This is a genomic window from Plantibacter sp. H53 (genome assembly GCF_001650455.1).
GTDB lineage: Bacteria > Actinomycetota > Actinomycetes > Actinomycetales > Microbacteriaceae > Plantibacter > Plantibacter flavus_A.
This window is the reverse complement of sequence record NZ_LWCT01000046.1, coordinates 1-113407: the sequence shown is the minus strand read 5'-3', so window position 1 is coordinate 113407 and position 113407 is coordinate 1. Positions and strand designations below refer to the sequence as shown.

The 113407-nt window shown below is 69.4% G+C and carries 103 protein-coding genes, 2 tRNA genes and 1 riboswitch (1 of these 106 cut by a window edge); of the genes, 59 read left to right on the top strand and 46 right to left on the bottom strand.

What is annotated here, in order from left to right; translation table 11 throughout:
* Both A4X17_RS15145 and A4X17_RS15140 read right to left on the bottom strand, forming a co-directional pair.
* Positions 1–1931, bottom strand: partial view of an SDR family oxidoreductase gene (locus A4X17_RS15145; protein WP_082916211.1) — the 5' portion only. It extends 496 nt beyond the left edge of the window; the window shows 1931 of its 2427 coding nt (coding positions 1–1931); its start codon is at positions 1929–1931; its stop codon lies off the left edge, out of view.
* Positions 1928–2830 (bottom strand): hypothetical protein, encoded by a 903-nt coding sequence (locus A4X17_RS15140; RefSeq protein ID WP_064296492.1) that lies wholly within the window; start codon positions 2828–2830, stop codon positions 1928–1930. Before A4X17_RS15140 ends, A4X17_RS15145 begins: the two co-directional genes overlap by 4 nt.
* Positions 2831–2909: 79 nt before the next feature.
* Here A4X17_RS15140 and A4X17_RS15135 point away from each other — a divergent pair, with 79 nt between their 5' ends.
* Genes A4X17_RS15135 through A4X17_RS15125 form a run of 3 tightly spaced genes read left to right on the top strand, consistent with a single transcriptional unit; the run spans position 2910 to position 6069 of the window.
* A complete protein-coding gene (locus A4X17_RS15135) occupies positions 2910–3707 on the top strand; it encodes an SDR family oxidoreductase (RefSeq protein ID WP_064296491.1) in 798 nt (265 codons plus the stop codon).
* On the top strand, positions 3704–4408 hold the full coding sequence (locus A4X17_RS15130; protein ID WP_064296490.1) for a 1-acyl-sn-glycerol-3-phosphate acyltransferase: 705 nt from the start codon (positions 3704–3706) through the stop codon (positions 4406–4408). Before A4X17_RS15135 ends, A4X17_RS15130 begins: the two co-directional genes overlap by 4 nt.
* Positions 4405–6069, top strand: a complete 1665-nt coding sequence (locus tag A4X17_RS15125; protein WP_064296489.1) for an FAD-binding oxidoreductase — start codon at positions 4405–4407, stop codon at positions 6067–6069. The genes A4X17_RS15130 and A4X17_RS15125 overlap by 4 nt, the downstream gene beginning before the upstream one ends.
* A 109-nt stretch (positions 6070–6178) precedes the next feature.
* Here A4X17_RS15125 and A4X17_RS15120 read toward each other — a convergent pair whose 3' ends face one another.
* The 3 genes from A4X17_RS15120 to A4X17_RS15110 all read right to left on the bottom strand — a co-directional run bounded on the left by A4X17_RS15120 (position 6179) and on the right by A4X17_RS15110 (position 8765).
* Complete coding sequence (locus A4X17_RS15120; RefSeq protein ID WP_064296488.1) at positions 6179–7210, bottom strand: diacylglycerol kinase family protein; 1032 nt, start codon at positions 7208–7210, stop codon at positions 6179–6181.
* Positions 7207–7773, bottom strand: a complete 567-nt coding sequence (locus A4X17_RS15115) for a TetR/AcrR family transcriptional regulator (protein WP_121289883.1) — start codon at positions 7771–7773, stop codon at positions 7207–7209. The genes A4X17_RS15120 and A4X17_RS15115 overlap by 4 nt, the downstream gene beginning before the upstream one ends.
* A gap of 116 nt (positions 7774–7889) precedes the next feature.
* A complete protein-coding gene (locus A4X17_RS15110; protein WP_064296487.1) occupies positions 7890–8765 on the bottom strand; it encodes a spermidine synthase in 876 nt (291 codons plus the stop codon).
* 61 nt (positions 8766–8826) lie between these two features.
* Here A4X17_RS15110 and A4X17_RS15105 point away from each other — a divergent pair, with 61 nt between their 5' ends.
* The 4 genes from A4X17_RS15105 (at position 8827) to A4X17_RS15090 (ending at position 13465) form a co-directional block, all read left to right on the top strand.
* The gene (locus A4X17_RS15105) at positions 8827–10626 is read left to right on the top strand and encodes an ABC-F family ATP-binding cassette domain-containing protein (protein ID WP_064296486.1); all 1800 of its coding nucleotides are present in this window, start codon (positions 8827–8829) and stop codon (positions 10624–10626) included.
* A 137-nt stretch (positions 10627–10763) separates the two neighbouring features.
* On the top strand, positions 10764–11672 hold the full coding sequence (locus tag A4X17_RS15100; protein WP_064296485.1) for a MetQ/NlpA family ABC transporter substrate-binding protein: 909 nt from the start codon (positions 10764–10766) through the stop codon (positions 11670–11672).
* Positions 11673–11775: 103 nt separating this feature from the next.
* A complete protein-coding gene (locus A4X17_RS15095; RefSeq protein ID WP_064296484.1) occupies positions 11776–12804 on the top strand; it encodes a methionine ABC transporter ATP-binding protein in 1029 nt (342 codons plus the stop codon).
* 1 nt (position 12805) lies between these two features.
* Positions 12806–13465: a methionine ABC transporter permease gene (locus A4X17_RS15090; RefSeq protein WP_064296483.1), complete on the top strand. Its 660-nt coding sequence runs from the start codon at positions 12806–12808 to the stop codon at positions 13463–13465.
* On the opposite strand, the gene A4X17_RS15085 is transcribed toward A4X17_RS15090, so the two are convergent.
* Positions 13466–13960: a MarR family winged helix-turn-helix transcriptional regulator gene (locus A4X17_RS15085; RefSeq protein ID WP_064296482.1), complete on the bottom strand. Its 495-nt coding sequence runs from the start codon at positions 13958–13960 to the stop codon at positions 13466–13468.
* A 113-nt stretch (positions 13961–14073) separates the two neighbouring features.
* Here A4X17_RS15085 and A4X17_RS15080 point away from each other — a divergent pair.
* The 3 genes from A4X17_RS15080 (at position 14074) to A4X17_RS15070 (ending at position 16687) form a co-directional block, all read left to right on the top strand.
* Positions 14074–14145 (top strand) — tRNA-Gln (locus tag A4X17_RS15080).
* Between the two features lie 47 nt (positions 14146–14192).
* A complete protein-coding gene (gene glmU / locus A4X17_RS15075; RefSeq protein WP_064296481.1) occupies positions 14193–15674 on the top strand; it encodes a bifunctional UDP-N-acetylglucosamine diphosphorylase/glucosamine-1-phosphate N-acetyltransferase GlmU in 1482 nt (493 codons plus the stop codon).
* Positions 15675–15709: 35 nt separating this feature from the next.
* Positions 15710–16687: a ribose-phosphate diphosphokinase gene (locus A4X17_RS15070; protein WP_064296480.1), complete on the top strand. Its 978-nt coding sequence runs from the start codon at positions 15710–15712 to the stop codon at positions 16685–16687.
* Between the two features lie 74 nt (positions 16688–16761).
* Here A4X17_RS15070 and gndA read toward each other — a convergent pair whose 3' ends face one another.
* Positions 16762–18222: an NADP-dependent phosphogluconate dehydrogenase gene (gndA, locus tag A4X17_RS15065; protein WP_064296479.1), complete on the bottom strand. Its 1461-nt coding sequence runs from the start codon at positions 18220–18222 to the stop codon at positions 16762–16764.
* A 266-nt stretch (positions 18223–18488) separates the two neighbouring features.
* On the opposite strand from gndA, the gene A4X17_RS15060 reads away from it, so the two are divergent.
* The 3 genes from A4X17_RS15060 (at position 18489) to pth (ending at position 20491) form a co-directional block, all read left to right on the top strand.
* Positions 18489–18992, top strand: a complete 504-nt coding sequence (locus tag A4X17_RS15060; RefSeq protein ID WP_231884409.1) for a gluconokinase — start codon at positions 18489–18491, stop codon at positions 18990–18992.
* Between the two features lie 174 nt (positions 18993–19166).
* Positions 19167–19781, top strand: coding sequence for a 50S ribosomal protein L25/general stress protein Ctc (locus A4X17_RS15055; RefSeq protein ID WP_064296478.1), 615 nt, complete (start codon positions 19167–19169; stop codon positions 19779–19781).
* 128 nt (positions 19782–19909) lie between these two features.
* Positions 19910–20491, top strand: a complete 582-nt coding sequence (gene pth / locus A4X17_RS15050) for an aminoacyl-tRNA hydrolase (protein WP_064296582.1) — start codon at positions 19910–19912, stop codon at positions 20489–20491.
* Between the two features lie 7 nt (positions 20492–20498).
* On the opposite strand, the gene A4X17_RS15045 is transcribed toward pth, so the two are convergent.
* From A4X17_RS15045 to folP, 3 genes are all read right to left on the bottom strand, one after another.
* Entirely contained in the window at positions 20499–22244 is a 1746-nt protein-coding gene (locus A4X17_RS15045) for an Ig-like domain-containing protein (RefSeq protein ID WP_064296477.1), read from the bottom strand.
* A 408-nt stretch (positions 22245–22652) separates the two neighbouring features.
* On the bottom strand, positions 22653–23405 hold the full coding sequence (locus A4X17_RS15040; protein WP_064296476.1) for a pyrimidine reductase family protein: 753 nt from the start codon (positions 23403–23405) through the stop codon (positions 22653–22655).
* A gap of 22 nt (positions 23406–23427) precedes the next feature.
* Positions 23428–24360 (bottom strand): dihydropteroate synthase, encoded by a 933-nt coding sequence (gene folP, locus A4X17_RS15035; RefSeq protein ID WP_064296475.1) that lies wholly within the window; start codon positions 24358–24360, stop codon positions 23428–23430.
* A 124-nt stretch (positions 24361–24484) separates the two neighbouring features.
* Here folP and mfd point away from each other — a divergent pair, with 124 nt between their 5' ends.
* From mfd to eno, 7 genes are all read left to right on the top strand, one after another.
* Positions 24485–28096: a transcription-repair coupling factor gene (gene mfd / locus A4X17_RS15030; protein ID WP_064296474.1), complete on the top strand. Its 3612-nt coding sequence runs from the start codon at positions 24485–24487 to the stop codon at positions 28094–28096.
* Between the two features lie 86 nt (positions 28097–28182).
* Positions 28183–29127, top strand: coding sequence for an alpha/beta fold hydrolase (locus tag A4X17_RS15025; protein ID WP_064296473.1), 945 nt, complete (start codon positions 28183–28185; stop codon positions 29125–29127).
* Between the two features lie 77 nt (positions 29128–29204).
* Positions 29205–30656, top strand: coding sequence for an aldehyde dehydrogenase family protein (locus A4X17_RS15020; RefSeq protein WP_082916210.1), 1452 nt, complete (start codon positions 29205–29207; stop codon positions 30654–30656).
* Entirely contained in the window at positions 30653–31321 is a 669-nt protein-coding gene (locus A4X17_RS15015; RefSeq protein ID WP_231884408.1) for a MazG family protein, read from the top strand. The genes A4X17_RS15020 and A4X17_RS15015 overlap by 4 nt, the downstream gene beginning before the upstream one ends.
* A gap of 59 nt (positions 31322–31380) precedes the next feature.
* The gene (gene hisS / locus A4X17_RS15010; protein WP_082916209.1) at positions 31381–32688 is read left to right on the top strand and encodes a histidine--tRNA ligase; all 1308 of its coding nucleotides are present in this window, start codon (positions 31381–31383) and stop codon (positions 32686–32688) included.
* Between the two features lie 151 nt (positions 32689–32839).
* The gene (locus tag A4X17_RS15005; protein ID WP_175116155.1) at positions 32840–33829 is read left to right on the top strand and encodes an endonuclease/exonuclease/phosphatase family protein; all 990 of its coding nucleotides are present in this window, start codon (positions 32840–32842) and stop codon (positions 33827–33829) included.
* 116 nt (positions 33830–33945) lie between these two features.
* Positions 33946–35226: a phosphopyruvate hydratase gene (gene eno, locus A4X17_RS15000; protein WP_064296470.1), complete on the top strand. Its 1281-nt coding sequence runs from the start codon at positions 33946–33948 to the stop codon at positions 35224–35226.
* Here the strand turns inward: eno and A4X17_RS19550 are convergent.
* Complete coding sequence (locus A4X17_RS19550) at positions 35216–35596, bottom strand: hypothetical protein (RefSeq protein WP_064296469.1); 381 nt, start codon at positions 35594–35596, stop codon at positions 35216–35218. The genes eno and A4X17_RS19550 overlap by 11 nt on opposite strands.
* Positions 35597–35627: 31 nt before the next feature.
* On the opposite strand from A4X17_RS19550, the gene A4X17_RS19545 reads away from it, so the two are divergent.
* The 5 genes from A4X17_RS19545 to A4X17_RS14970 all read left to right on the top strand — a co-directional run bounded on the left by A4X17_RS19545 (position 35628) and on the right by A4X17_RS14970 (position 39776).
* Entirely contained in the window at positions 35628–36077 is a 450-nt protein-coding gene (locus A4X17_RS19545) for a septum formation initiator family protein (RefSeq protein ID WP_064296468.1), read from the top strand.
* 38 nt (positions 36078–36115) lie between these two features.
* Complete coding sequence (locus A4X17_RS14985; RefSeq protein WP_064296467.1) at positions 36116–36637, top strand: DUF501 domain-containing protein; 522 nt, start codon at positions 36116–36118, stop codon at positions 36635–36637.
* Entirely contained in the window at positions 36607–37980 is a 1374-nt protein-coding gene (locus tag A4X17_RS14980) for a S8 family serine peptidase (RefSeq protein WP_082916207.1), read from the top strand. Before A4X17_RS14985 ends, A4X17_RS14980 begins: the two co-directional genes overlap by 31 nt.
* A gap of 66 nt (positions 37981–38046) precedes the next feature.
* Positions 38047–39597: an NAD(P)/FAD-dependent oxidoreductase gene (locus tag A4X17_RS14975; protein ID WP_082916206.1), complete on the top strand. Its 1551-nt coding sequence runs from the start codon at positions 38047–38049 to the stop codon at positions 39595–39597.
* 102 nt (positions 39598–39699) lie between these two features.
* Positions 39700–39776, top strand: a tRNA-Leu gene (locus tag A4X17_RS14970).
* A gap of 83 nt (positions 39777–39859) precedes the next feature.
* On the opposite strand, the gene A4X17_RS14965 is transcribed toward A4X17_RS14970, so the two are convergent.
* Together A4X17_RS14965 and A4X17_RS14960 are read right to left on the bottom strand one after the other, a co-directional pair.
* Positions 39860–40315: a hypothetical protein gene (locus A4X17_RS14965; RefSeq protein WP_064296466.1), complete on the bottom strand. Its 456-nt coding sequence runs from the start codon at positions 40313–40315 to the stop codon at positions 39860–39862.
* A gap of 84 nt (positions 40316–40399) precedes the next feature.
* A complete protein-coding gene (locus A4X17_RS14960; protein WP_064296465.1) occupies positions 40400–41086 on the bottom strand; it encodes a hypothetical protein in 687 nt (228 codons plus the stop codon).
* Between the two features lie 62 nt (positions 41087–41148).
* On the opposite strand from A4X17_RS14960, the gene A4X17_RS14955 reads away from it, so the two are divergent.
* The 3 genes from A4X17_RS14955 to A4X17_RS14945 all read left to right on the top strand — a co-directional run bounded on the left by A4X17_RS14955 (position 41149) and on the right by A4X17_RS14945 (position 42302).
* Entirely contained in the window at positions 41149–41364 is a 216-nt protein-coding gene (locus A4X17_RS14955; protein ID WP_064296464.1) for an Lsr2 family protein, read from the top strand.
* Positions 41365–41460: 96 nt separating this feature from the next.
* On the top strand, positions 41461–41715 hold the full coding sequence (locus A4X17_RS14950) for a hypothetical protein (RefSeq protein WP_064296578.1): 255 nt from the start codon (positions 41461–41463) through the stop codon (positions 41713–41715).
* A gap of 275 nt (positions 41716–41990) precedes the next feature.
* Entirely contained in the window at positions 41991–42302 is a 312-nt protein-coding gene (locus A4X17_RS14945) for a rhodanese-like domain-containing protein (RefSeq protein ID WP_064296463.1), read from the top strand.
* A gap of 41 nt (positions 42303–42343) precedes the next feature.
* Here the strand turns inward: A4X17_RS14945 and A4X17_RS14940 are convergent, their stop codons facing one another.
* Complete coding sequence (locus A4X17_RS14940) at positions 42344–44527, bottom strand: hypothetical protein (protein ID WP_197479101.1); 2184 nt, start codon at positions 44525–44527, stop codon at positions 42344–42346.
* A gap of 206 nt (positions 44528–44733) precedes the next feature.
* Here A4X17_RS14940 and A4X17_RS14935 point away from each other — a divergent pair, with 206 nt between their 5' ends.
* The 6 genes from A4X17_RS14935 (at position 44734) to A4X17_RS14910 (ending at position 50775) form a co-directional block, all read left to right on the top strand.
* Entirely contained in the window at positions 44734–45363 is a 630-nt protein-coding gene (locus tag A4X17_RS14935; protein ID WP_064296461.1) for a TetR/AcrR family transcriptional regulator, read from the top strand.
* Entirely contained in the window at positions 45360–46616 is a 1257-nt protein-coding gene (locus A4X17_RS14930; protein ID WP_064296460.1) for an MFS transporter, read from the top strand. Before A4X17_RS14935 ends, A4X17_RS14930 begins: the two co-directional genes overlap by 4 nt.
* Complete coding sequence (locus A4X17_RS14925; protein ID WP_064296459.1) at positions 46616–47860, top strand: alanine racemase; 1245 nt, start codon at positions 46616–46618, stop codon at positions 47858–47860. Before A4X17_RS14930 ends, A4X17_RS14925 begins: the two co-directional genes overlap by 1 nt.
* Positions 47860–49170: a D-arabinono-1,4-lactone oxidase gene (locus tag A4X17_RS14920; protein ID WP_064296458.1), complete on the top strand. Its 1311-nt coding sequence runs from the start codon at positions 47860–47862 to the stop codon at positions 49168–49170. Before A4X17_RS14925 ends, A4X17_RS14920 begins: the two co-directional genes overlap by 1 nt.
* A gap of 134 nt (positions 49171–49304) precedes the next feature.
* A complete protein-coding gene (locus A4X17_RS14915) occupies positions 49305–49871 on the top strand; it encodes a LemA family protein (protein WP_064296457.1) in 567 nt (188 codons plus the stop codon).
* 19 nt (positions 49872–49890) lie between these two features.
* Complete coding sequence (locus A4X17_RS14910) at positions 49891–50775, top strand: M48 family metallopeptidase (RefSeq protein ID WP_064296456.1); 885 nt, start codon at positions 49891–49893, stop codon at positions 50773–50775.
* Positions 50776–50855: 80 nt separating this feature from the next.
* Here the strand turns inward: A4X17_RS14910 and A4X17_RS14905 are convergent, their stop codons facing one another.
* On the bottom strand, positions 50856–52373 hold the full coding sequence (locus tag A4X17_RS14905) for a hypothetical protein (protein ID WP_064296455.1): 1518 nt from the start codon (positions 52371–52373) through the stop codon (positions 50856–50858).
* Between the two features lie 44 nt (positions 52374–52417).
* Positions 52418–53752 carry a winged helix-turn-helix domain-containing protein gene (locus A4X17_RS14900; protein WP_064296454.1) on the bottom strand — a complete coding sequence of 445 codons (1335 nt, stop codon included), beginning with the start codon at positions 53750–53752 and terminating at the stop codon, positions 52418–52420.
* Positions 53753–53861: 109 nt separating this feature from the next.
* Between A4X17_RS14900 and A4X17_RS14895 the strand changes: the two genes are divergently transcribed.
* Complete coding sequence (locus A4X17_RS14895; protein WP_064296453.1) at positions 53862–55184, top strand: AI-2E family transporter; 1323 nt, start codon at positions 53862–53864, stop codon at positions 55182–55184.
* On the top strand, positions 55181–56437 hold the full coding sequence (gene ilvA, locus A4X17_RS14890; RefSeq protein WP_064296452.1) for a threonine ammonia-lyase: 1257 nt from the start codon (positions 55181–55183) through the stop codon (positions 56435–56437). Before A4X17_RS14895 ends, ilvA begins: the two co-directional genes overlap by 4 nt.
* 86 nt (positions 56438–56523) lie before the next feature.
* Here the strand turns inward: ilvA and greA are convergent, their stop codons facing one another.
* Entirely contained in the window at positions 56524–57015 is a 492-nt protein-coding gene (gene greA, locus A4X17_RS14885; RefSeq protein WP_231884407.1) for a transcription elongation factor GreA, read from the bottom strand.
* 156 nt (positions 57016–57171) lie between these two features.
* Positions 57172–57606, bottom strand: a complete 435-nt coding sequence (locus A4X17_RS19540; RefSeq protein WP_158596544.1) for a DUF4307 domain-containing protein — start codon at positions 57604–57606, stop codon at positions 57172–57174.
* 168 nt (positions 57607–57774) lie between these two features.
* Between A4X17_RS19540 and mca the strand changes: the two genes are divergently transcribed.
* Together mca and A4X17_RS14870 are read left to right on the top strand one after the other, a co-directional pair.
* Positions 57775–58650 carry a mycothiol conjugate amidase Mca gene (gene mca / locus A4X17_RS14875; protein WP_064296449.1) on the top strand — a complete coding sequence of 292 codons (876 nt, stop codon included), beginning with the start codon at positions 57775–57777 and terminating at the stop codon, positions 58648–58650.
* Positions 58647–58970 (top strand): hypothetical protein, encoded by a 324-nt coding sequence (locus A4X17_RS14870; protein ID WP_079002042.1) that lies wholly within the window; start codon positions 58647–58649, stop codon positions 58968–58970. Before mca ends, A4X17_RS14870 begins: the two co-directional genes overlap by 4 nt.
* A 43-nt stretch (positions 58971–59013) precedes the next feature.
* On the opposite strand, the gene A4X17_RS14865 is transcribed toward A4X17_RS14870, so the two are convergent.
* Positions 59014–59730 (bottom strand): hemolysin III family protein, encoded by a 717-nt coding sequence (locus A4X17_RS14865; protein WP_064296448.1) that lies wholly within the window; start codon positions 59728–59730, stop codon positions 59014–59016.
* Between the two features lie 73 nt (positions 59731–59803).
* On the opposite strand from A4X17_RS14865, the gene A4X17_RS14860 reads away from it, so the two are divergent.
* The 4 genes from A4X17_RS14860 to A4X17_RS14845 all read left to right on the top strand — a co-directional run bounded on the left by A4X17_RS14860 (position 59804) and on the right by A4X17_RS14845 (position 64058).
* Positions 59804–60586, top strand: coding sequence for an isoprenyl transferase (locus tag A4X17_RS14860; RefSeq protein ID WP_064296447.1), 783 nt, complete (start codon positions 59804–59806; stop codon positions 60584–60586).
* A complete protein-coding gene (locus A4X17_RS14855) occupies positions 60583–61749 on the top strand; it encodes an aminotransferase class V-fold PLP-dependent enzyme (RefSeq protein WP_064296446.1) in 1167 nt (388 codons plus the stop codon). Before A4X17_RS14860 ends, A4X17_RS14855 begins: the two co-directional genes overlap by 4 nt.
* A gap of 202 nt (positions 61750–61951) precedes the next feature.
* Positions 61952–63376, top strand: coding sequence for a PhoH family protein (locus A4X17_RS14850; protein WP_082916204.1), 1425 nt, complete (start codon positions 61952–61954; stop codon positions 63374–63376).
* A 100-nt stretch (positions 63377–63476) separates the two neighbouring features.
* Positions 63477–64058: an A24 family peptidase gene (locus A4X17_RS14845; protein WP_064296444.1), complete on the top strand. Its 582-nt coding sequence runs from the start codon at positions 63477–63479 to the stop codon at positions 64056–64058.
* 78 nt (positions 64059–64136) lie between these two features.
* Here A4X17_RS14845 and A4X17_RS14840 read toward each other — a convergent pair whose 3' ends face one another.
* From A4X17_RS14840 to xseA, 5 genes are all read right to left on the bottom strand, one after another.
* Positions 64137–65540, bottom strand: a complete 1404-nt coding sequence (locus A4X17_RS14840) for an aspartate ammonia-lyase (RefSeq protein WP_079002052.1) — start codon at positions 65538–65540, stop codon at positions 64137–64139.
* A gap of 67 nt (positions 65541–65607) precedes the next feature.
* Positions 65608–66249 (bottom strand): carbonic anhydrase, encoded by a 642-nt coding sequence (locus A4X17_RS14835; RefSeq protein WP_064296442.1) that lies wholly within the window; start codon positions 66247–66249, stop codon positions 65608–65610.
* Positions 66246–66941, bottom strand: coding sequence for a DUF4245 domain-containing protein (locus A4X17_RS14830; RefSeq protein ID WP_197479100.1), 696 nt, complete (start codon positions 66939–66941; stop codon positions 66246–66248). Before A4X17_RS14830 ends, A4X17_RS14835 begins: the two co-directional genes overlap by 4 nt.
* Complete coding sequence (locus A4X17_RS14825; RefSeq protein WP_064296575.1) at positions 66938–67174, bottom strand: exodeoxyribonuclease VII small subunit; 237 nt, start codon at positions 67172–67174, stop codon at positions 66938–66940. The genes A4X17_RS14830 and A4X17_RS14825 overlap by 4 nt, the downstream gene beginning before the upstream one ends.
* 9 nt (positions 67175–67183) lie before the next feature.
* Entirely contained in the window at positions 67184–68443 is a 1260-nt protein-coding gene (xseA, locus tag A4X17_RS14820; RefSeq protein WP_064296441.1) for an exodeoxyribonuclease VII large subunit, read from the bottom strand.
* A 135-nt stretch (positions 68444–68578) separates the two neighbouring features.
* On the opposite strand from xseA, the gene A4X17_RS14815 reads away from it, so the two are divergent.
* Both A4X17_RS14815 and A4X17_RS14810 read left to right on the top strand, forming a co-directional pair.
* Positions 68579–69610: a 4-hydroxy-3-methylbut-2-enyl diphosphate reductase gene (locus A4X17_RS14815; RefSeq protein WP_064296574.1), complete on the top strand. Its 1032-nt coding sequence runs from the start codon at positions 68579–68581 to the stop codon at positions 69608–69610.
* Positions 69607–70215, top strand: coding sequence for a DUF6264 family protein (locus tag A4X17_RS14810; protein ID WP_064296440.1), 609 nt, complete (start codon positions 69607–69609; stop codon positions 70213–70215). The genes A4X17_RS14815 and A4X17_RS14810 overlap by 4 nt, the downstream gene beginning before the upstream one ends.
* Before the next feature lie 62 nt (positions 70216–70277).
* On the opposite strand, the gene fbaA is transcribed toward A4X17_RS14810, so the two are convergent.
* Entirely contained in the window at positions 70278–71303 is a 1026-nt protein-coding gene (gene fbaA, locus A4X17_RS14805; protein WP_064296439.1) for a class II fructose-bisphosphate aldolase, read from the bottom strand.
* 76 nt (positions 71304–71379) lie between these two features.
* Between fbaA and A4X17_RS14800 the strand changes: the two genes are divergently transcribed.
* Positions 71380–72375, top strand: a complete 996-nt coding sequence (locus A4X17_RS14800; protein ID WP_064296438.1) for a fructose-bisphosphatase class II — start codon at positions 71380–71382, stop codon at positions 72373–72375.
* 50 nt (positions 72376–72425) lie between these two features.
* On the top strand, positions 72426–73424 hold the full coding sequence (gene glpX, locus A4X17_RS14795) for a class II fructose-bisphosphatase (protein WP_064296437.1): 999 nt from the start codon (positions 72426–72428) through the stop codon (positions 73422–73424).
* Between the two features lie 79 nt (positions 73425–73503).
* On the opposite strand, the gene rmuC is transcribed toward glpX, so the two are convergent.
* Both rmuC and A4X17_RS14785 read right to left on the bottom strand, forming a co-directional pair.
* Positions 73504–74883, bottom strand: a complete 1380-nt coding sequence (gene rmuC / locus A4X17_RS14790; RefSeq protein WP_082916203.1) for a DNA recombination protein RmuC — start codon at positions 74881–74883, stop codon at positions 73504–73506.
* A gap of 58 nt (positions 74884–74941) precedes the next feature.
* Complete coding sequence (locus A4X17_RS14785) at positions 74942–75523, bottom strand: exonuclease domain-containing protein (protein ID WP_064296572.1); 582 nt, start codon at positions 75521–75523, stop codon at positions 74942–74944.
* 132 nt (positions 75524–75655) lie between these two features.
* Between A4X17_RS14785 and ychF the strand changes: the two genes are divergently transcribed.
* Positions 75656–76729: a redox-regulated ATPase YchF gene (ychF, locus tag A4X17_RS14780; protein ID WP_064296436.1), complete on the top strand. Its 1074-nt coding sequence runs from the start codon at positions 75656–75658 to the stop codon at positions 76727–76729.
* A gap of 69 nt (positions 76730–76798) precedes the next feature.
* On the opposite strand, the gene A4X17_RS14775 is transcribed toward ychF, so the two are convergent.
* Together A4X17_RS14775 and A4X17_RS14770 are read right to left on the bottom strand one after the other, a co-directional pair.
* Positions 76799–77137 carry a hypothetical protein gene (locus A4X17_RS14775; RefSeq protein ID WP_157583558.1) on the bottom strand — a complete coding sequence of 113 codons (339 nt, stop codon included), beginning with the start codon at positions 77135–77137 and terminating at the stop codon, positions 76799–76801.
* Positions 77134–77652: a hypothetical protein gene (locus A4X17_RS14770; RefSeq protein WP_064296434.1), complete on the bottom strand. Its 519-nt coding sequence runs from the start codon at positions 77650–77652 to the stop codon at positions 77134–77136. The genes A4X17_RS14775 and A4X17_RS14770 overlap by 4 nt, the downstream gene beginning before the upstream one ends.
* Positions 77653–77786: 134 nt before the next feature.
* Between A4X17_RS14770 and A4X17_RS14765 the strand changes: the two genes are divergently transcribed.
* Positions 77787–78956, top strand: a complete 1170-nt coding sequence (locus A4X17_RS14765; RefSeq protein ID WP_064296433.1) for a hypothetical protein — start codon at positions 77787–77789, stop codon at positions 78954–78956.
* A gap of 13 nt (positions 78957–78969) precedes the next feature.
* Here A4X17_RS14765 and A4X17_RS14760 read toward each other — a convergent pair whose 3' ends face one another.
* Both A4X17_RS14760 and A4X17_RS14755 read right to left on the bottom strand, forming a co-directional pair.
* A complete protein-coding gene (locus A4X17_RS14760) occupies positions 78970–79317 on the bottom strand; it encodes a LysR family transcriptional regulator (protein WP_064296432.1) in 348 nt (115 codons plus the stop codon).
* A 46-nt stretch (positions 79318–79363) separates the two neighbouring features.
* A complete protein-coding gene (locus tag A4X17_RS14755; RefSeq protein WP_197479099.1) occupies positions 79364–80590 on the bottom strand; it encodes an ice-binding family protein in 1227 nt (408 codons plus the stop codon).
* A gap of 210 nt (positions 80591–80800) precedes the next feature.
* On the opposite strand from A4X17_RS14755, the gene A4X17_RS14750 reads away from it, so the two are divergent.
* A complete protein-coding gene (locus tag A4X17_RS14750; protein WP_064296431.1) occupies positions 80801–82456 on the top strand; it encodes an ABC-F family ATP-binding cassette domain-containing protein in 1656 nt (551 codons plus the stop codon).
* 100 nt (positions 82457–82556) lie between these two features.
* Here A4X17_RS14750 and A4X17_RS14745 read toward each other — a convergent pair whose 3' ends face one another.
* From A4X17_RS14745 to A4X17_RS14715, 7 genes are all read right to left on the bottom strand, one after another.
* Positions 82557–82772 carry a hypothetical protein gene (locus A4X17_RS14745; RefSeq protein WP_064296430.1) on the bottom strand — a complete coding sequence of 72 codons (216 nt, stop codon included), beginning with the start codon at positions 82770–82772 and terminating at the stop codon, positions 82557–82559.
* Between the two features lie 116 nt (positions 82773–82888).
* Positions 82889–83089, bottom strand: coding sequence for a hypothetical protein (locus A4X17_RS14740; RefSeq protein ID WP_064296429.1), 201 nt, complete (start codon positions 83087–83089; stop codon positions 82889–82891).
* 108 nt (positions 83090–83197) lie between these two features.
* Positions 83198–84340 carry a cysteine desulfurase family protein gene (locus A4X17_RS14735; protein ID WP_064296428.1) on the bottom strand — a complete coding sequence of 381 codons (1143 nt, stop codon included), beginning with the start codon at positions 84338–84340 and terminating at the stop codon, positions 83198–83200.
* A 1-nt stretch (position 84341) separates the two neighbouring features.
* Complete coding sequence (gene nadC, locus A4X17_RS14730) at positions 84342–85193, bottom strand: carboxylating nicotinate-nucleotide diphosphorylase (RefSeq protein WP_064296427.1); 852 nt, start codon at positions 85191–85193, stop codon at positions 84342–84344.
* Positions 85187–86812 (bottom strand): L-aspartate oxidase, encoded by a 1626-nt coding sequence (gene nadB / locus A4X17_RS14725; RefSeq protein WP_064296426.1) that lies wholly within the window; start codon positions 86810–86812, stop codon positions 85187–85189. Before nadB ends, nadC begins: the two co-directional genes overlap by 7 nt.
* Before the next feature lies 1 nt (position 86813).
* On the bottom strand, positions 86814–88121 hold the full coding sequence (gene nadA / locus A4X17_RS14720; RefSeq protein WP_064296425.1) for a quinolinate synthase NadA: 1308 nt from the start codon (positions 88119–88121) through the stop codon (positions 86814–86816).
* Complete coding sequence (locus tag A4X17_RS14715; protein WP_064296424.1) at positions 88118–88903, bottom strand: NUDIX domain-containing protein; 786 nt, start codon at positions 88901–88903, stop codon at positions 88118–88120. The genes nadA and A4X17_RS14715 overlap by 4 nt, the downstream gene beginning before the upstream one ends.
* Before the next feature lie 151 nt (positions 88904–89054).
* Positions 89055–89140: riboswitch (glycine riboswitch) on the top strand.
* Positions 89141–89301: 161 nt separating this feature from the next.
* Here A4X17_RS14715 and gcvT point away from each other — a divergent pair.
* Genes gcvT through gcvP form a run of 3 tightly spaced genes read left to right on the top strand, consistent with a single transcriptional unit; the run spans position 89302 to position 93725 of the window.
* A complete protein-coding gene (gene gcvT, locus A4X17_RS14710) occupies positions 89302–90426 on the top strand; it encodes a glycine cleavage system aminomethyltransferase GcvT (protein WP_064296423.1) in 1125 nt (374 codons plus the stop codon).
* A gap of 3 nt (positions 90427–90429) precedes the next feature.
* Positions 90430–90804, top strand: coding sequence for a glycine cleavage system protein GcvH (gcvH, locus tag A4X17_RS14705; protein ID WP_064296422.1), 375 nt, complete (start codon positions 90430–90432; stop codon positions 90802–90804).
* Complete coding sequence (gene gcvP, locus A4X17_RS14700) at positions 90804–93725, top strand: aminomethyl-transferring glycine dehydrogenase (protein WP_064296421.1); 2922 nt, start codon at positions 90804–90806, stop codon at positions 93723–93725. Before gcvH ends, gcvP begins: the two co-directional genes overlap by 1 nt.
* Before the next feature lie 75 nt (positions 93726–93800).
* Here the strand turns inward: gcvP and A4X17_RS14695 are convergent, their stop codons facing one another.
* Positions 93801–94613 (bottom strand): CPBP family intramembrane glutamic endopeptidase, encoded by an 813-nt coding sequence (locus A4X17_RS14695; protein WP_064296420.1) that lies wholly within the window; start codon positions 94611–94613, stop codon positions 93801–93803.
* Positions 94614–94949: 336 nt separating this feature from the next.
* Here A4X17_RS14695 and A4X17_RS14690 point away from each other — a divergent pair, with 336 nt between their 5' ends.
* The 4 genes from A4X17_RS14690 to A4X17_RS14675 all read left to right on the top strand — a co-directional run bounded on the left by A4X17_RS14690 (position 94950) and on the right by A4X17_RS14675 (position 100259).
* On the top strand, positions 94950–96560 hold the full coding sequence (locus A4X17_RS14690) for an ABC transporter substrate-binding protein (protein ID WP_231884406.1): 1611 nt from the start codon (positions 94950–94952) through the stop codon (positions 96558–96560).
* 75 nt (positions 96561–96635) lie between these two features.
* Entirely contained in the window at positions 96636–97565 is a 930-nt protein-coding gene (locus A4X17_RS14685) for an ABC transporter permease (RefSeq protein WP_064296418.1), read from the top strand.
* Entirely contained in the window at positions 97555–98523 is a 969-nt protein-coding gene (locus A4X17_RS14680) for an ABC transporter permease (RefSeq protein ID WP_064296417.1), read from the top strand. Before A4X17_RS14685 ends, A4X17_RS14680 begins: the two co-directional genes overlap by 11 nt.
* 11 nt (positions 98524–98534) lie before the next feature.
* On the top strand, positions 98535–100259 hold the full coding sequence (locus A4X17_RS14675; protein ID WP_064296416.1) for an ABC transporter ATP-binding protein: 1725 nt from the start codon (positions 98535–98537) through the stop codon (positions 100257–100259).
* Between the two features lie 82 nt (positions 100260–100341).
* Here A4X17_RS14675 and A4X17_RS14670 read toward each other — a convergent pair whose 3' ends face one another.
* From A4X17_RS14670 to A4X17_RS14655, 4 genes are read right to left on the bottom strand one after another with little or no spacing between them, the layout of a single operon-like run.
* On the bottom strand, positions 100342–100959 hold the full coding sequence (locus A4X17_RS14670; protein WP_157583556.1) for a hypothetical protein: 618 nt from the start codon (positions 100957–100959) through the stop codon (positions 100342–100344).
* Positions 100960–101007: 48 nt separating this feature from the next.
* Entirely contained in the window at positions 101008–103113 is a 2106-nt protein-coding gene (locus A4X17_RS14665; protein ID WP_064296414.1) for an ABC transporter ATP-binding protein, read from the bottom strand.
* Positions 103106–104029, bottom strand: a complete 924-nt coding sequence (locus tag A4X17_RS14660) for an ABC transporter permease (protein ID WP_079002099.1) — start codon at positions 104027–104029, stop codon at positions 103106–103108. The genes A4X17_RS14665 and A4X17_RS14660 overlap by 8 nt, the downstream gene beginning before the upstream one ends.
* A gap of 4 nt (positions 104030–104033) precedes the next feature.
* On the bottom strand, positions 104034–105017 hold the full coding sequence (locus A4X17_RS14655) for an ABC transporter permease (RefSeq protein WP_064296413.1): 984 nt from the start codon (positions 105015–105017) through the stop codon (positions 104034–104036).
* Between the two features lie 297 nt (positions 105018–105314).
* Here A4X17_RS14655 and A4X17_RS14650 point away from each other — a divergent pair, with 297 nt between their 5' ends.
* From A4X17_RS14650 to A4X17_RS14640, 3 genes are all read left to right on the top strand, one after another.
* Complete coding sequence (locus tag A4X17_RS14650) at positions 105315–107039, top strand: ABC transporter family substrate-binding protein (protein ID WP_197479098.1); 1725 nt, start codon at positions 105315–105317, stop codon at positions 107037–107039.
* Positions 107040–107199: 160 nt separating this feature from the next.
* Entirely contained in the window at positions 107200–109107 is a 1908-nt protein-coding gene (gene typA, locus A4X17_RS14645) for a translational GTPase TypA (protein ID WP_064296411.1), read from the top strand.
* Between the two features lie 71 nt (positions 109108–109178).
* Positions 109179–109610: a hypothetical protein gene (locus tag A4X17_RS14640; protein ID WP_157583554.1), complete on the top strand. Its 432-nt coding sequence runs from the start codon at positions 109179–109181 to the stop codon at positions 109608–109610.
* Between the two features lie 98 nt (positions 109611–109708).
* Here A4X17_RS14640 and efeB read toward each other — a convergent pair whose 3' ends face one another.
* The 3 genes from efeB to efeU all read right to left on the bottom strand — a co-directional run.
* Complete coding sequence (gene efeB / locus A4X17_RS14635) at positions 109709–111073, bottom strand: iron uptake transporter deferrochelatase/peroxidase subunit (protein ID WP_082916200.1); 1365 nt, start codon at positions 111071–111073, stop codon at positions 109709–109711.
* Positions 111074–111186: 113 nt separating this feature from the next.
* Positions 111187–112398 (bottom strand): iron uptake system protein EfeO, encoded by a 1212-nt coding sequence (gene efeO, locus A4X17_RS14630; protein WP_064296409.1) that lies wholly within the window; start codon positions 112396–112398, stop codon positions 111187–111189.
* Positions 112399–112452: 54 nt separating this feature from the next.
* Positions 112453–113407: iron uptake transporter permease EfeU (gene efeU / locus A4X17_RS14625; RefSeq protein WP_231884405.1), on the bottom strand; the 955-nt coding region annotated here is incomplete at its 5' end.

Here is a 113407-nt window from a genome sequence, read left to right as displayed (position 1 = left end):
GGGAGGAGGCGGGACCGGACGGCCTTGCCGAAGCCGCCCCGGACGATCTTCTCGAGCTGCGCCACGTCGACGCCCTCGTAGCGACGCATGAACGTGCGGATGAACTCGCCGCGGTCGCGGAGTTCAGCACCGATGTACCCCGGCATGGACGCGCCGAGTGCAGCGATCTCGATGGGCCAGCGCGACCGCGAGGTCGCGGCGAGCCGCAGCCAGAGGTACTGCTCGATGAGGTTCCAGGCGAGCACCGTGCCCTCGAGGTCGAACACCGCGAGGACGTCGTCGCGCACGGGCAGGATCTTCTGCTGCTTTGCGGCGCCCGCCTTGCGGTTGGCGAAGGCACGGGTCAGGGTCGTGACGGCGGGGAAGTGGATGCGCTGGAAGTAGTCGTCCCAGTCGATCGTGGTGACGTCGAACCCGCGATCAGCCTGCTGCTCGGGCGTCAGCGAGGCGTGCAGAGCACGGGTGCGCTGGTCGTCGAAGACGATCTCGCTCTGCACGTAGGAGCGGTAGAGCCCGGTGAAGTCGCGGAGTGAGCCGAGGTCGCTCGACGCCTTGCGGATCCGGTCCTGCCACCCGCGGGTGGTCGCGTTCGCCGGCAGGTGGGAGACGACCCGGCCGGCCGCCGTCGTCGCCTTCTGCCGCCGGTCGATGGAGCGCTCGATGGCGCGCCCGCCGGGGAAGTTCCAGGTCGGCACGCTGATGTCGCCGGCGTCGGCCGGGATCGGGTGCTCGGTGAAGTAGCTGTGCACGTTCGCGTACATCTTGTGGAACGGCAGCGGGTTGCTGGCTCCTGAGCTCACGTGGAAGTAGCGCGCCGCAGCCGGCTCCGGCGGGGTCTGCGCAGCAGCGAGGATCGCGTTGACGACGAAGTCGACGGGGATGATGTCGAGCACGCTGTCGGGGAGGCCCGGGAAGTCGGGCAGCTGCCCGCGGCCGTAGGCGATGATCAGCGGGTCGGCGACCTTGTAGCCGTCGATCCAGCCGGGGAAGGGGTGCGCGAGCGCGCTCTCGATGATCGAGGGGCGCACGACGGACAGTCGGTTGCCCTCGCCGGCCCAGCGCTCTTCGGCGACCCGCTCGGCCATGGCCTTCGTGAAGGTGTAGACGTCGGTCCAGCCGAGGCTCTCGGCGCGTGCGCGGCCGTGGGCGACGAGTCGGGCGTCGACCCAGGCGATGCGTGCGGCCTCGGCGGCGTTCGAGACGGCCTGGGGGCCGGCCTTGCCGTGCTCGCGGCGGGCGGTCTGCATGAGCTTGCGCAGGACCTCCGGACGACGGGACGACTCCTCGGTGCGGACGCGCGCCGAGCGGGCTGCCTCGGCCTCGACGCGCCAGTCGGCGTCGTGCGCGAGGCTGCGTTCCGGCTGGATGCCCTTCCGGGTGCCACCGACGTAGGCGGTGGAGACGTGGACGACGTGCGGGGTCGCGCCGCTCTTCGCGAGCGCCGCGTACAGCGTGGTCGCTCCGCCGACGTTCGTGGCGAAGGCCTCGTCGATCGGCGGGTCGAAGGAGACGGTCGACGCGCTGTGGATGACGACGTCGAGGTCGGCCGGCAGTGCCATCTCGTCGAGGCCACCCTCGATCACGCTGACGCGTTCGGCCACGATCGCCGCAGCGGCTTCGGCGCCGACGCGTTCGCGCCAGGCCTTGAACACCGGCTTGCGGAGCAGGGTCTGGAGACGGTCGCTTCCGCGCACCGACCCCTTCTTCCGGATGAGCAGGCTGACACGGGTGGTCGGGTGATCGGCGAGCAGGCGCTCGAGCACCGCCTGACCGAGGAAACCGGTTCCGCCGGTGACGAGCACGTGCGCGCCGTCGAGGGCGTTCGGGGCGGTGGCGGGCTGCTCAGCGGCGGGCTGCTGAGCCTCGGGCTGCTGAGCCTCGGGCTCCTGCGTGTCGGGCTGCTCGGCGTCTGGCGTGGGGGTGTCGGTCATCGGTTCTCCTCGAGGCTGCCGCGGCGTCCGCGGCGGGCAAGTCTTGCGGCGAGATGGAGGCCCGACTGACCGGGCAGCGCGTCGATCGACGCGTCGATGCCGAGGACGGCGGGGTCGCTCCAGGTGGCGGTACTGCGGAACACGAGCGCGGCGAACCGTGCCGTCTGTCGGGGGCCGTTCGCATCGGAGCCGGTGGGCCACACGGCGTTCCGGATGCGGCGACGGGTGATGCCCTGCGCACGGGGCGACGCGGCGAGGCGGTCGCTCGCTTGTGCGGTGAAGAATTCGAGGTGCCTGGCCTTCGTCTCGAGGATCTCGTCGACGAGGCGGTCGAGCACGGGGTGCGGTTCGCGCTCGCGCACCGTGCGGTACGCCGCGTGGGTGATGAGGTCGTCGATCGTCCCGATCGTCATGTGCCAGGCGATGATGTCCTCGCCGAGCACGTTCGCGATGAGGGCCTGGCCGATGGGCGCGAAGCGGTCGCGCACGCCGTGGACGGTGCGGCGGAGACCCGTTGAACGCGTCTTGTCGCGCGGGGTCCCGTTCGCCTTGAGCACGGTGTCGAGGGTGTCGGTGATCCAGTACTTCTCGTACGCCCAGGTGATGAGGAACGCGGTGACCCGGGCGTCCTTGTGGGTGGGGGTGACGAGCACTCCGCGGAGGTACTGCATGGTCGCGCGCTCGATGTCCGACAGGGCCCGGAGGAGCGCGACCGTCTCAGCACTCAGCGGCGTTTCGGCGAATGCCTCGGCGTCGATCTCCTTGCGACGACTGCCGACGGCGGACTTCGCGTAGTCGCGGACGCTGAACCCGTGGGCAGGCCGCAGCATGGCGCTCTCCTGCTCCGCGTCCTCGAGGGCTGCGGGTGCTGTTCCGCGCGGCGAATCCCGGTTCACCATGGCGTCTCCGTTCCGTGACGATCCGACCTCATCACTGTAGCTTGCAACGATACGCAACGCGTAGCGTATTCTGATCCCCATGGCTACAGCTCTCGTCACCGGTGGGACGTCCGGCATCGGTGCCGCGTTCGCCACGGCGCTCGCCGGACGGGGCTTCGACCTGGTGCTCGTCGCCCGTGATGTCGAGCGGCTCGAGCGATCGGCCGAGCGACTGCGCGCGACCGGTCGCACCGCCGAGGTGATCAGTGCCGACCTCTCGGACCGTGCCGACGTCGCGAGACTCGCCGCACGGATCGAGGACCAGGCGTCGCCGATCGAGGTCGTCGTGAACAACGCCGGGTTCGGCGTGCACGCCCGCCTCACCGATCCCGACACGAGCGAGCTCGACAACGCGATCGAGGTCATGTGCCGGAGCGTCACCACCCTCTCGGGCGCCGCGGCCCGCGCCATGCGGGAACGCGGACGCGGCACCATCATCAACGTCTCGAGCACGGCGGGGTACATCACCACCGGCGGCTACTCCGCGGTGAAGGCGTTCGTCACCACCTACACCGAGGCGCTCGCCGTCGAGCTCGCCGGCTCGGGTGTCCGCGTGACGGCCCTGTGCCCCGGATGGGTCCGCACCGAGTTCCACGATCGGGCCGGCATCAGCACCCGCTCGATCCCGTCGGGTCTGTGGATCGATGTGGACCGGCTCGTCGCCGACGCCCTCCGCGACGCCGGGAGGGGGGTCGTCGTCTCCATCCCGAGCTTCCGCTTCAAAGCCCTCATGGCCCTCGTCAAGTTCGCGCCCCGTGCGTCCATCCGGTGGATCTCCGGCCGGATGTCCTCGAGCCGTCGAGCCGCCAACGCCGCCCAGTCAGGAGCCCGCCGATGACCGCAGAGCCGCGGTTCACCTCCTCCCTCCACGCCAACGCGCGCTTCGTCGCCCAGCGTCTGCTGCTGAAGCCCCTCGTGTGGTCGCTGACCCGCGTGACGGTGACGGGTCGCGAGCGCCTGTCGGGCGTGACCGGGCCGTACATCGTCGTCGCCAACCACCAGTCGCACCTCGACGCACCGCTCGTCGTCGGGGCCATGCCTCGTCGGCTGTCGCGCTACCTCGCCGCCGGCGTGGCGGCCGACTACTTCTTCGACGTCCCCGCCCGTCGGATCTTCGCCGCGCTCTTCTTCAACGCCTTCCCGGTGGACCGCTCGGGCGACCGCAAGCGTGCAGGCGTGTCTCGGCAGCTGCTCGAGAGCGGCGTCCCGATCCTGATCTTCCCCGAGGGCGGCCGGTCGCGGACGGGCGAGCTCGGCCGGTTCAAGCCCGGTGCCGCGGCACTCGCCACCCGCCAGGGCATCCCCTGCCTCCCGGTGGCCGTCCTCGGCACCCACTCCGCCATGCCGAAGGGTCGCAACTGGCCCATCCCCGGACGACCGCCGGTGCGCGTCGTCTTCGGGCAACCGATCCACCCGCAGCCGAACGAGACGCCCGTCCAGCTCATGGACCGCGTCGTCGCCGAGATCGTCGCGCTGCGCGCCTCGGTCGAGCCGGGAGCACACGTTTCGATCGACACACCACGAAAGGAAGCCGGATGACGTCTGTGGAGCACATGAAGTGGTGGGGCTGGGGAGTCGAAGGGGTCGCCTTCGAGCACAGCAACAAGCCGGACTTCGCGCCGTTCGTGAAGCAGGCCGTCGGTCTCGACCTCCGGAAGCCGGCGCAGGCCCACCTCAGCTTCGACGAGCTCACCGTCCCCGCATCGCGCGCGTCCGAGGAGTTCATCGCCGAGCTCTCGACGCTCGTCGGTCAGGGTCACGTGACCACGGACGACCAGGAGCGCGTCGTCCACACCTACGGCAAGAGCATCCGCGACCTGCTGCGGATCCGCGCGAACGACCTGCCCCGCACGCCCGACCTCGTCGTGTACCCGGCTGACGAGGCCGAGGTCGCGTCGGTCGTCGCTGCAGCCGTCGCCGCAGACGCCGTGATCATCCCGTTCGGCGGTGGCACCAACATCGCCGGATCGCTCGACCCCCAGCCGACGGAGGAGCGGGTCATCATCTCGCTCGACCTCGGTCGGCTCGACCGCGTCCTGTCGATCGACGAGGGCTCCGGTCTCGCCACCATCCAGGCCGGTGCGCAGGGCCCCTCGATCGAGGAGCAGCTCGGCGCCAAGGGCTGGACGATGGGCCACTTCCCCGACAGCTTCACGCACTCCACGCTCGGCGGATGGGTCGCGACCCGCTCCTCGGGCATGCAGTCCGACAAGTACGGCGACATCGCCGACATCACCAAGGGTCTGCGGATGGTGCGCCCGAACGGCATCGTGGCGATCCGCCCCGTCCCGAGCGCGTCGACCGGACCGAGCGTCCGCGAGATGATCATCGGCAGCGAGGGTCGACTCGGCATCATCACCGAGGTCACCGTGCAGGTCCACCGGACGCCGGCCGTCCGCGAGGTCCTCGGCTACTTCTTCCCCACCTGGGAGGCAGGGCTCGCGGCGATGCACGAGATCGCGGAGAGCGACGCCAGCCCCTCGGTCACCCGGGTGTCGAACGCCCGGGAGAGCGGCTTCTCGCTCGCGACCCGCAAGGCCAGCACCGGCGTCTCGGCGCAGGTCACCAAGGGGCTCATGAAGGTGCTCACGGCCAGGGGTTGGGACCTCGAGCAGCTGTGCCTCTCCTTCATCGGCTACGAGGGCAGCGCGTCGCACGTGCGATACGAGAAGGGCCTCGTCGGCTCGATCGTCCGGAAGCACGGCGGCATCGGCGTCGGCAAGGGCCCCGGCGCCCTCTACGACCAGAAGAAGTTCGACACCCCGTACCTGCGCGACTTCCTCCTCGACCGCGGAGCCGCGGCGGACGTCTCGGAGACCGCAGCGCCCTGGTCGCGCCTGCAGGAGGTCTACGACGCCGCGAACGACGCCGCCAACGCCGCGTACGACAAGCTCGGGGTGCACGGATGGATCATGTGCCACCTCTCGCACTCGTACCACTCCGGCGCGTGCCTGTACTTCACGTTCGCGTTCATCACCGGCGACGACCCGATCGGCGAGTATGAGCAGGTCAAATCGGCGATCCAGCAGTCCTTCGTCGACCACGGTGGCACCCTCTCGCACCACCACGCGGTCGGCGTCGAGCACTCGCCGTGGATGGAGCAGGACATCTCGACCGAGGGCGTCGCGATCATGCGCGGCCTCTTCGACAGCGCGGACCCCGGCTCGAACTTCAACCCCGGCAAGATCCTCGCGGACTGAGCCCGGTCGCTGAGTGGTCCTCCGGTCCTGAGTGATTCCTCCGGTTTCTGAGTCGCTTCTCCGGTCCCTGAGCCGTTTCTCCGGTCCCTGAGCCTGTCGAAGGGCGGGCTCAGGGCCCGAGCCGACCCGATCGCACCGCAGTCGCCGGCAGCCGGACGATGAGTGCACCAGGGTCGACGGTCAGCCGGGCCGCAGAGACCAGGCCGATCCCGTCGCCGTCGGCCTGGAACTCGGCGGGCGGTGAGACCGTCACGTCGATGCGTCGTACGCGCAGGTAGCGGAGCGCACCTCCGGCGGAACCGGCCGTCTCGACGGCACTCGGCTGCACGCGGCGGCCCCGCGTCCGTCTGCCCTTGGAGAACCGGGCGACGGGATTGTTCGCGCGGTGCAGCCAGCGCGTGACACGGACCCCGTCCCACCCTTCGAGGGAGCGCACCATGAGGACGTCGAGCACACCGTCGTCCAGGAGGGCGTCGGGCAGGACGTCGAGGCCCGCTGAGACGGTGCCGCAGTTCCCGACGAACATCGTGTGCGTCCGTCCGCTCCGGATCGGTCCGCCGTCCTCCTTCCAGGAGACGCGGGGCCGATCGCGCCGGAAGAGTCCGCGGATGATCGGGACGACGTAGGCGATCCAGCCGAAGCGGCGCTTGAGCACCGGGTCGGCGTAGGCCACCATGTCCGCGTCGACACCGAAGCCCGACATGACGAGGAACGGGGTGCTGCGCCGGACGCGCTCGGGGTTCCGGTACTCGATCAGGCCGACGTCGACGCTGCGGTCCTCGCCGATGAACGCGGCCCGCACCGCGGCGACCGTGTCGATCGGGATCCCGGCGTTCCGCGCGAAGAGGTTCGCGGTACCGACGGGGACGACGGCGAACGGCGTCCGGGTGTGACGCATCGCCCCGGCCACCTCGCGGACCGTCCCGTCACCGCCGGCGGCGATCACGAGCGCCGCACCGCCCCCGAGCGCCTCCGCGACCTGGTCGACCGCGGTCGACCGCTCGCGGGTCGGGATCCAGCTGGTCGGGCCCCAGCCGGCCTCGGCGGCTGCGGCGTCGACGAGCCTCGTCACGCGCTCGAGCTGGATGCGCGTCGGGTTGTAGATCACCGCAGCGTGCGGCGGGGTGCTGCCTCGCCTCATGCGGCCAGTGCCGGCCAGAGGACGGACAGGACCTGTTCCGCCCAGTCGTCGTCCATGTCGGCGCCGCGGACGAGCTGTCCGAGGACCGCGCCGAGGAGCAGGGTCGCGACGAGCCGGCCGTCGAGTCCGGGCTTCAGATCGCCGGTGGAGATCCGTTCGTCGACCAGGTTGGACAGCGCGCGCGCCCGGTTCCTCGTGAGGTCGCGGAGCAGCGTCGAGAACTCCGGGTCGTCCTGGAGCAGGATCGACGCGATCGTGCCCCGGCCCACCACGTCCTCGATCATCGCCCGGGCTTCGTGGAGCAGCCAGGTGAAGGTGTCGTAGGTCGAGAGGTTCTCGGGGATCTCGACCGGAGTCTCCATGGCGCGGGCGACGGCCGCCGTAAGCAGCTCCGAGCGGTTGCGGTACCGCCGGTAGATCGTCGTCTTCGCCACGCCGGTGGTCTCCGCGACCGCCTCGATGTTGACGGCGACCGAGCCACGCGAGCGCATGAGGTCGAGGGCTGCGTCGAGGATGCGGTCGCTCATCTGCTGAGCGCGGGAGACGCGTCGGGAGACGGGCACCGACCAACCTCCTCCGCGCGACGCCGGAGTCCGGTCGGATCGGTCCATTGCGCTACGCCCACCGTAGCGCAATGGACTGGGCGCGCATAGGGACGGCCCCGGTGACGGTCCGGTCGTCAGTCCCAGCGAGGGTCGTCCGGGTCGGGGGAGTCCTCGCCGTCGGCGTCGGTCATGATCGTCGCGCCGTCGATCCAGGCCGTCAGGGCGTCACCGTGCAGCTGCTCGGGGGCGGGAGCGCCGAAGAGCTGCGGGTGCGTCACGGCCGCGAGCGGTGCGTCGCTCGCGAAGACGACGACGTTGCCGAGTGGCCCCTCGTCGTCGACCGGATCGAAGTCGAGGACGACGGCGACGTGGGCGAACACGGCTCGCAGCGTCGCCGCCTGGCGTCGCGAGTAGTCGAACGGGCTGCCGTCGAGCAGGTTCACCGCGATCACGCCGTCGTCCGCCGAGCGCGCCGCCACGCGGCGGTAGAACTCGAGGCTCGCGACCCGACGGTGGATCACCGCCGCATCCCAGAGGTCGACGACGGTCACCTTCGCGTCCCGCCACGCTGTGACGTCCGCGCCGGTGGCGGCGGCTTCGTCGATCGGCTCGTCCGCGACGGCCCTGGCGTCACCGAAGCGGACCTCGACCCGATGACCGTCCGGGAGCGGCAGCGCCTCCAGCATCCCGGTGAACAGCTCCGGTTCGAACTCGACGACGAGCTGCGGCGATCCCGGACGCGTCGCCTGGACGTAGCGGGGGAGCGTCAGCGCTCCGGCTCCGAGGTGGACGACGAAGAGCTCCTCGCCCGCCGGGGCCTCGGCGTCGATCACTCGTGCGATGTGCCGGATGTACGGGTACTCGAGCGAGCGGGGATCCACGAGGGAGACCACCGACTGCGGGATGTCGTCGACGCTGAGTTCGTAGCGCAGCGTCCGCTTGTCGAGGAGGGTGATCCGGGCGTCGCGACAGCCGAACGGCAGTCGGCGGGAACGGGAGAACAGAGGCACCCGTGCAGCCTACGGTGCACGGGCGGTGCTCGACGCCCGGGCCCGGTATCGTTGACCGGATATGGCACACCTTCTCGGCGCTGAAGCGCTCCACCTCGAGTACCCGACCAAGGTCGTCTTCGACGGCATCACGATCGGGGTGAACGAGGGCGACCGCATCGGTATCGTCGGCCGCAACGGCGACGGCAAGTCCACGCTCCTCGGCCTCCTCGCCGGCCGCAAGGAGCCCGACTCCGGCCGCGTGACGGTGCGCAACGGCGTCACGGTCGGCGTGCTCGACCAGTCCGACACCCTCGACCACGACAAGACCGTCGGGCAGACCATCGTCGGCGGCTTCGACGAGCACGAGTGGGCGGGCGACCCGAAGGTCCGCGACGTCATCTCCGGCCTCGCCTCCGACATCGCGTGGGACGCCCTCGTCGCCGACCTCAGCGGTGGGCAGCGTCGCCGGGTCGCGCTCGCCGCCCTGCTCGTGGGCGACCACGACATCCTCTTCCTCGACGAGCCCACGAACCACCTCGACGTCGAGGGCATCACCTGGCTCGCGCAGCACCTGAACCGCCGCTGGTCGAAGAACTCCGGCGGCCTGCTCGTCGTGACCCACGACCGGTGGTTCCTCGACGCCATCTGCACGGCCACGTGGGAGGTGCACGACCGCATCGTCGAACCCTTCGAAGGCGGGTACGCGGCCTACGTCCTGCAGCGCGTCGAGCGCGATCGCTCCGCCGCGGTCTCCGAGGCCAAGCGCCAGAACCTCATGAAGAAGGAGCTCGCCTGGCTGCGCCGCGGCGCTCCCGCCCGGACGGCCAAGCCGAAGTTCCGGATCGAGGCCGCCAACGCGCTCATCGCCGACGAGCCGCCCGTGCGCAACACGGTCGAGCTGGCCGGCATGGCGACCGCCCGCCTGGGCAAGGACGTCGTTGACATCCTCGACGTCACCGTGTCCTACGGCGACCGGACAATCATCAAGGACGTCGAGTGGCGCATCGCCCCGGGCGAGCGCACCGGCATCCTCGGCGTGAACGGCGCCGGCAAGTCCACCCTGCTCGGGCTCGTCACGGGCGAGGTCGAAGCGACCGAGGGTCGTGTCAAGCGCGGCAAGACCGTCCAGGTCGCGACACTCACGCAACAGCTCGACGAGCTCGCCGAGTACGAGCAGGACCGCGTGAGCGACGTCATCGGGCGGAAGCGCACGAGCTACGTCGCCGGTGGCAAGGAGATGACCCCGGGGCAGCTGCTCGAACGCCTCGGCTTCACGAGCGCTCAGCTCTCCACCCCCGTGAAGGACCTCTCGGGTGGTCAGCGCCGCCGCCTGCAGCTCCTGCTCATCCTCCTCGACGAGCCGAACGTCCTCGTGCTCGACGAACCGACCAACGACCTCGACACCGACATGCTCGCCGCCATGGAGGACCTCCTCGACTCGTGGCCGGGCACGCTGCTCGTCGTCTCGCACGACCGGTACTTCCTCGAGCGGGTGACCGACCAGCAGTACGCGATCATGGACGGCCACTTCCGGCACCTGCCCGGCGGCATCGACCAGTATCTGGAGCTCAACGCCGGGACGGCCGGCAGTCGCTCGCAGGAGCACGACCGACCGACGGCTTCCGGCGGTGGCCCGACCAAGAAGACGCCGAAGCTGAGCGGTGCGGAGCTCCGGAACGCGCAGCAGGAGATCAAGGCGATCGACCGCAAGCTCCACAAGCTCAACGGCCAGATCGAGCAGGCCCACGAGAAGGTCGCGGTCCACGACCAGAGCGACTTCGCCGGGATCACCGCGCTCGGTGCCAAGATCCAGGCCATGTACGGCGAGATCGCCGACCTCGAAGTCCGCTGGCTGGAGCTCTCCGAGCTCGTCGAGTAGCCCACTCGGCGCACGCCGATCCGTCGATCGTCGCTCTGTTCCGAAGTGTTACGCACCGGTTCGTCATCCCTGCTAGGCCGACGTACCGTCGAATCAGCGTCCACCGGCGCGCACCACCCGAAAGAGGAATCACAGCAATGACCTTCTCGAAGAAGCTTCTGGCCGGACTGGCCATCATCCCCGCCCTCGCGCTCCTCGCCGGATGCGCCGGCGGCGCAGGCTCAGGCGCCGCCGCCGAAGACAAGGGCACCGAGGCGAACCCCGTCAAGATCGGTGTCGTCGGCGCGAGCGACCCCTACTGGGAGACGTACAAGGAGGCCGCCGAGAAGGAGGGCATCTTCGTCGACATCGTCGACTTCGGCGAGTACACGCAGCCGAACCCGGCGCTCACCGAGGGCGAGATCGACCTCAACCAGTTCCAGCACATCGTCTACCTCGCGCAGTACAACGAGGCCTCCGGTGAGGACCTCACGCCCATCGGCTCGACGGCGATCTACCCTCTCGGCCTCTACTCGACCAAGGTCGACAGCGTCAAGGACATCAAGAAGGGCGACACGATCGCCATCCCGAACGACGAGAGCAACCAGGCTCGTGCGCTCCTCGTCCTGCAGTCCGCAGGCCTGCTGGAGCTGAAGGACGGCGGCAACATCTTCTCGACGCCCGACGACATCATCGCCGACAAGTCGAAGGTCACCGTCACCTCGCTCGAGGCCTCGCTGACGCCGACCTCGCTGCCTGACGTCACCGGCGCGATCATCAACAACGACTTCATCAACGACTCCGGTCTGAAGGCGTCCGACGCGATCGCGGAGGACGACCCGTCCGACCCGAACGCGCTGCCGTACGTCAACATCTTCGCCGCGAAGGCCGCCGACGCCGACAACGAGACGTACGCGAAGCTCGTGAAGATCTACCAGGACACGAAGTCCGTCGTCGACGGCGTCGTGGAGAACTCCGGCGGTACCGCGGTTCCGCTGAAGACCCCGGTCAAGGACCTCGTGAAGTCGCTCGAGACCGTCCAGAAGGACATCAAGGCCAAGGGCTGATCCGGCGTTCAGCGCGTTCCTGTGGGAGGCTGTCATCCGCTCCCACAGGAACGCTTCGTCGTTCCACCGCCTCCTGATCACCCGACACACCGAGGACACCCCCATGCCACTCGTCAGCCTCCGAGACGTCGCCAAGCGCTACCCGTCTCCGCAGAAGGGCGCCGCGCCGATCGCCGCGATCGACGGCGTCGACCTCGACATCGAGGCCGGTGACGTCTTCGGGATCATCGGCTACTCGGGAGCCGGGAAGTCGACGCTCGTCCGCCTCATCAACGCGCTCGAGCCCGCGACGTCGGGGAGCATCGTCGTCGACGGCACCGAGGTGACGACGCTCTCGGAGCGCGGCCTCCGCGACCTCCGCCTCGGCATCGGGATGATCTTCCAGCAGTTCAACCTCTTCAACTCCAAGTCGGTGCGGAAGAACATCGCGTACCCGCTCGAGGTCGCCGGACGTCCCCGCGCGGAGATCCGCACCCGCGTCGACGAGCTGCTGAAATTCGTCGGGCTGGCCGACAAGGCCGACAACTACCCCGACCAGCTCTCCGGTGGGCAGAAGCAGCGCGTCGGCATCGCTCGCGCGCTCGCGACCTCGCCCCGGATCCTGCTCGCGGACGAGGCGACGAGCGCCCTCGACCCCGAGACCACGCAGGAGGTCCTCGCGCTGCTCAAGCAGGTGAACCGCGATCTCGGCGTGACCATCGTCGTGATCACCCACGAGATGGAGGTGATCCAGTCGCTCGCGACGAAGGTCGCCGTCATGGAGCGCGGCAAGGTCATCGAACAGGGCGACGTCTTCGAGGTGTTCTCCGACCCGCAGCACGCCGCGTCCAAGCGCTTCGTGTCGACGGTCATCAAGGGCGTCCCGTCACCGGCCGAGCTGTCGGTGCTCAAGGAACGACACGTCGGGCGCATCGTCACCCTGTCCTTCCGCGACGGCGACGCCTCGCAGGCGGGCGTCTTCCTCACGCTCGCGCAGGCGGGCGTCGACTTCGAGCTCGTGTACGGCGGGATCAACGACATCCAGGGTCGCGCATTCGGCCACCTGACGCTCGCCCTCCGCGGCGACGACCAGACGATCGACGGAGCGCTGACCGCCATCGGATCCCAAGCGACCGTGACGGAGGTGCGCTGACATGGACGCACTGATCGATCTGCTCCCGAAGCTCGGCGACGCGACCGTCGAGACCCTCTACCTCGTGTCCTTCAGCCTGCTCTTCGGTGGGATCGCCGGACTCGTCGTCGGCACCGGGCTCTACGTGACGCGGCCCGGCAACCTGTACTCGCACCCGGTGCTCTACGGCGTGCTCAACGTGATCGTGAACATCTTCCGGCCGATCCCGTTCATCATCTTCCTCGCGGCCGCCCAGCCGCTCTCACGACTCGTGATCGGCACCGGCATCGGTGCGAACGCCTTCATCTTCATCATCTCCCTGGCGGCGACCTTCGGCATCAGCCGGATCGTCGAGCAGAACCTGCTGACGGTGTCGCCCGGTGTCATCGAGGCCTCGCGTGCCGCGGGAGCGAGCCGGCTCCGGACGCTGCTGAGCATCGTCCTCCCGGAGGCGCTCGGTCCGCTGATCCTCGGCTACACCTTCGTGTTCGTGGTCATCGTCGACATGTCGGCGGTCGCGGGCTTCATCGGCGGCGGTGGGCTCGGTGCCTTCGCGATCCAGTACGGCTTCCGCCAGTTCGAGCCGGTCGTGACGTGGGCCGCGGTGATCATCATCATCCTGCTCGTGCAGCTCATCCAGTTCTTCGGCAACTGGCTGGCCCGGAAGATCCTCCGCCGCTAGCTAGTCGAAATCGAGGCTGAGCTTCCGCAGGAGGACGGTCAGCCGGGCCTGTTCGGTCGAGCTCAGGCCGTCGAGCAGGTCCGCCTCGGCGTCGACGAGGCGCGTGATGGCCGCGTCGACCGTGTTGAGTCCCGCGTTCGTCATCTGCACGAGGATGCCACGGCCGTCGTTGGGGTCGCCCTGGCGTTCCACGAGTCCGCGCTCGACGAGGCGGTCGATGCGGTTCGTCATCGTGCCGCTCGAGACGAGCGTCTGAAGGAGGAGGGCCTTCGGACTCAGCCGGTAGGGGGAGCCGGCGCGCCGGAGTGCCGCGAGGACGTCGAACTCCCACGGCTCCAGGTTCGACCGGGTGAAGGCCGCCCGACGGGCCCGGTCGAGGTGGCGTGACAGCCGGGCGACACGGGAGAGGATCTGGAGGGGCGAGAAGTCGAGGTCCGGGCGCTCGCGGTTCCAAGCGTCGACGATCCGGTCGACCTCATCGGTGCTAGCTGGCATCCCACCATTATCGAGGCACGGACGCCGGTCAGCCTGAATCGGGCGACGGGTGCTGAATCGATGGTCGTCCATCCATGGCAGAATTGACCACGCTCCGCCGTCTCGCGGGGTGGTCCGCCATAGTGTAACGGCAGCACGGCAGCCTTTGGAGCTGTTCGGTCCAGGTTCGAATCCTGGTGGCGGAGCGACCGATCACCGACCGGGCGAGTGCCCGGACCGAGGGGGAGCACACGTGACCGACGACCGTCTGGCCATCATCATCCTGGCCGCTGGCCAGGGAACCCGCATGAAGTCGGCGCTGCCGAAACTCCTGCACCCACTCGGCGGCGTGCCGATCGTCGGGCACGTGCTGGCGACCGCCCGCTCGCTCGACGCCGGGCACGTCATCGCCGTGGTCCGCCACGAGCGCGACCGCCTCGTCGAGGCCATCGAGTCGGAGCTCCCCGGTGCGACCATCGTCGACCAGGACGAGGTGCCCGGCACCGGTCGCGCGGTGGAGCAGGCGCTCCTGGCACTGCCCGACGACTTCGACGGTGACGTCCTCGTGGTCAACGGCGACGTCCCGCTGCTGAACGCCGCCACGCTCACCACGCTCATCGAACGCCACCGCAACCACGACGTCGCGGCGACGATCCTCTCGGCCATGCCCGACGACGCGACCGGCTACGGACGCATCATCCGCACCGAGGCCGGCGCCCTCGACTACATCGTCGAGCAGAAGGACGCGACCGACGCCGAGCGGGCCGTCAACGAGATCAACGCCGGGGTCTACCTCTTCGGTGTGAGCCAGCTCCGCGACGCCCTCGCCGAGGTCACCACCGACAACGCCCAGGGGGAGAAGTACCTCACGGACGTCATCGGCCTCCTGCGACGCGCGGGCTCCGAGGTCTCTGCGCTCCCCGTGAGCGACTCCTGGCTGGTCGAGGGCATCAACGACCGCGCCCAGCTGAGCGCCGCCGCGGCCAAACTGAACGCCCTCCTCGTGCGCGCCTGGCAGCTCGCCGGCGTGACCGTCCAGGACCCGGCCACGACGTGGATCGACATCAAGGCGCGGCTGCACGCCGACGTCACCCTGCTTCCCGGGACGCAGATCCTCGGCGCGACGGTCGTCGAGTCCGGTGCGACGATCGGTCCGGACACCACGCTCATCGACACCGAGGTCGGCGCTGGCGCGCGCGTCCGCCGCACGGACGCGACGCTGTCGGTCATCGGTGCCGGCGCCGAGGTCGGGCCGTTCGCCTACCTGCGACCCGGCACGGTGCTCGGCGAGCGCGGCAAGATCGGCACCTTCGTGGAGACGAAGAACGCGCAGATCGGCGAGGGCAGCAAGGTCCCGCACCTCAGCTACATCGGCGACACCGAGATCGGCGTCGAGTCGAACGTCGGTGCCGGCACGATCACCTCGAACTACGACGGCGTGCACAAGCACCGCACGACCATCGGATCGCACGTCCGCACCGGCGCGCACAACACGCTCGTCGCCCCGGTCAGTGTCGGGGACGGTGCCTACTCCGGCGCCGGCACCGTCATCCGCAAGGACGTCCCGGCGGGTGCGCTCGCCCTGACGGTCGCGCAGCAGCGGAACGTCGAGGGCTGGGTCGAGCAGAAGCGCCCGGGCACGGCGTCTGCGACGGCAGCCGGCGCCGCCTCGGCGGCACCGACCGCGGATGCCGTGTCGGACGACGCGGCTGCGGCTGGTAACGTCGACTCGTGAGTGAGGCCGGAGGACTCCGGCAGAAGGCAGGGTCTGTGTCAGGCATCACGGCGGACAACAAGAAGCAGCTGGTCCTCGTCTCCGGACGAGCCCACCCGGAGCTCGCCGAGGCGATCGCGGCGGAGCTCGACTCCGAGCTCCTCCCCACCGATGCCAGGACCTTCGCCAACGGCGAGATCTACGCCCGGTACGACGAGAGCATCCGCGGCACCGACGTCTTCGTCATCCAGTCGCACACCGCTCCGATCAACGAGTGGCTCATGGAGCAGCTCATCATGGTCGACGCGGCCAAGCGCGCGAGTGCCAAGCGCATCACCGTTGTCGCCCCGTTCTACCCGTACGCGCGCCAGGACAAGAAGGGTCGCGGACGCGAGCCCATCTCCGCCCGCCTCGTCGCCGACCTCTTCAAGGCCGCCGGTGCCGACCGCATCATGTCGGTCGACCTCCACGCCGCGCAGATCCAGGGCTTCTTCGACGGTCCCGTCGACCACCTCTTCGCCATGCCGGTCCTCCTCGAGCACTTCCGCGCGAAGCTCGACCCGTCGACGCTGACGGTCGTCTCGCCCGACATGGGCCGCGTCCGCGTGGCCGACATCTGGAGCGACAAGCTCGGCGCACCGCTCGCCATCATCCACAAGCGCCGCGACCCGCTGGTCCCCAACCAGGTCAGCGTCCACGAGATCGTCGGCCAGGTCGAGGGTCGGGTCTGCCTGCTCGTCGACGACCTGATCGACACCGGACGCACGATCGTCAAGGCTGCCGAGGCACTCAAGAACGCCGGCGCGATCGGCGTCGTCGTCGCGGCCACCCACGCGGTGTTCTCCGACCCGGCGGTGGAGCTCCTGCAGAGCGACGCCATCGACTCGGTCGTCGTCACCGACACTCTCCCGGTCGACGAGGCCAAGCGCTTCGACAAGCTGACCGTCCTCTCGATCGCGCCGCTCATCGCCCGTGCGATCCACGAGGTCTTCGACGACGGCTCCGTGACGAGCATGTTCGACGGCGCCGCGTAGCCCGTCACCTTCCGCTGGTACGCAGAACGCCCGGTCCGATTCGGACCGGGCGTTCTGCGTGTGCAGGCTGCGAGCTAGTGGCTCGAGCCCGCCTGCTCGACCTCACTGCGGTCGCCCGACCAGAGGGTGTGGAACGTGCCGTCGAGGTCGACGCGCTTGTAGGTGTGCGCACCGAAGAAGTCGCGCTGGCCCTGGACGAGCGCTGCGGGCAGACGCTCGGCGCGGAGGCCGTCGTAGTACGACAGCGACGACGAGAACGCCGGCGAGGGGATGCCCGCCTGCGCGGCCGCGACGACGACGCGGCGCCAGCTGTCCTGCGCCTCCGCGACGGCGTCGCTGAAGTAGGGTGCCGTCACGAGGGCGACCAGCTCGGGGTTCTCCTCGTACGCCTCGGTGATGCGGTTGAGGAACTGCGCACGGATGATGCAGCCGCCGCGCCAGATCTTCGCGATCTCGCCCTTCTTGATGTCCCAGCCGTACTGCTCGGCACCGGCGACGATCTCGTCGAAGCCCTGCGAGTAGGCGATGATCTTCGACGCGTAGAGCGCCTGGCGCACGTCCTCGACGAACTGGTCGGGGTCGGCGACGGTCCACTCCTCGGAGGGACCGGCGAGCTCGCGGGCCGCTGCGCGCTGCGCCGGCTTCGACGACAGCGAACGGGCGAACACGGCTTCTGCGATGCCCGACACCGGGATGCCGAGGTCGAGGGCCGTCTGCACGGTCCACGCGCCGGTGCCCTTGGCGCCGGCCTGGTCGAGGATCACGTCGACGAGTGGCTGCCCGGTCTTCGCGTCGACCTGCTTGAGGACCTCGGCGGTGATCTCGATCAGGTAGCTCTCGAGCGTGCCGCGGTTCCACTCGGCGAAGATCTCCGCGATCTCGGCCGGCGACTTGCCGGTGCCGCGACGGATGAGGTCGTAGGCCTCGGCGATGAGCTGCATGTCGGCGTACTCGATGCCGTTGTGGATCATCTTGACGAAGTGGCCGGCGCCGTCGGTGCCGACGTGGGTGACGCAGGGCTCACCCTCGGCGATCGCGGCGATCGACTTGAGGATGGGGCCGAGGGTCTCCCACGCCTCGGCGGAGCCACCAGGCATGATCGACGGTCCCTTGAGGGCACCCTCCTCGCCGCCGGAGATACCGGCGCCGACGAAGTTGATGCCCGTCTCGCGGACGGCCTTCTCGCGGCGGATGGTGTCGGTGAAGAGTGCGTTGCCGCCGTCGACGATGATGTCGCCGGGCTCGAAGACCTCGGTGAGCTGCTGGATGACGGCGTCGGTGCCCTTACCCGCCTGCACCATGATGATCGCGGTACGTGGCTTCGAGAGCGACGCGGCGAACTCCTCGATGGTCTTCGACGCGACGAAGCCGGCCTCGGGGTGCTCCCTCACGAGCAGGTCGGTGCGTTCGGGGGAGCGGTTGTACACGGCGACCGTGTTGCCCTCGCGGCTCGCCAGGTTGCGCGCGAGGTTGCTGCCCATGACGGCCAGACCGACGACGCCGATGTTGGCGCGAGCTTCGGCGGTGTTCACCATGTGGTTCTCCTTCAGAGTGGGTGATGCGGGAAGCGTTCCGAGTGCTCAGGAGTCGACGGGGCGGCTGCAGGACAGCGGCGACACCCTCGTCGATCCGGGCACGGCCCGTCCTGCAACCGTAGCAAAGGGAGGTGTCGCTCCACCGCTTGATGACCACGCGTGCGGGTGAGGTCCGAGCGGGCCGTGCGGGCGTGTCCGGTATCGTGCTGTGCGGGTCGGACGAGCCGGCCGACCGGCCGACGGCCGGAGACCACAGGGGGTTCCGTGTGATTGCACCGCTCGTCGTCGTCATGGGCGTGTCCGGGTCCGGGAAGAGCACGACCGGAGTGCTGATCGCCGACCGGCTCGGGGTGCCCTTCATCGATGCCGACGCCCTGCACCCGCTCGAGAACGTGCGGAAGATGGCCGCCGGCACGCCGCTCGAGGACCCCGACCGCTGGCCCTGGCTCGCCCTCGTGGGCAAAGCGCTGGCAGACGCCTCGGACACCGGGCTCGTGATGGCCTGCTCCGCACTCCGACGGGTCTACCGGGAGGCGATCCTCGCGGAGGCGCCAGGGGTGCGGTTCGTGCTCCTCCACGGCTCGCGCGCGGTGCTCGGACGCCGGATGGAGGGCAGGAGCGGTCACTTCATGCCGCCGTCGCTCCTCGACTCCCAGTTCGCCCTCCTCGAGGACCTGGACGTCGACGAGCCGGGGTTCGTCGTGGACGTCGACGCCACCGTCGAGGAGATCGTGGACGAGGCGGTCGCGGGCCTCAGCGCGGTGCGATAGACTCTCCCACTGAACTTCGGCGAGGGAAGCGGCCCGTGGCAGCTTCCGTGATCGACGCGGTGGTCTGGCTTCCGGCTTTTCCTCACGCAGATACGCGTTCGAGTTGACTCATCCATTCCGCCGCGCACCGTCGCGGCACGACCAACCGGGTGCAAGACCCGTGAGGAGAACATCATGTCCGATGACCTGAAGGTCACCGCGGAACTCCGCGAATCGTTCGGCAAGGGCGCAGCCCGCAAGCTCCGTGCCCTCGGCAAGATCCCCGCCGTGCTGTACGGCCACGGCACCGAGCCCGTGCACGTCTCGCTGCCCGGCCACCAGATGCTGCTCATCCTCCGCAAGTCCAACGCGGTGCTCGAGCTCGACATCGACGGCAAGGGCCAGCTCGCGCTGGTCAAGGACGTCCAGAAGGACCCCGTGCGCCAGATCATCGAGCACCTCGACCTCATCGTCGTCAAGAAGGGCGAGAAGGTCCAGGTCGACATCCCCGTGCACGTCGAGGGCGAGTCGGCCGCCGGCACCATCCTCAACCAGGACGCCACCACGGTGAGCCTCGAGGTCGAGGCGACCCACATCCCCGAGCGCGTCACCGTCAGCGTCGAGGGTCTCGAAGAGGGCGCCCAGATCCTGGCCGGCGACCTCGAGCTCCCGAAGGGCGCTTCGCTCATCACCGAGGCCGACGTCCTCATCGTCGCGATCGCCGTGCCGGCCGCTCCGGTGGACGAGGAGACGGAGGCCGCTGAGGCCGCCGCCGAGGAGACCGCAGCCGAGGCCGAGGCCGCCGAGTAGTCACCACTCCAGCAGACGAACCTGTCGCCCGCCCGCCCCGATAGTCTCGGAGCATGGCAGGCGGCAGGTTCGCTCGGTTTCTGGCCGGTCTCACCGGACGGGCCGAGGCGTTCGATCAGGAAGGCAGCATGGCTGCAGACACGTGGCTCATCGTCGGGCTCGGGAACCCGGGCGAGCAGTACGCCCGCAACCGGCACAACGTCGGGCAGATGGTCCTCGACGAGCTCGCGAAGCGCATCGGCGGGACCTTCAAGACCCACAAGGGCAACGCGCGCGTGGCTGAGGGGCGTCTCGTGCCCGGCGGCCCGAAACTCGTGCTCGGCAAGCCCAACAGCTACATGAACCTCTCCGGCGGCCCGACCGCTGCGCTCGCCCAGTTCTTCTCCGTCGACCCCGACCATGTCATCGCCGTCCACGACGAGCTCGACATCCCGTTCGACTCGATCAAGCTCAAGCAGGGTGGCGGGCACGGTGGGCACAACGGTGTCCGCGACATCGCCTCAGCGCTGAAGACCCCGGAATTCCTGCGGGTCCGGGTCGGAATCGGGAGGCCGCCGGGCCGTCAGGACGCCGCCGACTTCGTCCTCAAGGACTTCGCGGGAACGGAACGGGAGCAGCTCCCGATGCTGATTTCGGACGCTGCGGACGCGGTCGAACTCCTCGTGAACGAGGGCCTGTTGGCTGCACAGACCCGTTTCCACGGCGCCTGACGCCCGCTCAGCCGAGCGGTGAGCGGTCGCGTCGGGCCTGACGCGTGCTGGCGCCGACGAGCGTCGCGCCCACCAGGAGCAGCCCGCTGATGAGCAGTGCGGCTGAGCTGGGGACCTCGGCTCCCGTCCGGGCCAACGGAGCCTCCGGTTCGAGTGGAGCGAGCCCCCACACGATGCCGAGCGAGGTGTGGAGCGCCCCCGTCGAGACACGGGGTGCGTCCGGGAGCGGTAGGCGACCGGCGACGGCGGACGTCACCGACCCGGTGGGGGCGAGGTCCGACGCGCGCGAATACCCGGTCAGGATCGCCTCGAACGTGTGGGAGAACGAGCCGTGGTCGAGTGCGGTCGGTGTCAGGACGAGCGGCTCGGTGCTGGTGCAGACCGTCGAGGCACCAGGCTCGATGAACTCGCTGCTGCAGGTGAGGCGGGTGTCCGGCGTCTCCGCGAGGGTGATGTCGCCCAGCGCGTTCTCGCCGGTGTTGGTGACCGTCGCGATGACACGCAAGCGGTCACCGGGGTCGATCGTGACGGTCTCGCCCTCGACCGGAACCCACGATCCGTCGGCACCCTGGATCTCGAGGTGGACGGTGCCCTCCACGGCCAGCGCGGGGACGAGCACGCGATAGGTGGTCTCGTCCGTGCTGCTGAGCCCCGCGGCGGTCTGCTCCACGCGGACGACCGCCTCGCCGGACTCGACGACATCGGTGCTTGCGCAACTCCAGCGGCCGGCCGGGTCCACGGTGGTCTCACACAGGGTGTGGCCCTCGCCGTCGCGCACGGTGACGTCGGCGCCCGGTTCGCCCGTTCCGGCGGAGGTCGGTCGTGAGGACTCCACGAGGGCGCCGGATGCCGGGCTCTCGATCACGACCCGGTCGATGGCGGTCAGGGCCGGCTGCGAGCCGAGGTCGAGCCCGCGGACGGCATCACCCGCCACGGCGACGGTCAGCGAGCCGCGAGCGACCGGTGTGACGTCGACCTCGATCGTGCACGACTCCTCGCCCGCCGTGAGGTCGCCCGTGAACGCGATGTCGGCCCCGGCCCCAGGAGCGGTCACCTCTGCTGTGCAGCTCGTGATCACTCGCGGATCGGCTGCGACCGCGAGTCCGCCGGGCAGGACCGTCTGCACGGACCAGCCGGCCTTCGCGGCGAGTTCCGGGGTGTTGCGCACGACGAAGCGGAGACGGACCGTCTCACCGACGACGGCGGTGTCCTGCGACACTTCGACGTCGAGGGTCGGCGTCACGTCGATGATGCGCAGATCGTCGAAGGCGTGGTCGTTGCCCGAGCCGCCGCCGTGTTCGTTGCGCATCACGACGCCGATCGATGTCGCGTCCACCAACATCGAGGCATCGGCGGTGAAGTGCCCGGCACGAGCGGAGACGCCGCCGTGGCTGAACGAATCGGCTCGGTCGTCCGTGCACGGGTCGATCGCCTGCTCGGACACCGGGTGTTCGAGGCCGTCGGGGGTCCGCAGCGCGAGCTGCAGCGCGGTCGGTACCGCTGCGAAGCAGTTCAGGGACGCGACGTTCACGGAGGCGGTCAGGAAGCGGTCGGAACCGGTCGCGAGGGGGATCGGCGTGGTCGTCTCCAGTTCGACCGCGCCGTCTGGACCGTTGGTCTGGGTGTAGGCCGCAACGGCGGAATTGGACCTCGGATCGGTGCCGTTGAGGATGCCCAGCACTCCGGCGAGGGCACGGACGTTCGACATGGCGCTCGCGGCGTCCAGGCAGTCACCGGGTTCGGCGCCCGTCATGGAGGCGGACAGGATGAAGCCGTTGCACGCCGCTCGGTCCGTCCAGAAGTCGTCGGCGTCGAACCGCAGGTCCGAACGGCCCAGATAGTCGCGGACCGACAGGGGCGCCCCGGCGTCGGGTGCGCGTTCGAAGTCCTCGTGGAAGACTCACCGCGCGGAGTGCCCGGTGCATCGGTCGGCGGCTCGGAGGCCGATGCTCCGGCGGGTACCGGTTGGATCATCGAGAGGGTCCAGCCGACCGTCAGCACGAGTGTCGTGGCCAGGATCGGACGGAGTGGGCTGGTCGAAACGCGCATGCAGCATCCCAAGAGATCATCGGATGGGGGAGGCCGCCAGCGTAGCAGTACTGGTGTGCTGAGATATCAGACGATCGAGGGGTGGCCGTCCGATGAAGCGGAAGCCGACGGCTCAGGCGCGCACGTACCGCGAGATCAGCAGCTCCTCGGCGCGCAGGAGATGCTGCAACCGCATCGCTCGCGGCGCCGGGGACGCGGGACCTGCGGAGACGCGGACGCTCTCGCCGCCGACGAGCGCCGGACTGATCGTCAGGCAGAGTTCGTCGACGGCGTCGGCGGCGATGAACGAGCCGAAGAGTGCCGGCCCACCCTCGCACAGGATCTGTCGCAGACCACGGTCGGAGAGTGCCTGGACGACTCGCGCCGGTTCGACGTGTTCCTCGCCGCACGCGACCACGTCGGCGACCGCCTCCAGTGCTGCGCGCTTCGCGGGGTCGGCGCGGTCGGTCGTCACGACGAGCGGCCGGACCGGTGCCTGGGTGAAGACCTCCGAGCGCAGGTCGAGGTCGAGCGAGCCCGACACGATCGCGAACACCGGGTGCAGGGGGAGGCCGTGGTCGTCGCGCCACATCGCGGCGTCGACATCGAGCCGCATGGCACCGTAGCCCTCGTCGCGCACGGTCCCGGCACCGACGAGCACGACATCGGTGAGTCGACGCAGGATGTCGAACACGGTCTTGTCGGCCGGGCCGCCGAGCCCGCCGGAGACGCCGTCGACGGTCGCCCCACCGTCCAGGCTCGTCACGAAGTTCACGCGGACGGTCGTGACGGAGCGGTCCTCGACGGTGTAGGCCGCCACGAGCTCGTCGACCGACAGCGGTCGGTCCTGCGCGGGGACCAGGCTCGTGATGCTGGGGGTGCTCATGTGACTCCTCGAGGGTTCCGGATCAGACGTTGTGGACGGGCGCCACCGGTGCGCGGAAGCCGAGGATCGCCTCGGTCATCCGCACGGCCGCGATCGACTCGGGCACGGCGTGCATCCGCACGATGCGGGCGCCGAGGAGGATGCACGCGGCAGCGGACACCAGGGAACCCTCGAGACGTTCCGACTTCGGCCGATCGAGGGACTCGCCGATGAAGTCCTTGTTCGAGACGGCGGCGAGCGTCGGCAGCCCGAGCGCGGCGATCTCGTCGAACCGTCGCGTGAGCTCGAGCGTCTGCACGGTGTTCTTGTTGAGGTCGTGCCCGGGGTCCACGATGAGCCGTGACTCGGGGATGCCGTGCGAGAGCGCGAGGTCGACGCGGGCTGCGAGGAAGGCGGCGACCTCACCGGCGACGTCGTCGTAGTGGGGACGGGGATGCGGCTGCCTGGGCCTGGCCAGACTGTGCGTGATGACGAGGGTGGCCTCGCTCGCTGCGACGACGTCCGCGAGCGCCGGATCGTGGATCCCCGTGGTGTCGTTGATGACGGAGGCGCCCGCCGCGATGCAGGCCGCCGCCACCTCGGGGCGGAAGGTGTCGACGGAGATGACGACGTCGCTCCGTGCGGCGAGCGCCTCGACGACGGGGAGCACGCGGTCGATCTCCTCGGCGGTGGGGATCTCCGGCCCGGGGGCGAACTTGGCTCCGCCGATGTCGACCCAGTCGGCGCCCTGTTCTGCGGCGGTCACGGCGGCGTCGACGGCGCGGTCGAGTGAGAACGTCGCGCCCTGGTCGAAGAAGGAGTCCGGGGTGCGGTTGATGATCGCCATGACTGCGACCTGCTTCGAGAAGTCGAACGTCCGCGCTCCGATCCGGCGGATCGGTTGGCGGATCGGGGGGAGCGGGAAGCCGCCGGTCCGTTCGGGGTGTCGGTCTGACCGGGGCTCCGTGCTCGTCATGGGTCAATCATGACGCGTCCGGCGCGCGAGGATGCCGCGTGACGCGTCGTCCGCAGCCGATTGACAGCGGTGACCGGCGGGCGATCGGGTCATGGGTGTCGGTGGCTCGGCGTAGGCTGTCCCGGTGACGCTTCAGGGTTTGACTCACGCGCTTCGGCGCGCCGCAACGATCGACGATGCCCTCGCGTACGCGGGCAAGAGCGCGGACTTCTCCGTGATCGACGGGCTGCGTGCACCGCTCCTCGCGGCGCTCATGGACGAGCGCGGTCGGCAGGGTGCCGCCCAGGCGGCCCTCGTCGTCACCGCGACCGGCCGTGACTCCGAGCGGCTCCGCTCCGCGCTCAGCGACCTCATGCCCGAGGCCGAGATCGTCGAGTTCCCGGCCTGGGAGACCCTGCCGCACGAACGCCTCAGCCCGAGCGCCGAGATCGTCGGCCGACGCCTGGAGGCGCTGCGGCGGCTCGGCGCCTGGACAGGGGAGCGGCCGTTCCTCCTCGTCGCCTCCGTTCGCGCCGCGCTGCAGCCCGTGGCCGACAACCTCACCGAGACCGCTCCGATCGAGCTCGTCCAGGGCGGTCGCGGGCACGACCTCGCCGCGATCGCGCTGCGCCTCGTCGAACTCGCGTACACCCGGGTCGACATGGTCTCGCGGCGTGGTGAGTTCGCGTTGCGCGGTGGCATCCTCGACGTCTTCCCTCCGGTCGCCGACCACCCGTACCGGGTCGAGTTCTTCGGCGACGAGGTCGACGGCATCCGGGCGTTCTCGGTCGCCGACCAGCGATCGCTGCCCGAGCCGGTCGACGCGATCCGCCTGCCGCCGTCTCGGGAACTGCTCCTCAGCCCGGCCGTCCGGCAGCGCGCCGCGGAGATGCAGCACGAGTTCCCGAGCCTCACCGGCATCCTCGAGAAGATCGCGGAGGGCATCGCGGTGGAGGGCATGGAGTCGCTCTCCCCGGCCCTCGTCGACCGCCTCGTCCCGATCACCCACTACCTGCCGGATGGAGCGGCCGTCGCCGTCGTCTCGCCGGAGCGCGTCGTCACGCGGTCGATCAGCCTCGCCGAGACGAACCGCGAGTTCCTCGCCGCCGCATGGAGCGCCGCGACCGTCGGTGCGAACGCGCCGATCGACCTCGCCTCCGGCGACTTCATCTCGCTGGGCGCCCTGAAGGAGTCCGTCACCTTCAGCGCTCCCGGCCAGCCGGCACCCGACCACCCGTGGTGGACGTTCAGCGGCTTCCGCGCCGGCCCCGACGTCGAGACGCTCCCGGAGCACCTCGAACTCGACGAGCTCCTCACCGTCACGGTCGACGGCGACACCGTGCCGAGCTTCCACGGCAACGTCGAGGGCGCCATCGAACACGTCGCCGACCGCATCCGCGAAGGGTGGACGGTCGTCGTCGCCGCCCGCGGGGTCGGTCTCGTCGAGCGCGCGGCGGACGTCCTCGCCGAGCACGAGATCGCCGCTCGCATGGTCGACGAGCTACCGGCCGACCCGGAGTCCGGCGTCGCCTACCTGTTGCAGGCCGACGTCGAGGGCGGCTTCGAGCTCGAGACGTCGAAGCTCATGCTGCTCGGCGAGACCGAGTTCTACGGACGCACCGCCGGGTACGACTCGCGCCTGGTCAAGAAGCTCGCCACCCGACGCAAGAACGTCGTCGACCCGATGCAGCTCCGGTCCGGCGACTTCGTCGTGCACCAGACCCACGGCATCGGCAAGTTCGTCGAGATGACCCAGCGCGAGGTCTCGAGCGGCGGACGCAACCCGGTGAAGAGCACCCGCGAGTACCTCGTCCTCGAGTACGCACCCTCCAAGCGCGGGTACCCGGGCGACAAGCTGCTCGTCCCCACGGACCAGCTCGACCTGCTCACCCGCTACGTGGGCGGCGAGGCTCCGCAGCTCAGCAAGATGGGCGGCAGCGACTGGTCGCAGGCGAAGAGCAAGGCGCGCAAGGCCGTCCGCGACATCGCCGTCGAGCTGGTCAAGCTCTACTCGGCGCGCATGGCGTCGAAAGGGCACGCCTTCGGCCCCGACACCCCGTGGCAGCGCGAGCTCGAGGAGGCGTTCCCGTTCGCGGAGACCCCCGACCAGCTGCAGACCATCGACGAGGTCAAGGCCGACATGGAGCGCGAGATCCCGATGGACCGCCTCCTCTCCGGCGACGTGGGGTTCGGGAAGACCGAGGTCGCCGTCCGTGCCGCGTTCAAGGCCGTCCAGGACGGCAAGCAGGTCGCGATGCTCGTGCCGACCACGCTGCTCGTCAAGCAGCACTTCGAGACCTTCCAGGAGCGGTTCGCCGGGTTCCCGGTACACCTGCGGCCGCTCAGCCGGTTCCAGTCCGACAAGGAGGCTCGGGAGGCGCTCGCCGGACTCGCCGACGGCACGGTCGACGTCATCATCGGGACCCACCGGCTCCTCACGGACAAGGTGCAGTTCAAGGACCTCGGTCTCGTGATCATCGACGAGGAGCAGCGGTTCGGTGTCGAGCACAAGGACGCCCTCAAGAAGTTGAAGACGAACGTCGACATCCTGGCCATGAGCGCGACCCCGATCCCGCGCACGCTCGAGATGGCGGTCACCGGCATCCGGGAGATGTCCACGCTCGCCACGCCACCGGAGGACCGCCACCCGATCCTGTCCTTCGTCGGTCCGTACAACGGCAAGCAGGTCGGTGCGGCGATCCGGCGCGAGCTCCTGCGCGAAGGCCAGATCTTCTTCGTGCACAACCGGGTCTCGTCCATCAGTCGGGTCGCGGCGGACCTCGCGGAGCTCGTCCCCGAGGCACGCATCGCCATCGCCCACGGGCAGCTCGGCGAGGCCGCGCTCGAACAAGTCGTGGTCGACTTCTGGGAGCGCCGCTTCGACGTCCTCGTCTGCACGACGATCATCGAGACCGGCCTCGACATCTCGAACGCCAACACGATCATCATCGACCGCGCCGACAAGTACGGCCTGAGCCAGCTGCACCAGCTGCGGGGTCGTGTCGGTCGAGGTCGTGAGCGCGCCTACGCCTACTTCCTCTACGACGAGCACAAGCCGCTCTCCGAGACCGCCCACGACCGGCTCTCGACCATCGCGGCCAACAACGAGCTCGGCAGCGGTATGCAGGTCGCCCTGAAGGACCTCGAGATCCGTGGCGCGGGCAACATGCTCGGCGGTGAGCAGGCAGGCCACATCGCGGGAGTGGGCTTCGACCTCTATCTCCGCATGATCGGCGAGGCCGTGTCCACCTTCCGCGGCGACGTCGCCGAGGGGCAGACCGAGCTCCGGCTCGAGCTACCCGTCGACGCACACATCCCCGAGGAGTACGTCGACAGTGAGCGGCTGCGGCTGGAGGCCTACCAGAAGCTGTCGGCCGCGTCCGGGCCGGCGGCGAAGGACGGTCAGATCGACCTCGTGATCGACGAACTCACCGATCGCTACGGTGAGCCGCCGGCACAGGTGAGCACGCTCATCGCCGTGTCGAGGCTCCGCCAGCGTGCGCAGCGCTCGGGACTCAGCGACCTCATCGCCGTCGGACCGAACCTGCGGGTCACCCCTGCCGACCTCCCCGACTCGATTCAGACGCGGTTGCGACGCATGTATCCCGGCGCGAAGTACCTGGCCCAGACGAACACCGTCATCGTGCCGTTGCCGCGCGTCGGCGACGAACCGCTGGCCGACACCGACCTCATCGCCTGGGTGCAGCAGTTCCTGAACGCGATCTACCCGCTGCCGGAGGGCTCGACGTCGTCCTAGCGGGCAGCAGGAGATGGGCCCGCGGGACGACAGCGTCGGTACCCGCGGCCGATCCGACAGCCGTCGTCCATCCCTAGCGTGGAGGGATGAAGAAGTTCCTCCGCATCGTCCTCACCGGGGTCGTGGCGCTCGTCGCGCTCGTGCTCGCCGGGCTCCTCACGACCACCATCGTCAACACCGCCGCATCGGCTGCTGAAGCCACGCGTATCAAGGAGTACGGGCAGCGGGTCGAGGTCGACGGTAAACGCATGAACGTGTCGGTGACGGGAGACGGTGACCAGACGATCGTCCTCCTGCCCGGCTTCGGCACCGGTTCGCCCGTGCTCGACTTCTCGCCGCTCGTCGGGGAGCTCTCGTCGTCGTACCGGGTGATCGTGGTCGAGCCCTTCGGTTACGGGCTGAGCGACCAGACCGACGTGCCGCGAACGACCGAGAACATCGTCTCGGAGATCCACGAGGCGGTCGCCGGGCTGGGCATCGACCGGTACGTGTTGATGGGGCACTCCATCGCGGGGATCTACGCGCTGGACTACGTCGAGCGGTTCCGCGACGAGGTGACGGCGTTCGTCGGTGTCGACAGCAGCGTGCCCGACCAACCGGGTATGGACGCCGCGCTGCCGGTCGACGCCCTGCGTGCGGCCAAGGCACTCGGCATCACCCGGGTCGTCACGGCGCTGTCGGGCGACCCGTACCCGGATCCGCCGTACGACCAGCACACGCGTGAGCAGCTCGGGATGATCTCGCTGCGCAACACCTCGAGTGCGACGTCCTCGGACGAGATGTCGCGCATCGCGGCGAACTTCCGAGCGGCGAAGGGGAAGACCTTCCCGGCAGACCTCCCGGTGCTGCTCTTCGCCCAGCGGGACAACCTGACGGTGGAGGGGTGGCTGCCGCTCCATGAGGAGCAGGCCGCGAGCGTCGACCGAGGAGAGGTCGTGCCGCTCGACGCCGACCACTACCTGCACCACACGACGTCCCGCGAGATCGCCGCGGACGTCGACCGCTTCCTCGCGACTCCGGGCGTCGGGTAGCCGGTCGACGGGCCAGGCAGTCGGTCTGCGGACGGACGTATGCTGGTGCCCACGATCCCGTCGAGTCGGAGGAACCCATGGCGACCAGCATCCGGACGAAGCAGGAGCCGAAGGTGGTCGTGGCCGACGCCGTGGCCCGGCTCCGACAGACCTTCGACCGCGGCACCACGAAGCCCGTCGCTTGGCGGCTCCGGCAGCTCCGTGCGCTGAAGCAACTGCTCCTCGAACGGGGCGGCGAGCTCGAGCGGGCGCTGGCGACCGACCTGGGCAAGAGCGGTACCGAGGCGCAGATCACCGAGATCGGCCTCCTCGTCGGCGAGATCGACCACACGCTGAAGCACCTGAAGCGTTGGGTGCGGCCCCGACGCGTCGCGGTACCACTCACCCTCGCCCCGGCGTCGGCATCGGTCGTGGCGGAACCGGTCGGCGTCGTCCTCGTCATCGGCCCGTGGAACTATCCGGTCCAGCTCTGCATCGGTCCCGTCATCGGGGCGCTCGCCGCGGGTGACGCCGTCCTGCTGAAGCCCAGCGAGCTCGCCCCCGCCACGAGCGCCGCACTCGCGCGCCTCCTCCCGGAGTACCTCGACGACCGTGCCGTCGCGGTCGTCGAGGGCGATGCGGAGGTCGCCACCGCCCTCCTCGCCGAGCGGTTCGACCACATCTTCTACACGGGTGGCGCCACCGTGGGCAAGGTCGTCGCCCGGGCCGCGGCGGAGCATCTGACCCCCATCACCCTGGAACTCGGCGGGAAGTCGCCGGTGTACGTCGACGACACCGTCGACCTCGCGGATGCGGCCCGCCGGATCGTCTGGGGCAAGCTCATGAACGCCGGCCAGACCTGCGTCGCCCCCGACTACCTGCTCGCGACGCGGTCGGTCGCCGATCGGCTCGTCCCGTACCTGCGCGACGCGATCGCAGCCCTCTACGGCCCGGACCCCGCCGACAGTGCCGACTACGGGCGCATCATCTCCGACAGGCACTTCGACCGGGTCAGCGGTCTGCTCGACGGTCTCGAACCGGCCCTCGGCGGCGAGGTCGACGCCTCGGAGCGGTACATCGCCCCGACGGTCGTGAACGGCGTCGACACTTCGGCGTCGATCATGCAGGAGGAGATCTTCGGTCCGATCCTGCCGATCCTCCACGTGTCCGGGCTCGAACAGGCCATCGCGCACATCCGGGCGGGGGAGAAACCGCTCGCGCTCTACGTCTTCAGCGACGACCGCGCCACGCGGAAGCGGTTCACGCGCGACACCTCCTCTGGCGCGTTGGCGTTCGGCGTGCCGGCCGCTCACCTCCTCGTGCCGGGTCTGCCGTTCGGCGGTGTCGGGGCCAGCGGGATGGGCGCGTATCACGGTCGCCATTCCTTCGACACGTTCAGTCACGCGAAGGCGGTGTTCTCCAAGCCGCTGTCCCCGGACACGCTGTCGCTCGTCTACCCGCCCTTCACCGAAGCGCGCGACCGGATCGCGCGACTGATCTCGAAGACCGGCAGCACCGACGGCCGCCGCCCGTGGGGAGCCCGTCGGTGAGCAGCGAGCCCGTCGGCGACACCTCCGCTGAGCGCCTCGTCGACGCCATGCGGCAGATCCGCGACCGCTGTGTGTGGACGCAGGGCATCGACCACGACATGCTCGTGCCGTACCTCATCGAGGAGAGCTACGAGCTCGTCGAAGCGGTCGAGGCCGGGACGCGCGACGAACTCGTCGAGGAACTCGGCGACGTACTGTGGCAGGTCGTCTTCCATGCGGAGATCGCATCCCGTGACGCCGATGCACCGTTCGACTTCGACGACGTCGCCGAGGCCGTCACCCGCAAGATGGTCCACCGTCATCCGCACGTGTTCGGCGACGAAGCAGCGCCGACCCCGGAGGACGTGGTGCGCGTCTGGAACGCCGCGAAGGCCGAGGAGAAGGCGAAGCGCAGCAGCGCGCTCGAGGGGATCCCGCAGGGGATGCCGTCGCTCGCCCTCGCCGACAAGGTGCTCGGCAGGGCCGTGCCGCTCGGAGTCGGACCGATGGCCGTCGCCGATGTCGTCGACGACGAGGACGCCCTGGGGGAGCAGCTCCTCGCCGTGGTCGCTGCAGCACGGGCGAACGGGCTCGACGCGGAACGGGCGCTCCGGGGTGCCGTCCGTCGGTTGAGCGCGCGGGTGCGGGACGCCGAGCGTCCGGTGGCGTCACCGACCGACGACTGAGCGAGGTTCGCCGGGCGCCTGCTCACGGTGCCCGTTCCCCGTCATGCCAGAATTGAGGCATGGCAGCTCCAGTGAACCCGCCGCGCGGCATGCGCGATTTCCTCCCCGCCGACAAGGCCCGCCGGGAGCACGCGCTGGGCACCATCCGTCGCGTCTTCACCGCGCATGGCTTCGACGAGATCGAGACGCCCGTGGTGGAGGAGTACGAGCGGCTGCACTCGGGGCTCGGCGGCGACAACGAGAAGATGGCGTTCAACATCCTCCGGCGGAAGCTCACCCCGGAGGCCATCGTGGCCGCAGCGGACAACCAGACCGAACTCACCGACCTCGGCCTGCGCTTCGACCTCACCGTGCCGCTCGCCCGGTTCTACGCGACGCACCGGGCCGAGCTCCCGCCGGTGTTCCGCTCGATCCAGATCGCGCCGGTCTGGCGCGGCGAACGGCCGCAGCAGGGCCGGTACCGCCAGTTCGTGCAGTGCGACATCGACATCATCGGAGAGTCGTCGAACCTCGCGGAGACCGAGCTCATCATCGCGACCCTCGGGGCCCTCGCCGAGCTCGGCATCACCGGCTGCAGCGTGCGGATCAACGACCGCCGACTCCTCATCGGGATGCTCGAATCGCTGGGCTTCCCCGCCGATGAGCACGCACAGGTGCTCATCACGATCGACAAGCTCGACAAGATCGGTCAGCAGGGCGTGGTCGCCGAACTGCGCGACCGTGGCGTCGACGCCACCGCCGTCGATGCACTCGAGGCCTTCTTCTCCCGTCCGCAGACGATGGAGTTCAACACCTTCGGCGAGCGGGCGATCCGCAAGGCGCTGCCGCTCGGTGCCGATGACACCGTCGTCGCGGAGCTCGACGCGCTCGGGAAGGGCGTCGCCGCGGCGACCTCCCTCCAAGGTCAGCCGGCCGACCCCTTCGCGAACCCGCTGGTGTTCGACCCCTTCCTGGTGCGGGGCATGGGGTACTACACGGGCGCCATCTTCGAGATCGCGCACCCCGACCTCGGGTACTCGCTCGGCGGCGGTGGTCGCTACGACGGCATGATCGGGCGTTTCCTCGGCCAGGACGTGCCGGCGGTCGGATTCTCGATCGGCTTCGAGCGCATCGTCGACCTCATCGAGCTCCCCGCCGGAGCGGCCGCGGATGCCGTCGTGCTCGTGCACGACCGTGACGTGGCGCCGATGACGCTGGTCGCGTTGAAGGCCAAGCTCGTCGCCCAGGGGCGTCGGGTGCGCCTCGAAGCCCGCGTGAAGAACCTCAAGGCCCTCCTCGACCGCGTGTCGGCAGCCGGCTTCGGCGCCTTCGCGTTCGTCTCGGCCGACTCGACGCTCGAGTCGCTCGAGTTCAAATCGCTCGACTGACGATTCCCGCGCCCGCTTCCCGATCCTCGGCGCGCTTCCGAGCCGCTCCCCAGCCCGTCGGTGCAGGATGGAGCATTCGGCCGGATCGCCTCCCTCGAGCGATCCGACCGCTCTGCCCCCGATCGAAGAACTGGTTCCCCCGATGAGCGTCATGGCCCCTGCAGCGCGCCCGCAGCGCGCCCCGGAGTCGACCGGCCCCACGCGCCGCCGGGTGAGCCTCGTGCGGCGCCGGGCGACGACGCTCGCGCTGGCCGTCGGAGTTCCGCTCGCCCTGCTGACGGCCGCCCACGCCCTCGTCCCCGACATCCTCGGCCTCGGGCTCGTCTGGGACAACGCCCTGCCGTGGACGTGGGTCCTGCTGCCGGTGCTCTTCCTCGTCCTCCTCGTCGCCCGCACGCCGGGCGCCGTCATCGGTCTCCTCGCGCCGACGCTCGTCTGGGCCTTCCTGTTCGGCCCCGGCGTCGTCCCCATGGGCGACGGGCGCTCGGCGGTCCCGGCCGAGGCCTCCCTCACGGTCGCCAGCCAGAACCTCGGGCCGGAGGGCGACCCCGCGGTCATCGCGGGTTCCCTCCAGGCGAGTGGTGCGGATCTCATCGCGCTCCAGGAGATCGAGGACCACGACCGCGAACCGCTCGCCGCGACGCTCGACGAGCAGTACCCGTACTCCGTGCTCACGGGGACGGTGGGTCTCTGGAGCCGCTATCCGATCGCCGACTCGGTCGGGCTGAAGCTCGGCCTCGACTGGTACCGGGCGATCAACGCCGTCGTCGACACCCCGTCCGGGGCCGTGAGCGTCTACGTGATCCACGCCGACTCCGCGCGTCCGGGTGCGCACGCCGAACGGGACGTGATGCTCGCGGAGTTGGCCGAAACCGTCGCGGCGAACACCCGTGATCGGATCGTCGTCATGGGCGACTTCAACGCCTCCGCCTCCGACCGGGCGCTCGCCGCACTCCAGAGCGAGGTGACGGAGCCCAACCAGAGCGAGGGAGGCTTCGGACTCACCTGGCCGGCCGGGACACCGCTCATGCGACTCGACCACGTCTTCGTCCGCGGCATGACCGCGACCCACAACGCCGTCGGCGACGCCGAGGGCAGCGACCACCACGGCATCGTGTCGAGCTTCCGGCTCGACCGCTGACCGCGCGCCTCGCGCGACGATCCGCGGCTCTGCGCCCGTTCAGCCGATGTCACTAGACTGAGCGCGGGCGGCCGTCGTACCCGTCCCACGTCCCAATCCCCACAAGGAGAACATCAGTGGCACTCATCGAGGCAGTAGGCGCTCGCGAAATTCTCGACTCCCGAGGCAACCCGACCGTCGAGGTCGAGGTGCTCCTGGAAGACGGCACGGTCAGTCGTGCAGCAGTCCCGTCCGGCGCATCGACCGGTGCGTTCGAAGCGTACGAGCTGCGTGACGGCGATGCCGCGCGTTACCTCGGCAAGGGTGTCGAGAAGGCGGTCGACGCCGTCCTCGACGAGATCGGCCCGGCACTCGAGGGCATCGAGGCGGACGACCAGCGCCTCGTCGACCACACCATGATCGAGCTCGACGGCACCGAGAACAAGAGCCGCCTGGGCGCGAACGCGATCCTCGGTGCGAGCCTCGCGGTCGCCCGTGCCGCTGCGGACTCCGCAGACCTGTCGCTCTACCGCTACGTCGGCGGCGCCAACGCCCACGTCCTCCCGGTCCCGATGATGAACATCATCAACGGTGGCTCGCACGCCGACACCGGCGTCGACATCCAGGAGTTCATGATCCTCCCGATCGGTGCCCCGAGCTTCCGTGAGGCGCTCCGCTGGGGCACCGAGACGTACCACACGCTCAAGGGCCTGCTGAAGTCGAAGGGCTTCGCGACCGGCCTCGGCGACGAGGGTGGCTTCGCCCCCGACTTCGAGCACAACCGTGCGGCCCTCGACTTCATCGTCGAGGCCATCGAAAAGGCCGGCTTCACGGTCGGAACCGACATCGCGCTCGGCCTCGACGTCGCCTCCAGCGAGTTCTACAAGGACGGCGCGTACCAGTTCGAGGGCAAGGCGCTCGACAGCACCGAGATGACCGCGTACTACGCCGACCTCGTCGCGAACTACCCGCTCATCACCATCGAGGACCCGCTGGCCGAGGACGACTGGGCGGGCTACGCCCACCTCACCCCCGAGCTCGGCTCCAAGGTCCAGATCGTCGGCGACGACCTGTTCGTCACGAACCCGAAGCGTCTCGCCGACGGCATCGCCAAGGGTGCGGCGAACTCGCTGCTCGTCAAGGTCAACCAGATCGGGACGCTCACCGAGACGCTCGACGCGGTCTCCCTCGCTCAGCGCTCCGGCTACACGACGATCCTGTCGCACCGCTCCGGCGAGACCGAGGACACCACGATCGCCGACCTCGCGGTCGCGACGAACGCGGGCCAGATCAAGACCGGTGCGCCTGCGCGCAGCGAGCGGGTCGCGAAGTACAATCAGTTGCTGAGGATCGAAGAGGAGCTGGGCCAGGCAGCCGTCTACGCCGGCCGCAGCGCCTTCCCCCGGTTCACCGCCTAAGCATCGTCACCTGAAGGCTCTCAGGGGTGCCGATCGGCACCCCTGAGAGCCTTCGTCGTGTGCGGGAGGCGCCTGTGAAGAAGCCATCGATGCCGGCCGGCGGCGAGTCGAAGCGCACGCCGTCCGGCAGCGGAGCAGCGTCCTCCTCGTCCTCCGGCTCGTCGAAGCAGCGACCGGCGTCGAAGCCCCGGTCGAACTCCGCGGATGCCTCCGCCAAGCACTCCTCCTCGTCCTCCAAGCGCCCGGCGGGAGCCACCGCGAAGCCCGCACTCTCCGCAGCCACAGCCCCGCGGTCGACGACGAAGGCACCGCGATCCGCGTCGGCCGGTTCCTCGGCACCGCGCTCGCGGACCGGCTCGACACGGACCACCCCGGCACGCCAGTCGGACGCCGGTGGCTGGTTGCGGAGTCTGCGACTGTCCGGGTTCAGCGTCCTGCTCCTCGGGATCCTCGTGCTCGGGGTCGTCGTCCTCGCGCCGAACCTCAAGACCTTCCTCGAGCAGCGGCAGCAGATCGCCGCGCTGGAGGCCGGTGTCGCCGACACCCAGAAGCAGGTGGACGCGCAGCAGGCCGAGCGCGAGCGCTGGAACGACCAGAGCTACGTCATGACGCAGGCGCGCGACCGCCTGTTCTACGCCCTACCCGGCGAGGTCAGCTACATCATCATCAACGACGTCGACCCGGCCTCGCTGCCCACCACCGAGACACCCGTGAGCGACACGCTCGTCGACTCGCAGTCCGACTGGCTCGACGGGCTGCTGTCCTCGCTCGTCGCCACCGGCTACTCGCCGGCCCCGGTCGCGACCGAGACCCCTGCTCCCACGCAGACGACGCCTCCCGCCGGCGGCTGACGTCCGGACGCAGTGGTGAACCCGGCGATAATGGAACCATGAGCACCCCTCCCTTCGGCCCTGTCTCCGAGCGCGACGTCGAGATCGTGTCGGCGCAACTGGGACGCCCGGCGCGGAACGTCGTCGGCATAGCGGCGCGCTGTGTCTGCGGCGCCCCGACGGTCGTCTCCACCGCTCCTCGCCTGGCCGACGGCACGCCGTTCCCCACGTTCTACTACCTGACCCACCCGGCCGCCACGGCCGCGGTCTCCTCGCTCGAGGCGACCCAGGTGATGAACGAGTACAACGAGCTCCTGGCCGAGGACGAAGCGGTCCGCGCTGCCTACGCCACCGCGCACACGGCCTACCTCGCCGACCGCACCTCCATCGCCGAGGTCGCCGAGATCGACGGGATCTCCGCCGGCGGCATGCCGGTGCGGGTCAAGTGTCTCCACGCGCTCGTCGGCCACGCCCTTGCGGCTGGTCCGGGCGTCAACCCCATCGGCGACCTCGCGCTCGACCGCGCGAGCTGGAGCCCCGAGGTGTGCGCATGCGCGGACGGCCAGGCGGGGCAGGGATAGGCCCCGCACGCGACGGCGGTCGCCTGTGGGGGAGTGACGGACCGCGACGCGGAGACCGTCGTCGTCCGCGCGGCCTCCGCGGTGCGCTGTCGGCGCTGTCCGCGGTGCTCCTGGCGTTCTTGCTCGTGGGGACGCAGGCGCTCCCGGCGTCTGCGGACACGGTGCGCGACATGCAGTACTGGCTCGGCGACTACGGCTTCACGACGGCCTGGGAGACGACGAAGGGCGCCGGTGTCACCGTCGCCGTGATCGACACCGGCATCGCGAGCGGTCCCGCGGAGATGACCGGCGCGGTCGCGGGAGGCGTCGACGTCTCCGGGCTCGGGAGTCCCGACGGCCGGACTCCGGTCGGGTCCGAGGGGAGCGAGCACGGGACGCTGGTCGCCTCGATGATCGCCGGTCGTGGTCGCACGGGCGGTGCCGGGGTCATCGGCGTGGCCCCCGAGGCGCGCCTGCTCTCCGTCTCGGTCGGGTTCGGCTCCGACGGGTCGGCCGTCGTCCCCTGGGACGACCAGATCGCGACCGCAGTCCGTTGGGCGGTGGACAATGGCGCGGACGTCATCAACATGTCCCTGACGCGCAACAGTCTCGACTGGCCGACGAGCTGGGACGACGCCTTCCTCTACGCCTTCTCGCACGACGTCGTCGTGGTTGCTGCAGCGGGCAACCGGGGGAGTGGGACGGTCGAGGTCGGTGCTCCGGCGACGATCCCGGGCGTGCTGACCGTCGCCGGTGTGGATCGCACGGGGTCGGCGAGCTTCGACGCCTCGAGCCAGGGCATCACGATCGCCGTCGCTGCGCCGAGTGAGCAACTCGTCGGGGTGACGCCCGCCGGGTCCTACGTGCAGTGGCAGGGGACGAGCGGGGCGGCGCCGATCGTCTCCGGACTCGTGGCCCTCGTCCGCTCCGCCTGGCCGGAGCTCAGCGCCGCCGACGCCATCAAGCGCGTGACGGCGACGGCGAAGCAGGTGGGCGACTCCGCGCAGAGCCCCATCTACGGTGCAGGTCTCATCGACGCCGCGAAGGCGGTCAGCGGTTCCGTCGGTCCGGCGACGACCTCGCCGGAGCAGCAGCTGTCCGACTGGATCACGCTCTACCGACGGGCACCGCAGGTCCCCGATCCCGATCCGGGTGCCGAGCAGCCGTCGCCGACACCGGAGCCGGTACCCCCGGCGATCCCGGAGAACGAGGCAGTCGAGGTGCGCGCCAACCCCTTCCTCCCGACGCCGAGCACCCTGCTCTACGGCTCGCTGCCACTGGCGCTCCTCCTCGGAACTGGTAGCCTGGTCACGCTCGGTGTCATAGGCGCTACCAGGCATTTCAAGCGGGTGCTGCAGAAGTAGTACTCTGTTCCGATATTCTCAGACACTCATCTGAACCAATCGTCTTGACGTAGGAGATCGTTCGCCGTGCCCAAAATTCTGATCGTCGGTGGTGGTTACGCCGGGTTCTACACCGCATGGAAGCTCGAGAAGCAGCTTCGTCGTGGTGAGGCCGAAGTCACCATGGTCGACCCGCTGCCCTACATGACCTACCAGCCCTTCCTGCCGGAGGTCGCCGCCGGTTCCATCGAGCCGCGTCACGCGGTCGTCTCGCCGCGTCGTCACCTGAAGCACACCAACGTGATCACCGCCAAGGTCACGGGCATCAACCACGCCGAGAAGAAGGCGACCATCACGCCTGAGGTCGGTGAGCCCTGGGAGGTCGACTACGACATCATCGTCGTCACCGCCGGAGCCGTCTCCCGTACCTTCCCGATCCCCGGTGTCGCCGACACCGCGATCGGGCTCAAGACCATCGAAGAGGCCGTCGCGATCCGCGACCGCGTGCTCTCCAACTTCGACAAGGCCGCGAACCTGCCGGCGGGTCCCGAGCGCGACCGCCTCCTGACCTTCACGGTCGTCGGTGGCGGCTTCGCCGGTATCGAGGTCTTCGCCGAGCTGCGTTCGTTTGCGAGCTCGCTGCTGAAGTTCTACCCGCAGCTGTCCTTCGAGGACACGCACTTCCACCTCATCGAGGCCATGGGTCGAATCATGCCCGAGGTCAAGATCGAGACGAGCCACTGGGTCCTCAAGAACCTGGCCGAGCGCGGCGCGCTCGTGCACCTCGACACGCAGCTGCAGTCGGCTGTCGACGGCAAGATCGAGCTCTCGACCGGTGAGTCGTTCGAGTCCGACCTCATCGTCTGGACCGCCGGTGTCATGGCGAACCCGGGCGTCGTCCGCGGTGGCGACCTCCCCGTCGAGGAGCGCGGTCGCATCAAGACCCGCGCCGACCTCCGTGTCGGCACCGACGACGACATCGTCGAGGGCGCCTGGGCGGCCGGCGACGTCTCCGCCGTCCCCGACCTCAGCGGTGGTGGCGTCGGCGGCTTCTGCGTGCCGAACGCTCAGCACGCCGTCCGTCAGGGCAAGCTCCTCGCGAAGAACATCACCGCGGTCCTCCGTGGCGAGGAGCCGAAGAACTACTTCCACAAGAACATGGGTGCGGTCGCCGGTCTCGGCATCGGCGTCGGTGTCTTCCAGTCCGGCAACCTCGCGATCAAGGGCCTCCCGGCCTGGTTCGCTCACCGTGGGTACCACGGGCTGGCCATGCCGAGCTTCGAGCGCAAGTTCCGCGTGTTCGGTGGCTGGTGGAACAACTTCTGGCTCGGACGCGACATCGTCTCCCTGTCGGCAGTGCAGAACCCGCGTGAGGCCTTCGAGACCTTCGCATCGCGCCCGAAGCCCCCGGCAGACGCTGCGGCCCCCGCAGCAGCTCCGGCGGCTCCCGCAGCGGCTGAGAAGCCCGCTCGCAAGGCTCCCGTGAAGCGCAAGCCGAAGGCCGCCCCGGCCGGGGCCGCAGCGCCCGCCGCCGAGGCACCTGCTGCAGAGGCTCCTGCCGGCACCGGCGCCCCCACCGGTGCCGACGACGAGCAGGCCTACGCGACGCCCGCTGAGGAAGTCAGCGCGAACAAGTAGTCCGGTCCGGAGCCCAGCTCCGTTCCTCGAGAGGCGCATGTCATCCGGTCCGCCGGGGCATGCGCCTCTCGGCGTTCGGCGCCTCGATACGATGAGGTGCACGCCCCCGTAGCCCAACTGGCAGAGGCAGGCGACTTAAAATCGCCGCAGTGTGGGTTCGAACCCCACCGGGGGTACCACTTTGCCTCCTCGACCCAAGCCGCCCCCACCGTGTCGGCCCGTTTCCTGATGGGATGCACGGGTCGTGGGCTGTGCGAGCGGGTCACCGCCGAGTTCGGCCGGCCGGCGCGGCCATCGCGGACACCGGGAGGTGCCCCGCGGCGAGGACTACCGCCGCGACGGCGATCCACGGGTTGCTCAGCCACGCTGCGGCACAGAAGAACACCACGACCGGGAAGACTGCCATCGGAATCGGCACCCACCACCAGCGCTGGTACAGCATGGTCCCGTCGCGACCGCCGAGCAGATACCGACCCCACAGCGTGTAGTACCCCGCCAACGCGACGAGCGCCGGGATCGCCCACCCCCACATGGGAACTCCCGGTGCGGTGATGGCCGGGACCACCAGGCACGACGCTTGACCTGCACGTTCGAGCCAGATCAGCGGACGAGGTGCCCGCGTGGCGGGGATGGGGACGGTCGGTGGGAACCGCAACAGCAAGAGGTTCGGTGCCAGGACCGCGAGTCCGACGATCAGACCCCACAAGGAAAACCCCATGCTCGGAGGATAGCTCCGACCGCGCTCGCCGCTCGTCGAGCGCTTCGCCGACTCCGAGGGCCCATGGCGACGACCGAGCGGCGTTCAGAGCAACGACGACAGCCGCGCCTTCCGTCGGTTCTCCCGGATGATCCACGCGACATCGGGGTGCCGCTCGTCGAGCTCGCGGAACGCGGGAAGGCCCGTTCCGGGTCGGGCAGCCACCGCGACGCTCCAGCAGTACCCGAGTGCCTGTCGGAGCGTTCTGGCGTCGTGCTGTCGGTTTCGTTCTGGCGGCAACGCGGCCAGGAACGCTGTCGTCATCTGGCACACCTCGATGGCCACCGCTGCGACAGCCGGGTCGTGGAGCAGTCGCGGCTCACAAATCCCTGCGACGGCAGCGCGTTGCACGAGCGGCGACGCGTCTGCAGCCCATCTGCGAGCGACGTCCGTGAGCGCTGCTGCGTTCCTGTCTCCGAGATGTTGCAGACCGATGGCCACCCCTTCGCGGACCCGCCAGCGGGCGTCTGCGGCCAGCTCGCGGGCGACGCCCTCGGGCCCGGACCGTTCGGCACGGCTCCCGAGGACGGCGGCAGCGCACATGGCCTGGTATTCACCGCCGTCAGCGAGGAGCATGCGGGCATCGGCCTCATCCGCCTGGGCGAGCAGCGCCTCCAGGAGACTGAGGTTCGCTCGTGGACCGGGTAGCCCCGAGTGCTCACCGAGGAGCTGGGGCCACGCACTGCGAGGGACGTTTCGCAACGTCGCGTCCCACTTCGTCGCATCCTCCATGACGTGAGCATATGGTGCCTCGAGTCTCCGTCGCACCGCCGTTCCCATGGAAGGATGGACGCATGGCTACCCGCACGATCACGACGCTCGTCGACGACCTCGACGGTTCCGACATCCCTCGCGGGCTGGGGGAGACGGTCCGGTTCGGCATCGACGGCGAGAACTACGAGATCGACCTGACCGACGACAACGCGGCGGCACTGCGCGAGACGCTTGCGTCGTACGTCGAGGCCGCACGACCCGTCATCGCGTCGGCGTCGCTCCGCCGCCTGCACTGAGCTGACGCCCGCACAGCGCGCTGTACCCGTCTGCACGTTCGCCTCGATCCTGCAAGGGTCCCTGCCGGGCGAGGGAGCGCGACTAGCGTGCTCAGCATGAGTACTCCGAGCGACCACGACCACGCACTGAACGACGACGAGCAGACGAGCAAGGACCGCGCGTACAGCCCCTCCAGCGAGGCGGAGACGGCGGCCAAGCAGGACGACGGGCAGCCCGTCGTCCGCGATCCCGACATCGCCTCCGGCATGATCGATGTCGCCCCCGGCACCGGTGGTCCTGACGACAACGGCGACGTCGACGTCGACCCAGGCGAGCTCCACATCCCTCGCGATCCCGACAGCGCGCACTGAGACAACGATGCCTCGGGTGTTGACCCCTGAACGGGGTTCGCAAAACGGACGACGCGAACGCGACACGGCGGTGTTGCGTCACGCAAGGTGCCTCCCGTCCGCTACCTTCGAGGTGGGGGCGTCACCCGTGAGCCGGTCCCGGAAGCCGCAAGCTTCTTGGTCGACCGGTTGCTAGACGCCTCAAGTGAGGGCGAGGTATTCGGGTTACCTCGCCCTCACGCTTGCCCGCCGCATCTCCCGGCCCGACCGCACGTCCTCGACGGTAGGCTGAAACGATGCAGGAGATCACCCCCACCGAACTGAGCAAGCTCGAGCAGGCCGTCATCATCGACGTCCGCGAAGCCGATGAGGTTGCCGTCGCCAGCGTGCCCGGTGCCCGGCACCTGCCGATGTCGTCTTTCCTCGACCACCTCGACGAGGTACCCCGCGAAGAGACTGTGTACGTCATGTGCCACTCCGGTGGCCGCAGCGCCCGCGTCACGGGCTACCTCGAGCAGCAGGGCTACGACGCCGTGAACGTCACCGGAGGCATCTCCGAGTGGGCTGCGAGCGGCCTGCCGGTCGAGCGTCCCGCCGACGCCGGCTGAGGCCTGACGGGCCGACCGACCGTCGAGCGTTCGGCCGTCGGTCAGCGCGCGTCGATCAGCGGCCGGAGGTGACGGTTCCAGGCCCAGGTCCCGGCTCCGACCGCCGCGAACGCGAGTGAACCGAGCAGGAGTCCGACGAGCGTGTCGCCCGCACCCGGAACCGTCGCCGTCGGGCCCAGGAGTCCGAACAGCAGGGTGAAGCCCACGAACGCGCTGCCGAGCCACGCCGGCTTCGACCAGGCGAGGATGGCGCGTCCACCGAGTGGCCCGAGGGGGAGGAGCGCGATCGACGCGGATCCGATCCCTGCGATCGCGGTCAGGTTCACCGCCTCGACCAGCATCGCGCCGACACCACCGTTCGGCTCGCCGGCCAAGGTCGAACCGAGCCAGGCGATCGAACCGAGCCCGGCGGCCGCAGCGATCCGGGCCAGCGCGAGGCGACCCGCGATGCGTGGCGTGATGGCATCGGAATCGGCCTCCACCGAGGCTGTCGAACCGACGTCATGCGTTTCAGGTCTCCGGGTCGGGCGGAGTTCGGTCAGCAACGAGAAGAGGAGAGCCGGCTGGAGGGCCAGCAGGCGTGAGAGCGCGGTGACGATGCCGACCGTCACCAGTCCGCCGACACGGACACTGACGCGCATCGACCCCAGACCGGCTCGGCGGGCGACGACGAGCTGCGCGAGGAGGCCCACGACGTTGATCGCGACCACGGCGACGAGCGAGGCGAACCACAGCCGGAGATACGCCGGCTGACCGCTCACGGGGTGCGCGAACATGAGGATGCCTGCCGCGAGCACGGCGGTGACGACGGCCAGCACCGTGCGACTCGGGAGCGGGACCGACGGGACCCGCTCGAACTGGTCCCTCGGTCGATTGCGCCCGGTCACTGCTGCACGACGACGGTCGGCGATCGTGGCGCGCCAGGGGGCGATGGAGGTCGCGAGGAGTCGGGCCGGGATCGCGATGAGCGCCACTGCCGCGAGGGCGAGGAGGGCGGCGAGCCACCACACCGGCTGGCCGCGGCCGTCGATCGTGGAGGCGAGGGTCTGCGTGAACGGCGTCGTCCCCGACCAGAGGCCGCCACCACCGGTGGGCGGGGCGGCACCGGGTGCCGGTTCGCCGCTCGGCGACGGGGTCGGCTGCTGCGTGCCCGGAGCGGGTGTCCCAGGCGCGGGCGCGGGCGCGGGCTCGGTGCCGTCGGACGGCGATGGGGAGGCGGACGGTGCCGGCGTGGCCGATGCATCGCCGAACGTCAGGGTGATCGCCCTGCTCGCCCCACTCGTGTTGCCGGCGGCATCCTGCTGGATCGCGAGGACGACGTGCGCGCCCGCCGGCACGCCACCGCCCGAGCAGCTCCAGGCGCCACCGGTGACGACCGCCGTGCAGACCGACGTCGAGTCGGCGAAGACCGTGACGGTCGCGCCTTCCTCGCCGGTGCCGGCGTAGCTGGCCGCCGAGATCGGCATCGCCTGCCCGGCCGTCGGTGAGGACATCACGGGCGGGGCCGGAGCGTCGCGGTCGACGGTGAGCACGACCGGGGCGGACGCGTCGGAGCGCTCACTGCCGCTGAACGACGCCTGCTGCGTCGCCGTCACGGAGAGGTCGCCGGACGGCAGCGGCTCGCCCAGCACGCAGAACCAACTTCCGGAGCTGTCCGCCGCGAAACTGCAGGTGGCGCCGGAGTCGGCACGGACCGTGACCGTCGCCCCGGGGTAGGCGGTGCCGCGGACGCCGCCGTTGCTCGGCGTCCCCGCGGTGATGGTGGGCGGGCCGAGCGCGGAAACGGAGATCTGCGCGGAGAGCGTCTCCGGACCGCCGACCTCGACGGCGGTGATGAGCAGTCCGCCGCCGTCGGGCAGGTCGATCGTGCAGGACCAGTCGGTGCCGTCGTCCTGCGGCAGGATGCAGACCGGCTCGAGACCGTCGCCGACCTGCAACTGGACCCCCGTGCCGGCGTCCTTCGTGCCGGTGACCGTGGTGCTGCCGCTGCCGATGAAGGAACCGGAATCGGGACTCGTGATGGTCGGCCCGTCGAGGGGCGGCGGAGTCGGCGTCGCCGCGCTCTCACTCGGGGTGGGGAGCGGCTCGGGCGTCGCTGACGCAGGGCCCGCGACGGTCGTCGTCCAGAGTCCGGCCGAGAGGAAGACGGCGAGAAGGATCGCGACGCGTCCGATCGAGCGATTCGATCGGACTCCTGTTCCTGCGCGCGCGTGTTCCCCGGTCACCGTCTCCATTCCCCCAAGATCACCGCGGGAAGTCAACCTCCCGCGCCAGATCGGGTCACATTCCAGGCCGATCCGCACGGAAAAACCGTCGCGACAGGTGCGCTCGGGCTGGCGGTCCGCCATACTGGCGCGACTGGGTCATCCGTCCCAGTCGAGTCGACCGCGATGGAGCGGCACGACCCGCAGGCGCCCCGGGAAGGGTTGCGATGCCGAGGATCTCCGTTGTCGACCGACGAGCCGAGCTGATCAGGGCCGCCCTCCGCGTCGTCGCAGCCGAGGGCGTCGCGGCCGCCACGACCCGGGCCATCGTGGCCGAGGCCGGGATGTCGCTCGCCAGCTTCCACTACGCCTTCGCCTCCCGCGACGAGCTCCTCGCCGAACTGGTCGCGCACGTCGTCGAGCATGAACGCGTCGTCCTCGACGTCGGCGAGCTGCTGACGGACAATGAGGCCAGTCATGAGCATCCGCCCACCCTCGAGGCCGTCGTCCGTGCCGGCCTCGAACGCTACGTCGACCTCCTCCGCGCCGATCCGGCTCGGGAGGCGGCGATGCAGGAGCTCAGCGCCTACGCGATGCGGACGCCGGGCCTCGAGCACCTCGCGCTCGAGCAGTACCGGCGGTACGAGGAGCTCGCGTGTGAGGCGCTCGCGCTCGCCGCAACGGTCAGCGGCAGCACCTGGACCCAGCCGGTCGACGAGATCGCGCGGACCGTCATCGCCTTCACCGACGGGCTGACACTCGGCTGGCTGGTGCGACGCGACGACGCCGAAGCCCGGCGACTCGTCGGGACGGTGGCGCACCTCGTCGCAACCCTCGCCGAACCGGGGCCGAGATGAGCGGCCTCGGCACCGCAGCAGTCGACCACTCGGCCGACCGACGGGTCACCGGGCGATGGGTCGCCGCCTTCGCGGTCGCCTGGCTGGGCGTCTGGATGGCCCAGCTCGCCCCGCTGCAGCTCCTCCTGCCCGCGCAGATCGACGCGACGCTCGCTCCCGAGCACTGGGTGGACAGCGTCGTCGCCTTCGGGGTCGTCGCCGGGGCGGCCGGACTCTGCTCGATCATCGTGTATCCGCTGACGGGCGCCCTGTCCGACCGCACGCGGTCGCGGTTCGGGAGACGCCGCCCGTGGATCGCAGGTGGTGCGCTCGTCTTCGCCCTGGGGCTCGTCCTCCTCGGCCTCCAGACCGGCATCATCGGCATCGGCGTCTGCTGGTGCCTCGCCATCATCGGCTTCTGCATCCTGGGAGCGGCGCTCACCGCGACCATCTCCGATCAGGTGCCCGTCGGACAGCGCGGCTTCGTCTCGGGTTGGATCTCCGCTCCGCAGGCCGTCGGGGTCATCCTCGGCATCGCCCTCCTGCTCCTGCTCGGCACCCGGATGGCCGTCGGGTACCTGGCACTCGCCGTCCTCCTCATCGTGCTCGTCGTACCGTTCCTCCGGCTGCCCGATCCACTCCCGACGGGTGACCGACCCGTGACGCTCACCGTTCACGCGCTCCTGGAGAGCCTCTGGATCTCACCGCGACGGCACCCCGACTTCGCCTGGACCATGCTCAGCCGCGTCCTCGTGAACCTCGGCAACGCCTTCAGCACCTCGCTGCTCTTCTACTTCCTGCTCTTCGGGCTGGGGGACGCCGACGCCGAGACCGACCTGCTGCTGGTCACGATCGTCTACACGGTGTTCGTCGTCGGGTCCTCGGTCCTGCTCGGCCGTCTGTCCGACCGCATCGGACGACGACGCGTCTTCGTCGTCGCGGCCTCCGCCTCACAGGCGCTCGCCGCACTCCTGCTCGCGATCTGGCCCTCACTGCCGATGGGGTTCGTCTCGGCGGCACTGATCGGGCTCGGCTACGGCTGTTTCATGTCGGTCGACCAGGCGTTGGCGACGCAGGTCCTGCCGGACCCGGCGTCGCACGGCAAGGACCTCGGCATCATGAACATCGCCCAGGCGGTGCCGCAGGCGGTCGCCCCGCTCATCGGCGCGTGCCTCGTCGCCTGGCTCGGCGGATTCGTCGGCCTCTACCTCGTCTCCGCGGCCTGCGCCGTCGCAGGGGCGGTCGCTGTCACCCGAGTACGAGGAGTGCGCTGATGACCATCGAACTGACCGCCGGCGGCCGGGTGTCCGAGCCGATGCCCTGGCTCGACCCGAGACGGTACTGGGGCGGTATCGAGCGGGCCGTCTCGGACGTCGACTCGCCCGTCGCCGTCCTGCATCTCGGAGCCCTCCGCCACAACACGCACGACATGCTCCGACGTGCTGCGGGGAAACCGATCCGCGTCGCCAGCAAGTCCATCCGCGTGCGAGCGGTGATCGACGCGCTCCTCAGACAACCCGGGTACGCCGGTGTGCTGGCCTACTCCCTGTCCGAGGCGCTCTGGTTGTCCGAGACGGTGGACGACATCGTGGTCGGTTACCCGACGGCGGAGCGCGGTGGCATCGCACGGCTGGCAGCCGACGAACGTGCGGCCTCGCGGGTCACCCTCATGATCGACTCCCTCGACCACCTCGACCTCGTCGACGCGGTGACACCCCCGGAGCGACGCGCGCGCATCCGCGTGTGCATCGAGCTCGACGCCTCCTTCCGTGCGCCCGCCCTCGGCCACGTCGGTGTCCGCCGCTCGCCCCTGCGCACGCCGGACGAGGTCCGGGCTCTCGCGGAGGCGGTCGCCGTTCGACCCGGCTTCAGCCTGGTCGGGATCATGGCCTATGAGGCGCAGATCGCCGGGCAGGGGGACGACCTCGCGGGGCGACCGGCGTGGTCGGCTGCGCTCCGCGCGATCCAGCGACGCTCGTGGGCCGAACTCCGGGAACGTCGTGCCGCCGTGGTCGAGGAGGTCCGAGCGGTCGCGGATCTGGAGTTCGTCAACGGCGGCGGGACGGGATCCCTGGAGCTGACCGCGTCCGACGACTCGGTGACCGAGATCGCGGCGGGGAGTGGCGTCTTCGGCGGACACCTCTTCGACCACTACCGGGCGTTCACGCCGGCACCGGCTGCGGCGTTCGGTCTGTCGGTCGTCCGGAAGCCGTCGCCGGAACTGGCGACGATCCTCGGCGGCGGATGGGTCGCCTCAGGTCCGCCGGGGCTCGACCGCCTCCCACTCATCGCGTGGCCGGAGGGCCTCGAGATGCTCCCGCGCGAGATGGCCGGCGAAGTGCAGACGCCGGTCGCCGGGGCTGCGGCGGCGTCGCTCAGGCTCGGCGACCGCGTCTGGTTGCGGCACACGAAGTCCGGGGAGCTCAGTGAACGGGTGGACGCCTTCCACGTGGTCGGGGACGACGGGGTGGAAGCCGTCCTACCGACGTACCGCGGCGAAGGGCAGGGGTTCGTCTGATGGGCAGGGCGTCGGCGTGGACGAACTGGGCGCGTACCGAGCGGGCGTGGCCCGTGCGGGTCGAGCGGCCCGACTCGGTCGGCGCGGTGCAGCGCCTCGTGCGTGCTGCAGCGGGAGCGGGCCTCCCGATCAAGGCGGTCGGAGCTGGACACAGCTTCACCGGGATCGCCGTGGCGCCCGGTGTGCTGCTCGGGCTCGACGCCCTGAGTGGACTGATCAGGGTCGATCGGGAACGCAGCCGGGTGACCCTCCGCGCCGGCACGCGCCTCCACGACATCCCGCGTCTCCTCGAACCGTTCGGTCTCGCCATGCCGAACCTCGGCGACATCGACCGTCAGTCCGTCGCCGGCGCGATCTCCACCGGCACGCACGGGACCGGGATGGCGTTCGGCGGCATCGCGACGCAGGTCGTCGGGGTGACGATGGTGACGGCGGACGGCGAGCTGCTGACGTCGGACGCCGAGCAGGAACCAGGGCTCCTCCCGGCGCTGGCGCTCGGGCTCGGGGCGCTCGGGATCCTCGTCGAGGTGACGCTGCAGTGCGTCCCGGCGTTCGTGCTGCACGCGGTGGAACGGCCGGAGTCGCTCGACGAGCTGCTGCCCGTGCTGCTCGACCGGGCCGCCGCCGTCGACCACTTCGAGTTCTACTGGTTCCCGCACACCGCGACCGCCCTGACCAAGACGAACCACCGGTTGCCGGGTGATGCGCCCACGCAGCCACTCCGTCCGGTCGCGAAGTGGATCGACGACACGCTCCTCGCCAACGGGGTCTACCGGGTCCTCTGCAACACGGGCGTCGTCGCGCCGGGCATCGTCCCGCGCGTGAACCGGCTCGCGGACCGCCTCGTCGGCGACCGAGAGTTCACCGATCGGTCGCCGCGGGTGTTCACCACGAGCCGCACGGTGCGGTTCGTGGAGATGGAGTACGCGGTGCCGCTCGAGCACCTCCCGACAGCGTTCGCCCGGATCCGCACGCTCATCGAGGAGCGGGGGTGGCGGATCTCCTTCCCCATCGAGGTCCGGGTCGCAGCGGCGGACGAGCTGTGGCTCTCCACCGCATCGAGACGCGCGACCGGATACGTCGCCGTGCATCGCTTCTTCCGCGAGGACCCGGGGGAGTACTTCCGCGCCGTCGAGGCGATCATGATCGAGCTGGGCGGTCGGCCCCACTGGGGCAAACTGCACGGCCGTGACGCATCGTCCCTGCGTGGCGCCTATCCTCGCTTCGACGAGTTCACCCGCCTCCGCGACCACCTCGACCCCGGCCGCCTGTTCGGGAACCGGTACCTCGCCCGCGTCCTCGGCGAGTGACAGCCGGCCGGGAGTCCGGTGCGTCCGCGCTGCACGCCTGCTGCGTGCTTCCTCCGAACTCCCCAAGGGCACCGGCGGGTCGCAGGTAGAATGGGCAGACCCGCTCTCCATCGACTCACAAGGAGCCCATCCTCATGGAATGGCTGATCCCAGTCCTCATCGTCGTCGCCCTGGTCGTCATCGTCGGCATCTACTTCTGGGTGACGTACAACTCGCTCGTGACGCTGAACGTGCGAGTCGAGGAGGCGTGGAGCGACATCACCGTCCAGCTGAAACGGCGCGCCGACCTGATCCCGAACCTCATCGAGGCGGTCAAGGGGTACGCGGCGCACGAGAAAGCGGTGTTCGAGAACGTGACGAAGGCTCGTGCCGAAACGCTCACCGCCCAGGGACCGGCGGCCGTGAGTGAGGCCGAGACCCACATGCAGCAGGCGCTGAAGAGCATCTTCGCCGTCGCGGAGGCCTACCCGCAGCTCCAGGCGAGCCAGAACTTCCTCCAGCTCCAGTCCGAGATCGTCGACACCGAGGACAAGATCCAAGCCTCGCGCCGCTTCTACAACGGCGGTGTCCGGGAGCTGAACACCAAGGTCAAGGTGTTCCCGAACAACCTGTTCGCCAAGGGTCTCGGGTTCTCGGAGCACGACTTCTTCGAGGTCACCGACAACGCGGCGATCGCCGAACCGCCGCGCGTCCAGTTCTGACGTGCGGTAGCGCAGTCCCATGTACCGCGCCATCGCCAGGAACAAGCTCAACACGGTCCTGATCTTCGTCGTCTTCCTGGTCATCATCGGCGGCCTCGGTTGGCTCGCGGGGTATCTCTACCAGAACCTGACGATCACGATCGTGGTCCTCGTCGTGGCCGTCGTGTACGCGGTGATCCAGTACTTCTTCGCGGGGCGGCAAGCCATCGCGATGACCGGAGCGCAGCGCATCGAGCTGGCCGACAACCCGAGGCTGTACCGCATCGTCGAGAACCTCGCGATCACGACCGGGACACCGATGCCCGAGGTGTACCTCATCGCCGACCCGGCACCCAACGCGTTCGCGACGGGTCGCGACCCCCAGCACGCGATGGTGGCCGCGACGACCGGCCTCCTCGAGATCCTCAACGACGCCGAGCTGGAGGGGGTCATGGCCCACGAGCTCGGTCACGTCCGCAACTACGACATCCGCGTGTCCATGGTCGTCTTCGGCCTCGTCGTCGCGATCGGGTTCCTTTCCGACATGCTCCTCCGGATGACGATCTGGGGAGGCGGCAACCGGAACAACAACAACGGCGGCAACCCCGTGATGCTCATCATCGGCATCGTGGCGATGCTCGTGGCGCCGCTGCTCGCGACGCTCGTCCAGCTGTCCATCTCGCGGCAGCGTGAGTACCTCGCCGACGCGACGGGGGCCCTCACGACCCGTCATCCGGAAGCGCTCGCGAGCGCGCTGGGGAAGCTCGCCGCGTACGGCCGACCGATGGCGAAGCAGAACTCGTCCATGGCGCACCTCTGGATCTCCGACCCGTTGAGGCCCGGCGCGGTCGCCCGCCTGTTCAGCACCCACCCGCCGCTCGTCGAGCGGATCAAGCGCCTGAGCACCATCGGCGACGGTTTCTAGGCGAGGACATCCCGGCCCCGGACACACGAATGGGGCGGCACCCGGAGGTGCCGCCCCATTCGGCGTTCAGGCGAGAACCGTTACTCGGTCTGCTCGTCGGAGTCGAACGTCACCGTGACCTTGTCGTCGGCGTCGATCGTGATCTTGCCGGGGAAGTTCAGGTACGTGTCCCACACCTGCTGACCAGCCACGGCGCTGCCGTACCAGGAGGCGTCGAACGAGCCGTCGATGCGGCCGTCCGAGGTGTAGAAGTACGAACCGCTCTCATCGACCTCGACGGTCGGGGGAGAGGTGAGCGTCCAGGTCACCGGGCCGACACTCGTGAACTGCTTCTGCTGCCAGTCCGGCATGACGCCGCAGCTGGTGTCGAGCGTGGTGACGTCGAGGCACTTCTCGATCATCGCGACGACCTGCTTCGTGACCTCGGTCGTGAGCGCCTCGGTGGCGGTCACGTCGATGTCGATGAAGGCTGAGCCCTCACCGGCCGTGTACGACGTGAGGGTGACGGTCTGCGCGTCGCCCTGCAGGAACTTGCTCTCCGGCGGAGCGATCGTGTAGACCGCCGGGTAGGCGAAGAGGCTCTCGTCGGACGCGCCGTCGAAGTTGACGCCGTTGACGCTGAACGCCGTGCCACCGAGACCGGTGTAGACGTTGATGCTGCCGACGAGGGAGCTGGCGAGCTTCCACTGGTCGAAGAACAGGAACTGCTTGCCTTCGCTCTCGAGCGTGACCGAGTCCTCGTACTTCTTGCCGGCGAGTTCGTACGTGACCTGCACGCGTGCCTCGCCGTTGCGGTTGTAGACCCGGCCGACCTCGGGGTTCTTGATGCGCTCGTCGGCGCCCTTGAGGACCTCGTTGGTGAGCAGTGCGGTCGGCTTGACGGGTTCGGGGGCTGCCGCTTCGGCGTCGGGATCAGCCGACGCGGAGGGGTCCGGCGTGGCTTCGGGCTCTGCAGACTCGTCGTCGGTGCTGCCGACGATCGACGGGTCCGGCGCGACGAGGCTCGTCGCGAGCTTCGCGTCTCCGGCGGCGATGGCCTTGAGGTATTCCTCGACCTTCGCCTGCGGGCCGAACGCCGTGGTGTTCAGCACACCGATGGTGATGGCGGCTGCAGCGATGAGCACGAGTGCGCCACCGGCGATCGACGACCACAGGATGATCCGCTTCTTCTGCTTCGGGTCCATCGGCTGCTTCGGAGCGCCGGTCGCGTACGGGTTCTGCGCCGTCGCGTACTGGCCGTTGGGCTGCTGGCCCTGCTGGTACGGGTTCTGCGCGCCGGTCTGCTGTCCGGTCTGCTGACCGTAGGGAGCCGGGGGTGCCTGGTTCGGAGTCTGCTGCTGTCCGGACTGGTACGGGTTCTGCTGACCCTGCTGGTACGGGTTCGGGGTCTGCTGCTGGCCCGACTGGTACGGGTTCGGGGTCTGCTGCTGGCCCGACTGGTACGGGTTCGGCGTCTGCTGCTGTCCGGACTCGTACGGGTTGGGCTGCTCCTGACCCTGCTGGTACGAGGGCTGCTGGTCGCCCTGGGACGGCTGGTGCTGCTGCTCGCCCGGGTTCGGCGGGCCTGGTTGCTGTGGTGTGGTGTCGTCGTTGCTCATGGGCGGGTTCCCCTCGTTTCGGACCATGAAGGTGCCCGCCAATCCTATAGTTGTTGTGTATCTCCTGAGAGTGATTGTGCAGGCTGAGCATGGGGACTAGTGCCCATGTCCGGCGTGAGTGGGAGGAGCCGGGTGCCGACGGCATGCGCCAACGGTGCCGCCAGCGTCCCGCGGTCGACGACGACCACCGCGTCGAGTCCCTGCCAGCGGGCCGTCTGCTCGAGGAGCTCCGCGAGGCATCCCGCGACCGCGTCGTCGGCGACGGGACGCAGCCCCCTGACGACGGCATCCTGGTGTCCACGCTCGAACCAGGCGGACTGGACCCGCAGGACCCCGGCCTGGCGGTCGCTCTTCAGGTCGACGCGCGCGACGATCTCGCCGTCGATGAGGACCGGGAGCACGTAGTAGCCGTAGACCCGCTTGGGCTCCGGCGTGTAGATCTCGATCCGGTAGTGGAGCCCGAACATGCGGAGGGCACGCTCGCGGAACCAGACGACCGGGTCGAACGGGCTGAGCAGCGCGGCCCCCTCGATCCGCCGCGGCCGTCGGGCGTCGCGGTGCAACCATGCCTCCTGCGGCCCGCCGCGTCGCTCCCAGCCGGCCACGGTCACGGGTTCGAGGACACCGGCGTCCACCAGCTCGCCGACCGCCCGGCGGACCGCGGTCTGCGGCTTGATCCGGAAGTAGTCCGCGAGGTCGGCGACGGTCGCGACGCCGTGCGCTGCGGCGGCCTGCTCGACGAGCGCACGGATCGCATCGACCCGGTCGACGTCGAGGTCGAGGAGGTGCTGCGGGAGCACCTGCTCGGCCAGTGCGTACCGGCGTTCGAACCGGTCGCGACCGGCAGTGACCACTTCGCCGTAGAGGAACAGGACCTCCAAGGCCCGCTTCACATCGGACCATCCCCACCAGGGTCCGCGTCGGACGTTCGCGTCGTGTTCGATCTCGCTCGCCTTCAGTGGCCCCTCGACGCGGAGGAGTGCTCGCACCCAGTCCAACATCTCCGTGTTCTGGCTCGCCCAGGTGGTCTCGTCGCCGGCATGCTTCGCGCGGTGCGCGTCCATCCGCCACCGGAACAGCGGCCACGAGTCGCGGGGGATGAAGGCCGCCTCATGCGCCCAGTACTCGAGGTAGGGCGCGTCGGCTCCGAGCGTCAAGCGATCGAGCAGTGTCTTGTCGTACCCGCCGAGCCTCGCGAACAGCGGCAGGTAGTGACTGCGCTCGAACACGTTGACGGAGTCGATCTGCAGGAGCCCCAGCCGGTCGATCGTCGAGCGCAGGGTGCGGGTACCCGCCGGGGTCGTGCGCTGCGGGGCGCCGAGTCCCTGCGCGCCGAGTGCGATCCGTCGGGCGAGGGCGGGGGAGAGGGAAGCGGACACGGCCCGACGCTAGCACCGGCGTCGGACACCCGCCGTGCACTGCGGAGGCGCCGCCGCCCACCGGTGTCCGCATGCGCTCACCGGCATGTGCCAGCCCTACACTTGAGCAATGGCGGACGACACTCCGAAGACCTGGTGGGGACGCTTCCTCCCCGAAGCGGCCTCGCCCGTGCGCGAACCGGACCTGAGCGGATCGAGCAGCGTCCCGCTCGGCATGCGCGTGGCCGCAGCATGGTCCTGGCGGATCCTGCTGGTGGCCGCGGTCGTCGCGCTGCTCGTCTTCCTCGTCGTGCAGCTCCGCCTCATCGTCATCCCGCTCCTCATCGCCGTCCTCGTCTCCGCGCTGCTGAAGCCTCTCGTCGACGTCCTGGTGCGTCACCGCTGGCCGAAGGGCCTCGCCATCGCACTCGCGATGGTCGGCACGCTCTCCGTGGTGAGCGGACTGATCTTCCTCGCCATCTCGCAGATCACTTCGCAGTTCGCCTCCGTACAGGCCCGCACCATGACCGCCTACGGCGATTTCAAGGCCTTCCTGCTCGCCAGCCCGTTGCACGTGACCGAGACGCAGCTCAACGACTTCATCGCCCAGGCGTTCGACTCGCTCCAGCAGGACAGCCAGGTCCTGCTCTCAGGCGCCCTGTCGATCGGTTCGACGCTCGGCCATGTCGCGACGGGCGTCTTCCTGACGCTCTTCTGTCTGCTGTTCATGCTCATCGACGGTCGGACGATCTGGCGTTGGACGGTGCGCGTCTTCCCGCAGCGGGCACGCCCCGCCGTCGACAGCGCCGGTCGCGCAGGATGGCGGACGCTCGGCAACTACGTCCGCACGCAGATCCTCGTGGCCTCGATCGATGCGGTCGGTATCGGACTCGGCGCGTTCTTCCTCGGCGTCCCGCTCGCGATCCCGGTCGCCGTGCTCGTGTTCCTCGGCTCGTTCGTGCCGATCGTCGGTGCCGTCGTGACCGGAGCCGTGGCCGTCTTCCTCGCGCTCGTCTACAACGGTCCGGTCATCGCGCTGCTCATGCTCGGTGTCGTGCTCCTCGTCCAGCAGCTCGAGGGGCATGTCCTGCAGCCGCTCATCATGGGTACGGCCGTCAAGGTTCACCCACTCGCCGTCGTCCTCGCCGTCGCGGGCGGCACGCTCGTCGCCGGCATCCCCGGCGCCCTGTTCGCGGTGCCCGTGGTGGCCGTGATCAACGTGATGGTCCACACCATCGCCAGCGGCACGTGGCGGACCGGCGGCAGTGCGCCGCCGGAACCGGGTACCGACGGCGCCATCTGGCAGACCGTCCCGAGCCCCAGGCGAATCCGTCCGGGCTCCCGCTCGTCCCACGAGCCGCAGGATCGCCCAGGCGATCAGGAGCCCCAGCACCCCAGCGAAGACCTCCGAGAGACCTCGTCCCCAGAAAGTCCAGGACCCCGCACACCATGACCGATACAACGACCACCACACCCGTGTTCCCCGGCCCGTCGCTCGCCGCGTTCGAGCGAGCCAGGGACACCCTCGTCGGCACCGTCCAGCGCACGCCGATGGAGAGTTCCCGCTACCTCGCCGACGTCCTCGGCGTGCCCGTGCATCTCAAGTGCGAGAACCTCCAGCGCACCGGCTCCTACAAGATCCGCGGCGCGTACAACCGCATGTCGAGCCTCACCCCCGAGGAGCGGGCGCGCGGCGTCGTCGCCGCCTCGGCGGGCAACCACGCGCAGGGCGTCGCCTTCGCCGCCCGCGAGCTCGGCATCACCGCGACCATCTTCATGCCCGTCGGCGTCCCGCTCCCGAAGCTCGCCGCCACGCGCGACTACGGTGCGCACGTCATCCTGCGCGGCCACACGGTGGCGGAACCGCTGATCGCCGCCGCCGAGTTCGCCGCGGAGACCGGTGCCATCCTCATCCCGCCGTTCGACCACCCGGACGTCATCACCGGGCAGGGCACGCTCGGTCTCGAGATCCTCGAGGAGGTCCCCGACGTCGAGACGGTCATCGTGCCGATCGGCGGCGGCGGGCTCATCTCGGGTGTCGCGGGGGTCATGAAGCAGCGCGCGGCCCTCGAAGGACGCACCATCCGGGTGATCGGCGTCCAGGCGGCGAACGCGGCCGCGTACCCGGTGTCGCTGGAAGCCGGAACCCCGACGACCATCGCCGTGCAGCCGACCATCGCCGACGGCATCGCCGTGGCCCGTCCCGGTGAGCTCAACTTCGAGATGATCAGCGCGCTCGTCGACGAGGTCGTCACCGTCAGCGAGGACGACCTTGCCCGGGCCATCGTGGTCCTCCTCGAGCGCGCCAAGCTCGTCGTCGAACCTGCCGGAGCCGCCGGTGTCGCGGCGATCCTGGCCGGGAAGATCGAGCCGACCGGCACGACGGTCACCATCCTCTCCGGCGGCAACATCGACCCCCTCCTGCTGCAGCGGGTCGTCAGTCACGGACTCGCGGCCTCTGACCGCTACCTGACCCTGCGCATCCCACTGCCCGACCGGCCGGGCCAGCTCGCACGGACGGCGGAGCTCGTCGCGCAGGCCAATGCGAACGTCATCGAGGTGCTGCACACCCGACACGGACACGGCCTGCAGATCAGCGACGTCGAACTCGAGCTCAGCATCGAGACGCGCGGTCCCGACCACCGCGACCTCGTCGTGCAGACGCTCCGCGAGGCGGGGTACGACCCGCAGATCGTCGACGACTGATCCGACTGCCGGAACGCAGCAGGGCCCCGCCGTGTCGGCGGGGCCCTGCTGCGTCTGGTCGGTCGCGAACGACGCGACCTGCCGGATCAGGAACCGGTGTAGGTCTCCACCGCGCTGATCGACACCGTGATCTCCTTGCCGTTCGGCGCCTCGTAGGTGGTCTTGTCGCCGATCTTCAGACCGAGGATGGCGGCACCGAGCGGGCTGCCTTCGCTGTAGACGTCGAGGTCGGTGTTGCCCGCGATCTCGCGGCTGCCGAGCAGGAACCGCTCCTCGCCGCCCGCGACGACCGCCGTGATGACGGTGCCGGACTCCACGACACCGGTGGACTGCGGTGCCTCGCTCACCTTGGCGTCGCGCAACATCTGCGTGAGCGTCCGGATGCGGGCCTCCTGCTTGCCCTGCTCGTCCTTCGCGGCGTGGTAGCCGCCGTTCTCCTTGAGGTCGCCCTCTTCGCGAGCCGCTTCGATGCGCTTGGCGATCTCCTCGCGGCCCGTTGTGCTGAGGCGTTCGAGTTCCGCCTGCAGTCGGTCGAAGGCCTGCTGGGTGAGGAACGTCTCCTGGATCTGCTCGGACACGATGGAACTCCTTTGCATGGTGGGTCCGCACATGACGGCCGAAACGCCCGTCATATGCCAGACGCCCCGGCGGAATGCCGGGGCGTATGAAGTACTGTCTTCGAGTATCGCACGATCGGCGCGGGAGTGTGGCTCGCGCGCCGACGCCCTCGCTGGTCAGGAGCGGTGCTCGACCACCCAGCAGGTGTCGACGACGCCGGTGTTGCTGAGCTCCGTGGTGCGGACGCTCTCCGTGAAGGTGCGGGTGCGCTGCTCGGACGGCGGCAGCTCGACGACCTTCCATCCGACGACCGCGAACTGCTCGTTGAGTGCCTGGACCGAGCAGGCCATGGGGGTGTCCTGCGGACCGGTGACCTCGAAGGACACGCTGACCATCGTGTCGTCGACGATCTCGTGCGCCGTGTTGCGCGACTCGATGCTCGGCCGACTGCCGTCGAGACCGGCCCACACGACCCACGCGATGAAGACGACGGCGAACGCTGCGGCGGCCAGCCAGATCAGGCGGCGGTCACGGGCACGGTTGCCAGGGGTGCGTCCGTAGCGCGCCGCGATGGCGTCCTGGGGGCCGGCATCCTGCAAGGGAGAGGTCACGTCACGGGCTCCGGTTCGAACGGTTAAGCTGGACCAGGAGTGCGAGACGCCTCGAGGTCGACACCTCAAGCGTATTGCCTCTTCCTGGATGCGGAGTCCCGACCGCGTCGTCACGTCACGAGTCGCGAAGCGGTCCCCTCGCGCAGACCAGCCGGAAGGCGGAGCACCATGACCATGAGACTGCTCGCCGTGCACGCGCACCCCGACGACGAGTCGAGCAAGGGGGCGGCGACCCTCGCGCACTACCGGAGCCTCGGCGCCGAGGTCATGGTCGTCAGTTGCACGGGTGGTGAACGCGGCGACCTCCAGAACCCCGGACTCGCCGACGTCGCGATGATCGAGCGCGACCTCCCCGGGTACCGTCGCCTCGAGATGGCCGCGGCGCAGGAGATCCTCGACATCGAGCACCGGTGGCTCGGCTATCAGGACAGCGGGATGGCCCGCGACGACGGTACGGTCCCACCCGCGAGCTTCGCCGACATCCCCCTCGAGGTCTCGACCGGTGTGCTCGTGCGCATCGTCCGCTCCTTCCGACCGCAGGTCATCATCACCTACGACGAGAACGGGGGCTACCCGCACCCGGACCACATCCGGTGCCATGAGGTGAGCGTCGCCGCGTTCGAAGCGGCGGCCGATCCCACGCGCTATCCCGAAGCGGGCGACCCCTGGCGCGTCGACAAGCTGTACTACGACCGCTCGTTCAGCCCCGCCCGGCTCGAGGCCGTGTACGCCTACCTGCTGGAGCACCACCCCGACGACCCGGCGGTCGAGCGACTGGCCGAGATGCGGGAGTGGATGGCCGGCCGGCCCGATCTCGCGACGACGCACGTGCCCGTCGGCGACTTCTTCGAGGCTCGCGACGCCGCGCTCCGGGCGCACGGCAGCCAGGTGCCGCCGGACTCACCGTTCTTCTTCTGGCCCAACGACGTCCTCCGTGCCGCATGGCCGTTCGAGGACTACCAACTGGTCACGTCGCACGTCGCGTCGACCACTCCAGAGTCGGAGCTGTTCGACGGCATCGACACCAGCGAAGGAACCGCATGATGCACCACCTGTTCACCGAGGTCCTGTTGGCGGTCACGCCGTCGCCGTCGCCCTCGCCGGCGTTCGACGAGAACCAGGTGACGCCGGGACCGTGGGGCTTCGTGATCACCTTCGCCATCGCCGGCATCGTCGTCTTCCTCGTCATCGACATGGTGCGTCGCGTGCGCCGGGTCAACTACCGCGCGGAGATCGACGAGCGGCTCCAAGCCGAGGTCGCCGAGCGGGCAGCCGCGGACCGCGCGGGGAGCGACACCGGTGACGCGGCCCCCGCAGGCGTCGAAGACGACCCTCGCCCGCCGTCGGACCGGTCGGCCCGCTGACACCACCACCGCGACGCCTCGCCGCGCGCCGGGCCACGGGTCGTCAGCGGTTGTAGACCGGGGCGATCGCGATCAGCAGGATCCCGGTCCAGTGGCAGAGGAACGCGAGCACCGTGCACAGGTGGAAGAGCTCGTGGAACCCGAACCGCCCCGGCCAGGGGTTCGGTCGCTTCATCGCGTACATGACCGCGCCGACCGTGTAGAACAGGCCACCGGCGGCGACGAGCACCATCGTGGCGAAGTTGCCGCGGGCGATGTCGCCGAGGTAGGCGACCGCACCCCACCCGAGTGCCAGGTAGAGCGGGACGTAGAGCCACCGTGGGGCGTTGATCCAGAACACGCGGAAACCGATGCCGAGGAGCGCGCCGCCCCAGACGAGCACGAGCAGGAGGTTGCCCTGCGCCGGTGGTAGCGCGAGCACGGCGAGCGGCGTGTAGGTGCCGGCGATCAACAGGAAGATGTTGGCGTGGTCGATCCGCTTGAGGAGGAGCTTGACCGAGGGTCGCCAGGAGAACCGGTGGTAGAGCGCCGAGTTCCCGAAGAGCAGCATCGAGGTGAGCACGAACACCGTCGAACTCCACTTCGCGGCCGCACCCTGTGCGAGCACGACGAGGACGATGCCGGCGACGATCGAGATGGGGAAGATCCCGGCGTGCAGCCATCCGCGCCAGGTCGGTTTGACCTCCTCCGGTGCGGCGGCATCGTCGGCGGCGACCTCGAGCAACGGCAGCTTCGGCAGCTCGGGATCTCCACTCGTCATGGGTCCAGGATACGGGGTGGCACGGAACCCGTACTGGGAGCGATGCAGGAAACTGCACTAGCGTTGCAGGGTGATGACGAGGCATTCCGCACCGGTGGACGGCTTCCTGTACGGCGTCTACGCACGGCGCCTCCGGAAGGCGCTCACTCCGCAGACGCTGCCGCACCATGTCGCGATGATCATCGACGGCAACCGGCGGTGGGCCAAGCAGCTCGGGTACGACACCGCGGCGCACGGCCACCGGGCCGGTGCGGCGAAGATGCGCGAGTTCCTGACCTGGTGCGACGACCTCGGCATCGGCGTCGTCACCCTGTACCTGCTGTCGAGCGACAACCTGGTGAACCGCGCACCGGACGAGCTGGACGACCTCGTCGACATCATCGCCGACCTCGCCGAGGGGCTGTCGCACTACCGTGACTGGCGCGTGAAGCACGTCGGTTCGAGCGACGGGCTCCCGGAGTCGCTGCGCACGGCGTTGACGAGTGCCGAGGAGCGCACGGCCGACCGTGCTGGCATGCACATCAACCTCGCGGTCGGCTACGGCGGTCGCACCGAGATCGTGGACGCGATGCGCGCGATCGTCGCCAAGCACCACCTCGAGGGTCGGAGCCTGGAAGACCTCGCGGCGCTGCTCACCCCCGACCTCATCGGTGAGCACCTCTACACGGGAGGCCAGCCCGACCCCGACCTCGTCATCCGCACCAGCGGCGAACAGCGGATGAGCGACTTCATGCTCTGGCAGAGCGCCCATAGCGAGTTCTACTTCGTCGAGGCGCTCGGGCCCGACCTCCGTGAGGTCGACTTCCTCCGCGCCCTCCGCGACTTCTCCAGGCGGCAGCGGCGGTTCGGCGGATGAGCCGGTCCACGCCCGCCTCGGAGCCGGACGAGCCGGAGACGGCGTCCCGGTTGGAGACCTTCCAAGCAGGATTCCGTGAGGTCGACGGCTATCTCAACTACGGCAGTGTCGGTCCGTTGGCCGCGTCCGTCGTCCTCGAGGCCGCACGCTGGAACGACCTGCTCGCGAGTGCGGCGCCCGGAACGCTCGGCGCGGTCGACGGGCAAGACGAACGGATGCGGACCGCCGTCGGGACGCTCACCGGGTTCCGCGCCGACCAGGTCGTCGCCCAGCCCAACACCTCGCAGGGCCTCATGCACGCGATGTTCGGCCTGAGCGGCACGGTCCTGCTCTCCCGCCTGGAATACCCCACGCTGCCGCTCGCCGCGGAGCGGGCCGCCGAGCACCGGCACGTGCTCACGCCGAGATGGCTTGAGACGCGACGCGGACACGTGACGGCCGAGAGCGTGCGCGAACAGCTCGACGACACCGTCACCGCCGTGGCCGTGAGCCTCGTCGACTACCGCACCGGATACGTCTGCGACCTCGAAGCCGTCCGCGAGGTGATCGGCGGCCGCCTCCTGATCGTCGACGCCATCCAGGGCTTCGGCGTGGTCGACGCCCCCTACGCCGTCGCCGACGTGGTCGCCTCGGGCGGGCAGAAGTGGATGCGCGCAGGCTGGGGCACCGGATTCCTCGCCCTGAGCGACCGCGCCGTCGAGCGGCTCGAGCCGGTCTTCTCGGGCGTGACCGCCACCGACGAGGCCTGGCCGTTCAGCGCGACCCCGGCACCGAGCCGATCCGTGCGCGCATACTCGATCACCAGGCCCGACCCGCTCGCGGCGGCGCGGTTCGCCGCGTCGCTGGAAGACACGGTCGCCGTCGGGACCGCGACGGTGCACGCCGCGATCGCCGAGCTCACGGCCGAGGTGATCGAGCTCGCGGACGAGTTCGGTGTCGCGGTGGTCTCCTCGCGAGACGAGCACGATCGCGCGGGCATCGTCGTCCTGGAGCCGGAGGAGTCCGTCCTCGACACGTTGTGGACCTCGCTCGAGAACCACGGCGTCACCGCGACGATCCGCGCCGGGGCCGTGCGGCTCAGCGTGCATGCCGGTACCAGTCGGCAGACGCTGGACCGACTGCGCGGTGCGCTGCTCTCGTTCGCGACGGCCGCGAGCTACTGAGCCGCCGTCCGACCACCGGCGGTCCAGGAGACGGCCCCATCTGTTCACCTCCCCGTAACAGGACACGGGGCGTGTCGTCGCATCGATGTCGGTGGCCGGACGTACGTTCATCTCATCGGGCATGGAGCCCGGTCGAGACGGCCACACAAGTTCGGCTCGAAACCCTGCAGGCGGCCGTTTCGCACAGTGATCCGAGCATCAGATGCTCGGGGTGGGAGTGGTTGTGGCCTCGCGAGAAATCCAGAACACGTCAGCCGGCATCGAGACGCGGGATGCGTCGACGAGACCGAGCCGACGACCTGCCGACCACACGGTGAGCGGGGGAGATCAGGCGCAGGCCGAGATCACCTACGTGCTCGACACCTCCGTGCTGCTGTCGGACCCCAAGGCGCTCTTCCGGTTCGCCGAGCACGCCGTCGTCATCCCGGTCGTCGTCATCAGCGAGCTCGAGGGCAAGCGCAACGACCCCGAGATCGGCTACTTCGCACGTCAAGCACTCCGCATCCTCGACGAGCTCCGCATCGAGCACGAACGCCTCGACTTCCCGATCCCGGTCGGTGACGGCGGATCCTTGCGGGTCGAACTCAACCACTCGAGCATGGCCTCGCTGCCGTCCGGTCTCCAGCTCGGCGACAACGACTCGCGCATCCTCGCGGTCGCGCTGAACCTGGCGAACGACGGACTGGCGGTCACGGTGGTGTCCAAGGACCTGCCGCTGCGCGTCAAGGCGGCCTCCATCGGTCTCCAGGCGGAGGAGTACCGGGCGGAACTCGCGGTCGACTCCGGCTGGACGGGCATGTCCGAGATCACCCTCGGCTCCGAGGACATGAGCACGCTGTGGGAGCGCGAGGAGGGGACGACGCCGATCATCGAGGACCTGCCGATCAACACGGGCCTCGTGATCCACTCCGACCGGGGATCCGCACTCGGGCGGGTCACGGGCAAGCGCAGCTACAAGCTCGTCCGCGGCGACCGCGACGTCTTCGGTCTGCACGGACGCTCGGCCGAGCAGCGGCTCGCGATCGACCTCCTGCTCGACCCCGAGATCGGGATCCTCTCGCTGGGAGGTCGAGCCGGGACGGGGAAGTCCGCGCTCGCCCTCTGCGCGGGTCTGGAGGCCGTCCTCGAGCGACAGGCGCACAAGAAGATCATGGTGTTCCGGCCGCTGTACGCGGTCGGCGGCCAGGAGCTCGGGTACCTGCCCGGCGACCAGGGCGAGAAGATGAACCCCTGGGGACAGGCGATCTTCGACACGCTCGGCGCGGTCGTCTCGCAGAACGTGCTCGACGAGGTGGTGGAGCGGGGCATCCTCGAGGTGCTGCCGCTGACGCACATCCGAGGCCGTTCGCTCCACGACGCCTTCGTGATCGTCGATGAGGCGCAGTCGCTCGAACGCAACGTGCTCCTCACGGTCCTCAGCCGGATCGGGCAGAACTCGCGGGTCGTCCTCACGCACGACGTCGCCCAGCGCGACAACCTGCGCGTCGGCCGCCACGACGGCGTCGCCTCGGTGATCGAGACGCTCAAGGGGCACCCGCTGTTCGCGCACGTCACGCTGACGCGCTCGGAGCGCTCGGCCATCGCGGCACTCGTGACCGAGATGCTCGAAGGGAACGAGCTGGCCTAGCGGCCGTCGGCGGAGCGGGCCAGCGAGGCTCGCTCCGCCGCCTCCGGCCGCCTGTGGAGAACGCCGGAGGCCGGCACGATGATCCTCCTATCCTGACGGGATGCCCTCGCGACCGACCTCCACCGGCAGGCGGCTCCGCCCGCGTGTCGCCACCGCGGCGATGGCCGGCTCGACGCTGCTGCTCGTAGCCGTCGCCGTTGCCCGGCTCGGCCCCGACCTGCGTCCGGTCGTCATCGTGCTCGTATGGCTCGCCTGCATCACGCCGCCGCTCGTGCGCATCGACGTCGCGGAGCGGCGGCTCCCGAACCGTCTCGTGCTGCCGGCGCTCACCATCGCGGTGCCGCTCACGGCCATCGATGCCGCAGTGCGTCAGGTGGCCCCGCTCGAACCGCTCCTGATGGGGTCCGCGGTCGGCGCCGTCCTGTACGCATGCGCCCTCTTCGGCGGGCTGGGCATGGGGGACGTGAAGCTCGGCGCGCTGCTCGGCCTCGCTGTCGGCTGCTTCGGGACGTCCGCGGTCCTCCTCTTCGCGGTGGTGTCGGTCTTTTCGGCCGGCCTCGCGGGTGTGGTCGTCGTGCTTGTCGCGCGCTCACATGGTGGCTCCGCCGGTTGGCGCACCCGCATCCCGTTCGGTCCGTTCCTGCTCCTCGGCTGCTGGAGCGCGGTCGCCGCCACGGCGTGATCACACGGACGGAGACGGCCCCGGAACCGCGAGGGTTCCGGGGCCGTCTCCGTCCGGTCGTTCGACGAGCGGGTCGACTCAGCCGGGGTGCGTCATCGAGAGGACGTCGAGCGCCGTGTCGAGCTGCTCCTCCGTGATCTCGCCGCGTTCGACGAAGCCGAGGTCGACGACGGCCTCGCGGACGGTGAGGCCCTTGGCGACGGAGTGCTTGGCGATCTTCGCCGCCGACTCGTAGCCGATGATCTTGTTCAGCGGGGTGACGATCGACGGCGAGGAGCCGGCGAGTGCCGCAGCGCGGTCGAGGTTGGCCTCGAGGCCGTCGACGGTCTTGTCGGCGAGGACCCGGGTCGCGTTCGACAGGAGACGGATGCTCTCGAGGAGCGCCGTGCCCATGACCGGGATCGCGACGTTGAGTTCGAAGGAGCCAGAGGCGCCGGCCCAGGCGATGGTCGCGTCGTTGCCGACGACCCGTGCGCCGACCATCAGGACGGCCTCCGGGATCACGGGGTTCACCTTGCCGGGCATGATCGAGGATCCCGGCTGGAGGTCGGGGATGTGCAGCTCGCCGAGACCGGTGTTCGGGCCGGAGCCCATCCAGCGGAGGTCGTTGCAGATCTTGGTGAGGCTCACCGCGATGACGCGGAGGGCTCCCGAGGCGTCGACGAGTCCGTCGCGTGCGCCCTGGGCCTCGAAGTGGTCCTGGGCCTCGGTGATGGGCAGCTCGGTCTCCTGCGCGAGCAGCTCGATGACGAGCTGGGGGAAGCCCTTCGGCGTGTTGATGCCGGTGCCCGTCGCGGTTCCGCCGAGTGGGACCTCTGCGACCCGGGGGAGCGCCGTGCGCACTCGCTCGATGCCGAGACGCATCTGGCGCGCGTAGCCACCGAACTCCTGGCCGAGGGTGACCGGCGTGGCGTCCATGAGGTGCGTGCGGCCCGGCTTCACGGCGGTCTTCCACAGCTCGGCCTTGCGCTCCAGCGAGACGGCCAGGTGGTCGAGGGCCGGGATGAGGTCGTCGATGAGGGCGCTCGTGACCGCGATGTGCACCGAGGTCGGGAAGACGTCGTTGGAGGACTGCGAGGCGTTGACGTGGTCGTTGGGGTGCACCGGGCTGCCGAGGCGCGCGCTCGCGAGCGTCGCCAGAACCTCGTTCATGTTCATGTTCGACGAGGTGCCGCTGCCGGTCTGGTAGGTGTCGACCGGGAACTGCGCGTCGTGCGCGCCGGTGATGACCTCGTCGGCCGCTGCGGCGATCGCGTCGGCGACACCCTGGTCGAGGACGCCGAGCTTGGCGTTGGCGAGTGCCGCGGACTTCTTGATCCGGGCCAATGAGGCGATCTGCGCCGACTCGAGCCCGCTGCCCGAGATCGGGAAGTTCTCGACCGCCCGCTGCGTCTGCGCACCGTAGAGGGCGTTCGCGGGGACCCGCACCTCACCCATGGTGTCGTGTTCGATGCGGTACTCGGTTGCTGAGGTGTCTACCACGCTGTTCGTTCTCCTTCGTGCGATTGCGGTGGTGCTGCGCTCGACCGGTCGGTGAGCGGGGTGGAGGTCATTCGGGGACGGTGACGTCGCCGATCACGATGTCGGCGACGGCGGTGCCCTCGAGGAGCTTGTAGTTCGCGCCGATGATGGCGACCGTCCCGGCCGCCACGGCGTCGCTGATGAGCTCGGAGCGCGAGACGACCTCCATGACGGTGCGGCGGAGGTGGCGTCGTCCGACCTCGGAGGTGTCGACGGAGGCGGCGTCGATCGGTGCAGGGCCGGCGACAGCGCTCACGGCGGGGACGATCTGCTGGATCAGCTGGTCGATGTACGGGGGGAGCGGGGTGGCGTCCTCGATCTGCGAGTCGATGGCCGCGCGGACGGCGCCGCACTCGTCGTGCGCGAGCACCAGGATGAGCGGGACCTGCAGGACACCGACGGCGTACTCCAGGGTGCCGAGCACCGAGTCGGAGACGATCTGACCGGCGTTGCGGACGACGAAGAGGTCGCCGAGCCCTTTGTCGAAGATGATCTCGGCCGCGAGGCGGGAGTCGGAGCAGCCGAAGATGACCGCCTCCGGGGCCTGGGAGTGCGCGAGCGTGGCGCGGCGTTCGACGTCCTGGCGGGGGTGGGCGGGCTGACCGGCGACGAACCGCGCGTTACCGCGCTGCATCTCGCGCCAGACGGCACCGGGGCGCTTCTGGGTCATTCTGAGTCCGTTTCTGCAGGGGCGCCCGACGGGGCGTCGAGGTTGGCGGTGACCCCGGTGCGCACGGAACGTGCGACATCGAGGACGTACTCGGGCTTCGCCGTGCCGAACACGGCGATCGTGCTCCGACCGGCGACGGTCGACAGGGCGTACGCGACGTTGCCGTCGTCGGAGCCGCTGCCGTTCGCGTATTCGACCCACTCGACGCCGTCGATCGTGACGGTTCCGGTGGGGCGGGCTTCGTCGAGCTCGGTGAGGAGCCAGGTGTCGTTGGCGTCGACGCCTTGGACGAGGCCGACGAACTCGTCGTCGGGGGAGATGAGTCCGACGTTCCAGGAGCGGATGTCGGGTGTGCCGGCGACCGGTGACGCTGCGGTGCGGACGTCGGCGTAGTTGCTGCCCCAGTCGTCGCCGAGCTCGGGGGTGAGGAGCGGGACGGGGAGGTCGGGCTGCGCCTGGCCGGCGAGCTGCGCGTAGTCGACGGTCGGGCGCTCCGGGGCTTCACCTCGGGGCACGGCGAGCACGATCACGACCACGAGGCCGACCGTGGCCAGGAGCGACAGGACGAGGTTGTTGACGGTCTTGCGCGAGCGGTACAGGCGGGAGTTCTCCGCCTTGCGGTCGGCGGTCTCCTGCGGCGTCTCGGGACGGCCGAGCTCGGCAACGACGCGCGGCGGCTTGGTGTCCTTCACCGCGATGCGTCCGGAGTGCCGGATCCGAGCTGGGCGGCGCGTGCCGCGTCGAGCCGTGCCTTCGCGCCGATCAGCCACTCCTCGCAGCGCTGGGCGAGCTGTTCGCCGCGCTCCCAGAGGCGGAGGGAGTCCTCGAGCGACGCCGAGCCCTGCTCCAGCTCGGACACGACACGCACGAGCTCGTCGCGTGCCTGCTCATAGCTGAGCTCCTGGACATCGGAGGGGGTTGGCATGCTTCTATCCTATTCGTCGTCGGTCCGGGCGGCAGCCGTGGCCGGGCCGGTACTGGAGGCGCCGATCGCGCCGGAGGCGAGGGTGACCAGGAGCTCCGTCCCGGCGGGCGCGTCGCCCTCGGCACGGATGACCGCGCCACCCGGGACGCCGGCCTCCGGGTCCGCTCGTTGGACGATGGCGTAGCCGCGGTCGAGCGTGCGCTGCGGCGACAGGGCGCGGAGGTGTGCGCGGAGTTCCGTCACCTCGCGCTGGGAGCGCTCGACGGCGCGGTCGATGAGCTCGGCGCCCCTGGCGACCGTTCGGGTCAGCTCGTCCGCCCGCGAGTCGACGATCCAGGACGGGTCGGCGAGCGCGGGACGGGTGCGAAGCGTCGCGAGTCGGTCGATCTCGTGACCGAGCAACGAGGTCACCCGGGAGGACAACCGGACGCGGGCCTGCTGCACGCGAGCGAACTCCTCCGCGACGTCGGGGACGACCCGCTTGGCGGCATCGGTCGGTGTGGAGGCACGGAGGTCGGCGACGTCGTCGAGCAACGGGCGGTCCGCCTCGTGGCCGATGGCGCTCACGAGGGGTGTGGTGCAGGCGGCCGCGGCACGGACCACGCGTTCGTCGCTGAACCCGAGGAGGTTCTGGAAGTCGCCACCGCCGCGCGCGACGATGATGACGTCGACCTCGGGGTCGGCGTCGAGCGTCTGCAGAGCGCTCACGACGTCGCCGGGGGTGCGGTCGCCCTGGACGGCGGCGTGGACGACACGGAACCGGACCGAGGGCCAGCGCAGTTCCGCGTTGCGCAGGACGTCCTTCTCGGCGTCGGAGTCCTTGCCGGTGACCAGCCCGATGCACTGCGGGAGGAACGGGAGCGGCCGCTTGCGCGACGCGTCGAAGAGCCCCTCCTCGGCGAGCTGCCGACGGAGTCGCTCGAGTCGCTCGAGGAGGTCGCCGATGCCGACGTGCTTCATCGCCATGACCTGCATGGTGAGCGTGCCGCCCTTGAGCCAGTAGTTCGGCTTGACCAACGCGACCACGTGGTCGCCCTGTTTGAGGTCGGCGGGGATCTTCGCGCGGACGGACGACCAGATGGTGAACCCGACCGTCGCATCGATCTCGAGGTCTTTGAGCTTGCCGTAGACGTTGCCGCCCGAGGCGCCCCACTGCGTGATCTCGCCCTCGACCCAGACCGTGCCGAGGCGGTCGATGTAGTCGCGGAGCTTCGTGCCGAGGAGCGCGACCGGCCAGGGGGCTTCCATGGTGGCCGGTGCATCGCTCATCCCTCAAGCCTAGCCGCGAGCACCGACGGCGCGCCGGTCGCGGACCACCCGGTCGTTCACGGCCGACTCCCGAGCGCTGCCGCGTAGAATCCACACGTGACCGATCTCCGCGACGCCCCAGCCATCGGCCTCGGCATGCCGAGGCTCCGACGTATCGCCGGACGCCTCGCAGACCTCCCCGTCGCCGGGGAGAAGCGCGTCCTGCTGGCAGCCCCGCGCGGTTACTGCGCCGGCGTGGACCGCGCGGTCGTCGCCGTCGAGAAGGCGCTCGAGCACTACGGCGCGCCGGTGTACGTCCGGAAGCAGATCGTCCACAACGTGCACGTCGTCGATCAGCTCGAGGCCCAGGGCGCCGTGTTCGTGGAAGAGGTCGACGAGGTGCCGTCCGGCGCGCACATCGTCTTCAGTGCGCATGGCGTTTCGCCCGCCGTGGTCGATGCCGCCGCCGACCGCGGGCTGCTCGCGATCGACGCCACCTGCCCGCTCGTCACGAAGGTCCACCGCGAGGCCGTGCGCTTCGCCCGCGACGACTACGAGATCCTGCTCATCGGACACGAGGGGCACGAGGAGGTCGAGGGCACGGCCGGTGAAGCGCCCGACCACGTCACGCTCGTGACGAGCCCGGAAGCCGTCGACGACCTCGTCGTCGCCGACCCCGACAAGGTCGTGTGGCTCTCGCAGACCACGCTGTCGGTGGACGAGACCATGGAGACGGTCCGACGCCTGCGCGAGCGGTTCCCGAAGCTCCAGGATCCGCCGAGCGACGACATCTGCTACGCGACCCAGAACCGTCAGGTGGCCATCAAGAAAGTAGCCCAGGACGCCGACCTCGTGATCGTGGTCGGGTCGGCGAACTCCTCGAACTCGGTGCGCCTCGTGGAGGTCGCGCTCGAGTACGGCGCGAAGGCCGCCTACCGCGTCGACTACGCGAACGAGATCCAGCAGGCCTGGCTCGACGGCGTCGTCACCGTCGGTGTCACGAGCGGCGCCTCCGTGCCGGAGGTCCTCGTCGACGAGGTCCTCGAAGAGCTCTCCGGTGCCGGCTACGGCGCGGTGCAGGAAGTCAAGACGGCCGAGGAGGACCTCATGTTCTCCCTGCCGAAGGAGCTGCGCAAAGACCTTGCCGGCACGACCGATCCGCGCGCCCTGGGAGGGCGTCGACCATGAGCGAATCCCGCCCCCGTCCGCAGTTCGGTGAGTACGCGTCCCCCGAGGAGCAGCGTGCCCGGATCGCCGAGCCCATCGACGAGCAGCGGGCGGAGGAGCTCGGCATCGCGCCGGTCGTCCCCGTCGAACGGCAGCCACGGCAGCAGCAGGAGCCCACCCTCCGCGAGCAGACGCGCGAGCAGGCGCATGAGCCTGGGGTGATGCAGCCGGGCGCTCCGACCGTGGCCGCCAGACGACCCGTCGCCGGAGACCGGATCGCGACGTCGATCCTGCTCGGACTCGGCCTCGTCGGCCTGATCGTGACCATGCCGGGCCTGCTCGACCTCCCCGGCCTGATCCGCCCCGCACTCGTGCAGATGGGTGTCTCGGGGTACTCCTCGGACGGTCTCGCGAGCGCCATGGGCATCCTGGCGCTCGGTCTCCAGATCGCCCTGTGGGTGGGCGCCATCATCCTGTCGAGCCGGTCGCTCCGCGCGGGTCGACTGACCTTCTGGATCCCGCTCGTCGCCGGTGTCGCGGCGAACCTGGTCGTGGTGATCTGTCTCGCCGTGGCCATGGGCGCCGACCCGGCCTTCATGGAGTACGTCCGCTCGCAGCAGCCGTAGTCATCCACACACGAAGAACGGGCCCGGCAGCGATGCCGGGCCCGTTCTGTTCGTGCAGGTGACTAGGAGGTGCTGGTGCCGTACGAGCCGAGCTGCTTCGTCGACTCCACGACGCGAGCGGCCATCGCCGACTCGGCGACCTTGCCCCAGGCGCGGGGGTCGTAGAGCTTCTTGTTGCCGACCTCACCGTCGAGCTTCAGCACGCCCTCGTAGTTCGAGAGCATGTAGCCGGCGATCGAGCGGGTGAACGCGTACTGCGTGTCGGTGTCGATGTTCATCTTGACGACACCGTTCGCGACGGCCTCGGCGATCTCGGCGTCGGTGGAACCCGACCCGCCGTGGAACACGAGGTCGAGCGGCTTGGGGCCGTGGCCGTACTTGGCGGTGAGGCCGTCCTGGATGGTCTTCAGCAGCTCGGGCTGGAGCTTGACGTTACCGGGCTTGTAGACGCCGTGCACGTTGCCGAAGGTGAGGGCGGCCATGTAGCGACCCTGCTCGCCGAGGCCGAGCGCCTCGACGGTCGCGATGGCGTCGTCGAGGGTGGTGTACAGGTGCTCGTTGATGTCGTGGCTGACGCCGTCCTCTTCGCCGCCGACGACGCCGATCTCGACCTCGAGGATGGCGTTGATGGCCTTGGTGCGCTTCAGCATCTCGGTCGCGATCTCGAGGTTCTCCGTGAGCGGGACCGCCGAGCCGTCCCACATGTGGGACTGGAAGATCGGGTTGCGACCGGCCTTGACCTCTTCTTCGGAGGCGGCGATGAGCGGCATGACGAAGCCGTCGAGCGCGTCCTTCGGGCAGTGGTCGGTGTGGAGCGCGACGGTGACGGGGTAGTTCTTGGCGACCTCGGTGGCGAACTTCGCAAAGGCGATCGCGCCGGCGGCGCGGTTCTTCACGGTGTGGCCGGCGAAGTAGTCGGCGCCGCCCGTGGTGACCTGGATGATGCCGTCGGAACCGGCCTCGGTGAGGCCCTGGAGGACGGAGTTGATGGTCTGGCTGCTCGAGACGTTGAACGCCGGGTACGCGAACCCGTTCGACTTCGCCTTGTCGAGCATCGCTGCGTACTGTTCCGGGGTGGCGACGGGCATGTCTTCTCCTTGCGTGGGGACGATTCGCCTTGAAGTCTAGTGACTCGGGCTCCGAGGCATACGGCACGATGGGGACATGATCGAGCGCACTCCGGACACCGACCTCCTCGACGGCTTCCTCGACGCCACGCGGGCCGCCGCTGCCGCCGTCGCCGGTCTCGTGGGTGGCGGCGACGGCATGCGCATCGACGGGGTCGCCGTCGACGCGCTCCGCCGGGCGCTCGAATCGCTCCCGGTCGACGGGCGCGTCGTCGTGGGGGAGGGCGAGAAGGACCAGGCGCCCATGCTCTTCGTGGGCGAACGCTTCGGCACGGGTGCGGGGACGGCGATCGACCTCGCCGTCGACCCCGTGGACGGCACCAAGCTCGCGGCCGCCGGCAAGCCGGACTCCGTCGCCGTGATCGCCATCGCCCCGCGCGGTGCGATGTTCGACATCGGCCCGGCGTACTACCTCGAGAAGCTCGTCGCGGCCGGTGGGGGACGCGAGCTGTCGCTCGGCGATCCGATCGCGGTGACCCTCGACCGGCTCGCCGCGCGTGTGGGGCGGCCGGTCGAGCAGCTCCGGGTCGCGGTCCAGGACCGCCCCCGGAACGCGGCGACGGCCCAGGCCGTGACCGCCGCCGGTGCGGAGCTCGTGAGCTTCATGGACGGCGACGTCGCCCTGTCCCTGCGTGCCGCGGCCACCGACGGCGACCTCGATCTGCTCCTCGGCGTGGGCGGGGCCCCGGAGGGCATCCTCACGGCTGCCGCGGTCCGGGCCCTCGGTGGCTGGATGACGGCGCGCTTCGCACCGCAGTCGCCGGAGGAACGGGCGCGGCTTATCGAGGCAGGGACCGATCTCGACCGCGAGGTCCCACTCGACGAACTCTGCCGCGACGACGCCTGGCTGCTGCTCAGTGCTGTCACATCGACCGCGCTCGCCGCCGGAGCCGAACTCGCCGGAGTCCGGGTCGAAGGGGACGGCGGTGTCACGGTCGAGTCCGTCGTCGTCGGTCCCGGGAGCCCGCTGACGAGGTCACGGAAGCGCCTCGATCGAGACACGCCCACCGGCCTTCCCCGCCCGGTTCGATAGGCTGAAACCCTCATCCACCGAAGCGTCGTGTCCCACGAGGCGAGCGATCCATGGAGGATCCAGTGACCCAGCCTGAAACCGGCTCCCACTATCTGCAGCCCGACCGCAACCTCGCCATGGAGCTCGTGAGAGCGACGGAGGCCGCCGCGATCCGGGCGGCGCCGTTCATCGGGCGAGGCGACAAGAACGCCGCCGACGGTGCGGCGGTCGACGCCATGCGCGCCTTCCTCGGCACCGTCAACTTCGACGGCGTGGTCGTCATCGGCGAGGGCGAGAAGGACGAAGCGCCCATGCTCTTCAACGGCGAGCACGTCGGCAACGGCCGCGGCCCGTCCTGCGACATCGCGGTCGACCCGATCGACGGCACGAGCCTCACCGCCGCCGGCCGCCAGAACGCCCTCTCCGTCATCGCCGTGTCCGACCGTGGCAGCATGTTCGACCCGTCCGCGGTGTTCTACATGGACAAGATCGTCACCGGCGCCGACGGCATCGGTGTCGTCGACATCAGCCAGTCCATCGGCGACAACATCCGCGAGCTCGCGAAGGCCAAGGGCAAGCAGCCCGAGGACATCCGCGTCGCCGTCCTCGACCGACCGCGCCACGCGCAGCTCATCGAGGAGATCCGCGCGGCCGGTGCCGGGACGCGGCTGCTGCTCGACGGCGACGTCGCGGGTGGCATCAACGCCGCGCGCTACGACTCACGGATCGACATGTGCGTCGGCATCGGCGGCACGCCCGAGGGCATCATCACCGCGTGTGCGGTGAAGGCGCTCGGTGGCCTCATCCAGGGCAAGCTCATGCCGAAGGACGACGCCGAACGTGAGCGAGCGCTCGCGGCCGGTCACGACCTCGACCGTGTCCTCGGCGCGAACGACCTCGTCCGCGGCGACAACACGTACTTCGTCGCGACGGGCGTCACCCACGGTGAACTCGTCGACGGTGTGCAGCGCAAGGGTCCGATCATCCGCACCGAGAGCCTCGTGCTGCGGTCGCGTTCCGGCACCATCCGTCGTGTCGAGGCGGACCACCTCGCTGCGAAGTGGCTGTAGCCGCTCCTCCAGCAGCGCGAAGCGCCCGGTTCCACCTCACGGTGGTGCCGGGCGCTTCGTCGTGCGGCGTTCGTGCCGGTCAGTCCTGGAGCCGGTGCGCGAGCCGGGCCTCGAGCTCGCTCGGCTCGGCATCGGACGGCTCCGGCGAGGGCTGCGCCTCCGGTGCGGTGAGGCGCTTCGGTGAGGCGTCGCTCTGGCTCACCTGACCGATGACCGTCGCCTCGTCGAGGGCGTCGAGCTTGCGCGCCGTGACGAGCACGCGGGTCTCGAACGACGAGGCGAACTGGTTGTAGTTGGTGACCGTGCTCTCGATCGACCGGCGCAGGCGGTCGGCGTGGTCCGACAGCGTCGAGAGCCGCTGGTAGAGCTCCTTGCCGAGGTCGAACAGTCGCTTCGCGTCCTCGGTGAGGACGTCCTGCTGCCAGGTGAACGCGACCGTCTTGAGGACCGCCCACAGGTTGACGGGGGAGGCGAGGGCGACCCGTTTGCCGAAGGCGTAGTCGAGCAGGCTCGCGTCGGCCTCGAGCGCTGCGGCGAGGAGCGACTCGCTCGGGATGAAGCAGATGACGAACTCCGGGCTCGACTCGAGGCCGCGCCAGTACCCCTTCGCCGCGAGGGCGTCGACGTGCGACCGCACGGCTTTCACGTGCTGCGCGAGGAGGGCGGTGCGTCGCGCGGCCTCCTCGCCCGTCGCGGTGACGGGGATGGTGCTGGCTTCGAGGTACTGCGCGAACGGCACCTTCGCGTCGACCGCGATCGACTTGCCGCCGGGGAGCCGCACGACCATGTCGGGTCGGCCGACGCCGTTGTCGGAGGTGATGCTCGACTGCAGGTCGAAGTCGACGCGTTGCGTGAGGCCCGCGGCTTCCACGACGTTGCGGAGCTGGGTCTCACCCCAGACGCCGCGGGTCGCGTTGTTCCGGAGCGCCGAGGCGAGCGACTCCGTCGTGGACCGCAGGCGTTCCTCGGACTCCGAAGCCGTCTTCAGTTGTTGTGCGAGTTCGCCGTGCTGTCGGCTGCGCTGCTGCTCGAGTTCCGCGACCTTCGCGTGCATGTGTTCGAGGCTGTGCTGCACGGGCGCGAGTGCCTGCAGGACCTGGCTCTCCTCGTGTTCCTGGCGCGATCGTCGTTCGGCGTCGGCGCGGTGGCGTTCGGCGAGCTCGCGGTACTGCTCGCGCTGGGCGTTCAGCTCACGCCCGAGACCGTCGGCTGTGGCGTCGAGGGCGGCGAGTTCGGCGCGCAGTGCGGCGCGGAGTTCCGCCTCCTTCGCGGAGGCGTCGGCGAGGAGCTGCGCCTGCTGGCCACGGAGGTCGGCGAGCTGGGCGGTGTGCCTGGCCTCGAGCAGCGCGGGGTCGACCGAACCCGCGCCGGTGCGCCGCTGCAGCAGGAGGACCGCCACGGCTGCGCCGATGACGAGTCCGATGAGGAGGCCGATCCCGAGGGCGAGTGCGCTGTCCATGCCCTCAGTGTGTCGCGGGCCGCCGACATCGGTCGGAGGCCGCGCGGCGACCGCGGGCTCAGGCGGCGACGGCCGTCCCGATCCGGCCGATCTTCACGCTCGTGAGCTGCGCGAGTTCGGCGATCGAGGAGGCGCCGTGGCGGGCGGCCGCGTGGATGATGATGTGCGCGGAGGCCTCGGCGTCGCCGGTGGCGTCGTGGTGCTGGAAGTCGTCGAACCCGGCGGCGAGAGCGGCCACCGGGAGCCGGTAGGAGTCGAGCTGATACGTCTTGCGTGCGACGTTGAGACTGCACAGATAGCTGAGGTCGGGGCAGTCGAGGCCGGTGGCTGCGCAGCCACCGCGGATGACGCCCATGTCGAAGCCGGCGTTGTGTGCGACGAGCGCGTCACCCTGGGCGAAGTCGAGGAGCGTGTCGAGCTGGTCCGCCCAACCGGGCGCACCGAGGACGTCGGTCGCGACGATCCCGTGGATGCGCGTGTTCCACTCGAGGAACGCGTCGTGTCCGGCAGGGGGCTGGATGAGCCAGCCCGCGCGGTCGACGACGATGCCGTCTCGGACCCTGACGAGGCCCACGCTGCAGGCGGAGGCAGATGACGAGTTCGCGGTCTCGAAGTCGATGGCGGTGAAATCCAGTGGCACGTCCTCACCCTCGCACCAGCGTCCGACACCGCCCGGGTGGCACGCCGCACGCCGCTCGATCGACCGTGCCGATCCGTGCCCGGAGCGGAGGCGCGACCCACGGGGACGCGCGGCCAAGTACGATAGACCCTCGTGGCTCTTACTCTCGGCATCGTCGGCCTGCCCAACGTCGGCAAGTCCACCCTGTTCAACGCGCTCACGCGCAACAACGTGCTCGCCGCGAACTATCCGTTCGCGACGATCGAGCCGAACGTCGGCGTGGTCGAACTGCCCGACGCCCGGCTCGGCAAGCTCGCGGAGATCTTCGGCAGCGAGCGCATCCTGCCCGCCGCGGTGTCCTTCGTCGACATCGCCGGCATCGTCAAGGGCGCGAGCGAGGGGGAGGGGCTCGGCAACAAGTTCCTCGCGAACATCCGCGAGGCCGACGCCATCGCGCAGGTCGTGCGCGGCTTCGCCGACCCCGACGTCGTGCACGTCGACGGCGACGTGAACCCGGCCTCCGACATGGAGACGATCAACACCGAGCTCATCCTCGCCGACCTCGAGACGCTCGAGAAGGCCGTCACCCGGTTCGAGAAGGAGGTCAAGGGCAAGAAGCTCGACCCCTCCGTCCTCGCGGCGGCGAAGGAGGCGCAGGACGCGCTGAACGCCGGCACCCCGCTCTCGGCGACGAAGATCGACCTCGCGCCCATCAAGGAGCTCGGTCTCCTCACGGCCAAGCCGTTCATCTACGTCTTCAACGTCGACGAGGAGGTCCTCCAGGACCAGGCGAAGCTCGACGAGCTGGCCGCGCTCGTGGCGCCGGCGAAGGCCGTCTTCCTCGATGCGAAGCTCGAGTCGGAGCTCGTCGACCTCGACGAGGACGACGCCCGCGAGATGCTCGAGTCGACCGGCCAGACCGAGTCCGGCCTCGACCAGCTCGCACGCATCGGTTTCGCGACGCTCGGGCTGCAGACCTACCTCACGGCGGGCCCGAAGGAGTCGCGCGCGTGGACGATCCCGCAGGGTGCCAAGGCGCCCCAGGCGGCCGGCGTCATCCACACGGACTTCGAGAAGGGCTTCATCAAGGCCGAGGTCATCTCGTTCGACGACCTCGTCGAGACCGGCTCCGTCGCCGAGGCCCGTTCCAAGGGCAAGGCCCGCATGGAGGGCAAGGACTACGTCATGCAGGACGGCGACGTCGTGGAGTTCCGCTTCAACGTCTAGCTCGTCGAAAGCGCACGTTCCGTCGTCGACAGACGCTCCAGTCGACGGAATGAGCACTCTCGGTGGTGGTCACCGCTTCCGCCGCTGTTCCGCGATCCACGTGTGATCGGCGATCGCCGCTGAGACGGCTTTGCGATACTGCGGGCCGTCTGCGCTGCGGTACAGATCCCTGCTGAAGAACTTCGACTCAGCTCGATAGGGTGCGCTGTTGTGGACACGCGTCGCGAGATCCGACAGGACATCGTGGTCGCCCGCGAGGTAGGCGGCGAGCTCGGTGTCGTTCAGCCGGATGAGCGCGGAATCGTCGATGAGGGCGCTGTAGCTGTACCTCGCGTGGAGGTAGAGCGAACCCTCCTGCTCGACGAGGAACCACATTCCCGGTTCATGGTCGACGTAGCGCACCGTCACCACCACCGTCTGGCGCGAGGGACCAAGCCCGCGAGGGCGGCGACCCCGACGAGGGCGCTGACCGCCCCGAGGAAGCCCAGAGGGGTGTCGCGGAGCGGGCCGATGACGAGCAGGGCACCGAGGCCGAGCGCTGTCACGCCGAACCCGGTGCGCCAGCGTCTCCCGGCCTTCGCCGATGGGCGGCGGTCGGGCAGATCGGTGGGTCGCGGGCGCGCGCGGCGGCGTGCGCTCAGCGGCGGTCCGCCGTCGTCTGGCCCGTCGACGGCACGCCCGAACCCGTCGACCCACGGACCGCCACCGACCTCGGGGCAGCGGTCGTGGACGTTCGTATCGCGGGTCGAGGCATCCGCCGGGTGGGCCGGCATGGCTGCGGCGAGATCCACGTCGAACCTGACGGAGCCGTCCGGCAGGAGGGCGTCGTACCCGACGAACCGCAGCGGCCGTCGGCGCCATCTCGACGTGCCACGGAATGCCGTCGCGCGGACGGCGACGGGTCGATCGGGCGATTCGCGCATGGGTCGATGGTGACACATCGGTCACCGCGGTTCAGCTCCCTGATGGTTCCGAAGCCCCTGCCGTCAGCGAGGTGCTGCTCCGGCGGTACGCTCGATGAGGCGCCACCCGAACGGGCGCCTGGGGGAGGCACCGGGTGACGATCGATCTGGCGAGCATGCTGGTGGTGGCGGTGATCGTCTGCGCCGCGTGCGGGATCTTCTACGGACTCGACAGTGCGCGAACCCTCGCCGGGCGCCATCTGGCGGCCTGGATGTCCGGATTCGCCACCACCCTCCTCTCGGCGGTCAGCTATCTCGCCGCCACGCTCAACGGCGACTCGGTGTGGATCGTCGCCGTCGCCAACGCCGCCATGGTCGCTTCGATCGCCGCCCTGTGGGTCGGGTGCCGGCTGTTCAACGGTCGACGCAGCCTCGTGCTGCTCGGCACCCTCTTCGTCGGGGTGACGGCGACCTCCGCCGTCCTCGACCCCACCGACGACCCGGAGTGGGCCGGCACCATCGCCCGGCTCATCTCGCTCATCATGCTGTCGCTGCTCGTCGCGTACGAGGCACGGCGGGGGCGCATGCGGACGGCGCCGGCGTCGCTGGTGCTCGTCGTCGTCATGATCCTGCACGCCGTGTTCACCGCCGTGCGCCTCGCGGTCTACCTCGCGGCGGGTCCTCACTCGGAGATCTTCGAGCGGCTGTTCAGCACGCCCATCGTGACCTACATGAACCTCGTGTTCGTCGTCGCGGTCGCCGTCGGCCTCGTCCTCCTGCGTTCCTGGGAGCGCAAGCAGCGCCTCTCCTCGGAGCGGGTGGGCGTCCGCGCGGTGGGGCGCCGCGCGTTCATCGCCGAGGCGACCCGACTCCGCGACGGGCAACAGTCCGATCGTCGCCTCGCGATCCTCGTCGTGGCCATCGACGGCTACGGCGACCTCCGCCGCGCCTACGGGATGGCGACGGCGGGGGAGCTGGAGGCGCTGCTCGCCGCCGCGGTCTTCCGGGAGTTGCCGGCCGGGTCCGTCTGCACCCGCGTGTGGAGCGGGACGATCCTCGTGGCCACGTCGGTCGAACCGGGGCCGACCGGCCTCTCCGGTCTGCACGACCTCGCGGCACCGATCGCCGCCGGCTACCGGGAGGCCGTGACGCAACAGCTCGACGGTTTCGCCGGTGCTGCGAACCTCGGCGTCGTGGTGGATTCGGCCGCGCCGACCCCTGTCGAGACCCTCGTGTCGATCGCACGGACGGCCCGAGCCGACGCGGAGCGGCGAGGCGAATCGGTGCGGGTCGTCGAGTCCGCGTCGGAGACGCAGGACCGCTGACGGCGCGTACCGCTCAGCGACCCTGGCGCTTCTTGTACGGGAGCGGCTCGCCCTTGACCTTGGGCGCGCGACCCTTGCCCTTGTTCGCCTTGGCCTTACCACCCGGCGCGGGAGCCGACTTCGCTGCCGCTGCCGCAGAGGCGTCGAGTTGGCGACGCGCCTCGATGAGGAACGCGTAGCCGGCGTCCGTCAGCTGCGTGGACTCCACGTCACGGGCGAACAGTTCCGCTCCGACGCTCTCCTCGAGCTTCCGGACGTCGGCGACGACGGTGCTCCTCGGCACACCGAGCGCCTTGGCCGCCTTCGCGAAGTGGAGGGTCTCCGCGGAGGCGACGAAGGAGCGCAGCTGCTTGTGGTCCATGCCCTCAGCCTACGGTCACGGCGTCAGGCTGCCGACCAGTGTCGCGTCAGCCACCCAGCTGGTCGCGTCGACGACGTCGCACGATCACCGAGGCGACACCCGCGAGCAGGCCGAGGCCGAGCAGGGAGCCGGCCACGATCGCGAGCGTGGATCCCTGGAACCCGGTGTCGGGGAGCCTCGTGATGTCTCCGGCCGGAACCGCCGGCTGACCGGGGACCTGCGGAGTGCCCGGCGGGACGGCCTCCGTGATGACGATCGTCGATTCGATGGAGTCGTCGGGTGCGGTGCCGTTGCTCGCGGTGATGGTCACCGTGTAGGTCCCGGGCGTCGTCGGCGTACCGGTCACGCCACCGGTCACGCTGTCGAGGACGAGTCCCGGGGGCAGGCCACCCGAGGTGACGGTGTACGTCGCGTCGGGGCTGCCGGTCGAGGTGACCGTGCTGTCGTACGTCGTGCCGACGGTGCCGCCGGGGAGCGGAGCGGAGGTGATCTCCGGGCTCGTCGTGACCCCGGAGCCGCTGCCGTCGTCGCAGCCGGTCGGCCGGTTGATGACGGTGTTGATGAGCGTCACGGCGCCGGTGGACGCGAGGAGACGTCCTTCGACGACCGTGCCAGATCCCGTGGAGATGGACGTGTCGGCGAGGACCGTGCCGACGAAGGGAGCGCCGCCGTTCAGCGTGGCCGAGCTGCCGACGCGCCAGAACACGTTGCAGGCGCTCGCGCCGCCGGCGAGGATGATCGACGCACCGGTGGAGGTGTCCAGCCTGCTCGCCGCCTGGAAGACCCAGACCGACTCCGCCGTACCGGTGAGCGTCAGGTTCCCGGACAGGGAGATCACGCCGCCGGAGTAGACGCCTGGGGTGAGGTTCAGGCCGGTGAGGTCGCCGAGGCCCTGCGTGGTCGGGGTGAGACTGGAAGCGACACCCATCGCGGTGAGGAGATCGTTCTTGGCGAGGGCGGCCGGCTCGTTCGTCACGTTCTGAACGCCGTTGACGATGCCCGGCGGGAAGCCCGTCACGGAGCTCTCCGGGCTGAGCCCGAGGTCGCCGTTGATCGTGGTGGCGCCGGTGTTGGTGACGGCCGATGCGGCGAGGACGCCGTAGTCGGCTGCCGTGCCCAGGTTGATCGGGCCGTCGATCGTGGTCGCGGCGTTCGCCGGTCCGGCACCGATGGCCAGGAGCCCGACGGTGACGACTGCCGCTGCGGCGAAGAGCCGTGGGCGAGTGCGACCAAGTTGACGGCTTCGGTCGTGTGGAGAGAGTTCGAGGCGCATGAGGGCCCGTTCCGTGTGGGAGGGGCGCGAAGCCAACGAGAATGGCGACATCAACCGCAACTCTTCTCTGTGTACCACCTTCGGGGGTCGCTAGATCAGCTAGCGCTCCTGACGTAGCCAATCGTTATCTTGATGCGATACGCTACTCCGCCGACTCGTGGCGCGAAATGAACGTTCGGCGAGGCCTCCTCTGAATGAGACGATTGCTGCATGACTGCAACGCTCGTGGCCCAAGGCCTGGCCGGAGGACACGGCCATCGCACCCTGTTCGACGGCCTCGATCTGACGGTGGCGCCGGGCGACGTCATCGGCGTCGTCGGGATGAACGGAGCGGGGAAGTCGACGCTGCTGCAGCTCCTCGGCGGCTCGCTCGAACCGCAGGCCGGCACGATCACGCTGTCGCCCTCAGACGCCTTCGTGGGCGCGCTCCCGCAGGAACACGAGCGCGTCGTCGGCGAGAGCGTCGCCGCCTACATCGCCCGGCGCACCGGCTGTGCTGCGGCGACCGAGGCGATGGACGCGGCCGCCGCCGCGCTCGCCGAACCCCCGCAGGCAGGCACGGACCCCGCGGACGTCTATTCGGCCGCCCTCGACCGCTGGTTGGCGAGCGGGGCGGCCGACCTCGAGGAGCGGATCCCCGCGGTCCTCGCCGACCTCGGGCTGGACCTCGACGCGGATGTCACGACCACCATGATGACCTCACTGTCGGGCGGACAGGCCGCTCGCGTCGGACTGGCGGCGCTGCTGCTGTCGCGATTCGACATCGTCCTCCTCGACGAACCGACCAACGACCTCGACCTCGACGGTCTGGAGCGGCTCGAACGCTTCGTGCAGGGATTGCGCGGGGGTGTGGTGCTCGTCAGCCACGACCGCGAGTTCCTCGCCCGCTGCGTCACGCGCGTCCTCGAACTCGACCTCGCGCAGCAGAGCAACCGCGTCTTCGGGGGCGGATACGAGGCCTACCTCGAGGAGCGCGAGGTCGCCAGGCGGCACGCCCGCGACGCCTATGACGAGTTCGCCGACAAGAAGGCGGATCTCGTCGGTCGCGCCCGGGTGCAGCGGGAGTGGTCCAGCCAGGGCGTGCGGAACGCGATGAAGAAGGCGCCCGACAACGACAAGATCCGGCGGAAGGCCTCGGCGGAGTCCTCGGAGAAGCAGGCCCAGAAGGTCCGGCAGATGGAGAGCCGCATCGCCCGGCTGGACGAGGTGGAGGAGCCGCGCAAGGAGTGGCAGCTGCAGTTCACGATCGGCAGCGCACCGCGCTCGAGCACGGTCGTCGCGACGCTCTCCGAGGCCGTCGTCCGGCAGGGCGACTTCCAGCTCGGCCCCGTGTCCCTCCAGGTGAACGTGGGCGATCGCATCGGCATCACGGGGCCCAACGGTGCCGGCAAGTCCACCCTGCTCGCGACGCTCCTCGGTCGTCGCGAACCCGATGCGGGCAGCGCGAGCCTCGGCTCCAGTGTGCGGATCGGCGAGATCGACCAGGCCCGCTCACTGCTCGTCGGCTCGGAGCCGCTTGCCGACCGCTTCGAGGCGATCGTGCCCGACCTCAGTCCGGGAGAGGTCAGGACGCTGCTGGCGAAGTTCGGGCTGAAGGCCGACCACGTGAACCGACCCGTCGACGAGTTGTCGCCAGGGGAGCGCACCCGCGCCGGGCTCGCCGTGCTCCAGGCGACCGGGATCAACCTGCTGGTCTTGGACGAGCCGACGAACCATCTCGACCTCGCCGCCATCGAACAGCTCGAGGAGGCGCTCGAGAGCTACGACGGAACACTCCTCCTCGTCACCCATGACCGCCGCATGCTCGACACCGTCCGGATCGAACGGCGGTGGGTCGTCGAGGAAGGCGAGGTCACCGAGCGCTAGCGGCGATCGTCATCCGGGCCGTCGGTGGAGACCCTCGCCGGACATGAGCGAGGACCCCGCGGCGTTCGCCAGGCGGGGTCCTCGTCGTTCAGAGGGCGCGTCAGTCGCGCAGCTGCTCCTTGTAGTCGTTCTTCGCCTCGGTGGTGTCGCGCTCGGCCTCGGCCTTCTTCACGTCGGCCTCCGCCTGCTTCACCTTGGCGTCGGCCTTGGCCTCGTCCAGCTTGTCGCTGATGCGCTCCTTGGTGTCGTCGACGGCCTCGCCGATCTTCTTGCCCGTCGCCTCAGCAGCGTCCTTGGCGTTGTCCAGGAATCCCATCGTCAACTCCGTCTCTGATCCCGACTGTCGGTCACGGTTCCAGCCTCACGGACCGATGCCTGCGCGGCAACCACTTGTGTTCCGCTGCGTCGGCGGCTAGAGCGTGCGACGGCCCGTCAGGGGGCTGGGGCGCCACCGTCGGTCGGGGTCGCGTGCGGCAGCCAGTCCTTGAGGATGACCTCCTCCGGGTCGACCAGACGCTCCGTGTGGAGGTCGTACTCCGGGTCTCGCTCGGCGAGGAACCGGGTGACGGCGTCAGCGTCCTCATTGTCGTGTCGACGTCGTGCGCGGTCTGCCGCGTCCTGCTCGGTGCTCATGGATCCCACCGTAGCCCAGCCTCCGACGGTGGGCACCGTCAGACACCCGGCATCGGACACCCAGCACCGAGCGCGCGGCCGGATCCGTCCGGTCGGTCGTCGTGGGGTTCAGCGGAGACCCACGACGGCCTCCAGCGAGGCGACGACGGCGCTCGCCGTCCGGTGCAGATCGGCCGCGGTGACGGCGGCGGTCCAACTGAAGCGCACAGCGGTCTGCGCGACCTCCGGAGCGATGCCGATCGCGAGGAGGACCGGCGACGGCTCGTCGCTGCCGGCGGCGCACGCGGAGCCGCTCGATGAGACGACGCCGCGCCGTTCGAGTTCGAGGAGGACCGCCTCGCCCGAGGTCCCGGGGAACACGAACGACGCGATACCCGGCAGCCGTCGTTCGGGGTGGCCCGTCAACCGAGCGCGCGGGACCTCGTTCAGGACCCTCGCGATGAACTCGTCACGCAACCCACTGACACGGTCGACCGCTTCAACCCGATCACGCTCGGCGAGCTCCAGCGCCGTCGCGAGCCCGACGGCGGCGGCCACCTGTTCGGTCCCGCTCCGGCGCCCGCGTTCCTGCCCGCCGCCGTGGAGGAGTGGTTCCAGCGGCAGGGAGCCGCGCACGGCGAGCAGTCCGACGCCCTTCGGAGCGCCGAGCTTGTGGCCGGCGAGGCTCAGCGCGTCCACGCCGAGGCGGTCGAGTCCGAGGGGAAGCCACCCTGCCGCCTGCACGGCGTCGGTGTGGAACGGGACGCCTGCGGCGCGCGTGACGGCTCCGAGTGCCGACAGGTCCTGGACCGTGCCGATCTCGTTGTTGGCCGCCATCACCGAGACGAGCACCGTGTCCGGCCGGAGTGCCGCGGCGAGTTCTGCCGGGTCGACCAGGCCGGTCCCGTCCACCGGGAGCACGGTGGCCTCGACCCCGTGGAACCGCGTGAGGTATGCGACCGATTCCGCGACCGCCTCGTGCTCGATCGGCGAGGTGACGACATGGCGTCCGCGATCGAGGGCCGCCAGAGTGATGCCCTTGACCGCGAGGTTGTCCGCTTCGGTGCCACCCGAGGTGAACACCACGTCGCCAGGTCGGATGCCCAGCACGGTCGCGACGCGTCGCCGGGCGTCCCGCAACGCTCCGGCCGCCGCCTCGCCGACGGTGTGATGGCTCGACGGGTTGCCGAAGGTGCTCGTCAGGTACGGCCACATCGCCTCGAGCACCTCGGGGCGCACCGGCGTCGTCGCCGCGTTGTCGAGGTAGAGCATCTCAGTCGACCGAGACGTCGAGTCCGAGGTCGAGGGAGCGGACACTGTGCGTGAGGGCACCGGAGGAGATGACGTCCACACCGGTCTCCGCGATGGCCCGCACCGTCGACAGCGTCACGTTCCCGCTCGCCTCCACGATGGCGCGGCCGGCGATCAGCGCGACGCCCTCGCGGAGCTCGTCGACGGTGAAGTTGTCGAGCATGATCGTGTCGACGCCCGCCGCGAGTACCGCCTCGATCTGACCCAGGCGGTCGACCTCGACCTCGATGGTCGTCGTGTGCGGGAGCTCCTCGCGGGCCCGCAGCAGCGCCTCGGTGACCGTCAGCCCGCGCTCGAGGAGGACCGCCAGGTGGTTGTCCTTGACCATGACGGCGTCGGAGAGCGAATGGCGGTGGTTGTGTCCGCCGCCCGATCGCACCGCGTGGCGCTCGAAGACGCGCAGGCCCGGGGTCGTCTTCCGGGTGTCGACGATGCGGGCGCGGGTGTCCGACACGGCGTCGACGTAGGCCGCGGTGATGGTCGCGATGCCGCTCATCCGCTGCACGAAGTTCAGAGCGACGCGCTCGGCGGTCAGGACGGCACGCGCCGGACCCGACACCATGGCGATGGTGTCGCCCGCGGCGAACCGTTCGCCGTCGGCGACGAGGAACGCGACCGTGATGCGTGGGTCGGTCAGTCGGAACGCCGCCTCGAAGACGGCAGAGCCGCTGAAGACGCCCGCCTCTCGGGCGGCCAGGGAGGCCGAGGCCGTGGCGTCCTCCGGGATGAGGGTCGCCGCCGTGAGGTCACCCCACGGGGCGTCCTCGACGAGGGCCGCGGTGACGGTGGTGTCGATGAGGTGTGGGGTCAGCATGGTGCGAGCACGGTTCCGTTCACGGATGGGTGGGTGGTGGGCTGGGACGCGGCGGCCGAGGTGGCGAGGACGATCGCGATGGGCGACGCCTGATCGGGATCGACACCGGGATGGTCGTCCCTGGCGTGGGCACCGCGCGACTCGGTGCGGGCGAGGGCAGCGGCGACCACGGCCCGGGCGAGCAGCAGGAGGTTGCGGTCCTCGGCGGCCGCGACCGACCGCGGTGCGGTGACGACGTCGTCGAGTTCGGTCGACCACCGGTCCAGGGTCCGGCGCGCGAGCTCGAGACCACGCGCGTCACGGACCAGCCCGGCATCCCGCCACATCACGGCGTGGAGCGCCGATCGGCTGAAGGGCTCGACGGCATCCGCCGGGAGCCCGGGGTCGCCTTCGGCCGCGCGGGGATCCAGGACGACCCGCTGACCGCCGAGCCTCGGGCGACCGGCGATCGGACCCGGTGCCGCATCGATCGCCGCGACGGCGCGGGCCGCGAAGACGGCACCCTCGAGGAGCGAGTTGGAGGCCAGGCGGTTGGCCCCGTGGACGCCCGTGCGTGCGACCTCGCCCACGGCGAGGAGCCCGGGCAGGGTGGTCCGGCCGTCGAGGTCCGTGGCGATGCCGCCCATCCAATAATGTGCGGCCGGGGCGACGGCGACCGGTGTGCGCGACCAGTCCACACCGGAGGCTCTGAGGTGCTCGTCGATCCCCGGGAACCGCGCGGCGAGGCGGTCCGCACCGAGCGCGGTCGCGTCGAGTGTCACCGGGGCACCGCCCTGCGCGGCCATGGCTCGGGCGATCCCGCGGGCGACCACGTCGCGTGGTGCGAGCTCGGCGTCGGGGTGGAGCGCCCGCATGAAGCGTGCTCCGCTCGCGTCACGGAGGACGGCCCCATCGCCCCGGACGGCCTCGGAGACGAGGAAGCTTCCGGGTGCGGCGAGGGCGGTCGGGTGGAACTGGACGAATTCCACGTCGGCCAGCGCCGCTCCGGCACGGAGTGCTGCAGCGGCGCCGTCACCCGTCGCCACCGCCGGGTTCGTCGTGAACGGGTAGAGCTGTCCGACACCGCCGGTGGCGAGGATCACCTGGTCGGCGTCGACGGCGAACGCACCGCGCTCGGAGGACCGGAGGTGTGCACCGGTGACCGTCCCTGCCGTGACCACCAGGTCGACGAGGACGGTGTGCTCCAGCACGGTGACCCGCCGGGTTGCGAGCGTCTCGACGAGCGCCGTCTCGATCGCCGCGCCGGTCGCATCGCCGCCGGCGTGCAGCACCCGGGGGTAGGAGTGGGCCGCTTCGAGGCCCTTCGCGAAGGCGTCGCCGTCGCGGTCGAACGCCACACCGAAGGCGATGAGCTCGCGGATCCGTTCGGGCCCCTCGGTGCAGAGCACCCGGACGGCCTCCTCGTCGCACAGCCCCGCTCCGGCCAGCAGCGTGTCCCGGACGTGGTCCTCGACGCGGTCGTCGTCGAACATGACCCCGGCGATCCCGCCCTGCGCGTAGCGCGTGTTGCTCTGGCCGAGGACGTCCTTGGTGACGACCACCACGTCGTGCCGTTCGCTCGCGCGGATCGCGGCCACGAGACCGGCGATCCCGCTCCCGACCACGAGCACCGTCGCCATGTCAGCCGGCCTGGGTTCCGGCGGCGACGGGCGGCTTCGCGGCGAGCATGCGCTCGAGCGACAGCCGCGCCGGGACGGCCACGTCGTCGGACACGGTGATGCGGTTGAGCACCTCGCCCGCGACGAGTCCCTCGAGCACCCAGGCCAGGTAGCCGGGGTGGATGCGGTACATCGTCGAGCAGGGGCAGATCACGTCGTCGAGGCAGAAGATCGTGTGCTGCGGGTACTGCGCGGCGAGGCGCTGCACCATGTTGATCTCGGTGCCGATCGCGAACGTGGTGCCGTCGGGTGCCGCCGCGATGGCCTTCTGGATGTAGTCCGTCGACCCCGCTTCGTCTGCCGCGTCGACGACCGCCATCGGGCACTCGGGATGCACGATGACCCGGACGCCGGGGTGCTGCGCCCGGGCGCGGTCGATCTGATCGACGGTGAACCGCTTGTGCACCGAGCAGAAGCCGTGCCACAGGATGACCTCGGCCTGCTCGAGGTCGGTCGCCTCGTTCCCGCCGAGCGGGCGGTTCGGGTTCCACATCGGCATGTGCTCGAGTGGCACCCCCAGCTTCTTGGCGGTGTTCCGACCCAGGTGCTGATCCGGGAAGAACAGCACCCGCTGTCCCCGCTCGAAGGCCCACCGCAAGACCGTCTCCGCGTTGCTGGACGTGCAGACGATCCCGCCGTGCCGACCGCAGAAGCCCTTGAGCGCCGCCGAGGAGTTCATGTAGGTGACGGGGATGACCGGTACCCGGCCGTCGGCGTCCGGCTCGGTCCCGTAGAGCGCCTCGAGGGCCTCCCACGCCTCCTCGACCTGGTCGATGTCCGCCATGTCGGCCATCGAGCATCCGGCGGCGAGGTTCGGGAGGATCACGGCCTGCTCGGGACCGGACAGCAGGTCGGCGGTCTCGGCCATGAAGTGCACGCCGCAGAACACGATCGCCTCGGCCTCGGTGCGGGCCTTGGCCGCGTTCGCGAGCTGGAAGGAGTCGCCGATGTAGTCGGCGTGCTGGACCACCTCGTCGCGCTGGTAGAAGTGTCCGAGGATCACGACGCGGTCTCCGAGCGTCTGCTTCGCGGCCACGATGCGGCGGTGGAGCTCATCGTTCGAGGCGTCGCGGTAGGCGGCCGGGAGCTGGCCTTGCCGAGGCGAACCGGTCGGGATGACGTCGCCCATCGACGCTCCAGGGCCGTAGCTCGGTGGTTGCAGGTCGAACACCCAAGGCCCGGCCGCGAGTTCGGGCGCGCAGGTCGCGCCGTCGGACGCACCCTCGGTGATCTGCTGGATGGTGTCGTCGACGGATGCGGTGATGGTCATGCTGGCTCCTCGGACTGCTGACGGGTGGTGGTCGGGGTGGACGTCGTGGGTCTGCGGCTCGTCGACCGGCCGGGCGACGGGGTCTCCGGTCGGTTGACGGGCTGGGTCCACCGGTAGAGCCGCGCCGGGCGGTGGCGCCCACCGGTACGGAGTTCGTCGGTCTGCAGGACGAGACCGGAGGACTCGACCTGGCGTCGGAAGTTCGCGGGGTCGAGTTGCTTCTGCAACACCGCCTCGTGCACCTCCCGGAGTTCGGAGAGGGTGAAGGTCTCCCCGAGGAAGGTGTGCGCGATGTGGCTGTACTCCAGCTTGTTGCGGAGCCGCCACAGGGCGTATTCGACGATGTCGCGGTGGTCGAACGCCAACGGGGGGAGTGCGTCGGCCGGGAACCAGCGGACGTTCTGGCCGAGCCGCGTGCGCTTCGCCTCGTCGGACCCGACGAGCGCCCAGTAGACGATCGAGACGACCCGCTCGGCGGGGGAGCGGTCGAGGTCGCCGAACGCGTAGAGCTGCTCGAGGTACCGCGGTCGGAGGGAGGTGGTCGTCTCCAGGGTCGACGAGGCCGCGTCGGCGAGGGATTCCGCGGCACCGAGCGGGCCACCCGGCAGTGCCCAGAGGCCGTCGTAGGGCTCACGGATGCGCCGGACGAGCGGGAGCCAGATGCCGGGTGCCGGATCGGTCGCGCCGAACCCGTCGTCGGCCCTGAGCGTGAAGATGACGGTCGAGACCGCGAGGCCGACCTGCGGGTCCGTCTGCTCCACGGGAGTCGTCGGTCGCTGCATGGGGGATCTCCGGATTCCGGAGCACGGGCGGCACTTCAGGTAGAAATGACCTGTACTCGATACAGGCTTAGTGTACACCTGACTCGAACAAGGTCCTGCGCCGAGGCGACCACTCGCGATATGCTGGCGGCTCAATCGAACATCGGGCCGCGAACACGATGCGGGAGAGCCGGTACGCCGGCACCGAAGGAGCAAGCCTCCCCGCCAATCTCTCAGGTCCTGTACCGCATCGGACTGGCCACTCTGGAAAGCAGCGCACGTTCGTGGTGCGCTCGCCGACGGTGAAAGCAGTGTCCGCAGCAGCGGCACTCGTGAAGCTCTCAGGCCAATGACAGAGGGGGAGTTCCCAACGGGCACCGTCAGGTGTCCGCAGCGCACCACGCGACCCCGGAGAACTCGTGACCGACCTCGAACGAACCAGCCCGCTCCATGCCGTCCACGAAGCCGCCGGCGCGAGTTTCACGGACTTCGCCGGATGGCAGATGCCCGTGCGGTACTCGAGCGATCTCGCCGAGCATCACGCCGTCCGCACCGCCGCCGGCATCTTCGACATCTCCCACATGGCCGAGATCCAGGTCGTGGGCGACGACGCAGCCGACTTCCTCGACCAGGCGCTCGCGGGCAAGCTGTCCGCCATCGACCTGCTCCAGGCCAAGTACACCCTGCTGCTGAACGAGGCCGGCGGCATCGTCGACGACCTCGTCGTCTACCGCAACGGCGAGCACGAGTACCTCGTCGTCGCGAACGCGGGCAACCACGACGCCGTCGTCGCGGCGCTCACCGAGCGGGCCGCGGGGTTCGAGCACGTGGTCGTCATGGACCGCAGCGATGAGATCGCGCTGATCGCCGTGCAGGGGCCCGCCTCCCGCGCCGTCCTCCAGGCGACCGAGGGGCTCCACCTCCTGGACGAGCTGCCCTCCCTCGACGAGGTGAAGTACTACCGCGCGACCGGTGCCTCCTTCGAGAACGGGACCGTCTTCATCGGGCGCACCGGCTACACCGGCGAGGACGGGTTCGAGCTGTACGTCGACGCCGCCGACGCCGTCGAGCTGTGGAACGCCATCGTCGCCGCCGGGACACCGCTCGGACTGGTCCCCGCAGGCCTCGCCAGTCGCGACACGCTCCGCCTCGAAGCCGGCATGCCGCTCTACGGCCACGAGCTCGGTCCGGACATGCTGCCGGTCCAGGCCGGACTCGGTCGGGTCGTCGCGCTCGGGAAGCACGGCACGTTCGTCGGACGCGACGCCGTCGAGGCGGGCCCGGCGGACGGCGCACCGGTTCTCGTCGCCCTCGTCTCCGAGGGGCGTCGCGCCGGTCGTGCCGGTTACCGCGTCCTCGCCGGCGACACGACGGTCGGCGAGGTGACGAGCGGGGCACTGTCGCCCACCCTCGGGCACCCGATCGCCATGGCCTACGTACACCCCGACCACGCCGAGCCGGGCACCGTGCTCGACATCGACGTCCGCGGCACGCGGATCCCCGCGACCGTCACCACGCTCCCCTTCTATTCGAGAGAGAAGTAACCCATGGCCGACAAGACCACCCTCAAGTACACCGCCGAGCACGAGTGGATCCGCGTCGAGGGCGATCTCGCCGTCATCGGGATCACCGACTACGCCGCCGAGAAGCTCGGTGACGTCGTCTTCGTGGACCTCCCCGCCGTCGGCGCGGCGCTCTCGGCCAGCACCGTGGTCGGCGAGATCGAGTCCACGAAGTCCGTCGGCGAGCTCTTCGCCCCGCTCGACGGCGAGGTCGTCGAGGCCAACGACGCCGTCGTCGACGACCCGTCGCTCGTCAACAGCGACCCGTTCGGTGCCGGCTGGCTCGTCTCCGTCCGGTACGACGCGCTGCCCGACACGCTCCTCAGCTGGGACGACTACGCCGCGCTGGTGGGCGAGTGATGGCGGACCGCTTCGCAGAACGGCACATCGGAACCGACACCGCAGCCCAGGCGACGATGCTCGCCGCCGTCGGGTACGACAGCGTCGACGCCCTGCTCGCCGCGGCCGTCCCGTCCGCGATCACTGCCGCCGAACTCGCCTCGTCGAGCATCCCCGACGCCGCGACCGAGCGGGCGGCGCTCGCCGAACTCCGAGAGCTCGCCGGCCGCAACACGGTGAACCGGAGCCTCATCGGTCTCGGCTACTTCGACACGATCACGCCGGCGGTCATCAAGCGGAACGTGCTCGAGAACCCCTCCTGGTACACGGCCTACACGCCGTACCAGCCCGAGATCTCGCAGGGCCGCCTCGAGGCGCTCATCAACTTCCAGACGATGGTCGCCGACCTCACCGGTCTCGACACGGCCAACGCCTCGATGCTCGACGAGAGCACCGCGGTCGTCGAAGGCATGCTCCTCGCGCGCCGGGCCTCGAAGCTCGCCGACGCGACGTTCATCGTCGACGCCGACGCGTACCCGCAGACGAAGGCGCTCCTCCGGAGTCGCGCCGAAGCGGTCGGCATCGACCTCGTCGAACTGCCGTTGTCGACCACCTCGCCCGAGGACCTCCCGGCGGCGTTCGGCGTCTTCGTGCAGTACCCCGGCACCTCCGGGCTCGTATGGGACCCGTCGGCGGTCCTCGCGGCGGTCAAGGCGGCCGGCGGCGTGTCGGTCGTCGCGGCCGACCTCCTCGCCCTCACGCTCATCTCCTCGCCCGGTTCCCTCGGCGCGGACATCGCGGTCGGGACGAGCCAGCGCTTCGGTGTGCCGATGGGGTTCGGCGGGCCGCACGCGGGGTACCTCGCGGTCCGCAAGGGCCTCGAACGCCAGATGCCAGGCCGCCTCGTCGGCGTCAGCCAGGACGCGGCGGGTCACCCCGCCTACCGGCTCACGCTCCAGACTCGTGAGCAGCACATCCGCCGCGAGAAGGCCACGAGCAACATCTGCACGGCCCAGGTCCTCTTGGCCGTCATGGCCGCGATGTACGCCGTGTACCACGGGCCCGGCGGGCTCAAGCGGATCGCACAGTCGGTGCACGCGACCACCGCGAGTGCAGCCCGTCTGCTGGAGTCGGCGGGTGTCGAGGTGCTCACGGAGCACTACTTCGACACCCTGCAGGTGCGGGTCGCCGACAGCGCGGCGGTGGTGGCGGGCGCGCACGACCGCGGCCTCCTGCTGTGGGCCGTCGACGAGACGACCGTCTCGATGAGCTTCGACGAGGTGAGCGCGGTCGAGAGCGTCGTCCCGACGCTCGTCGAGGTGCTCACGACCGCTGGGACCGCCACCGTCGGAGAGCCGTCGGCATACGTCTTCGACGAAGGGTCGTCCGCCTCGGCGTTCGGGCCGAGCGCCGTGTCGGAGTACCCGGCCGCGCTCGCCCGCGAGACCGAGTACCTGACGCACCCGGTGTTCAACACGCACCACTCGGAGACCGCCATGATGCGGTACCTCAAGCAGCTGGCCGACCGCGACTACGCGCTCGACCGCGGGATGATCCCGCTCGGTTCGTGCACGATGAAGCTCAACGCCGCCACCGAGATGGAGGCCGTCACCTGGCCCGAGTTCGCCGGGCTGCACCCGTTCGCCCCGCGCGAGGATGTCGCAGGCTCGCTCGAACTCGTCGACCAGCTCGAGACCTGGCTGGCCGAGGTCACCGGTTACGACTCCGTGTCGCTCCAGCCGAACGCCGGCAGCCAGGGTGAGCTCGCCGGTCTCCTCGCCATCCGCGGCTACCACCGCGCGAACGGCGACGAGCAGCGGACGGTCTGCCTCATCCCGTCGAGCGCGCACGGCACGAACGCGGCCTCGGCCGTCCTCGCCGGCATGCGGGTCGTCGTCGTGGCGTGCGACGAGCAGGGCAACGTCGACCTCGACGACCTCCGGGCGAAGATCGAGGCCAACGCCGAGTCCCTCGCGGCGCTCATGATCACCTACCCGTCCACCCACGGCGTGTACGAGCACGAGGTGAAGACGATCACCCAGGCCGTGCACGACGCCGGCGGCCAGGTCTACGTCGACGGTGCGAACCTCAACGCGTTGCTCGGGTACGCGCGGTTCGGGGAGTTCGGCGGCGACGTGTCGCACTTGAACCTGCACAAGACCTTCTGCATCCCGCACGGCGGTGGCGGCCCCGGTGTCGGGCCGGTCGCGGCGAAGGCGCACCTCGCGCCGTTCCTGCCCGGTCACCCGCTGGCGCAGCGCGCCGAGCACCCACTGCTCGGGGGCGGGACGGTCGTGCACGACGGCGGTCCGATCTCGGCGGCGCCCTACGGCAGCCCCAGCATCCTCCCGATCTCGTGGGCCTACGTCCGCATGATGGGTTCGGAGGGGCTCCGCGAGGCGACCGGGGCCGCGGTGCTCGCGGCGAACTACATCGCTGCGCGACTGCGCGACCACTATCCCGTCCTGTACACGGGCGACAGCGACCTCGTGGCGCACGAGTGCATCCTCGACCTCCGTCCGCTCAAGGAGGCGACCGGGATCTCCGTCGACGACGTGGCGAAGCGCCTCGTCGACTACGGCTTCCACGCGCCGACGATGTCGTTCCCCGTCGCGGGGACGCTCATGGTCGAGCCGACCGAGAGCGAGGACCTCACGGAGGTCGACCGCTTCGTCGACGCGATGATCGCGATCAAGGCGGAAGCGGACGCCGTCGCGGCGGGCGAATGGCCTGCCGACGACAACCCGCTCGTCGGGGCGCCGCACACGGCCCAGTCGGTCATCGAGGGGGAGTGGACGCACGCGTATTCGCGCGAGCTCGCCGTCTACCCCGTGCACACGCTCGTGCGCACGAAGTACTGGCCGCCGGTGCGTCGCATCGATCAGGCGTACGGCGACCGCAACCTCGTGTGCGCCTGCCCGCCGCCCGAGGCCTTCGCCTAGCCGGTCCATGAGCACTCCCTCGCCCATTCGTGGGCGAGCGAGTGCTCATTCGCCCACAGATCGGCGAAGGGGTCGTCAGGGCGACGGCGTCGCCGCGAAGATCTCCGGCCACCAGGCCACGGCGAGCGGGAAGCCCGCGAACGAGATGATGTCGATGACCGTGTGTGCCACGACCAACGGCATCACCCGACCCCAGCGCTTGTAGCACCAGCCGAACGCGATCCCCATGGCGACGTTGCCGAAGAACGGCCCGATGCCCTGGTACAGGTGGTAGCTCCCGCGGAGGACGGCGGTCGACAGGATGATCGTCCACCACCCCCACCCGATCTCGCGGAGCCTGGTGTACAGGTAACCGATGATGATGACCTCCTCCTGGAGGCCGGCGCGGAGTGCGGAGAAGACGAGCATCGGGATCGTCCACCAGTACATGGTGTCGGGGAACGTCGAGACCGCGACCGTGACGCCGAGGGCGCGTCCCAACGCGTACACACCGATGCCGGGGACACCGATCGCGGCGACGAGGAGCAGACCGCCGCCGAGGTCGCGTCCGGGGGAGCGGAGGTCGAGTCCCATCCGCGCGAAGCCGGTGCGTCCGGGCTGCCAGAGCAGGTAGATGACGAGGGCGACCGGCGCGAGCTGGAAGAAGAGCCCGAGGAACTGGTAGCTGAAGTCGAGCCACTCCCGGGTGGCCTGCGTGGTGTTGATCGCCGCAGATTGATCGGAGAGCGGCGGCCCCGCGGTGAGCTTCGCGATGAGCGAGATGATCGAGTACACCGCCGACGCACCGAGGCTCAGCGCGAGCACGATGCCGATCTCCCACCACCGACGGCTGTCTCCGGCGCCCTCGGGGAGGTGAAGTCCCCGCTCGGTGGTGTTCTGCTCGCTCACCGGTCCATTCTGCTGGCTGGTGGCTCCGAGCGCACCGCATAGCATCTGCGCGTCCACTCGGCTGATGACGGGAGCAAAACGGCTTACGATTCGTATCCAGAAGGTGGATGCGACCGCACGAGTTTTGCGATCACGACCGTTCTCGTGCGTGGCAGGCGGGATCCGTGCACGAAAAAGCATCCGTGAGCAACAATCCGTCGATTGGGTTACCGCTGTGTAACGTTTGGCGTCCCAGTTTGCTCGCCGTCCTGCTTCTGCTTATCGTCAGAGTATTCAAAGAGCGATCCAGCGCACACGATGCGCTGGTTTCGCTTGCCCTTTCCCCAAGGAGGAACTGTGAAGTTCAGTCGGTTCGGCTCTGCCGCCGCCATCATCGCAGCCGGGGCTCTCGTCCTCACCGGATGTTCCGGTGGCGGTTCCAGCAGCGAGAGCACCAGCAGCGCATCATCCATCATCACGACCAACGGCTCCGAGCCGGAGTCGGGCCTCATCCCCAGCGACACCAACGAGGTCGGTGGCGGAAAGATCATCGACGAGGTCTTCGCAGGCCTCCGCTACTACGCGGCCGACGGCAAGCCGGTCGACGACCTGGCCGAGTCGATCGACACCGACGACTCGACCACGTTCACGATCAAGATCAAGGCTGATCAGAAGTTCACCAACGGCGACCCCGTCACCTCGGACTCGTTCGTCATGGCTTGGCAGGACGCCGTCGTCAACCTCCGCAAGAACGCCTCGTTCTTCGCGGACGTCGAGGGCTACAACGAGGACGGCCAGCCCCTCACCGGCCTGAGCGTCGTCGACGACACCACCTTCACGGTGAAGCTGTCCGCACCTGCATCCGACTTCCCGCTGCGCCTCGGCTACTCCGCGTTCTACCCGCTGCCCGCTGCAGCGTTCGACGAGGCCGGCAAGGTCACGGACGAGTTCGGCCAGAACCCGATCGGCAACGGCCCGTACAAGGTCGACGGCGACAAGGCGTGGAAGCACAACGAGTCGATCAAGCTCGTCAAGAACGACGAGTACAAGGGTGGCCGCGAAGCCAAGAACGGTGGCCTGACCATCACGTTCTACAAGGACTTCGACAGCGCCTACGCCGACCTGCTGAGCGGCAACCTCGACGTCCTGGACCAGATCCCGGACTCCGCGCTCTCCACCTACCAGGACGACCTGGGCGACCGTGCGGTCAACCAGCCGGCCGCCGTGTTCCAGTCCTTCACGATCCCGTCCCGACTCCCGCACTTCAGCGGTGAAGAGGGCCAGCTGCGTCGTCAGGCGATCTCGTACGCGATCAACCGTGAAGAGATCACCAAGGTCATCTTCAACGGCACCCGCACGCCGGCGACCGACTTCACCTCGCCGGTCATCGACGGCTACTCGAAGGACATCGAGGGTAACGACGTCCTGAAGTACAACGAGAAGAAGGCCAAGGAACTCTGGGCCGAGGCCGACGCCATCTCCCCGTGGGACGGCTCCTTCCAGATCGCGTACAACGCCGACGGGCCGCACCAGGCCTGGGTCGACGCCGTGACCAACGGCATCAAGAACGTCCTGGGCATCGAGTCCTCGGGCGTCCCGGTCGCCGTCTTCGGTGACTTCCGCGCCGGCATCACCAACCGTTCCATCGAGACGGCGTTCCGCTCCGGATGGCAGGCCGACTACCCGGGTCTGTACAACTTCCTCGCTCCGCTCTACGCGACCGGTGCATCCTCGAACGACGGTGACTACTCGAGCCCCGAGTTCGACAAGCTCCTCGCCGAGGGTTCGTCCGAGACCGACCTGGACGCTGCGAACAAGAAGTTCCAGGACGCTCAGGCGGTCCTCTTCAAGGACCTGCCGGCCATCCCGCTCTGGTACCAGAACGTGAGCGGCGGCTTCGGCGAAGGCGTGCAGAACGTCGAGTTCGGTTGGAACTCGGTGCCGCTGTACTACGAGATCACCAAGTAGTCTTGTAGCGGCATAGCTGGGTGGGTCCGGTTCTTCCGGGCCCACCCAGCTTCACGAGTTCAGGAGTCCCACACCATGGGCGGTTACATTCTTCGTCGTGTCCTGCAGGCTATCCCCGTACTGCTCGGCACGACCTTCCTCATCTATTTCATGGTCTTCGCGTTGCCCGGTGATCCCGTGCTCGCATTGTTCGGCGACAAGACGCCGAGCGCCGCGCAGATCGCTCAACTCAACGCCGAGTACAACCTCGACAAGCCGTTCATCGTGCAGTACTTCCTGTACCTCGGCGGCATCTTCACCGGCGACCTCGGAACGTCCTTCTCCGGGCAGCCGGTCAGCGAGATCCTCGCGCAGGCCTTCCCGGTCACGCTGCGGCTCGCCGTCATCGCCGTCTTCTTCGAGATGGTCGCCGGAATCACCATCGGTCTCATCTCCGGCATCCGCAAGGGCGGCATCTTCGACGCCTCGTTCCTCGTCGTCAGCCTGATCCTCATCTCGCTCCCGGTCTTCGTCATCGCGTTCGTCGCGCAGTACGTGTTCGGGATCCAGCTCGGGTGGTTCAGACCGACGGTCGGCCCGGGCGCGCCGATACAAGACCTCTTACTTCCCGCACTGGTCCTCGCCACCATCAGCTTCGCGCAGATCGTGCGGTTGACCCGGTCCTCGGTCATCGAGACGCAGTCGCTCGACTTCGTCCGTACGGCGTACTCGAAGGGCCTGAGCCGTCGCCGGGTCATCCCCGTGCACATCCTGCGCAACTCCCTGATCCCGGTCGTGACCTACCTCGCGGTGGACTTCGGTGTGCTGATCGTCGGCGCCACGGTGACCGAGGGCATCTTCAACGTCCCCGGTGTCGGCCGCACGCTCTACCAGGCCATCCTCCGAGGAGAAGGCCCGACCGTGGTGTCCTTCGTGACGGTGATGGTGTTGTTCTACCTCATCATCAACCTCGTCATCGACCTCTTCTACGCCGTGCTCGACCCAAGGATCCGCTATGTCAAGTAATGATCAGGAGCCGACGATCAAGCGATCCCCGAATCACTTCGTCGCACCGCTCGAAGAGACCCCCCTCGCGGTCATCGACGCCGTCAAGGTAGACGAGAAGGTCAGCAACCTCTGGACCGACGCGTGGGCGTTCATGCGCCGTCGTCCCATGTTCTGGATCTCGTCCGTCCTCATCCTGCTCGTCGTGGTCGTGGGCCTGTTCCCCTTCCTCTTCACGCAGACGCCCCCGAACAACCAGTGCTTCCTCGAGAACAGCAACGGCGGGCCTGAGGCCGGCCACATCCTCGGCTTCACGAAGCAGGGCTGCGACATCTTCGCGCGGGTCATCTACGGGACCTCCACGTCGCTGTCCGTCGGGCTCATCGTGACGTTGATCACGGCCACGCTCGGCATCGTGTTCGGCGCGTTCGCCGGCTTCTACGGTGGCTGGGTCGACTCGGTGCTGTCCCGCATCGGCGACATCTTCTTCTCCATCCCGTACATCCTCGCGGCCGTCGTCGTCATGTCGGTGCTCGCGAAGTACCGCAGCGTGTGGACGATCTCCCTGGCGATCGGTCTGTTCGCCTGGCCATCCGTCGCCCGAGTGCTTCGAGCGGAGGTGCTCAGGGTCAAGAACGCGGACTACGTCCAAGCGTCCATCGCGCTGGGTGTCTCCCGCTTCAAGATCCTCCTGCGCCACGTGCTGCCGAACGCGATCCCACCGGTGATCGTCGTCATCACGATCTCGCTGGCATCAGCGATCGTCGCCGAGGCGACGCTGTCCTTCCTCGGCGTGGGACTCGGGAGCGAGACCATGTCCTGGGGCAACGACATCAGCCAGGCGCAGCGTGACCTCCGCACGGCCCCGCAGGTGCTGATCTACCCGTCGATCGCGCTGTCGCTCACCGTGCTCAGCTTCATCATGATGGGCGAAGTCCTGCGAGACGCGCTCGACCCGAAGGCGAGGGCCCTGCGTTGAACGCGAGCCAGATGAACACCCAGCAGCCGCTGCTCGAGGTCAAGGACCTCGAAGTCACCTTCCGCACTCAGAGCGGGACGGTCCAGGCCATCCGCAAGACCGGGTTCACCATGATGCCCGGTGAGACCGTCGCGATCGTCGGTGAGTCCGGATCCGGGAAGTCGACGACCGCGCATGCGATCATCAACCTCCTGCCCGGTACCGGCAAGATCAGCGGGGGCGAGATCCTCTTCGAGGGGCGCGACCTCTCGAAGCTGTCCCGCAACGAGATCGAGGACGTCCGCGGACGCCTGATCGGTTTCGTGCCCCAGGACCCGATGTCCAACCTGAACCCGGTGTGGAACATCGGCTTCCAGGTCGAGGAGGCCATCCGTGCCAACGGCATCGCCCAGGGCAAGAAGGCCGTGCGCGCCAAGGCGATCGAGGTGCTCCAGCAGGCCGGTCTCTCCGACGCCGACCGTCGCCTCAAGCAGTTCCCGCACCAGTTCTCCGGCGGTATGCGTCAGCGCGTGCTCATCGGTATCGGTCTATCGTCGAGTCCGAAGCTGCTCATCGCGGACGAGCCCACCTCGGCGCTCGACGTCACGGTCCAGCGGAAGATCCTCGACCACCTCGAGAGCCTGACCCGCGACAGCGGCACGGCGCTGCTCTTCATCACGCACGACCTCGGCCTCGCCGCCGAGCGCGCTGAGAAGCTCATCGTCATGTACAAGGGGCAGATCGTCGAGGCCGGTCCGTCGGTCGAGATCCTGCAGAACCCGGTGCACCCGTACACGAAGCGGCTCGTCGCAGCGGCACCGAGCCTGGCTTCGCGTCGTATCCAGTCGGCGACCGGATCGCTCGAGACCCTCGACCATGAGGCTCCTGTCGGTTCGGAGGGCATCGACCTCATCGTCGCCGCCGAGCACCGCGCCGCAGCGCAGGCCGCCCAGCCGGACGCGGAAGCCGCGATCGTGGTCAAGGATCTCGAGAAGGTCTACAACATCCGCGGACAGAAGGCGGCTGAGCGTGAGCTCAAGGCCGTCGACGGCGTCTCGTTCGAGATCCCGAGGGGCACCACCATGGCGCTCGTCGGCGAGTCCGGATCCGGGAAGTCCACCGTGGCGAAGCTGCTCCTGCAGCTGGAGACGCCGACGTCCGGCCAGATCCGCATCGGTGGCAAGGCGATGGAGGGGCTCGATCGCAAGGGCCTCCTCGCGCTGCGCCGCAAGATGCAGCCGGTCTTCCAGGACCCCTACGGTTCCCTCGACCCGCTGCGGAACATCGGCAACACGATCGCTGAACCGCTCGTCACGCACAAGGTGGGCGACAAGGCGTCCCGCCGTGCTCGCGTGCTGGAGCTCCTCGATCAGGTCTCACTGCCGCAGGCGGTCGCGACCCGGTACCCGAACGAGCTCTCCGGTGGACAGCGTCAGCGCATCGCGATCGCCCGCGCACTCGCGTTGAAGCCGGAGATCGTCGTCCTCGACGAGGCGGTGTCCGCGCTCGACGTCCTCGTCCAGGCGCAGATCCTGCAGTTGCTCGCCGACCTCCAGTCGGAGCTGCAGCTGACGTACCTCTTCATCACCCACGACCTCGCGGTCGTGCGCGTGATCGCCGACAACGTCGCGGTCATGCAGAAGGGGAAGATCGTCGAGGCGTCCACCACGGACGACGTCTTCGAGAACCCGAAGCAGCAGTACACACGCGAACTCCTCGACGCCATCCCCGGCGCCGGGATCGAGCTCGCGCTGTAACCGGCGCACCAGGTCGAAGGGCGGTGCCGCGGAGCGATCCGGGGCACCGCCCTTCGGCGTTGCGGGAGGTGTCCGCCGGTCGCTAGACGAGGAGCGCCGAGGCGACGCCCCAGGCGAGGAGTGCCGCCGTGACGCCCAGGGCGACGACGTCCCAGCGCGAGGTGGCGAGGCGGTCGTCCTTCGGGTCGATCCGGCCCCAGCGTTCGTGGGCACGGTCGATGAGGTCGACGGCCGTCGGACCCTCGTTACCGGCACGACCGGGTCGGCGGACGCCCGCAGCGCGGTCCTGATGGTCGACCCCGCTTCGTCCGGCACGTCCGCCGATCATCGACGGGCGGTCGAGACCCGCGCTCGGTGCCCCCCAGCTGGTGATCTTCCGCCCGTCCCGCAGGAGCACCGTGAGCTGGTAGCGGCTCGTCGCCTCCTCCATGCGCGACCAGGGGATCTCGTGGAGACGTCCGACGTTCACGACGGTCAGCTGCGACGGCTCGATCATGATGCACGGACGGACGAGGACCAGGTAGACCAGCCACACGACGAGGAGCTCCCACGGGAGCGCCTGGACCGCGAAGCCCCAGGCTCCACGGCTGACGGCGTCGATGACGAAGAAGACCATGAGGAGGGCGGTGACGCCGAGGATCCAGAAGCCGCTCGTGCTCCGCAGGGTGGTCCGATTGCCGGCGTTCGTCGCTTCGTTCACGTCCACCATCCTTCCAGGCCGCCGACTCTCGGGGCCCGCTCGGCTCGATCAGGCGGTGACGAGCCGGTCGCTCTCCGCATGGTGGCACGCCACGAGCCGCCCGTCGACAGGGCGCTCTCGTGGATCGTCGCGTTCGCAGACCGCCTGCTTGTCGGCCGGTAGCAGCTGGAACAACGGGCACCGACTCCGGAAACTGCAGCCGACCCGGTCGTCGCTGGGGGAGGGGAGGTCGCCGTTCAGCAGGATGCGCTGCCGACTGCGTTCGATCTCGGGGTCCGGGACCGGCACCGCGGACAGGAGCGCCTGCGTGTACGGGTGCTTCGGGTCGTCGAAGATCGTGGCGCTCGGTCCGTACTCGACGATGCGTCCGAGGTACATGACCGCCACGTCGTCGGCGATGTGCCGGACGACGGCGAGGTCGTGGGCGACGAAGAGGTACGAGAGTCCGAGCCGCTGCTTGAGGTCTTCGAGCAGATTGATGACGCCGGCCTGGACGGAGACGTCGAGCGCGGAGACCGGCTCGTCGAGCACGAGGATCTTCGGTTCGACGACGAGCGCCCGAGCGATGCCGATGCGCTGTCGCTGTCCACCCGAGAACTCGTGCGGGTATCGGCCGGCGAAGGACGGCTCCAAGCCGACGAGTTCGAGCATGGCCCCGACGCGGGAGCGGATCTCGGTGGGGGAGACCCCGTGGACGGTCAACGGCTCGCCGATGATGTCCTCGATCGTCATGCGCGGATCGAGCGAGGCCATCGGGTCCTGGAACACCACCTGGATGTCGCTGCGCAGCTTCCTGCGGTCGGGCTTCGACAGCGTCGCGGTGTCGACCCCGTTCACGTGGATGCTGCCGCCCTGCGTCCTCGCGAGTTCGAGGATCTCCATGATCGTCGTCGTCTTCCCGCACCCGGACTCGCCGACCAGGCCGAGGGTGCGCCCGCGCTGCACGCTGAACGAGACCCCGTCGACCGCGCGGACGGTGCCGATGTTGCGCCGGAAGACGACGCCCTTCGTGAGCGGGAACGCGCGAGTCAGATCGCGGACGTCGAGGACGGTCTCCGGAGCGACCTCGGCGACGAGCTCCTCCGGCACCTCGTCCGGCCGAGGGAAGATCTCCGGGCGGCGCAGCGACCCGTCGGCGATCTCGCCGGCGCGGATGCACGCGGCGGTGTGTTCGACCGAGGTCGTCGGGTCCTCGACGGGCCCGTCGAGGACGGGGAGCAACGCCGGTTCGCCCTCGAGGCACGCGGCCACGGCGATCGGGCAGCGCGGGGCGAAGGGGCAGCCGGTCGGCACGGCCGTCAACAGCGGTGGGCGTCCTTCGAGCGGGACGAGTCGCTCTTGCTGGTTCGCCACCATGTTCGGCATGGAGCGCAACAGACCGATCGTGTACGGCATGAGCGGTTCGCGGAACAGCGGGACCACGGGCGCCGTCTCGACGATCCGGCCCGCGTACATCACGGCCACCCGGTCGGCGTTGCCGGCGACGACACCGAGGTCGTGCGTGATGAGCACCACGGCGGCGCCGGTGATGTCCTTCGCCTTCTGGAGCACCTCGAGGATCTGCGCCTGGATGGTGACGTCGAGTGCGGTGGTCGGCTCGTCGGCGATGATCAGCTGCGGGTCGTTGGCGATGGCGATCGCGATCATGGCCCGCTGACGCATGCCACCGGAGAACTCGTGCGGGAACGACTTCGCACGCCGCTCCGCGTTCGGGATGCCGACGATCTTCAAGAGTTCGACGGCCCGGGTCTCTGCGGCGCGCTGCGAGAGCGCGGAGTCGTGGAGGCGGAGGCCTTCGGCGATCTGCTGACCGATCGTGTAGACGGGCGTGAGCGCCGAGAGCGGATCCTGGAAGATCATGGCGATGTCCCGCCCGCGGATCTTCGACAGCTCCTTGTCCGATTGGCCGAGCAGCTCGACGCCGTCGTAGCGGATGCTGCCGCTCACCTGCGCATTGGTCGGGAGCAGCCCCATGACGGCCATCGAGGAGACGCTCTTGCCGGAGCCCGACTCGCCGACGATGCCGAGGAACTCACCACGCCGCACCTCGTAGGAGACACCGCGGACGGCATGCACGGGCGTGCCGGCGTTGGGGAAGGTGACGGTGAGGTCGTCGACCTTGAGGAGCGGCGCGGTCGCCTGGGGGTCAGTCACGGTTGGCTCCTGAGGTCGGGTCGATGGCGTCGCGCAGGGCGTCGCCGAGGAGGCTGGAGGCGAGCACGGTGATGACGAGGATCGCTGCGGGGAAGACGAACAGCCAGGGCCGCGTCACGGCCGCACTCGCACCGGCGGCGAGCAGGGTGCCGAGCGAGACGTCGGGCGCCTGCACGCCGAAGCCGAAGAAGCTCAGGGTCGTCTCCGACAGGATCGCCGCGCCGATGCCGAGCGTCGCGTCGATGATGAGGAGGCTCGCGACGTTCGGGATGATGTGGCGACGGATAATCGTGAACCCGGGGACGCCCATGAACCGGGCCGCCTTGACGTATTCGCGTTCGCGGAGCGACATCGTCTGCCCGCGGATGACGCGCGCGAGCACCATCCAGCCGAACAGGACGAGGAAGACGACGAGGGCGAGCCAGGACAGCGACTTGAACGCCGGGCTCAGGAGCACGAGGAGGAAGAAGCCGGGGATGACGAGGAGGAGGTCGATGAGCCACACGATCGCCTTGTCCCAGACGCCTCCGACGTAGCCGGCGATGGCCCCGACGAGTCCGGCGATGATCGCAGCGCCCGGGCCGACGATCAGACCGATGACGATGGACTTCTGCAGCCCGACGAGCGTCTGTGCGTACACGTCCTGGCCGATGTTGTTGGTACCGAACCAGTGGTCGAGCGAGGGCGGCTGGCTGAAGGCGAGGCCGTCCTGGTCGGTGAACGACCAGGGGGAGAGCAGCGGGCCGATGAACGCCCAGAGGATGATGAAGAGGAGGACGCCGCCACCGATGCGGGCGCGCTTCGTGGCGAGCACCTTCCGCAGGATCGTGCGCCCGCGGGACTGCGGACGCTTGGGGGCGTCCGCCATCTTCTCCGGGTCGCCGACGGTGAGGGTCGAGGGGTCGGTCAGTGCCATGTCGTTACACCCGCACTCTCGGGTCGAGCGCCGCATAGATCACGTCGGAGAGCGTTCCGGCGATCAGGACGAGGATGGAGGTGAACAGGATGGTCCCGGCGGCGGCGTTGATGTCCGAGTTCGAGACGCTCGTGAGGAGGTACTCGCCCATGCCGTGCCAGCTGAAGACGTTCTCCGTCACACTCGCTCCGGTGAGGATGAGCCCGAAGGAGTAGGCGAAGAACGTCGACATCGGGATGAGCGCGACGCGGACACCGTGCCGGATGATCGCGGAACCGCGGGTCCGGCCCTTCGAACGCGCGGTCCGGATGTAGTCGGCGCTCATCACGTCGAGCATGGCGCTGCGCTGGTACCGCGAGTACGAGGCGACGGCGCCGACGGTGAGGGTGATGGTGGGCAACAGCAGATGCATCGCCCGGTCGCCGAACTGTGTCCAGAATCCGCCCTGGAGGCCGGCGGTGTACTCGCCGGTGAAGTTGATGACGTTCGTGCCGACCGCCTGGTTCAGTGACGTCGCGAGGATCATGAGCACGACGCCGATGACGAAGACGGGCATCGCGAGGATCGTGAACGAGGCGTAGGTGATGATCTGGTCGCTGGCCCGGTATTGGCGGACCGCGCCCCACACGCCGAGGGCGACGCCGATGACCGCGCCGAGGATGGTGCCGATGACGAGGAGGCGGAGGCTCGTGCCCGAGCGCTCGAAGATGTCGGCGGTGACCTGGGTGCCGCGCGTGCTGATCCCGAGGGAGCCGGTGGTCACCAGTTGCGTGACCCAGTCCCACAGGCGTTCGAGCAGTGGGACCTTCGGGTTCACGCCCATCTTGTCCAGCGCCGCATCGATGGACGCCTGGGGGATGGGCGGGTTCTTCCCGAGGAACCGGGCCGACGGCTGGAGCGTCATGCTCACGAGCACGTAGCCCAGCATGGTGGCGATCGCGGAGAGGAACAGGTAGTTGACCAACCGCCGTGCAATGAACCCGATCATGTACCAGCCTTGCGAAGTCGTTGTGCGGGACCGCGTCGTCCCGTCAGCTGTGCTCCCCTCGTGGGGGTGGAGACACTGTAACCCCCAAGTGTCTGGAATCAGAAAACGACGCGTGTTCTCAGGAAACGAAACGTATGTTTCCGGCACGTGTTGCCGATAAATCGAAACGGTAACAATTCATCCCCACTTGTGGGGGATCCCCGGAGCGGGTGCAAGATGGTCCACATTGGCCTGCGCGCCTTCCGCTCCGCATCGGTGCGGCCTTGCGCAGTTACACGTCACGAAAGGTGGATCTCGATGAGTTCCAGAACACAGGGATCGAAGCGGCGCGGCGGGATGATCCTCGCCGGCGTCTCGATCGTCGCCCTCGCATTGACGGCTTGCACCGGAGGCGGTTCAGGCGGTGGCGGCTCGACGTCGAAGCCCGCCGAGCTGTCCGGCACCGGCTGGGAGCGCGCCGACGCCGACCAGATCGCCCAGGGCGGTTCGCTCAACCTCGCCGTCGACGCGATCCCCGCGAACTGGAACCTCTACAACCTCGACAGCGGCACCGTCGACGACCAGTTCCTCAGCAACCTGTACACACCGTCGTTCATCAACATCAAGGAGGACGGCACCTGGGAGGCGAACCCCGACTTCGCGACCTCCGTCGAGCTGAAGACCGAGGACCCGCAGGTCGTCGAGATCAAGATCAACCCGGACGCCGTCTGGTCGGACGGCACCGCCATGAGCGTCGACGATTTCGCCGCGACCTGGAAGTCGCTGAACGGCGTCGACCCCGCCTACGCGCCCACCGCCACGAACGTGTGGAAGGACATCGAGTCCGTCACCGCCGGCGACAGCCCGCAGGACGTCCTCATCACGTTCAAGAACAAGAACGCGGACTGGCCGTCGATCCTCGGCAACATCTGGCCGAAGTGGCTCGGCGCGACGCCGGAGTCCTTCAACACCCTCTGGGCGACCGGACCCTATGCGGCCGACGGCACGACCTACGTCTCCGGCGGTCCGTACCTCGTCAGCAAGATCGACCAGACCGGCGCGGTCGTGACCTTCGAGCCCAACCCGAAGTGGTGGGGCGACAAGCCGAAGCTCGACAACATCATCTTCAAGCAGGTGTCCCGCTCGGGTCTCGCGCAGGCGTTCTCGAACAGTGAGATCGACGTCTTCAGCATCGGCTCGAACGCCGACAACTACGAGACGGCCAAGAAGCGCAGTGACGCCGAGATCCAGCGTTCGCGTGGAACGACGTACAACCACATCACCCTGAACGGCACGTCCGAGGTCCTGAGCGACCCCGAGGTCCGCCAGGCGTTCGCCAAGTCGATCAACCGTCAGACCATCGCCGAGGCCCGCCTCGCAGCGATCGACGCACCGACCGACCTGCTGAACAACCTCATCTTCCTCCCCGGCCAGGACGGCTACGAGGACGACGCCTCCAAGGTGCTCGGCTACGACATCGACGCCGCCAAGAAGCAGCTCGACGACGCCGGTTGGAAGGAAGGCAGCGGTGGCATCCGCGAGAAGGACGGCAAGAAGCTGACCGTCCGCTACGTCATCGACTCCGACAACCCGGTCTCCGCCGAGACGTCGCAGCAGGTCCAGGCCATGGTGAAGGAGTCCGGCTTCGATCTCCAGATCGACACCGTCCCGTCCGACGACTTCTTCACGAAGTACGTCACCACCGAGACCCGCGACTTCGACGCCGTGAGCTTCGCGTGGCAGGGCACCGCGTTCCCGATCTCGAGCACCGAGTCGATCTTCTACCCGGCCGACTCCGGGCAGAACTTCCCCGGCGTCACCGACGACTCGCTCGGTGACCTCTGGGCGAGCGCCAACGCGGAGCTCGACCCCGACAAGCGCCTCGAGATCGCGAAGGAGATCGACAAGAAGATCGTCGCCCTCGCGACCACGCTGCCGCTGTTCCCGGTGCCGTACACCTACGGCGTCAAGACCGGCCTCGTGAACTACGGGCCGACCCAGTTCGAGACCATCGACTGGAAGAACGTGGGCTGGAAGAAGTAAGCATCAGCACGCGTTCGATCTGAACGCAGCCTCGACGGGCATCGGCGGGAAACCGCCGGTGCCCGTCGCCGTTCAGCCCCCGGCCAGGACTCCTGCGGTATGATGGTCCGTCGGCACCATCGTGCCCGAATCCCATCCACTTGAAGGAAGCCACCCTTTTATGGCGCTCGCCACTCGTTCCGATCTGCGCAATGTCGCGATCGTGGCCCACGTTGACCACGGCAAGACGACTCTCGTCGACGCCATGCTGCGACAGACCAACTCTTTCGCCGAACACGCCCACCTCGAAGAACGCGCCATGGACTCGAATGAGCTCGAGCGCGAAAAGGGCATCACCATCCTCGCCAAGAACACGGCGATCTCGTACAAGGGCGAACACGCCACCGACGGCCCGATCACGATCAACGTCATCGACACCCCGGGTCACGCCGACTTCGGTGGAGAGGTCGAGCGCGGCCTGTCCATGGTCGACGGCGTCGTCCTCCTCGTCGACGCGTCCGAGGGCCCCCTCCCGCAGACCCGCTTCGTGCTCCGCAAGGCGCTCGAGGCCAAGCTGCCCGTCATCCTCCTGGTCAACAAGACCGACCGTCCCGATGCGCGCATCGACGAGGTCGTCGTTGAGAGCCAGGACCTCCTCATCGGACTCGCCAGCGACATGGCCGACGACGTCCCCGACCTCGACCTCGACGCCATCCTCGACGTCCCGGTCGTGTACGCCTCGGGTAAGGCCGGCCGTGCGTCGTCCACCAAGCCCGCCAACGGCGAACTGCCCGACAGCGAGAACCTCGAGCCACTCTTCGAGGCCATCCTCGAGCACATCCCGGCTCCGCAGTACGACGACGAGCACCCGCTCCAGGCGCACGTCACGAACCTCGACGCCTCGCCGTTCCTCGGTCGCCTCGCGCTCCTGCGCATCTTCAACGGCACGTTGAAGAAGGGCCAGACGGTCGCCTGGGTCCGCCACGACGGCGACGTCCACAACGTCCGCGTCACCGAGCTCATGATCACGAAGGCGCTCGACCGCTACCCGGCCGAGAGCGCCGGCCCCGGCGACATCGTCGCCGTCGCCGGTTTCGCCGACATCATGATCGGCGACACCCTGGCCGACCCCGAGGACGTCCGCGCGCTGCCGGCCATCACGGTCGACGACCCGGCCATCTCGATGACGATCGGTACCAACACCTCGCCGCTCATGGGCAAGGTCAAGGGCCACAAGCTCACCGCACGCATGGTCAAGGACCGTCTCGACCGCGAGCTCATCGGTAACGTCTCACTCAAGGTCCTCGACATCGGTCGACCCGACGCGTGGGAGGTCCAGGGCCGTGGAGAGCTCGCGCTCGCCATCCTCGTCGAGCAGATGCGTCGCGAAGGCTACGAGCTCACCGTCGGCAAGCCGCAGGTGGTCACGAAGCGTATCGACGGCAAGGTCCACGAGCCGTACGAGCACCTGACCATCGACGCTCCCGAGGAGCACCTCGGCGCGATCACCCAGCTCCTGGCGGCGCGCAAGGGTCGCATGGAGAACATGTCGAACCATGGCACCGGCTGGGTCCGCATGGAGTTCATCGTCCCGTCGCGCGGCCTCATCGGCTTCCGCTCCGAGTTCCTCACCGCCACGCGCGGTACCGGCATCGCCAACGCGCTCGCGCACGGCTACGGCGAGTGGGCCGGCGCGATCACGACGCGCAACAACGGCTCGATCGTCGCCGACCGCTCCGGCGTCGTCACCCCCTTCGCGATCATCGCGCTGCAGGAGCGCATGTCGTTCTTCGTGCAGCCGACCGAAGAGGTCTACGAGGGCATGGTCATCGGCGAGAACTCGCGCAACGACGACATGGACGTCAACATCACCAAGGAGAAGAAGCTGACCAACATGCGTCAGTCTTCGGCCGACAACTTCGAGTCGATGACGCCGCCGCGCGTCCTCACGCTCGAGGAGAGCCTCGAGTTCGCCCGCGAGGACGAGTGCGTCGAGGTCACGCCCGAGCACGTGCGCATCCGCAAGGTCGAGCTCGACGCTCAGGCCCGCCAGCGCAGCTACTCGCGTCTCAAGAAGCAGTCCGAGTAGGCAGCAGCCGCTCCAACCCGATGCCCGGTCCTCTCAGGAAGACCGGGCATCGGGTCGTTAAGCTGATGGGCATGCGCCGACACGCCTCCCTCGCCCTGCTGGCCGCTCTCGTCATCGCTCCCACGCTCGCCGGGTGCAGCGTCATCGAGTCGACCGTCAAGGACTCCGTCGAGCAGGGCATCCGCGACGCCACCGGAGGCGACTTCGACGTGAACCTCGACGAGGGGCTCCCGGACGGCTACCCCGTCGACGCGGTCCCGGTGGTCGACGGCACGGTCAACGGCGGACGTGGCACCGTCGACGGCAAGGAGACCTTCGTCGTCACGGTGCAGGCGACCGATGCGGCCACCGCAGCCAAGGATGCGCTCGTCGCGGCAGGCTTCACGGTCGACGGGGAGATCGCGAACGGCGACGGTTCGATCGTGACGCTGTCGACGACGGCCTACGACGTGAAGCTCGTCGCCTCGGCGGACAGCATCCTCTACACGGTGACGGTCAAGTAGCCGCCCTTCCGGTCCCTGAGCGCCCTTCCGGTCCCTGAGCTTGTCGAAGGGTGCACTTCGACAAGCTCGGTGACCGGGCTCAGTGACCGGGGCCATTCCTACGCGAAGAGCGTCTCGCCGACCCAGCCGTCCTTGCTCGCGCCCGGCGGCACCGCGAAGATCGCCGACCCGACGTGCTTGATGTACTCGTTGAGCGCATCGGTGGCCAGTGCGCGCTGCACGTCGATGAACTGCTTGGGCGACCGCTGATACGACATGAAGAACAAGCCGGCGTTCAACCGCCCGAGGTCGTCGTTGCCGTCGACGAAGTTGTAGCCGCGTCGCAGGAGCTTCGTGCCCTTGAGCTGGGTCGGGTGCGCCAGACGCACGTGTGAGTGCTTGTCGATGAGCGGCTCATCCGTCGCCCCGACCGCTTCGAAGTCGGGCTCGGTGAACTCCTTGCCGCCCGACAGCGGTGCGCCCTCGCCCTTGCTCCGACCGATGACCCGCTCCTGCTCCTGGAGCTGCGCGCGGTCCCAGGTCTCGATGATCATGCGGATCTTGCGGACCACGAGGTAGGAACCACCGCTCAGCCAGGCGGCGCTGTCCCCGTCCTGGACCCACACCTGCTCTTCGACCGTCTTCGTCTCCTCGGACTTGACGTTCGCAGTGCCGTCTTTGAAGCCGAACAGGTTGCGCGGGGTGACCTGGCTGGTGGAGGTCGAGGAGGTGCGACCGAAACCGAGCTGCGACCAGCGGATGGAGGCACGTCCGAACGCGATGCGGCTCAGATTGCGGATCGCGTGCACGGCGACCTGTGGGTCGTCGGCGCAGGCCTGGATGCAGAGGTCGCCGCCGGTGAGGCCCGCCTGCAGGTTGTCGCCCGTGAAGCGGGGGAGCTTCTCCAACTCGGCAGGGCGCCGGTCGGCGATGCCGAACCGGTCCGTGCCGTCCTCGGCGGTGAAGAGTGTGGGTCCGAACCCGAAGGTGATCGTGAGCCCGCTGGCGGGCAGTCCGAGCGCCTCGCCGGTGTCGACCGGGGGAGCGAGCGGGGAGCCGTCCACGGCGCCACCGTCGGCGACCTCCTGGCCCTGCGTCATGCGTGCCGCGGCGACACTCCAGTCCTGGAGCAGCTCGACGAGCTCCTCCCTGGTGGTCCCCGCCGACACGTCGTACGCGGCGAAGTGCAGGCGGTCCTGCGCCGGCGTGGTGATCCCGCTCTGGTGGGCCCCGCTGAAGGGGTAGACCGTCGTGACGCCCGAGGCACTCGCCGAGGCGCTCACGGCTGCGGTGATGGCCGCGGTCGCCCCGGCTCCAGCCGCCAGCCCCGCGGCGCCTGCTCCGGCGAGGCCGAACAGCGCCCGTCGCGACAGCCCGCGCCGTGGGGTGTCGCTCGGCGGTGCGGACGCGGCGCCGGGTCCAGGTTCGGTGGGCGCCGATCCTGCCTCGGGTACAGGGGTCGTGGTGGGAGTGTGCTCGGTCATCGGACCTCATGCTATTCAGGGATGGCTGGAAGGCCGCAGGGCCGGAACCCCCAGAATGCTCTGAGCGGTTCCGGCCCGGCGCGCCGCGGAGGCGGCGGTGGATCCGGTCGGCGTTACTCGGCGACGCCGAGCACCGTGTGGGTGAGCTGCGACAGCGGCTCGGAGAGGGCGTTCACCTGGTCGGAGAGCTCCTTGCGCTGCTCCTCGGTGACGGTGTCGTAGCTCACGAAACCGTTGTCGAGGCTGCCGTACTTCGCGAGCAGGTCCTGCAGTGCCGTGAACTCGGTCTCGATCTGGCCGACGAGCTTCGTGCCCGCGTCGCCCTTGCTCGCGGCGATGTCCTTGACGTTGCCGAACGCGACCTCGGCTCCCTGCACGTTGGCCGCGAAGTCGTAGAGGTCGGTGTGGGACCACCAGTCCTCCTCGCCGGAGATCTTGCCGACGGCGACCTCGTCGAGGAGACCGATGGCGCCGTTCGAGATGTCGCCGAGGCTTACGGTGAAGTCCTTCTCGGAGACGAGGTCGAACAACTGCTGCACGTCGTCGACGAGACCGGTGGCGAACTGCTGACGCTGCTCCGGCGTCGACGGCGTCCAGTCCAGCGTCGCGCTCGTGCCGTCGGAGTTCAGTGCGTCGGCTGCCGGTGGCCAGAGGTCCTTCTCGATCCGGTGGAAGCCGGTCCAGTCGAGTCCTTCAGCCACGGCGTCGACCTCGCGGTAGTCGATCTTCGGGTCGAGGTCGCCGAAGGCCTCGGCCGTCGGCTCGATGCGTTCGTACGAGACGCGCGTCGTCGCGAACAGCTGACGGGCGGTCTCGTCGTCGCCGGCGGCGTACGCGTCGGTGAAGGCCTTCACCTGCGGCACGAGTTCGGCCACCTGGGACTTGATGTAGGCGACGTAGTTCGTCACGGCCTGGTCGGTGAGCGCCTGCTCGTCCTTCGAGACGGCGGCGTTCTCGCCCGTCACGGTGAACTCGGCGAGGCCGACCGGTGCACCGACGAGCTGGAACTTGCAGGCCGTGTAGTACGTGCCGGGGTTCAGCTGTGCGACGTAGGACACCGTCTGGCCCGGCGTCACGTTCTCCTTCTCGCCGACGATGCGCAGCTTGTCCGAGGCGAGGATCTCGAACTCGTTGACGTCGGTGCCGTTGTTGGTGATCGAGAAGGTCACGGCACCGGCCGTCGCCCTCGCCACGGACACCGAGCACGAGTCGTCGGTGATGGCGACGGTGAGTGCGTCGCTTCCCGTCTTGTTCGGGACGCATCCCGTGAGGGCGAGGGCGAGGATGCCCGCGCCGGCGAGGCCGGCGATGATGCGGTGCTGCATGGAGACTCCTGTCGGAAGGTGCTGGTGCTTGGTTCGTGGTGGGTCGGGGACCGGTCAGGCGTTCGTCGTGACCGGTTTCGTGACCGAGGTCGGGCGCCGACGGCCGAGTCCTGAGACCCGGATGAAGCAGACGAGCGTGACGATCAGGTACAGCAGCCACGCACCGAACTGTGCCCACGTCGGGGCGGGGGTGAAGTTGAAGAGTCCGCCGAGGACGGTGCCGTACCAGCTCGTCGGCGGGACGACGGCGCTCAGGTTGAACGCGGCCTGCCCCCAGCCGGGGATGACGCCCGCCTCCTGGAGGTCGCCGACGCCGTAGGCGAGGACGCCGGCGGCCACGACGACGAGGAAGAGGCCGGTCCACGTGAAGAAGGTTCCGAGGTTGATGCGGACGAATCCGCGGTAGATGAGATAGGCGATGACGACGGAGGTGAGGATGCCGAGGAGCGCGCCGATCGAGCCGACGACGGCGTTCTCGCCGGAGTTGACGCTCGCCCAGATGAAGAGGGCGGTCTCGATCCCCTCGCGACCGACGCTGATGAAACCGAGCACGATGATCCCGATCGCCGACCCGGCGACGGCGGCGTCGAGTCGTGACTCGAGGTCGTGCTTGAGCTCTCGGGCGTTGCGCCCCATCCAGAAGATCATCCAGGTGACGAGCCCGACGGCCAGGATGGACAGTCCGCCGCCGAGGATCTCCTGCGCCTGGAAGCTCAGCCCGTACGGTCCCCAGGTGAGGATCGCACCGACCCCGAGCGACACGACGATCGCGACGGCGACGCCGAGCCACAACCGGGGGAGGACGTCCCGGCGGCCGAGCTTGTTCAGGTAGGCGACGAGGATGCCGACGATGAGGCCGGCTTCGAGGCCTTCGCGGAGGCCGATGAGGTAGTTCGCGAGCACGTGACCGGACTTTCGGGCGTCGAGCAGGCGGTCGCCCGGGGGAGGCCGTCGTCTGCGGGGTGGGGATGCATCCGAGGGCGCGCCGGGCGGGGACCGTGGTCCGGGC

Excerpts from the sequence above, each read along its gene's own strand:
- A4X17_RS15140 (WP_064296492.1), bottom strand. The coding sequence starts at position 2,830 with ATGGTGAACCGGGATTCGCCGCGCGGAACAGCACCCGCAGCCCTCGAG.
- A4X17_RS15135 (WP_064296491.1), top strand. The coding sequence starts at position 2,910 with ATGGCTACAGCTCTCGTCACCGGTGGGACGTCCGGCATCGGTGCCGCG.
- A4X17_RS15130 (WP_064296490.1), top strand. The coding sequence starts at position 3,704 with ATGACCGCAGAGCCGCGGTTCACCTCCTCCCTCCACGCCAACGCGCGC.
- A4X17_RS15125 (WP_064296489.1), top strand. The coding sequence starts at position 4,405 with ATGACGTCTGTGGAGCACATGAAGTGGTGGGGCTGGGGAGTCGAAGGG.
- A4X17_RS15120 (WP_064296488.1), bottom strand. The coding sequence starts at position 7,210 with ATGAGGCGAGGCAGCACCCCGCCGCACGCTGCGGTGATCTACAACCCG.
- A4X17_RS15105 (WP_064296486.1), top strand. The coding sequence starts at position 8,827 with ATGGCACACCTTCTCGGCGCTGAAGCGCTCCACCTCGAGTACCCGACC.
- A4X17_RS15100 (WP_064296485.1), top strand. The coding sequence starts at position 10,764 with ATGACCTTCTCGAAGAAGCTTCTGGCCGGACTGGCCATCATCCCCGCC.
- A4X17_RS15095 (WP_064296484.1), top strand. The coding sequence starts at position 11,776 with ATGCCACTCGTCAGCCTCCGAGACGTCGCCAAGCGCTACCCGTCTCCG.
- A4X17_RS15090 (WP_064296483.1), top strand. The coding sequence starts at position 12,806 with ATGGACGCACTGATCGATCTGCTCCCGAAGCTCGGCGACGCGACCGTC.
- A4X17_RS15085 (WP_064296482.1), bottom strand. The coding sequence starts at position 13,960 with ATGCCAGCTAGCACCGATGAGGTCGACCGGATCGTCGACGCTTGGAAC.
- gndA (WP_064296479.1), bottom strand. The coding sequence starts at position 18,222 with ATGGTGAACACCGCCGAAGCTCGCGCCAACATCGGCGTCGTCGGTCTG.
- A4X17_RS15055 (WP_064296478.1), top strand. The coding sequence starts at position 19,167 with ATGTCCGATGACCTGAAGGTCACCGCGGAACTCCGCGAATCGTTCGGC.
- pth (WP_064296582.1), top strand. The coding sequence starts at position 19,910 with ATGGCTGCAGACACGTGGCTCATCGTCGGGCTCGGGAACCCGGGCGAG.
- A4X17_RS15045 (WP_064296477.1), bottom strand. The coding sequence starts at position 22,244 with ATGACGGGCGCCGAACCCGGTGACTGCCTGGACGCCGCGAGCGCCATG.
- A4X17_RS15040 (WP_064296476.1), bottom strand. The coding sequence starts at position 23,405 with ATGAGCACCCCCAGCATCACGAGCCTGGTCCCCGCGCAGGACCGACCG.
- folP (WP_064296475.1), bottom strand. The coding sequence starts at position 24,360 with ATGACGAGCACGGAGCCCCGGTCAGACCGACACCCCGAACGGACCGGC.
- A4X17_RS15025 (WP_064296473.1), top strand. The coding sequence starts at position 28,183 with ATGAAGAAGTTCCTCCGCATCGTCCTCACCGGGGTCGTGGCGCTCGTC.
- A4X17_RS15020 (WP_082916210.1), top strand. The coding sequence starts at position 29,205 with ATGGCGACCAGCATCCGGACGAAGCAGGAGCCGAAGGTGGTCGTGGCC.
- hisS (WP_082916209.1), top strand. The coding sequence starts at position 31,381 with ATGGCAGCTCCAGTGAACCCGCCGCGCGGCATGCGCGATTTCCTCCCC.
- A4X17_RS15005 (WP_175116155.1), top strand. The coding sequence starts at position 32,840 with ATGGCCCCTGCAGCGCGCCCGCAGCGCGCCCCGGAGTCGACCGGCCCC.
- A4X17_RS14985 (WP_064296467.1), top strand. The coding sequence starts at position 36,116 with ATGAGCACCCCTCCCTTCGGCCCTGTCTCCGAGCGCGACGTCGAGATC.
- A4X17_RS14980 (WP_082916207.1), top strand. The coding sequence starts at position 36,607 with ATGCGCGGACGGCCAGGCGGGGCAGGGATAGGCCCCGCACGCGACGGC.
- A4X17_RS14965 (WP_064296466.1), bottom strand. The coding sequence starts at position 40,315 with ATGGGGTTTTCCTTGTGGGGTCTGATCGTCGGACTCGCGGTCCTGGCA.
- A4X17_RS14960 (WP_064296465.1), bottom strand. The coding sequence starts at position 41,086 with ATGGAGGATGCGACGAAGTGGGACGCGACGTTGCGAAACGTCCCTCGC.
- A4X17_RS14955 (WP_064296464.1), top strand. The coding sequence starts at position 41,149 with ATGGCTACCCGCACGATCACGACGCTCGTCGACGACCTCGACGGTTCC.
- A4X17_RS14950 (WP_064296578.1), top strand. The coding sequence starts at position 41,461 with ATGAGTACTCCGAGCGACCACGACCACGCACTGAACGACGACGAGCAG.
- A4X17_RS14945 (WP_064296463.1), top strand. The coding sequence starts at position 41,991 with ATGCAGGAGATCACCCCCACCGAACTGAGCAAGCTCGAGCAGGCCGTC.
- A4X17_RS14935 (WP_064296461.1), top strand. The coding sequence starts at position 44,734 with ATGCCGAGGATCTCCGTTGTCGACCGACGAGCCGAGCTGATCAGGGCC.
- A4X17_RS14930 (WP_064296460.1), top strand. The coding sequence starts at position 45,360 with ATGAGCGGCCTCGGCACCGCAGCAGTCGACCACTCGGCCGACCGACGG.
- A4X17_RS14925 (WP_064296459.1), top strand. The coding sequence starts at position 46,616 with ATGACCATCGAACTGACCGCCGGCGGCCGGGTGTCCGAGCCGATGCCC.
- A4X17_RS14920 (WP_064296458.1), top strand. The coding sequence starts at position 47,860 with ATGGGCAGGGCGTCGGCGTGGACGAACTGGGCGCGTACCGAGCGGGCG.
- A4X17_RS14915 (WP_064296457.1), top strand. The coding sequence starts at position 49,305 with ATGGAATGGCTGATCCCAGTCCTCATCGTCGTCGCCCTGGTCGTCATC.
- A4X17_RS14910 (WP_064296456.1), top strand. The coding sequence starts at position 49,891 with ATGTACCGCGCCATCGCCAGGAACAAGCTCAACACGGTCCTGATCTTC.
- A4X17_RS14905 (WP_064296455.1), bottom strand. The coding sequence starts at position 52,373 with ATGAGCAACGACGACACCACACCACAGCAACCAGGCCCGCCGAACCCG.
- A4X17_RS14895 (WP_064296453.1), top strand. The coding sequence starts at position 53,862 with ATGGCGGACGACACTCCGAAGACCTGGTGGGGACGCTTCCTCCCCGAA.
- ilvA (WP_064296452.1), top strand. The coding sequence starts at position 55,181 with ATGACCGATACAACGACCACCACACCCGTGTTCCCCGGCCCGTCGCTC.
- mca (WP_064296449.1), top strand. The coding sequence starts at position 57,775 with ATGACCATGAGACTGCTCGCCGTGCACGCGCACCCCGACGACGAGTCG.
- A4X17_RS14870 (WP_079002042.1), top strand. The coding sequence starts at position 58,647 with ATGATGCACCACCTGTTCACCGAGGTCCTGTTGGCGGTCACGCCGTCG.
- A4X17_RS14865 (WP_064296448.1), bottom strand. The coding sequence starts at position 59,730 with ATGACGAGTGGAGATCCCGAGCTGCCGAAGCTGCCGTTGCTCGAGGTC.
- A4X17_RS14860 (WP_064296447.1), top strand. The coding sequence starts at position 59,804 with ATGACGAGGCATTCCGCACCGGTGGACGGCTTCCTGTACGGCGTCTAC.
- A4X17_RS14855 (WP_064296446.1), top strand. The coding sequence starts at position 60,583 with ATGAGCCGGTCCACGCCCGCCTCGGAGCCGGACGAGCCGGAGACGGCG.
- A4X17_RS14850 (WP_082916204.1), top strand. The coding sequence starts at position 61,952 with ATGCTCGGGGTGGGAGTGGTTGTGGCCTCGCGAGAAATCCAGAACACG.
- A4X17_RS14845 (WP_064296444.1), top strand. The coding sequence starts at position 63,477 with ATGCCCTCGCGACCGACCTCCACCGGCAGGCGGCTCCGCCCGCGTGTC.
- A4X17_RS14835 (WP_064296442.1), bottom strand. The coding sequence starts at position 66,249 with ATGACCCAGAAGCGCCCCGGTGCCGTCTGGCGCGAGATGCAGCGCGGT.
- A4X17_RS14825 (WP_064296575.1), bottom strand. The coding sequence starts at position 67,174 with ATGCCAACCCCCTCCGATGTCCAGGAGCTCAGCTATGAGCAGGCACGC.
- xseA (WP_064296441.1), bottom strand. The coding sequence starts at position 68,443 with ATGAGCGATGCACCGGCCACCATGGAAGCCCCCTGGCCGGTCGCGCTC.
- A4X17_RS14815 (WP_064296574.1), top strand. The coding sequence starts at position 68,579 with ATGCCGAGGCTCCGACGTATCGCCGGACGCCTCGCAGACCTCCCCGTC.
- A4X17_RS14810 (WP_064296440.1), top strand. The coding sequence starts at position 69,607 with ATGAGCGAATCCCGCCCCCGTCCGCAGTTCGGTGAGTACGCGTCCCCC.
- fbaA (WP_064296439.1), bottom strand. The coding sequence starts at position 71,303 with ATGCCCGTCGCCACCCCGGAACAGTACGCAGCGATGCTCGACAAGGCG.
- A4X17_RS14800 (WP_064296438.1), top strand. The coding sequence starts at position 71,380 with ATGATCGAGCGCACTCCGGACACCGACCTCCTCGACGGCTTCCTCGAC.
- glpX (WP_064296437.1), top strand. The coding sequence starts at position 72,426 with ATGGAGGATCCAGTGACCCAGCCTGAAACCGGCTCCCACTATCTGCAG.
- rmuC (WP_082916203.1), bottom strand. The coding sequence starts at position 74,883 with ATGGACAGCGCACTCGCCCTCGGGATCGGCCTCCTCATCGGACTCGTC.
- A4X17_RS14770 (WP_064296434.1), bottom strand. The coding sequence starts at position 77,652 with ATGCGCGAATCGCCCGATCGACCCGTCGCCGTCCGCGCGACGGCATTC.
- A4X17_RS14760 (WP_064296432.1), bottom strand. The coding sequence starts at position 79,317 with ATGGACCACAAGCAGCTGCGCTCCTTCGTCGCCTCCGCGGAGACCCTC.
- A4X17_RS14755 (WP_197479099.1), bottom strand. The coding sequence starts at position 80,590 with ATGCGCCTCGAACTCTCTCCACACGACCGAAGCCGTCAACTTGGTCGC.
- A4X17_RS14750 (WP_064296431.1), top strand. The coding sequence starts at position 80,801 with ATGACTGCAACGCTCGTGGCCCAAGGCCTGGCCGGAGGACACGGCCAT.
- A4X17_RS14745 (WP_064296430.1), bottom strand. The coding sequence starts at position 82,772 with ATGGGATTCCTGGACAACGCCAAGGACGCTGCTGAGGCGACGGGCAAG.
- A4X17_RS14740 (WP_064296429.1), bottom strand. The coding sequence starts at position 83,089 with ATGAGCACCGAGCAGGACGCGGCAGACCGCGCACGACGTCGACACGAC.
- A4X17_RS14735 (WP_064296428.1), bottom strand. The coding sequence starts at position 84,340 with ATGCTCTACCTCGACAACGCGGCGACGACGCCGGTGCGCCCCGAGGTG.
- nadC (WP_064296427.1), bottom strand. The coding sequence starts at position 85,193 with ATGCTGACCCCACACCTCATCGACACCACCGTCACCGCGGCCCTCGTC.
- nadB (WP_064296426.1), bottom strand. The coding sequence starts at position 86,812 with ATGGCGACGGTGCTCGTGGTCGGGAGCGGGATCGCCGGTCTCGTGGCC.
- nadA (WP_064296425.1), bottom strand. The coding sequence starts at position 88,121 with ATGACCATCACCGCATCCGTCGACGACACCATCCAGCAGATCACCGAG.
- A4X17_RS14715 (WP_064296424.1), bottom strand. The coding sequence starts at position 88,903 with ATGCAGCGACCGACGACTCCCGTGGAGCAGACGGACCCGCAGGTCGGC.
- gcvH (WP_064296422.1), top strand. The coding sequence starts at position 90,430 with ATGGCCGACAAGACCACCCTCAAGTACACCGCCGAGCACGAGTGGATC.
- gcvP (WP_064296421.1), top strand. The coding sequence starts at position 90,804 with ATGGCGGACCGCTTCGCAGAACGGCACATCGGAACCGACACCGCAGCC.
- A4X17_RS14685 (WP_064296418.1), top strand. The coding sequence starts at position 96,636 with ATGGGCGGTTACATTCTTCGTCGTGTCCTGCAGGCTATCCCCGTACTG.
- A4X17_RS14680 (WP_064296417.1), top strand. The coding sequence starts at position 97,555 with ATGTCAAGTAATGATCAGGAGCCGACGATCAAGCGATCCCCGAATCAC.
- A4X17_RS14675 (WP_064296416.1), top strand. The coding sequence starts at position 98,535 with ATGAACACCCAGCAGCCGCTGCTCGAGGTCAAGGACCTCGAAGTCACC.
- A4X17_RS14660 (WP_079002099.1), bottom strand. The coding sequence starts at position 104,029 with ATGGCACTGACCGACCCCTCGACCCTCACCGTCGGCGACCCGGAGAAG.
- A4X17_RS14655 (WP_064296413.1), bottom strand. The coding sequence starts at position 105,017 with ATGATCGGGTTCATTGCACGGCGGTTGGTCAACTACCTGTTCCTCTCC.
- A4X17_RS14650 (WP_197479098.1), top strand. The coding sequence starts at position 105,315 with ATGAGTTCCAGAACACAGGGATCGAAGCGGCGCGGCGGGATGATCCTC.
- typA (WP_064296411.1), top strand. The coding sequence starts at position 107,200 with ATGGCGCTCGCCACTCGTTCCGATCTGCGCAATGTCGCGATCGTGGCC.
- A4X17_RS14640 (WP_157583554.1), top strand. The coding sequence starts at position 109,179 with ATGCGCCGACACGCCTCCCTCGCCCTGCTGGCCGCTCTCGTCATCGCT.
- efeB (WP_082916200.1), bottom strand. The coding sequence starts at position 111,073 with ATGACCGAGCACACTCCCACCACGACCCCTGTACCCGAGGCAGGATCG.
- efeO (WP_064296409.1), bottom strand. The coding sequence starts at position 112,398 with ATGCAGCACCGCATCATCGCCGGCCTCGCCGGCGCGGGCATCCTCGCC.